104 protein-coding genes and 3 pseudogenes (2 of these 107 only partly in view) are annotated in these 115,343 nt (G+C 49.1%); 45 read left to right on the forward strand and 62 right to left on the reverse strand.

The window, feature by feature from the left end; genetic code table 11:
* Both A31E_RS13770 and narK read right to left on the reverse strand, forming a co-directional pair.
* Positions 1-1,153, reverse strand: the start of a protein-coding gene (locus A31E_RS13770; protein ID WP_016248765.1) for a nitrate reductase subunit alpha. 2,591 nt of this gene lie to the left of the window's left edge; only the first 1,153 of its 3,744 coding nucleotides appear in the window; its start codon is at positions 1,151-1,153; its stop codon lies beyond the left edge, outside the window.
* A 391-nt stretch (positions 1,154-1,544) separates the two neighbouring features.
* A complete protein-coding gene (gene narK / locus A31E_RS13765; RefSeq protein WP_000019812.1) occupies positions 1,545-2,936 on the reverse strand; it encodes a nitrate transporter NarK in 1,392 nt (463 codons plus the stop codon).
* A gap of 338 nt (positions 2,937-3,274) precedes the next feature.
* Here narK and narX point away from each other — a divergent pair, with 338 nt between their 5' ends.
* Both narX and narL read left to right on the forward strand, forming a co-directional pair.
* A complete protein-coding gene (gene narX / locus A31E_RS13760; RefSeq protein WP_000918090.1) occupies positions 3,275-5,071 on the forward strand; it encodes a nitrate/nitrite two-component system sensor histidine kinase NarX in 1,797 nt (598 codons plus the stop codon).
* Positions 5,064-5,714, forward strand: coding sequence for a two-component system response regulator NarL (gene narL / locus A31E_RS13755; protein WP_000070491.1), 651 nt, complete (start codon positions 5,064-5,066; stop codon positions 5,712-5,714). The genes narX and narL overlap by 8 nt, the downstream gene beginning before the upstream one ends.
* On the opposite strand, the gene A31E_RS13750 is transcribed toward narL, so the two are convergent.
* Entirely contained in the window at positions 5,715-7,109 is a 1,395-nt protein-coding gene (locus tag A31E_RS13750) for a YchO/YchP family invasin (protein WP_016248766.1), read from the reverse strand. It lies immediately after the preceding gene.
* 183 nt (positions 7,110-7,292) lie between these two features.
* Here A31E_RS13750 and ychN point away from each other — a divergent pair, with 183 nt between their 5' ends.
* Positions 7,293-7,646 carry a DsrE/F sulfur relay family protein YchN gene (gene ychN, locus A31E_RS13745; RefSeq protein WP_001169672.1) on the forward strand — a complete coding sequence of 118 codons (354 nt, stop codon included), beginning with the start codon at positions 7,293-7,295 and terminating at the stop codon, positions 7,644-7,646.
* A 43-nt stretch (positions 7,647-7,689) separates the two neighbouring features.
* Here the strand turns inward: ychN and chaC are convergent, their stop codons facing one another.
* Together chaC and chaB are read right to left on the reverse strand one after the other, a co-directional pair.
* Positions 7,690-8,385 (reverse strand): glutathione-specific gamma-glutamylcyclotransferase, encoded by a 696-nt coding sequence (gene chaC, locus A31E_RS13740; protein WP_016248767.1) that lies wholly within the window; start codon positions 8,383-8,385, stop codon positions 7,690-7,692.
* 157 nt (positions 8,386-8,542) lie between these two features.
* Positions 8,543-8,773: a putative cation transport regulator ChaB gene (gene chaB, locus A31E_RS13735; protein WP_001146437.1), complete on the reverse strand. Its 231-nt coding sequence runs from the start codon at positions 8,771-8,773 to the stop codon at positions 8,543-8,545.
* A gap of 268 nt (positions 8,774-9,041) precedes the next feature.
* On the opposite strand from chaB, the gene chaA reads away from it, so the two are divergent.
* Together chaA and A31E_RS0122650 are read left to right on the forward strand one after the other, a co-directional pair.
* Positions 9,042-10,142, forward strand: coding sequence for a sodium-potassium/proton antiporter ChaA (gene chaA, locus A31E_RS13730; RefSeq protein WP_001516524.1), 1,101 nt, complete (start codon positions 9,042-9,044; stop codon positions 10,140-10,142).
* A 416-nt stretch (positions 10,143-10,558) separates the two neighbouring features.
* Complete coding sequence (locus A31E_RS0122650; RefSeq protein ID WP_000170963.1) at positions 10,559-10,666, forward strand: type I toxin-antitoxin system toxin Ldr family protein; 108 nt, start codon at positions 10,559-10,561, stop codon at positions 10,664-10,666.
* A 179-nt stretch (positions 10,667-10,845) separates the two neighbouring features.
* Here A31E_RS0122650 and kdsA read toward each other — a convergent pair whose 3' ends face one another.
* The 6 genes from kdsA to hemA are packed head-to-tail and all read right to left on the reverse strand — an operon-like array spanning position 10,846 to position 16,151.
* Positions 10,846-11,700: a 3-deoxy-8-phosphooctulonate synthase gene (gene kdsA / locus A31E_RS13725; RefSeq protein WP_000811071.1), complete on the reverse strand. Its 855-nt coding sequence runs from the start codon at positions 11,698-11,700 to the stop codon at positions 10,846-10,848.
* A gap of 35 nt (positions 11,701-11,735) precedes the next feature.
* Complete coding sequence (sirB1, locus tag A31E_RS13720) at positions 11,736-12,545, reverse strand: invasion regulator SirB1 (RefSeq protein ID WP_016248768.1); 810 nt, start codon at positions 12,543-12,545, stop codon at positions 11,736-11,738.
* 3 nt (positions 12,546-12,548) lie between these two features.
* Positions 12,549-12,941, reverse strand: coding sequence for an invasion regulator SirB2 (sirB2, locus tag A31E_RS13715; RefSeq protein ID WP_000200357.1), 393 nt, complete (start codon positions 12,939-12,941; stop codon positions 12,549-12,551).
* Complete coding sequence (prmC, locus tag A31E_RS13710; RefSeq protein ID WP_000456440.1) at positions 12,938-13,771, reverse strand: peptide chain release factor N(5)-glutamine methyltransferase; 834 nt, start codon at positions 13,769-13,771, stop codon at positions 12,938-12,940. Before prmC ends, sirB2 begins: the two co-directional genes overlap by 4 nt.
* The gene (gene prfA, locus A31E_RS13705) at positions 13,771-14,853 is read right to left on the reverse strand and encodes a peptide chain release factor 1 (protein ID WP_000804714.1); all 1,083 of its coding nucleotides are present in this window, start codon (positions 14,851-14,853) and stop codon (positions 13,771-13,773) included. Before prfA ends, prmC begins: the two co-directional genes overlap by 1 nt.
* 41 nt (positions 14,854-14,894) lie before the next feature.
* Entirely contained in the window at positions 14,895-16,151 is a 1,257-nt protein-coding gene (gene hemA / locus A31E_RS13700) for a glutamyl-tRNA reductase (protein ID WP_001516527.1), read from the reverse strand.
* A 213-nt stretch (positions 16,152-16,364) separates the two neighbouring features.
* Here hemA and lolB point away from each other — a divergent pair, with 213 nt between their 5' ends.
* From lolB to dauA, 4 genes are all read left to right on the forward strand, one after another.
* Positions 16,365-16,988 (forward strand): lipoprotein insertase outer membrane protein LolB, encoded by a 624-nt coding sequence (gene lolB / locus A31E_RS13695; protein ID WP_016248769.1) that lies wholly within the window; start codon positions 16,365-16,367, stop codon positions 16,986-16,988.
* Positions 16,988-17,839, forward strand: coding sequence for a 4-(cytidine 5'-diphospho)-2-C-methyl-D-erythritol kinase (gene ispE, locus A31E_RS13690; RefSeq protein ID WP_001516528.1), 852 nt, complete (start codon positions 16,988-16,990; stop codon positions 17,837-17,839). The genes lolB and ispE overlap by 1 nt, the downstream gene beginning before the upstream one ends.
* Before the next feature lie 150 nt (positions 17,840-17,989).
* Positions 17,990-18,937: a ribose-phosphate diphosphokinase gene (prs, locus tag A31E_RS13685; RefSeq protein WP_001516529.1), complete on the forward strand. Its 948-nt coding sequence runs from the start codon at positions 17,990-17,992 to the stop codon at positions 18,935-18,937.
* Positions 18,938-19,061: 124 nt separating this feature from the next.
* On the forward strand, positions 19,062-20,741 hold the full coding sequence (gene dauA / locus A31E_RS13680; protein WP_001033338.1) for a C4-dicarboxylic acid transporter DauA: 1,680 nt from the start codon (positions 19,062-19,064) through the stop codon (positions 20,739-20,741).
* A 59-nt stretch (positions 20,742-20,800) separates the two neighbouring features.
* Here dauA and ychH read toward each other — a convergent pair whose 3' ends face one another.
* On the reverse strand, positions 20,801-21,079 hold the full coding sequence (ychH, locus tag A31E_RS13675; protein WP_000823885.1) for a stress-induced protein YchH: 279 nt from the start codon (positions 21,077-21,079) through the stop codon (positions 20,801-20,803).
* 277 nt (positions 21,080-21,356) lie between these two features.
* Between ychH and pth the strand changes: the two genes are divergently transcribed.
* The 3 genes and pseudogenes from pth (at position 21,357) to A31E_RS0122655 (ending at position 24,556) form a co-directional block, all read left to right on the forward strand.
* Entirely contained in the window at positions 21,357-21,941 is a 585-nt protein-coding gene (gene pth / locus A31E_RS13670; RefSeq protein ID WP_000152932.1) for an aminoacyl-tRNA hydrolase, read from the forward strand.
* Positions 21,942-22,057: 116 nt separating this feature from the next.
* Positions 22,058-23,149 (forward strand): redox-regulated ATPase YchF, encoded by a 1,092-nt coding sequence (ychF, locus tag A31E_RS13665; protein ID WP_000505858.1) that lies wholly within the window; start codon positions 22,058-22,060, stop codon positions 23,147-23,149.
* Positions 23,150-23,363: 214 nt separating this feature from the next.
* Positions 23,364-24,556 (forward strand): annotated as a pseudogene (locus tag A31E_RS0122655) (tyrosine-type recombinase/integrase).
* Between the two features lie 167 nt (positions 24,557-24,723).
* On the opposite strand, the gene A31E_RS13660 reads toward A31E_RS0122655, so the two are convergent.
* Complete coding sequence (locus tag A31E_RS13660) at positions 24,724-25,401, reverse strand: hypothetical protein (protein ID WP_016248772.1); 678 nt, start codon at positions 25,399-25,401, stop codon at positions 24,724-24,726.
* The gene (locus A31E_RS13655; protein WP_016248773.1) at positions 25,356-25,829 is read right to left on the reverse strand and encodes a hypothetical protein; all 474 of its coding nucleotides are present in this window, start codon (positions 25,827-25,829) and stop codon (positions 25,356-25,358) included. The genes A31E_RS13660 and A31E_RS13655 overlap by 46 nt, the downstream gene beginning before the upstream one ends.
* Positions 25,830-26,733: 904 nt before the next feature.
* Here A31E_RS13655 and A31E_RS13650 point away from each other — a divergent pair.
* Entirely contained in the window at positions 26,734-29,346 is a 2,613-nt protein-coding gene (locus A31E_RS13650; RefSeq protein ID WP_016248774.1) for a TrlF family AAA-like ATPase, read from the forward strand.
* 96 nt (positions 29,347-29,442) lie between these two features.
* On the opposite strand, the gene A31E_RS13645 is transcribed toward A31E_RS13650, so the two are convergent.
* The 6 genes from A31E_RS13645 to A31E_RS13615 form a co-directional block, all read right to left on the reverse strand.
* A protein-coding gene (locus tag A31E_RS13645; RefSeq protein WP_105265747.1) for an IS3 family transposase occupies positions 29,443-30,563 on the reverse strand; the annotation gives its coding sequence in 2 pieces (ribosomal slippage) (positions 29,443-30,305 and positions 30,305-30,563; 1,122 coding nt in all).
* A 301-nt stretch (positions 30,564-30,864) separates the two neighbouring features.
* Positions 30,865-31,722, reverse strand: coding sequence for a DUF4365 domain-containing protein (locus A31E_RS13635; RefSeq protein WP_016248777.1), 858 nt, complete (start codon positions 31,720-31,722; stop codon positions 30,865-30,867).
* Between the two features lie 283 nt (positions 31,723-32,005).
* Positions 32,006-33,403, reverse strand: coding sequence for a hypothetical protein (locus A31E_RS13630; protein ID WP_024193586.1), 1,398 nt, complete (start codon positions 33,401-33,403; stop codon positions 32,006-32,008).
* A 504-nt stretch (positions 33,404-33,907) separates the two neighbouring features.
* Entirely contained in the window at positions 33,908-34,861 is a 954-nt protein-coding gene (locus A31E_RS13625) for a hypothetical protein (protein WP_016248779.1), read from the reverse strand.
* A 101-nt stretch (positions 34,862-34,962) separates the two neighbouring features.
* Positions 34,963-35,409 (reverse strand): hypothetical protein, encoded by a 447-nt coding sequence (locus tag A31E_RS13620; RefSeq protein WP_016248780.1) that lies wholly within the window; start codon positions 35,407-35,409, stop codon positions 34,963-34,965.
* Position 35,410: 1 nt separating this feature from the next.
* Positions 35,411-35,608, reverse strand: a complete 198-nt coding sequence (locus tag A31E_RS13615; RefSeq protein WP_016248781.1) for a helix-turn-helix transcriptional regulator — start codon at positions 35,606-35,608, stop codon at positions 35,411-35,413.
* A 223-nt stretch (positions 35,609-35,831) separates the two neighbouring features.
* Between A31E_RS13615 and A31E_RS13610 the strand changes: the two genes are divergently transcribed.
* Complete coding sequence (locus A31E_RS13610) at positions 35,832-36,446, forward strand: hypothetical protein (protein ID WP_016248782.1); 615 nt, start codon at positions 35,832-35,834, stop codon at positions 36,444-36,446.
* Here the strand turns inward: A31E_RS13610 and A31E_RS13605 are convergent.
* From A31E_RS13605 to A31E_RS13585, 5 genes are all read right to left on the reverse strand, one after another.
* Positions 36,433-37,362, reverse strand: a complete 930-nt coding sequence (locus A31E_RS13605) for a tyrosine-type recombinase/integrase (RefSeq protein ID WP_016248783.1) — start codon at positions 37,360-37,362, stop codon at positions 36,433-36,435. The genes A31E_RS13610 and A31E_RS13605 overlap by 14 nt on opposite strands.
* Before the next feature lie 46 nt (positions 37,363-37,408).
* Complete coding sequence (radC, locus tag A31E_RS13600) at positions 37,409-37,861, reverse strand: RadC family protein (protein ID WP_016248784.1); 453 nt, start codon at positions 37,859-37,861, stop codon at positions 37,409-37,411.
* Position 37,862: 1 nt separating this feature from the next.
* Positions 37,863-38,324 carry a hypothetical protein gene (locus A31E_RS13595; protein WP_032240748.1) on the reverse strand — a complete coding sequence of 154 codons (462 nt, stop codon included), beginning with the start codon at positions 38,322-38,324 and terminating at the stop codon, positions 37,863-37,865.
* Between the two features lie 119 nt (positions 38,325-38,443).
* The gene (locus A31E_RS13590; protein WP_016248786.1) at positions 38,444-38,836 is read right to left on the reverse strand and encodes a DUF2787 family protein; all 393 of its coding nucleotides are present in this window, start codon (positions 38,834-38,836) and stop codon (positions 38,444-38,446) included.
* Positions 38,837-39,440: 604 nt separating this feature from the next.
* Entirely contained in the window at positions 39,441-39,929 is a 489-nt protein-coding gene (locus A31E_RS13585) for a hypothetical protein (protein WP_016248787.1), read from the reverse strand.
* Between the two features lie 121 nt (positions 39,930-40,050).
* Here A31E_RS13585 and A31E_RS24170 point away from each other — a divergent pair, with 121 nt between their 5' ends.
* The 6 genes from A31E_RS24170 to A31E_RS13555 all read left to right on the forward strand — a co-directional run bounded on the left by A31E_RS24170 (position 40,051) and on the right by A31E_RS13555 (position 48,709).
* The gene (locus A31E_RS24170; RefSeq protein ID WP_016248788.1) at positions 40,051-40,320 is read left to right on the forward strand and encodes a helix-turn-helix domain-containing protein; all 270 of its coding nucleotides are present in this window, start codon (positions 40,051-40,053) and stop codon (positions 40,318-40,320) included.
* An 11-nt stretch (positions 40,321-40,331) separates the two neighbouring features.
* A complete protein-coding gene (locus A31E_RS13580; protein ID WP_016248789.1) occupies positions 40,332-40,859 on the forward strand; it encodes a hypothetical protein in 528 nt (175 codons plus the stop codon).
* 14 nt (positions 40,860-40,873) lie between these two features.
* Complete coding sequence (locus A31E_RS13575) at positions 40,874-41,233, forward strand: hypothetical protein (RefSeq protein WP_016248790.1); 360 nt, start codon at positions 40,874-40,876, stop codon at positions 41,231-41,233.
* Positions 41,234-41,263: 30 nt separating this feature from the next.
* Positions 41,264-41,599 (forward strand): hypothetical protein, encoded by a 336-nt coding sequence (locus tag A31E_RS13570; protein WP_016248791.1) that lies wholly within the window; start codon positions 41,264-41,266, stop codon positions 41,597-41,599.
* Between the two features lie 718 nt (positions 41,600-42,317).
* The gene (locus A31E_RS13560) at positions 42,318-47,291 is read left to right on the forward strand and encodes an AAA domain-containing protein (RefSeq protein WP_016248793.1); all 4,974 of its coding nucleotides are present in this window, start codon (positions 42,318-42,320) and stop codon (positions 47,289-47,291) included.
* A complete protein-coding gene (locus A31E_RS13555) occupies positions 47,288-48,709 on the forward strand; it encodes a hypothetical protein (protein ID WP_016248794.1) in 1,422 nt (473 codons plus the stop codon). The genes A31E_RS13560 and A31E_RS13555 overlap by 4 nt, the downstream gene beginning before the upstream one ends.
* Before the next feature lie 205 nt (positions 48,710-48,914).
* Here A31E_RS13555 and A31E_RS13550 read toward each other — a convergent pair whose 3' ends face one another.
* Together A31E_RS13550 and A31E_RS13545 are read right to left on the reverse strand one after the other, a co-directional pair.
* Entirely contained in the window at positions 48,915-49,433 is a 519-nt protein-coding gene (locus A31E_RS13550) for a hypothetical protein (RefSeq protein WP_016248795.1), read from the reverse strand.
* Between the two features lie 87 nt (positions 49,434-49,520).
* A pseudogene (locus A31E_RS13545) lies at positions 49,521-49,903 on the reverse strand (tyrosine-type recombinase/integrase); the annotation flags it as partial.
* Between the two features lie 569 nt (positions 49,904-50,472).
* Here A31E_RS13545 and A31E_RS13540 point away from each other — a divergent pair.
* Complete coding sequence (locus tag A31E_RS13540; RefSeq protein ID WP_016248797.1) at positions 50,473-50,655, forward strand: hypothetical protein; 183 nt, start codon at positions 50,473-50,475, stop codon at positions 50,653-50,655.
* 37 nt (positions 50,656-50,692) lie between these two features.
* On the opposite strand, the gene dhaR is transcribed toward A31E_RS13540, so the two are convergent.
* Complete coding sequence (dhaR, locus tag A31E_RS13535; protein WP_016248798.1) at positions 50,693-52,612, reverse strand: dihydroxyacetone kinase operon transcriptional regulator DhaR; 1,920 nt, start codon at positions 52,610-52,612, stop codon at positions 50,693-50,695.
* A gap of 226 nt (positions 52,613-52,838) precedes the next feature.
* On the opposite strand from dhaR, the gene dhaK reads away from it, so the two are divergent.
* The 10 genes and pseudogenes from dhaK (at position 52,839) to A31E_RS13485 (ending at position 64,581) form a co-directional block, all read left to right on the forward strand.
* A complete protein-coding gene (dhaK, locus tag A31E_RS13530; protein WP_000733746.1) occupies positions 52,839-53,909 on the forward strand; it encodes a dihydroxyacetone kinase subunit DhaK in 1,071 nt (356 codons plus the stop codon).
* A gap of 10 nt (positions 53,910-53,919) precedes the next feature.
* Entirely contained in the window at positions 53,920-54,552 is a 633-nt protein-coding gene (dhaL, locus tag A31E_RS13525) for a dihydroxyacetone kinase subunit DhaL (protein WP_001516534.1), read from the forward strand.
* Positions 54,553-54,562: 10 nt separating this feature from the next.
* Positions 54,563-55,981 (forward strand): dihydroxyacetone kinase phosphoryl donor subunit DhaM, encoded by a 1,419-nt coding sequence (dhaM, locus tag A31E_RS13520; RefSeq protein ID WP_016248799.1) that lies wholly within the window; start codon positions 54,563-54,565, stop codon positions 55,979-55,981.
* A gap of 133 nt (positions 55,982-56,114) precedes the next feature.
* A complete protein-coding gene (locus A31E_RS13515) occupies positions 56,115-57,812 on the forward strand; it encodes an alpha,alpha-trehalase (protein WP_016248800.1) in 1,698 nt (565 codons plus the stop codon).
* Positions 57,813-58,149: 337 nt separating this feature from the next.
* Positions 58,150-59,172 carry an iron ABC transporter substrate-binding protein gene (locus A31E_RS13510; protein ID WP_016248801.1) on the forward strand — a complete coding sequence of 341 codons (1,023 nt, stop codon included), beginning with the start codon at positions 58,150-58,152 and terminating at the stop codon, positions 59,170-59,172.
* Positions 59,172-60,158: a FecCD family ABC transporter permease gene (locus tag A31E_RS13505; RefSeq protein WP_001261268.1), complete on the forward strand. Its 987-nt coding sequence runs from the start codon at positions 59,172-59,174 to the stop codon at positions 60,156-60,158. The genes A31E_RS13510 and A31E_RS13505 overlap by 1 nt, the downstream gene beginning before the upstream one ends.
* The gene (locus A31E_RS13500) at positions 60,155-60,913 is read left to right on the forward strand and encodes an ABC transporter ATP-binding protein (protein ID WP_000173307.1); all 759 of its coding nucleotides are present in this window, start codon (positions 60,155-60,157) and stop codon (positions 60,911-60,913) included. The genes A31E_RS13505 and A31E_RS13500 overlap by 4 nt, the downstream gene beginning before the upstream one ends.
* 9 nt (positions 60,914-60,922) lie before the next feature.
* Positions 60,923-61,734, forward strand: a pseudogene (locus tag A31E_RS13495) (class I SAM-dependent methyltransferase).
* Entirely contained in the window at positions 61,731-62,585 is an 855-nt protein-coding gene (gene modD, locus A31E_RS13490) for a ModD protein (RefSeq protein ID WP_000576285.1), read from the forward strand. The pseudogene A31E_RS13495 and the gene modD overlap by 4 nt, the downstream one beginning before the upstream one ends.
* Before the next feature lie 25 nt (positions 62,586-62,610).
* Positions 62,611-64,581 carry a TonB-dependent receptor plug domain-containing protein gene (locus A31E_RS13485; protein WP_016248804.1) on the forward strand — a complete coding sequence of 657 codons (1,971 nt, stop codon included), beginning with the start codon at positions 62,611-62,613 and terminating at the stop codon, positions 64,579-64,581.
* Between the two features lie 49 nt (positions 64,582-64,630).
* On the opposite strand, the gene A31E_RS13480 is transcribed toward A31E_RS13485, so the two are convergent.
* The gene (locus tag A31E_RS13480) at positions 64,631-64,885 is read right to left on the reverse strand and encodes a GlsB/YeaQ/YmgE family stress response membrane protein (protein ID WP_000511315.1); all 255 of its coding nucleotides are present in this window, start codon (positions 64,883-64,885) and stop codon (positions 64,631-64,633) included.
* 199 nt (positions 64,886-65,084) lie between these two features.
* Here A31E_RS13480 and A31E_RS13475 point away from each other — a divergent pair, with 199 nt between their 5' ends.
* Positions 65,085-65,819: a flagellar brake protein YcgR gene (locus tag A31E_RS13475; RefSeq protein ID WP_016248805.1), complete on the forward strand. Its 735-nt coding sequence runs from the start codon at positions 65,085-65,087 to the stop codon at positions 65,817-65,819.
* Between the two features lies 1 nt (position 65,820).
* Here the strand turns inward: A31E_RS13475 and emtA are convergent, their stop codons facing one another.
* On the reverse strand, positions 65,821-66,432 hold the full coding sequence (gene emtA / locus A31E_RS13470) for a membrane-bound lytic murein transglycosylase EmtA (protein WP_001516541.1): 612 nt from the start codon (positions 66,430-66,432) through the stop codon (positions 65,821-65,823).
* A 99-nt stretch (positions 66,433-66,531) separates the two neighbouring features.
* On the opposite strand from emtA, the gene ldcA reads away from it, so the two are divergent.
* Both ldcA and A31E_RS13460 read left to right on the forward strand, forming a co-directional pair.
* A complete protein-coding gene (ldcA, locus tag A31E_RS13465) occupies positions 66,532-67,446 on the forward strand; it encodes a muramoyltetrapeptide carboxypeptidase (RefSeq protein WP_000077266.1) in 915 nt (304 codons plus the stop codon).
* Between the two features lie 95 nt (positions 67,447-67,541).
* Complete coding sequence (locus tag A31E_RS13460; RefSeq protein ID WP_000338390.1) at positions 67,542-69,284, forward strand: potassium/proton antiporter; 1,743 nt, start codon at positions 67,542-67,544, stop codon at positions 69,282-69,284.
* A gap of 54 nt (positions 69,285-69,338) precedes the next feature.
* Here A31E_RS13460 and dadX read toward each other — a convergent pair whose 3' ends face one another.
* Both dadX and dadA read right to left on the reverse strand, forming a co-directional pair.
* A complete protein-coding gene (gene dadX / locus A31E_RS13455) occupies positions 69,339-70,409 on the reverse strand; it encodes a catabolic alanine racemase DadX (RefSeq protein WP_000197889.1) in 1,071 nt (356 codons plus the stop codon).
* Between the two features lie 9 nt (positions 70,410-70,418).
* Complete coding sequence (gene dadA, locus A31E_RS13450) at positions 70,419-71,717, reverse strand: D-amino acid dehydrogenase (RefSeq protein ID WP_001266919.1); 1,299 nt, start codon at positions 71,715-71,717, stop codon at positions 70,419-70,421.
* A gap of 329 nt (positions 71,718-72,046) precedes the next feature.
* Between dadA and A31E_RS13445 the strand changes: the two genes are divergently transcribed.
* On the forward strand, positions 72,047-73,579 hold the full coding sequence (locus A31E_RS13445) for a SpoVR family protein (protein WP_000190867.1): 1,533 nt from the start codon (positions 72,047-72,049) through the stop codon (positions 73,577-73,579).
* Between the two features lie 143 nt (positions 73,580-73,722).
* Here the strand turns inward: A31E_RS13445 and fadR are convergent, their stop codons facing one another.
* A complete protein-coding gene (gene fadR, locus A31E_RS13440) occupies positions 73,723-74,442 on the reverse strand; it encodes a fatty acid metabolism transcriptional regulator FadR (RefSeq protein ID WP_001516543.1) in 720 nt (239 codons plus the stop codon).
* A 221-nt stretch (positions 74,443-74,663) separates the two neighbouring features.
* Between fadR and nhaB the strand changes: the two genes are divergently transcribed.
* Together nhaB and dsbB are read left to right on the forward strand one after the other, a co-directional pair.
* Positions 74,664-76,205: a Na(+)/H(+) antiporter NhaB gene (nhaB, locus tag A31E_RS13435; RefSeq protein ID WP_001516544.1), complete on the forward strand. Its 1,542-nt coding sequence runs from the start codon at positions 74,664-74,666 to the stop codon at positions 76,203-76,205.
* Positions 76,206-76,350: 145 nt separating this feature from the next.
* Complete coding sequence (dsbB, locus tag A31E_RS13430; protein WP_016248806.1) at positions 76,351-76,881, forward strand: disulfide bond formation protein DsbB; 531 nt, start codon at positions 76,351-76,353, stop codon at positions 76,879-76,881.
* 87 nt (positions 76,882-76,968) lie between these two features.
* Here dsbB and ruvB read toward each other — a convergent pair whose 3' ends face one another.
* Both ruvB and ruvA read right to left on the reverse strand, forming a co-directional pair.
* Positions 76,969-77,979: a Holliday junction branch migration DNA helicase RuvB gene (ruvB, locus tag A31E_RS13425; RefSeq protein ID WP_000568526.1), complete on the reverse strand. Its 1,011-nt coding sequence runs from the start codon at positions 77,977-77,979 to the stop codon at positions 76,969-76,971.
* 8 nt (positions 77,980-77,987) lie between these two features.
* Positions 77,988-78,599: a Holliday junction branch migration protein RuvA gene (gene ruvA / locus A31E_RS13420; protein WP_000580346.1), complete on the reverse strand. Its 612-nt coding sequence runs from the start codon at positions 78,597-78,599 to the stop codon at positions 77,988-77,990.
* 272 nt (positions 78,600-78,871) lie between these two features.
* Here ruvA and A31E_RS13415 point away from each other — a divergent pair, with 272 nt between their 5' ends.
* On the forward strand, positions 78,872-79,474 hold the full coding sequence (locus A31E_RS13415) for a YebB family permuted papain-like enzyme (RefSeq protein WP_016248807.1): 603 nt from the start codon (positions 78,872-78,874) through the stop codon (positions 79,472-79,474).
* 1 nt (position 79,475) lies between these two features.
* Here A31E_RS13415 and ruvC read toward each other — a convergent pair whose 3' ends face one another.
* The 4 genes from ruvC to aspS all read right to left on the reverse strand — a co-directional run bounded on the left by ruvC (position 79,476) and on the right by aspS (position 83,222).
* Complete coding sequence (gene ruvC / locus A31E_RS13410) at positions 79,476-79,997, reverse strand: crossover junction endodeoxyribonuclease RuvC (RefSeq protein ID WP_001516546.1); 522 nt, start codon at positions 79,995-79,997, stop codon at positions 79,476-79,478.
* Between the two features lie 34 nt (positions 79,998-80,031).
* Complete coding sequence (locus A31E_RS13405) at positions 80,032-80,772, reverse strand: YebC/PmpR family DNA-binding transcriptional regulator (RefSeq protein ID WP_000907234.1); 741 nt, start codon at positions 80,770-80,772, stop codon at positions 80,032-80,034.
* A 107-nt stretch (positions 80,773-80,879) separates the two neighbouring features.
* Entirely contained in the window at positions 80,880-81,332 is a 453-nt protein-coding gene (gene nudB / locus A31E_RS13400) for a dihydroneopterin triphosphate diphosphatase (protein ID WP_010375688.1), read from the reverse strand.
* 117 nt (positions 81,333-81,449) lie between these two features.
* Positions 81,450-83,222, reverse strand: a complete 1,773-nt coding sequence (gene aspS, locus A31E_RS13395; RefSeq protein ID WP_016248809.1) for an aspartate--tRNA ligase — start codon at positions 83,220-83,222, stop codon at positions 81,450-81,452.
* Between the two features lie 310 nt (positions 83,223-83,532).
* Between aspS and A31E_RS13390 the strand changes: the two genes are divergently transcribed.
* Genes A31E_RS13390 through cmoB form a run of 5 tightly spaced genes read left to right on the forward strand, consistent with a single transcriptional unit; the run spans position 83,533 to position 87,114 of the window.
* A complete protein-coding gene (locus A31E_RS13390) occupies positions 83,533-84,099 on the forward strand; it encodes a hydrolase (RefSeq protein ID WP_000891641.1) in 567 nt (188 codons plus the stop codon).
* Positions 84,096-84,914 (forward strand): DUF72 domain-containing protein, encoded by an 819-nt coding sequence (locus A31E_RS13385; protein WP_016248810.1) that lies wholly within the window; start codon positions 84,096-84,098, stop codon positions 84,912-84,914. The genes A31E_RS13390 and A31E_RS13385 overlap by 4 nt, the downstream gene beginning before the upstream one ends.
* 52 nt (positions 84,915-84,966) lie before the next feature.
* Positions 84,967-85,362, forward strand: a complete 396-nt coding sequence (locus tag A31E_RS13380) for an MAPEG family protein (RefSeq protein ID WP_000252971.1) — start codon at positions 84,967-84,969, stop codon at positions 85,360-85,362.
* A gap of 40 nt (positions 85,363-85,402) precedes the next feature.
* Positions 85,403-86,146, forward strand: a complete 744-nt coding sequence (gene cmoA / locus A31E_RS13375; protein ID WP_000019599.1) for a carboxy-S-adenosyl-L-methionine synthase CmoA — start codon at positions 85,403-85,405, stop codon at positions 86,144-86,146.
* Complete coding sequence (gene cmoB, locus A31E_RS13370) at positions 86,143-87,114, forward strand: tRNA 5-methoxyuridine(34)/uridine 5-oxyacetic acid(34) synthase CmoB (RefSeq protein ID WP_000564751.1); 972 nt, start codon at positions 86,143-86,145, stop codon at positions 87,112-87,114. The genes cmoA and cmoB overlap by 4 nt, the downstream gene beginning before the upstream one ends.
* 196 nt (positions 87,115-87,310) lie before the next feature.
* On the opposite strand, the gene torZ is transcribed toward cmoB, so the two are convergent.
* The 4 genes from torZ to A31E_RS13350 form a co-directional block, all read right to left on the reverse strand.
* Positions 87,311-89,740 carry a trimethylamine N-oxide reductase TorZ gene (torZ, locus tag A31E_RS13365; protein ID WP_001516548.1) on the reverse strand — a complete coding sequence of 810 codons (2,430 nt, stop codon included), beginning with the start codon at positions 89,738-89,740 and terminating at the stop codon, positions 87,311-87,313.
* A 24-nt stretch (positions 89,741-89,764) separates the two neighbouring features.
* Positions 89,765-90,865: a NapC/NirT family cytochrome c gene (locus tag A31E_RS13360; RefSeq protein WP_001516549.1), complete on the reverse strand. Its 1,101-nt coding sequence runs from the start codon at positions 90,863-90,865 to the stop codon at positions 89,765-89,767.
* A 374-nt stretch (positions 90,866-91,239) separates the two neighbouring features.
* Positions 91,240-91,986 carry a copper homeostasis protein CutC gene (gene cutC / locus A31E_RS13355; RefSeq protein WP_001185711.1) on the reverse strand — a complete coding sequence of 249 codons (747 nt, stop codon included), beginning with the start codon at positions 91,984-91,986 and terminating at the stop codon, positions 91,240-91,242.
* Positions 91,987-91,999: 13 nt separating this feature from the next.
* Complete coding sequence (locus A31E_RS13350) at positions 92,000-92,566, reverse strand: VOC family protein (protein ID WP_001516550.1); 567 nt, start codon at positions 92,564-92,566, stop codon at positions 92,000-92,002.
* Positions 92,567-92,781: 215 nt separating this feature from the next.
* Between A31E_RS13350 and argS the strand changes: the two genes are divergently transcribed.
* Entirely contained in the window at positions 92,782-94,515 is a 1,734-nt protein-coding gene (gene argS / locus A31E_RS13345) for an arginine--tRNA ligase (protein ID WP_001025346.1), read from the forward strand.
* A gap of 52 nt (positions 94,516-94,567) precedes the next feature.
* On the opposite strand, the gene flhe is transcribed toward argS, so the two are convergent.
* The 14 genes from flhe to flhD all read right to left on the reverse strand — a co-directional run bounded on the left by flhe (position 94,568) and on the right by flhD (position 108,689).
* Positions 94,568-94,963, reverse strand: a complete 396-nt coding sequence (gene flhe / locus A31E_RS13340) for a flagellar protein FlhE (protein WP_016248811.1) — start codon at positions 94,961-94,963, stop codon at positions 94,568-94,570.
* Positions 94,963-97,041, reverse strand: coding sequence for a flagellar biosynthesis protein FlhA (gene flhA / locus A31E_RS13335; RefSeq protein ID WP_016248812.1), 2,079 nt, complete (start codon positions 97,039-97,041; stop codon positions 94,963-94,965). Before flhA ends, flhe begins: the two co-directional genes overlap by 1 nt.
* Positions 97,034-98,182: a flagellar biosynthesis protein FlhB gene (gene flhB / locus A31E_RS13330; RefSeq protein ID WP_001516553.1), complete on the reverse strand. Its 1,149-nt coding sequence runs from the start codon at positions 98,180-98,182 to the stop codon at positions 97,034-97,036. The genes flhA and flhB overlap by 8 nt, the downstream gene beginning before the upstream one ends.
* A gap of 201 nt (positions 98,183-98,383) precedes the next feature.
* Complete coding sequence (cheZ, locus tag A31E_RS13325; RefSeq protein WP_000983595.1) at positions 98,384-99,028, reverse strand: protein phosphatase CheZ; 645 nt, start codon at positions 99,026-99,028, stop codon at positions 98,384-98,386.
* A 10-nt stretch (positions 99,029-99,038) separates the two neighbouring features.
* The gene (gene cheY, locus A31E_RS13320; RefSeq protein WP_000763855.1) at positions 99,039-99,428 is read right to left on the reverse strand and encodes a chemotaxis response regulator CheY; all 390 of its coding nucleotides are present in this window, start codon (positions 99,426-99,428) and stop codon (positions 99,039-99,041) included.
* 14 nt (positions 99,429-99,442) lie between these two features.
* A complete protein-coding gene (gene cheB / locus A31E_RS13315) occupies positions 99,443-100,492 on the reverse strand; it encodes a protein-glutamate methylesterase/protein glutamine deamidase (protein ID WP_016248813.1) in 1,050 nt (349 codons plus the stop codon).
* A 2-nt stretch (positions 100,493-100,494) separates the two neighbouring features.
* Positions 100,495-101,355, reverse strand: a complete 861-nt coding sequence (cheR, locus tag A31E_RS13310; protein ID WP_016248814.1) for a protein-glutamate O-methyltransferase CheR — start codon at positions 101,353-101,355, stop codon at positions 100,495-100,497.
* A gap of 161 nt (positions 101,356-101,516) precedes the next feature.
* Entirely contained in the window at positions 101,517-103,178 is a 1,662-nt protein-coding gene (gene tar, locus A31E_RS13305) for a methyl-accepting chemotaxis protein II (protein WP_001516556.1), read from the reverse strand.
* A gap of 150 nt (positions 103,179-103,328) precedes the next feature.
* On the reverse strand, positions 103,329-103,832 hold the full coding sequence (gene cheW / locus A31E_RS13300; RefSeq protein WP_000147305.1) for a chemotaxis protein CheW: 504 nt from the start codon (positions 103,830-103,832) through the stop codon (positions 103,329-103,331).
* 21 nt (positions 103,833-103,853) lie between these two features.
* Positions 103,854-105,818 carry a chemotaxis protein CheA gene (gene cheA / locus A31E_RS13295; protein WP_001516557.1) on the reverse strand — a complete coding sequence of 655 codons (1,965 nt, stop codon included), beginning with the start codon at positions 105,816-105,818 and terminating at the stop codon, positions 103,854-103,856.
* Positions 105,819-105,822: 4 nt separating this feature from the next.
* A complete protein-coding gene (gene motB, locus A31E_RS13290; protein ID WP_000788500.1) occupies positions 105,823-106,749 on the reverse strand; it encodes a flagellar motor protein MotB in 927 nt (308 codons plus the stop codon).
* Entirely contained in the window at positions 106,746-107,633 is an 888-nt protein-coding gene (gene motA, locus A31E_RS13285) for a flagellar motor stator protein MotA (RefSeq protein WP_000906344.1), read from the reverse strand. Before motA ends, motB begins: the two co-directional genes overlap by 4 nt.
* Before the next feature lie 124 nt (positions 107,634-107,757).
* On the reverse strand, positions 107,758-108,336 hold the full coding sequence (gene flhC, locus A31E_RS13280; protein WP_016248815.1) for a flagellar transcriptional regulator FlhC: 579 nt from the start codon (positions 108,334-108,336) through the stop codon (positions 107,758-107,760).
* A 2-nt stretch (positions 108,337-108,338) separates the two neighbouring features.
* Entirely contained in the window at positions 108,339-108,689 is a 351-nt protein-coding gene (flhD, locus tag A31E_RS13275; protein WP_001516558.1) for a flagellar transcriptional regulator FlhD, read from the reverse strand.
* Positions 108,690-109,467: 778 nt separating this feature from the next.
* Between flhD and uspC the strand changes: the two genes are divergently transcribed.
* Positions 109,468-109,896: a universal stress protein UspC gene (gene uspC, locus A31E_RS13270; RefSeq protein ID WP_000122662.1), complete on the forward strand. Its 429-nt coding sequence runs from the start codon at positions 109,468-109,470 to the stop codon at positions 109,894-109,896.
* A gap of 6 nt (positions 109,897-109,902) precedes the next feature.
* Here the strand turns inward: uspC and otsA are convergent, their stop codons facing one another.
* From otsA to araF, 5 genes are all read right to left on the reverse strand, one after another.
* On the reverse strand, positions 109,903-111,327 hold the full coding sequence (gene otsA, locus A31E_RS13265; RefSeq protein ID WP_016248816.1) for an alpha,alpha-trehalose-phosphate synthase: 1,425 nt from the start codon (positions 111,325-111,327) through the stop codon (positions 109,903-109,905).
* Positions 111,302-112,105, reverse strand: coding sequence for a trehalose-phosphatase (gene otsB, locus A31E_RS13260; protein ID WP_000138763.1), 804 nt, complete (start codon positions 112,103-112,105; stop codon positions 111,302-111,304). Before otsB ends, otsA begins: the two co-directional genes overlap by 26 nt.
* A gap of 163 nt (positions 112,106-112,268) precedes the next feature.
* Positions 112,269-113,255 (reverse strand): arabinose ABC transporter permease AraH, encoded by a 987-nt coding sequence (gene araH / locus A31E_RS13255; protein WP_000100211.1) that lies wholly within the window; start codon positions 113,253-113,255, stop codon positions 112,269-112,271.
* A 14-nt stretch (positions 113,256-113,269) separates the two neighbouring features.
* Positions 113,270-114,784: an arabinose ABC transporter ATP-binding protein AraG gene (gene araG / locus A31E_RS13250; RefSeq protein WP_016248817.1), complete on the reverse strand. Its 1,515-nt coding sequence runs from the start codon at positions 114,782-114,784 to the stop codon at positions 113,270-113,272.
* Positions 114,785-114,853: 69 nt separating this feature from the next.
* Positions 114,854-115,343 carry the 3' portion of an arabinose ABC transporter substrate-binding protein AraF gene (gene araF, locus A31E_RS13245; protein ID WP_016248818.1) on the reverse strand. Its footprint extends 500 nt past the window's final position, so 490 of the gene's 990 nt are visible here — the last part of the coding sequence; its start codon lies off the right edge, out of view; its stop codon occupies positions 114,854-114,856.

Here is a 115,343-nt window from a genome sequence, read left to right on the forward strand (position 1 = left end):
CCATTTCGCCTTGCGTATTAAAGGCTACGGTTTTCCATTCAGGATTGTTTTCCTGGCCCAGCGCGTCAACCAGATCGGCGGCACGCAGCATACGACCCGCAGCGTAATAACCATCGCGTTCTTCCAGCATCACCAGCATCGGCATGTCGGTGTAGCAACGCACATAGTCGGTGAAATACTGACTTGGGTTATCAAGATGGAACTCACGCAGCATTACGTGGCCCATCGCCAGCGCCATCGCCGCATCGGTGCCTTGTTTCGGTGCCAGCCACAGGTCGCACAGTTTAGCGATCTCAGCATAGTCAGGTGTTACGGCAACGGTTTTGGTGCCTTTGTAACGCACTTCGGTAAAGAAGTGAGCATCTGGAGTACGGGTCTGCGGAACGTTAGAACCCCAGGCAATGATGTAGCTGGAGTTGTACCAGTCAGCAGATTCCGGCACGTCAGTCTGCTCACCCCAGGTTTGCGGAGAAGCTGGAGGCAGGTCGCAGTACCAGTCATAGAAGCTTAAGCAAGTACCGCCAATCAGGGAGAGATAGCGGGCACCCGATGCGTAAGAAACCATCGACATTGCCGGGATTGGCGAGAAACCAGCAACACGGTCCGGACCGTAGTTTTTGATGGTGTAAACGTTAGACGCGGCGATCAGTTCGTTCACTTCCTGCCAGGAAGAACGAACAAAACCACCGCGTCCACGCGCTTGCTTAAAGCTTTTCGCCTTATCGGCGTCTTCAATAATAGAAGCCCATGCCTCAACCGGATCGCTATGCAGCGCTTTCGCTTCACGCCACATTTTCATCAGGCGTTTGCGCATCATCGGGTATTTCAGGCGGTTGGCGCTATAGAGATACCAGGAATAGCTGGCACCGCGCGGGCAGCCGCGAGGTTCATGGTTTGGCAGATCCGGACGGGTACGCGGATAGTCAGTCTGCTGGGTTTCCCAGGTCACCAGACCGTTTTTAACGTAGATTTTCCAGCTACAGGAGCCGGTGCAGTTTACCCCGTGGGTAGAGCGGACGATTTTGTCATGCTGCCAACGCTGGCGATATCCATCCTCCCAGTCACGGTTGGTATTGAGAAGCTGGCCATGCCCATCGGCAAAGGTTTCACCCTTCTGTTTGAAGTAGCGAAACCGGTCCAGGAATTTACTCATCGGTTTTCTCCTGTGGGAGCCTGTCGGCTCTCTGATAAATCGACATTGCTAATGTTTAAAATGAAGGTAACGCTCTGAAACGTCGTGGGAATTGATAACGATCAAGTGTGGAGGGGATGAAAAATAAAGTAATTTCCTAATATACCCCTTTGGGGTAATTAAAATGTTTCACCTAACATATTGTAAGTTAATAACTTTTACATCTAAGCACATTTAAACGCTTCGGATTTTTATACAGGTGGGTATTAAGGAGTATCCCCCATGGATGACATATTAATGATGCTTAATGACGCCGTTGAAATAATTATCCCTCTGAAAGTATGTTGTAACTAAATGACAAATAAAAAAAGCGCGACATTACGCCGCGCAAAGGATAATCAAATATTACGATTTATTTTTTAGAATGCCGACCATATACCACCCAGGTAATTACCACGCAGGCGATATAGAAAATCAAAAATACTTTCATTGCACCGACTGGCGAACCCGTTAATGCCAGTGAGCTACCGAACGCTTTCGGGATAAAGAAGCCACCGATAGCACCAATGGCAGAGATAAAGCCCAGCGCCGCTGCAGTGTCGGTTGCTGCCTCACGCATAGCGCGTTCGTCAGAACCACCTTCTGCTTTCACGCGATCCATCGTCAGTTTACGGAAAATCACGGAAATCATCTGGAAGGTGGAACCACTCCCCAGCCCCGCCGTCAGGAACAGCGCGAGGAAGACCGCGAAGAACGCCATGAAACTTCCGCCCTGCCCGTCAGTCGGTAAGGTGAGGAACAGCAGGCCGCTGAAAATCGCCATCAGGACAAAGTTCACCAGCGTTACACGGGTGCCGCCGAGACGGTCAGACAGTGCCCCTCCCGCAGAACGTGCCAGTGCGCCAATAAACGGTCCGAAGAAGGCGTAGTGCAGAATCTGCACATCCGGGAACTGCGTTTTTGACAGCATGGCAAAACCCGCAGAGAAGCCGATGAAGGAGCCGAAAGTCGCCAGATACAGCAGGCTCATAATCCACAGATGACCCCGTTTGAGTACCGGCAACTGCTCCTTGATGGAGGCTTTCGAGGTAGCAAGGTCGTTCATGCCAAACCACGCCGCAATGGTGAAGATGGCGAGGAACGGCACCCATATCCAGGAGGCGTTAGCCAGATACAATTCGCTGCCATCCGGTTGTGTTACGCCCTGGCTACCAAATGCAGCAAAAATCGACAGTGATACCACCAGCGGAGCAACCAACTGCATAACGCTGACGCCCATGTTACCCAGACCACCATTCAGGCCCAGCGCGCCACCCTGTTTCTGCTTCGGAAAAAAGAAGCTGATGTTTGCCATACTGGAAGCGAAGTTCGCGCCAGCAAAGCCGCACAGCAAAGAAATGATGATAAATACGCTGTATGGCGTAGTGGTATCCTGCACGGCAAAACCCAGCCAGACACAAGGAATAATCAGAATACCAGTACTAAACGCCGTCCAGCGACGCCCACCGAAGATTGGAACCATAAAGGAGTATGGTACCCGCAATAATGCGCCAGAAACCGAAGGTAGTGCGGTTAAAAGAAATAGCTGATCGGTCGTAAAATTAAAGCCGACTTTCGGTAAGTTCACCGCGACAGCACTGAATAACATCCATACGCAAAACGCCAGCAGCAGACAGGGAACGGAAATCCACAGGTTGCGGCTGGCAATACGTTGACCGCGTTGTTGCCAGAACGCAGGATCTTCCGGTCGCCAATCTGTAATGACAGCTCCAGTAGCCCTTTCGGGGGCGGATGAGTGACTCATAGACACCTCTGATACTCGTTTCGATGTCTGCCACCTTAGTGGCTGTAGCTAAAGGTAATTTGATATAAATCAAACGACAATATAACTTTATCTATCATTGATATTTATCATTACCCATAGTGAGTACAGAGATTTCATAAAAATTATGAGATTTTTCACGGCGCTGTAAAATCCCTACCCTTACTGATGTAAAACGCCTAACCACACGGCAAATAAGGAGTAACTCTTTCCGGGTATGGGTATACTTCAGCCAATAGCTGAGAATAATGCCATTTCAGAATGTATCATCACATTCATTAAGGTTATTGCTCATTCAAAGCCTGAAGGAAGAGGTTTACATGCTTAAACGTTGTCTCTCTCCGCTCACCCTGGTCAATCAGGTTGCGCTTATTGTTTTGCTTTCTACCGCCATTGGACTGGCGGGGATGGCTGTTTCTGGCTGGCTGGTGCAAGGCGTTCAGGGCAGCGCTCATGCCATCAACAAAGCAGGATCGCTGCGTATGCAAAGTTACCGCCTGCTGGCAGCGGTGCCATTAAGCGAGAAAGACACGCCGTTGCTAAAAGAGATGGAGCAAACCGCCTTTAGCCCAGAATTAAGCCGTGCCGCAGAACGCGACGGGCAACAGGAACAACTAAAAAGTTTGCAGGAGTACTGGCGCAATGAACTCGTTCCAGGACTATTACGTGCGCAAACCAGAGAAACCGTATCGGCAGACGTCAGTCAGTTTGTTGCCGGGCTGGATCAGTTAGTCTCAGGTTTTGATCACACCACTGAAATGCGCATTGAGACGGTAGTGATGGTCCACCGGGTGATGGCGGTGTTTATGACATTGCTCTTGGTCTTCACCATTATCTGGCTGCGAGCGCGACTGCTGCAACCGTGGCGGCAATTGCTGGCGATGGCGAGTGCGGTAAGTCACCGTGATTTTAGCCAGCGGGCACATATCAGCGGTCGCAATGAAATGGCGATGTTAGGAACAGCGCTGAACAATATGTCTGCGGAACTGGCGGAGAGTTATGCCGTACTTGAGCAGCGAGTACGGGAAAAAACCGCCGGTCTGGAACATAAAAATCAGATCCTCTCTTTTTTGTGGCAGGCTAACCGTCGTTTGCATTCTCGCGCCCCGCTGTGTGAACGCCTGTCTCCCGTACTCAACGGCTTACAAAATTTAACCCTACTGCGTGATATCGAACTGCGGGTGTATGACACTGAAGATGAAGAGAACCATCAGGAGTTCACCTGCCAGTCGGATATGACCTGCGACGACAAAGGCTGCCAACTCTGCCCGCGCGGCGTATTACCTGTTGGCGATCGCGGCACGACCCTGAAATGGCGACTGACCGATTCTCATATGCAGTACGGAATTTTGCTGGCGACTCTGCCGCAGGGCCGCCATCTAAGCCATGATCAACAGCAACTGGTGGATACGCTGGTTGAGCAATTAACCGCCACTCTGGCACTGGATCGCCATCAGGAACGCCAGCAGCAGTTGATCGTGATGGAAGAGCGTGCCACCATTGCGCGCGAACTGCATGATTCTATTGCCCAATCTCTCTCTTGCATGAAGATGCAGGTGAGTTGTTTACAGATGCAAGGCGACGCGCTGCCAGAAAGCAGCCGCGACCTGTTAAGCCAGATCCGTAACGAACTGAATGCTTCCTGGGCGCAGTTGCGTGAGCTGCTCACCACATTCCGTTTACAGCTCACCGAACCGGGGTTACGCCCGGCACTGGAAGCAAGTTGTGAAGAATACAGCGCCAAATTTGGCTTTCCGGTGAAGCTGGATTACCAATTGCCACCGCGCCTGGTGCCTTCGCATCAGGCAATCCATCTGTTGCAAATTGCCCGTGAGGCATTAAGTAACGCCCTCAAACATTCGCAAGCGAGCGAGGTCGTGGTAACAGTGGCGCAAAACGATAATCAGGTCAAACTGACCGTCCAGGATAACGGCTGCGGAGTGCCTGAAAATGCCATCCGCAGCAATCACTACGGCATGATAATTATGCGTGACCGTGCGCAAAGTCTGCGTGGCGACTGCCGCGTCCGCCGTCGTGAATCAGGTGGCACCGAAGTGGTGGTCACTTTTATTCCCGAAAAAAATTTCACAGACGTCCAAGGAGATACCCATGAGTAATCAGGAACCGGCTACTATCCTGCTGATCGACGATCACCCGATGCTGCGAACTGGCGTAAAACAGCTTATCAGCATGGCCCCCGATATCACCGTGGTTGGCGAAGCAAGTAATGGCGAGCAGGGTATTGAACTGGCGGAATCTCTCGATCCGGATCTGATTCTGCTTGATCTGAATATGCCCGGCATGAACGGTCTGGAAACGCTGGATAAACTGCGTGAAAAATCTTTATCCGGTCGCATTGTGGTATTCAGCGTCTCTAACCATGAAGAGGACGTGGTCACCGCCCTGAAACGCGGCGCAGATGGCTATCTGTTAAAAGATATGGAGCCGGAAGATCTGTTGAAAGCGTTACATCAGGCTGCTGCTGGCGAAATGGTATTAAGCGAGGCGTTAACCCCCGTTCTGGCCGCCAGCCTGCGTGCTAACCGCGCGACTACTGAACGCGACGTCAACCAGTTAACACCGCGCGAGCGCGATATTCTGAAGCTGATTGCTCAGGGCTTACCGAATAAGATGATTGCCCGCCGACTGGACATCACAGAAAGCACGGTAAAAGTACATGTGAAGCACATGCTGAAAAAAATGAAGCTCAAATCTCGTGTGGAAGCCGCGGTATGGGTGCATCAGGAACGTATTTTCTGATTATGGTTCCCAGCGCAGTTCGTCCTTTGCCATCGCATCGAAAGGTTCGGCAAGCGTTAGCGTGATCTCATTGGAGGAGACACGCTGTCCCTGGTTATCTTCCACCACCACCGACAATCGCCAGTGATTGCTCGCCCCTTCCCCGCTCTGCCAGTCCGGCATGATCAGCGTCCAGCCATCCGTACTGTTGGCAGTTGCTCCCGACGTCAGACTTAACATCTGCGTATCTCCCTGCCAGATCAATTGGCGAATACCGTAACGACTGTGGATTTGTAATTTCAGCGGTACAGATTCGCCGGGTTTAAGATCCCAGGGCGGTGTCGCCAGAAACACCGTTAAAGTTTTACGCTGATGATACTCAATAACCGGCAAATTATTTCGCTGCGGATTGTCATAGCGACTACCGCGCAGCGACTGACTTTCCGCAACTTCACCAGCAGACAGTTGTTTATTGAGCGGCACGCCAAAACGGTAGTTAATATTCAGTCCGAGGTTATTTTGGCGTTCTCCACTTTCGCCTTGTTTATGCTGGGCGGTCACTGTGACGAGTGGCACAGGTGTGTAATTTAGCCCCAGACTCAAGGCAACTGGATTGTGATACCCCGTGCCAGAGTTAAACAGATCAACACTCTGGCCAAAATATTGTTCGACGCTGACGCTGGTGTTGATATGTTGGTAAAACGGCATTCGCATTCGGGCGGTCAGATCGTAACCGCGCGCCATACGTTGCTCAAGCGAAGCTGTCTGTTCACGCCATGAGGCAAAAGGCTGATAATAATTTGCCGACAGGCGCAGATATTCTCCCCAGGCTTCAGCACCAAAGCCTGCCCGCTGAAGATTTTCATCCAACAAGTTGTCATAAAACGTGTTGTATCCCATCAACCACGAGCCATGCTTCCAGCGTTGACCCACGCCAAGATTACTTACCAGACCATCGTCCTGCTGGGTCAGTCCAACCTGGCTCCATGTGAGATAGCGCTCGTTATCCAGCAACGGTACAAACCAGCTTCCCCGACTTCCGGTGAAATGTCCTTCGTTATCCACTTTGACGTCAACACTGGCGTTCCCCCACGGCGAAAGCCAGGATTCTACATGCTGATTAACCTGCTGGCTAAGCGCATCACGGACTTTTCCCAGCGCAAAGGCTTTCGCTTGTTCGCCTGTATCCTGACCGTTATCCGTCATACTGGTTTCACCAAAATCTTTCACAATTTCAGCGAAGTGTTTTTCACCGTCATGATTTTCCGGTGCCATTCCTAAATCCGGCAGACCATCATTATCGTTATCAAAAGGATTTGTCGATTGCTGCTCAAAGGATGGCTGTGCATCAGCCATACCGCCTGCCAGCAGCAAGAGTAAAAAAAGCGGGATAACACGAAAGACGATACGGCTCAAAACGTCAGTAGTTTCCGATAAAAATGAACACTCATTACTTTATAGAATAACGATTACTGGTAACTTTTCTCGTACTTTCTCACGCTTTATGGAAAATCCTAAAAATGCGGCAAATTGGTCAGACAGCACAAAAACAGTAAGATATAAATAGAAAGTCTAATTCTCTGAATACAGGAGTGAATAATGCAAAAAATCGTGATCGTTGCCAATGGAGCCCCCTACGGGAGTGAATCCTTATTTAACAGCCTGCGGCTGGCCATTGCGCTACGAGAGCAGAAGAGCGACCTGGATCTGCGTCTGTTTCTGATGTCTGATGCGGTCACTGCCGGATTGCGCGGACAAAAACCAGGGGAAGGCTACAATATTCAGCAAATGCTGGAGATCCTCACGGCGCAAAATGTACCCGTGAAACTGTGCAAGACCTGCACCGATGGTCGCGGCATCAGCCCACTTCCGCTGATTGACGGGGTTGAAATTGGCACTCTGGTCGAACTGGCGCAATGGACGCTGGCAGCCGATAAAGTGCTCACATTTTAATGTCTGGCGGGGCGTCCGACGCCCCACTATGACAGATGTTTCATCAGGCAAATCCTGGCCGTAACACACCATCCGGAAAATTATCCGCCAGCAGTTTTTTCACCGACACTAGCAAATCATTTAACCCGTCATCCTGCATCCCCAGCTTGATAAGCTCTTGTTCCAGTGAAAACAGGTATTGTGCGTTGGTTCCCAGCGGACCGCTCGCTGCCGCAATCAACGGCGCGATGACCTGAGCACGAGTGTCGGATTCATATTCTGGATGCCGTGGATCCATAATAAATACCAGTGCGTTTACTGTGCGCCCGTCATCAAGATCAAGCTGGCACCAGGTTGGCAGATAACAGCCAGTAATCATCTCCCGCTTCCACAGCAAAGTCAGTTCCTGCTCGAGCGACCCTTCCGGTAAGCGATACGCCACCCCTGTGGTGCGACCGCCCTCTTTCAGGGCAAGCATCCGTCCCGGCTGGTGCACTGTCCCGCGCCCCGCGGTCAGACGCAGGCAAAACGCCCGGTGCCACCCAACCAGCGTACCGGTACACGACTCGATAAACTCCAGCGCCGGATTCCACATCAGCGACCCATAGCCGAAGATCCACACCGGTCCGTTATCAGGACGGCAAGCCAGCGTCGCCGCCAGCGAGGCCGCCCGTTGTTCTGCTGACCATAAGAGTGATTCTTCAATGGCACCAAATGCCGTTTTACAATCGGCATTCATTAAGAAATCACGCGTTATCACCTTATACCTCCGCCACTGCATACTTCCTTGCGACAACTTATTGGTGTCTTCCGGACATTTTTACTGCTCATTTTGAAACCACTCTCGGGACAATATGCATTTCTCAGACCACTTGCAAGGCGACGCCGCACGAATAGCTTTAGTTCATCTCTGGGGATTACTCTTTTTTATGCCATTTATCATCATCCCCTTTGGCATATTCATGTTTCACTGCGGACCAGGCCACTTTATGCGCTGTCTCTTCACGACTGGCGTCATCACGCCGATCTTCTTTATCTTTATATTGATCCCAGGCGCTGTTGAATGCCTCTTTATAGATATCCTGGGCATGAGACGGTAGAACGTGTTTTACATTTTCTGGCAGATCGCTTTTTGTTTTATACGGCATTATTGACTCCTTTTTAAAGGTGAACTTTAAGTGTGGTCAACAATACCCACGCTTGCCAGCGTATAAGAATTCCTACGTTAGAATCTTCTTAAGAGACGCTAATACAAACATTGGCTAAACGCGTTGATTATTTTTATCCCCCAAAGAGTAAAAAAGCGGCAGCGGGGTAAAATTTCGTAAAATGTTACCGATATCCAGACACTTTCTGTTATTTTTTCCACCGATTTATTACATTTCCGACAAATTCATCTGCAAAGGGATAACCATAATGACAAATGCTCACGAGGCGGTAAAAACCCGCCACAAGGAGACCTCGCTTATTTTCCCGGTTCTGGCGCTGGTGGTGCTGTTCCTGTGGGGAAGCGCTCAGACACTACCAGTGGTCATTGCCATCAACCTTCTTGCGCTTATTGGTATTTTAAGCAGTGCCTTTAGTGTTGTCCGTCATGCTGACGTATTAGCGCATCGCCTGGGTGAACCTTATGGTTCTCTTATTCTTAGCCTTTCAGTGGTTATTCTTGAAGTCAGTCTGATCTCAGCCTTAATGGCGACCGGCGATGCCGCGCCGACGTTAATGCGAGATACGCTCTATTCAATCATTATGATTGTTACCGGTGGGCTGGTTGGTTTTTCATTACTGTTGGGCGGACGCAAATTTGCCACCCAATATATGAATCTGTTTGGTATTAAACAGTATTTGATCGCCCTGTTTCCGCTGGCAATTATTGTGCTGGTATTCCCGATGGCTCTGCCTGCGGCGAATTTCTCAACCGGTCAGGCGTTACTGGTGGCATTAATTTCCGCGGCAATGTACGGCGTATTTTTGCTGATTCAGACCAAAACGCACCAGAGTCTGTTTGTCTATGAGCACGAGGATGACAGCGATGATGACGATCCGCACCACGGCAAACCGTCTGCCCATAGCAGTCTGTGGCATGCTGTCTGGTTGATTATCCATCTGATAGCAGTGATTGCAGTCACCAAAATGAACGCCAGCCCACTGGAAACGCTCCTCACCAGCATGAATGCCCCGGTGGCCTTTACCGGTTTCCTGGTGGCACTGTTGATTCTTTCGCCGGAAGGTTTAGGGGCGTTAAAAGCCGTATTAAACAACCAGGTCCAGCGTGCGATGAATCTGTTCTTTGGTTCGGTATTAGCGACAATTTCACTGACCGTACCTGTCGTAACGCTGATCGCCTTTCTGACGGGCAACGAATTGCAGTTTGCTCTTGGTGCACCGGAGATGGTGGTGATGGTGGCCTCTTTAGTACTGTGTCATATCTCATTCTCCACCGGGCGTACTAACGTCCTCAACGGCGCAGCGCATCTGGCTCTGTTTGCCGCCTATTTGATGACGATATTTGCCTGACATTGATATCTTGATATCTCCCCTGATGACAGAGATCGGGGGAGATAAGAAAAATCCCTCCGTGTTTCATCTCTTTTGACCTTCCTGAGTAATTCATTAATCAGAATTGCGAGCCTGTGCCACCGCTTGCACGAAATCACTGCAACAGTTGGTGAAAATCCGGAATGCACTCTTCATTACGAACGTTTCAGGGGTGAAGTAAAGAAGATTTGAAGTGTAGTATCCACGCCAAGCCGGAGTTATCCGGTGAGGCGCAATGTTGTGGGGGCTTTATCCCTGGCGGCATTGGTTGCTGGAAAGAGAAAACCCCCGCACGTTGAGAGGTCAAACCTGACAACAGAACGGGGGCTAATCTTGAAACCAGACACTTCAAGAATAGCCGCAAAACGTTGTCATTACAACAAAAAGGCGGCTATATGACGCTCGCGCAGTTTGCCATGACTTTCTGGCACGACCTGGCAGCACCGATCCTTGCGGGAATTATCACCGCAGCGATTGTCGGCTGGTGGCGTAACCGGAAATAAGGTGAAGACGGGTGTCAGGCTGCCGTGATGGCAATATGCGCCCGAAACCGGCCGCAGGAGTAACAACCTGCGGCCTTTTTTGTATCCTTTGGCCATAAAAAACTGCACCTTAATCAGTTGGGTGTCCAACTTTTGGGGTGCAGCCAAAACGCTAAGGCTTTTGTTTTTAAGCAAAAAGATTACTTGCTGGTATCGAGTTCTTCGAAACCTTTAACCAGCTCATCAATTGCTTTCATCTGCTTGAGGAATGGTTCCAGTTTCGCCAGCGGCAGCGCGGATGGACCATCGCATTTCGCATGTTCCGGATCCGGATGCGCTTCAATAAACAAACCAGCCAGACCTACTGCCATACCGGCACGTGCCAGTTCGGCCACCTGGGCACGACGACCACCGGAAGCTGCACCAAACGGATCGCGGCATTGCAGTGCGTGGGTAACGTCGAAAATTACCGGCGAGTTGCCAGACACTTTCTTCATTACGCTGAAGCCCAGCATATCGACAACCAGGTTGTCATAACCGAAGTTAGCGCCACGATCGCAAAGAATAACTTTTTCGTTGCCGCCTTCTTTGAATTTATCAACGATGTTACCCATCTGGCCTGGGCTGACAAACTGTGGTTTCTTGACGTTAATTACCGCACCAGTTTTCGCCATGGCTTCCACCAGATCGGTCTGGCGAGCAAGAAACGCCGGTAGCTGAATCACATCCACAACATCAGCAACAGGCTGTGCCTGGCTTGGCTCGTGAACGTCGGTGATAATTTTTACGCCAAAAGTTTGCTTCAGCTCCTGGAAGATTTTCATCCCTTCTTCCAGGCCCGGCCCACGATAAGAGTGGATGGAGGAGCGGTTGGCTTTGTCAAAAGAGGCTTTGAACACGTAAGGGATACCCAATTTCTGGGTTACGGTTACGTAGTGCTCGCAAATGCGCATCGCCAGATCGCGGGATTCCAGCACGTTCATACCGCCAAACAGCACGAACGGCAGGTCATTTGCTACGTTGATGTCGCCAATGCTAACCACTTTTTGTTTCATAGGATCGCCTTAATCTTAAGTAAAATGTCGATTAATTAATGCAGCACAATATGTTTATGCGCGATGTTATTAATTTGCGCACGGATCATTTCGCTGATCGGGTCTTCCGGACACTGTTCAACGAAATAACTTAAATCATTCAACGCAACGTGTTCGCAATCCAGTTGCGCATAAATCAACCCGCGATCGCGAATTTCATACGGATCTTCCGGGTTGAACTGTAATAAGGCTTCGCTGGTGCGTAATGCAAGTTCCATCTGGTTTTCTTCCATCAGTGATGCTTTCAGCGTATCCAACAGCTTGCGGATAACCTCAATGTTATCTGCTTCATCCAGGTCTTCATAAAACAGTTCCGCAGATGGGCTGATATTTCCCTTTAACCATATATCCAGCATATGTTCGCTTAACGATTCGCCGTTAAAAGGGTTAATCAGCCAAATTTCGCCATCCGAACATTCAATGCGCAAAATAAGCTGCGTCGGGAAAATCACCGGCAGTAGCGGCAAATCGAGACGATTAGCGACCCACAACAAAATGGCACCTAACGATACCGCACTGCCCTGCCTGTTCTTCAACACATGGTCAAGCCATAAAGCATCGGAGAGGCGATAAACACCGCGTGAGGCTTTAAACCCCCATTCGCCGTAAAACAGCGCGATCAATTTTTCCAACTGCTCTTCTAAAGGTAGAAGCTGGTTAATTTCTTCCTTCGCCAGACTAACGAGACGCTCCAGTTCGTCGTATACATCTTGCGAGGGAAAATCGCGGCGGATTACTTCGCAAGCCAGGATCATGCCTTCGCACAGCGGCGCTTTATTAAATTCGAAATCAGCTAACGATCTCATGACTTACCCCAGTAACGGTACTTTTGTGGTGGCGAGTTTAATGATGATGTACAGCACCACCAGCGCCAGCGGGAAGGTAATAATGCGCACCTGCTGACTGTGCACCCGACGGTAATCGAGAGCAATAAAACCCAAAACGATATAAATGATAACTCCAAACAGCTTTTCAGTCAGCCATTGTGCCTGCCCGGAAAATGGCAGGATGTGCGCTTTAGCCATCAGCGCAACGCCGCTGAACAATAACACTGTATCAATAACTGGCGGCAATACTCGCGTCCAGCGAGCAAATGCCAGTGAATGCTCCTGGTAGCGTAACCAAAAACGCAGGGCTAAAAAGCCGACAGAAAGCACGATACTGATGAGATGAACGCAAAGCAGCGTGTTGAAACTTGTCATCGATAATAGCGACCAAGCGTCACGCGCTCGTTATCACCGTAGTCACGACAGGTTTCGACATCACGATAACCCGCCTGCATAAATGCCTGCCGCACCACTTCACCCTGCTGCCAGCCATGTTCCAGAAGCAGAAATCCGCCGGATGCAAGTGCATTACGCGACTGTTCGATGATGTGAACGATATCAGCCATACCGCTGTCTGCCGCAACCAGCGCCGACAACGGCTCAAAGCGGACATCGCCTTGTTGAAGATGTGGATCCTGCTCGTCGATATACGGTGGATTGCTAACAATCATCGCAAACTGCTGCTCGTCAAGTGCACTAAACCAGTCGCTTTGCAGGATATGGATATTTTTAATCGCCAGATGCTGTGCATTGCGCTTTGCAAGGGCAACTGCATCAGGCATTCGGTCAACCGCCGTAACATCACAATCCGGGCGTTCACTGGCCAATGCCAGGGCTATCGCCCCGGTGCCAGTACCAAGATCGAGAATGCGACAAGGCCGTTCAGGCAAGCGTGTCAGCGCCTGTTCTACCAGACATTCGGTGTCCGGACGAGGAATCAAAGTCGCTGGCGAAACAAACAACGGCAACGACCAGAATTCACGCACACCGGTTAAATGAGCAACGGGTTCACCGGCGCGACGACGCGCCAGCAGCGCGTCGAGTTGCTCTCGTTGCTCGTCAGTCAGGTGCGTTTCACCAAAGGCGAGAATGTAAGTGCGTCCCTTGCCGGTAACATGTTCCAACAAAATTTCAGCATCGCGTCGCGGGCTTTCACTCGCCTGAAGTTGGTTTATTGCTTCGCGCAACCAGTGTTGATATTCCATTATTCTTGCTCGGACAACGCCGCAAGTTGGTCAGCCTGATGTTCCTGAATAATCGGTTCAATCAGCATATCCAGCTTACCTTCCATCACTTCATCCAGACGGTAGAGCGTCAGGTTGATACGGTGATCGGTGACGCGCCCCTGTGGGAAGTTATAGGTACGGTTACGGTCGCTGCGATCGCCACTCCCCAGCAGGTTACGGCGTGTCGAGGCTTCCGCCTGCTGGCGTTTTGCCATTTCCGCCGCATGGATGCGAGCACCGAGCACTGAAAGCGCCTTCGCTTTGTTTTTATGCTGTGAACGTTCATCCTGACATTCAACAACGATGCCGGTCGGCAAGTGGGTAATACGGATTGCCGAATCGGTGGTGTTAACGTGCTGACCTCCCGCTCCTGAAGAGCGGAAAGTATCAATGCGCAAATCCGCCGGGTTGATATCTGGCAGTTCCGCTTCTGGCAGTTCCGGCATTACAGCAACGGTACAAGCAGAAGTATGGATCCGCCCCTGCGATTCCGTGGCAGGGACTCGCTGCACGCGATGACCACCGGATTCAAATTTCAACCGACCATACACACCATCGCCGCTGATTTTAGCAATGATCTCTTTATAACCACCATGTTCACCCTCACTGGCGCTCATGATTTCCACACGCCAGCGACGGGTTTCCGCGTAGCGGCTGTACATGCGGAACAGATCGCCAGCAAACAACGCGGCTTCATCGCCGCCGGTTCCGGCGCGCACTTCGAGGAAGGCGTTGCGTTCGTCATCAGGATCTTTTGGCAGCAAAAGAACCTGAAGTTGTTGTTCCAGTTGCTCGCTTTTCTCTTTCGCTTCGCGCAGTTCATCCTGCGCCATCTCACGCATTTCTGGATCGTCGAGCATCATCTGTGCGGTTTCGATATCTTCCTGCACTTGTTGCCAGTCGGTGAAACAGCGCGAAACATCACTTAACTGCGCATATTCACGAGATAATGCGCGAAAACGATCCTGGTCAGCGATGGTTTGCGCATCACCCAGCAATGCCTGAACTTCTTCATGGCGTTCATGCAGGGCTTCCAGTTTGGCAACGATAGAAGGCTTCATAGGCGTAAATGCACCCTGTAAAAAAAGAAAATGATGTACTGCTACTCCAGCCCGAGGCTGTCGCGCAGAATATTCAGGCGTTCGTTATCCCCGTCACGGGCGGCCTGTTGGAGTGATTTCGTTGGCGCATGGATCAGGCGGTTAGTCAGTTTCCATGCCAGATCCTGCATAATGGCTTGCGCGTCGCCGCCTTGTTCAAGAGCCGCTAACGCTTTGGCGGTTAACTCATCGCGAACCTGCTCTGCCTGACTGCGATAATCGCGAATGGTTTCACTGGCGCTTTGTGCACGCAGCCACGCCATAAATTCGCTGGCTTCCTGAGCGACGATGGTTTCCGCCTCCACGGCGGCAGCTTTACGCTGTGCCAGATTGTGCGAAATGATGCTTTGCAGATCATCAACGCTGTAAAGGTAGGCGTTCGCCAGTTTGCCGACTTCCGGCTCGACATCGCGCGGAACGGCAATATCCACCAGCAGCATCGGTTGATTGCGACGGCTTTTTAATGCACGCTCCACCATGCCTTTACCGATGATCGGCAATGGGCTGGCGGTAGAACTAATGATGATATCGGCTTCACGCAGACGTTCATCGATGTCGCTCAATGCAATCACTTCCGCGCCAACTTCATCTGCCAAAATTTGTGCTCGTTCGCGAGTACGGTTGGCGATAATCATCTTCTGCACTTTATGTTCGCGCAGATGACGTGCCACCAGCTCAATAGTTTCGCCCGCCCCCACCAGTAATACCGTCACCGTAGAGAGTGATTCAAAGATCTGTCGCGCCAGTGTACAAGCCGCAAAAGCGACAGACACGGCACTGGCACCAATATCTGTTTCGGTACGAACGCGTTTCGCTACAGAAAAAGATTTCTGGAACATGCGCTCCAGTTCGCTCGCCTTCATATGGCCTTTTTGCGAATCGGCAAACGCTTTTTTCACCTGGCCGAGAATTTGCGGCTCGCCCAGAACCAGTGAATCCAGACCACTGGCGACACGCATTAAGTGGCTAACCGCATCGTTATCCTGATGCCAGTAGAGGCTATTACGCAGATCTTCTTCATTAAGATTATGGTAATCGCACAACCAGCGAATAAGCGCCTCTTGCAGGTTATCCTGTTCTTCAACGCTAAGATAAAGTTCTGTGCGGTTACACGTCGACAGCACCACGCCGCCCTGCACCATCGGCTGCGCGAGCAGGCTGTCCAGCGCCTGATCGAGCTTATCCGGCGAAAACGATACACGTTCTCGCAGCGATACAGGTGCCGTTTTATGGTTGATACCGAGTGCTAAAAGGGTCATGTCTGCGGGAAATAATACCAACGTTGATATGGTTAGTCTGCTCGCATCATACAGGATGCGCGGGATCAATAAAAGAGAGCGCCCCCTTTTGGAGTAATTGCCGAAACCCGTTAGATTCTGGCAATTAAGACAACTTGAACATAGACGATAGCGGACGGTAACGCTAGCATTAAGGGTTATAACTGCAACGTATCTCAAGGACTTGTCATCATTATGCCCCTGCCCGATTTTCGTCTTATCCACCTGCTACCGCTGGCAGCCCTCGTGCTCACTGCCTGTTCCGTTACCACGCCCAAAGGTCCAGGCAAAAGCCCGGATTCGCCACAGTGGCGTCAGCATCAGCAAGACGTTCGTAATCTTAATCAGTATCAGACTCGCGGTGCGTTTGCTTATATTTCCGATCAACAGAAAGTCTACGCCCGCTTTTTCTGGCAGCAAACCGGTCAGGATCGTTACCGTCTGCTGCTGACTAACCCATTGGGCAGCACCGAGCTGGAGCTGAATGCGCAACCAGGTAACGTGCAGTTAGTGGATAACAAAGGCCAGCGCTACACCGCTGATGATGCCGAAGAGATGATAGGCAAATTGACCGGAATGCCAATACCGCTCAATAGTCTGCGTCAGTGGATTTTAGGTTTGCCGGGAGACGCGACCGACTACAAACTGGACGATCAATATCGCCTGAGTGAAATCACCTACAGCCAGAACGGCAAAAACTGGAAAGTGGTATACGGTGGTTATGACACTAAAACGCAACCAGCGATGCCTGCCAATATGGAGCTCACCGACGGTGGTCAGCGCATCAAGTTAAAAATGGATAACTGGATAGTGAAATAATGCGGACTCAGTGGCCTTCTCCGGCAAAACTTAATCTGTTTTTATACATTACCGGTCAGCGTGCGGACGGCTACCACACGTTGCAAACGCTGTTTCAGTTTCTTGATTACGGCGACACCATCAACATTGAACTTCGTGACGATGGGGAAATTCGCCTGTTAACGCCCGTTGAAGGCGTGGAAAACGAAGATAACCTGATTGTTCGCGCGGCACGCTTGCTGATGAAAACAGCAGCCGCCAGCGGGCGTCTTCCGGCGGGAAGCGGTGCAGATATCAGTATTGACAAGCGTTTGCCGATGGGCGGTGGTCTGGGCGGCGGTTCATCCAATGCCGCGACTGTTCTGGTGGCGTTAAATCATCTCTGGCAATGTGGACTCAGCATCGAGGAGCTGGCGAAAATGGGGCTGACGCTGGGCGCTGATGTGCCTGTCTTTGTGCGTGGTCATGCTGCTTTTGCCGAAGGCGTTGGCGAAATATTAACACCGGTGGATCCGCCAGAAAAATGGTATCTGGTAGCGCACCCTGGTGTGAGTATTCCGACACCGGTAATTTTTAAAGATCCCGAACTCCCGCGCAACACGCCGAAAAGGTCAATAGAAACGTTGCTAAAATGTGAATTTAGCAATGATTGCGAGGTTATCGCAAGAAAACGTTTTCGCGAGGTTGATGCGGTGCTTTCCTGGCTGTTAGAATACGCCCCGTCGCGCCTGACTGGGACAGGGGCCTGTGTCTTTGCTGAATTTGATACAGAGTCTGAAGCCCGCCAGGTGCTAGAGCAAGCCCCGGAATGGCTCAATGGCTTTGTGGCGAAAGGCGTCAACCTTTCCCCATTGCACAGAGCCATGCTTTAAGCCGGGCAAGCTGAGTTTCGGTGACAACGTCACCTTGTTCCAGACGTTGCATCGCGCTCTTTAATACACCGCCTGGAAAGAATATTGCCTGGCCCGCACAGTTTTCGGCAGATTCTTTCCACCAATGGACGCATGCCTGAGGTTCTTCTCGTGCCTGATATGAAGCTTTTTGCTGGTAACGCCACCCCGGAACTAGCACAACGTATTGCCAACCGCCTGTACACTTCACTCGGCGACGCCGCTGTAGGTCGCTTTAGCGACGGCGAAGTCAGCGTACAAATCAACGAAAATGTACGCGGTGGTGATATTTTCATCATCCAGTCCACTTGTGCCCCTACTAACGACAACCTGATGGAATTAGTCGTTATGGTTGATGCCCTGCGTCGTGCTTCCGCAGGTCGTATCACCGCTGTTATCCCCTACTTTGGCTATGCGCGCCAGGACCGTCGCGTCCGTTCCGCTCGTGTACCAATCACTGCGAAAGTGGTTGCAGACTTCCTCTCCAGCGTCGGTGTTGACCGTGTGCTGACAGTGGATCTGCACGCTGAACAGATTCAGGGTTTCTTCGACGTTCCGGTTGATAACGTATTTGGTAGCCCGATCCTGCTGGAAGACATGCTGCAGCTGAATCTGGATAACCCGATTGTGGTTTCTCCGGACATCGGCGGCGTTGTGCGTGCCCGCGCTATCGCTAAGCTGTTGAACGATACCGATATGGCAATCATCGATAAACGTCGTCCGCGTGCGAACGTTTCCCAGGTGATGCATATCATCGGTGACGTTGCAGGTCGTGACTGCGTACTGGTCGATGACATGATCGACACTGGCGGTACGCTGTGTAAAGCTGCTGAAGCGCTGAAAGAACGTGGTGCTAAACGTGTATTTGCGTATGCGACTCACCCGATCTTCTCTGGCAACGCGGCGAACAACCTGCGTAACTCTGTAATTGATGAAGTCGTTGTCTGCGATACTATTCCGCTGAGCGATGAAATCAAATTACTGCCGAACGTGCGTACTCTGACCCTGTCAGGTATGCTGGCCGAAGCGATTCGTCGTATCAGCAACGAAGAATCGATCTCTGCTATGTTCGAACATTAATCGAACCCGGCTCAAAGACCCGCTGCGGCGGGTTTTTTTGTCTGTAATATCCATTTGTATGACCTATGCCTCCTTCACCTGCCATTTAGTTGACAGATGATGCGCTCACGGATGAAACATTATTGTGAACAAAATATTCTCCTCACATGTGATGCCTTTCCGCGCTCTGATCGACGCTTGCTGGAAAGAAAAATACACTGCCGCACGGTTTACCCGTGACCTGATTGCCGGGATTACCGTCGGGATTATTGCTATTCCGCTGGCGATGGCGTTAGCAATTGGCAGTGGCGTAGCTCCACAGTACGGTTTATACACCGCTGCTGTTGCAGGGATTGTCATTGCTCTGACGGGTGGGTCGCGCTTTAGCGTCTCCGGTCCGACTGCGGCATTTGTGGTAATTCTCTATCCTGTTTCGCAACAGTTTGGACTGGCAGGCCTGCTGGTTGCGACATTGTTGTCTGGGATCTTTTTGATCCTGATGGGGCTGGCACGCTTTGGCCGCCTGATTGAGTATATTCCGGTTTCCGTTACCTTAGGCTTCACCTCAGGTATCGGGATCACCATCGGTACGATGCAGATTAAAGATTTTCTCGGTCTGCAAATGGCTCATGTCCCGGAACATTATCTGCAAAAAGTTGGCGCATTATTTATGGCGCTGCCGACGATTAACGTGGGTGATGCCGCAATTGGTATTGTTACGCTTGGGATCCTGATTTTCTGGCCGCGCCTGGGCATCCGTTTACCTGGTCACCTTCCAGCATTGCTGGCCGGTTGTGCGGTGATGGGAATTGTTAACCTGCTCGGCGGGCATGTTGCTACCATCGGCTCGCAATTCCACTACGTTCTGGCCGATGGCTCCCAGGGTAACGGTATCCCGCAACTGCTGCCGCAGTTGGTGCTACCGTGGGATCTGCCCAATTCAGAATTCACGCTAAGCTGGGACTCCATTCGCACTCTTCTGCCTGCAGCATTCTCAATGGCAATGCTCGGGGCGATTGAATCTCTGCTCTGCGCTGTGGTACTGGATGGTATGACCGGGACGAAACACAAAGCGAATAGTGAGCTGGTCGGCCAGGGGCTGGGGAATATCATTGCCCCATTCTTTGGCGGTATTACCGCTACAGCCGCGATCGCGCGTTCTGCCGCTAACGTCCGTGCCGGGGCGACTTCCCCCATCTCGGCGGTAATTCACTCTATTCTGGTTATTCTTGCCCTGCTGGTACTGGCACCGCTGCTTTCCTGGCTGCCGCTTTCCGCCATGGCTGCCCTGCTGCTGATGGTGGCGTGGAACATGAGTGAAGCGCATAAAGTAGTCGATTTGCTGCGTCATGCGCCGAAGGATGACATCATCGTCATGCTGCTGTGCATGTCACTGACCGTGCTGTTTGATATGGTTATTGCCATCAGCGTAGGGATCGTGCTTGCATCGCTGCTATTTATGCGCCGTATCGCCCGTATGACTCGCCTGGCTCCGGTAGCAGTAGACGTGCCTGACGATGTACTGGTTTTGCGTGTTATCGGCCCGCTGTTTTTCGCTGCGGCTGAAGGTCTGTTCACTGAACTGGAATCACGTCTGGAAGGAAAACGAATTGTTATTCTGAAGTGGGATGCCGTTCCGGTGCTTGATGCCGGTGGTCTTGATGCGTTCCAGCGTTTTGTGAAGCGACTGCCTGAAGGGTGTGAACTGCGCGTGTGTAACGTGGAATTTCAGCCTCTGCGCACAATGGCTCGATCCGGTATTCAACCGATTCCGGGACGCCTGGCGTTCTTCCCGAATCGCAGCGCAGCGATGGCTGATCTGTAAGAAAGGCATTAAATTGACCAGTCAGCGCAAACTGACTGGTCAGTAAACTGCATTATACATTAGCTATGACGACGATTATCGCTACGGCGGCAACGTTTGTCATAGTGGCGAACCCACCAGTAACGGTCGCACACCTGTTCATGCCCACCAACACGGGCACCCGCCAGCCAGAGAATGGCACCGACGAAAATACTCAGCACTGCACCATGTGCGAAATACTGGGGCATATTAAACTGTGGTAACTGGTTGAGGATTGAATACCCCACGCCAACCACCATCACCACCAGACCCAACCCCATGAGCACGTTACCGAGTAACGAAGCGTTTTTGCGTTTCATATGTCACCTCCGGAACTTTCTGGGTTGTAACAGGGAATACCCCTCATCCTTATGTGTAAAGTATAGACAACACCCTGTGGCTTATGTGCGGGTGTGATCACAATTACCCCCTTTATTTCAACAAAACTTTACAAATAACCATCTGAACACCCTGACTTTCTAATAGTCTGTAGAGGCAATTATTGTGTTGTCAGCATATAAGGCGCTGTTTTTTGTCAAGCGGGGCCGCAACCAGTAAACTACGCGCCAGTTATGTACTCACTCAGGACAAAAAAACGTGACGATTAAATTGATTGTCGGCCTGGCGAACCCCGGCGCTGAATATGCAGCAACGCGACATAATGCTGGTGCCTGGTTCGTTGACTTACTGGCGGAGCGTTTACGCGCCCCTCTACGGGAAGAAGCTAAATTCTTCGGTTATACCTCACGAGTGACTCTCGGAGGAGAAGATGTCCGCCTGTTAGTCCCGACTACATTTATGAATCTCAGCGGCAAAGCAGTCGCAGCGATGGCCAGTTTTTTCCGCATTAACCCGGATGAAATTCTGGTCGCCCACGACGAACTGGATCTGCCTCCTGGCGTCGCCAAATTTAAATTGGGCGGTGGCCACGGTGGTCACAATGGACTGAAAGACATCATCAGTAAATTAGGTAATAACCCTAACTTTCACCGTTTACGCATCGGAATTGGTCATCCGGGCGATAAAAACAAAGTTGTCGGCTTTGTGTTAGGCAAACCACCTGTTAGTGAACAGAAGTTAATTGATGACGCCATCGACGAAGCGGCACGTTGTACTGAAATGTGGTTTACAGATGGCCTGACCAAAGCAACGAACCGATTGCACGCCTTTAAAGCGCAATAAGTCGTTGTCTGCGGCATTTTTGCCGAGTGCCGTGTATAATAGGCAAAGTTATTTCCATTTCTACAATCTGTTTACGATAACAGGTTGATTATTAAGATATTAAGGTGATTTAAATCATGGGATTCAAATGCGGTATCGTCGGTTTGCCCAACGTCGGGAAATCTACCCTGTTCAACGCGCTGACCAAAGCCGGTATTGAAGCGGCCAACTTTCCATTCTGCACCATCGAGCCGAACACCGGCGTCGTACCAATGCCCGATCCACGCCTGGATCAACTGGCTGAAATCGTAAAACCGCAGCGCACGCTTCCCACCACCATGGAATTTGTCGATATCGCCGGTCTGGTAAAAGGCGCGTCGAAAGGTGAAGGTCTGGGTAACCAGTTCCTGACCAACATCCGTGAAACCGAAGCGATCGGCCACGTTGTTCGTTGCTTTGAAAATGACAATATCATCCACGTTTCCGGCAAAGTTAACCCGGCGGACGATATTGACGTTATCAATACCGAACTGGCACTGGCGGATCTCGACACCTGTGAACGTGCAATTCATCGCGTACAGAAGAAGGCCAAAGGTGGCGATAAAGACGCGAAAGCCGAACTGGCGGTTCTGGAAAAATGTCTGCCACAGCTAGAAAACGCAGGTATGCTGCGCGCGCTGGATTTAAGCGCAGAAGAGAAAGCGGCTATTCGTTACCTGAGCTTCCTGACTCTGAAACCGACGATGTACATCGCCAACGTCAACGAAGACGGTTTTGAAAACAACCCGTATCTTGACCAGGTGCGTGAGATTGCGGCGAAAGAAGGCTCTATCGTGGTTCCGGTTTGTGCTGCTGTTGAAGCAGACATTGCCGAACTGGACGACGAAGAACGTGACGAGTTTATGCAGGAACTGGGACTGGAAGAGCCGGGTCTGAACCGTGTGATCCGTGCTGGTTATAAACTGCTGAATCTGCAAACTTACTTCACCGCTGGGGTGAAAGAAGTGCGCGCATGGACCATTCCGGTTGGTGCAACGGCTCCGCAGGCTGCTGGCAAAATCCACACCGATTTTGAAAAAGGCTTTATCCGTGCACAAACCATCTCGTTTGAAGATTTCATCACTTACAAAGGTGAACAAGGCGCGAAAGAAGCGGGCAAAATGCGTGCAGAAGGTAAAGATTACATCGTTAAAGATGGCGATGTGATGAACTTCCTGTTCAACGTCTAAATAAAATTTGTTGTCTCATGAGGTTTCGCTGAATCTCATAACAACGGAAAAACCCTATAAAATCCACGCAATTGCGTGGATTTTTCATTTCACAATGTCTCAATTCATCTCATAACAACGCTGTCAAAAATGAGTACATGGATGAGTACAACATTCTTCCATCTTCATTTTAAGTGAGTACAATAACGGTATAATAAATAAACAAGGTCCCGTTATGCTCACTGATACGCAATGCCGCACTGCCAAGCCGAAAGAAAAACTCTATCGACTTAATGATTTCAACGGTCTCTACCTCGAAGTGAAACCCAATGGCAAAAAGGCATGGCGCTATCGGTTTAAACTCAACGGTAAATCCAGCATGTTTGCGCTGGGTGAGTACCCGACGGTCAAACTTGCTGAAGCCCGCGAGAAATGCGAGCAAGCGCGTAAGCAAGTCGCAGATGGAGTTAGCCCGACACAGGCTCGTCAATTAGATAAGATCCGCAAGGTCAATGACGCTTCTAACACCTTTGAGCTGATCGCCAAAGAGTGGTTGCAGATGAAAGACTGGGCCGAAATCACCAAAACGCGGCGACTGGATATGCTTGAACGTGTGGTTTTTCCCGCAATCGGTAAGCTCCCAGTCAGAGAGATCACTCCACACCACATTCTTAAAATTCTTCAGGAAACGGCTAAGCGCGGCGCTCCGACTGTTGCCGCTGAAGCCCGTCGTACCATTTCATCAGTTTTCGAGTTGGCAGTCGCGACACTTAGAGCTGATAGTGATCCTGTCTGGCCCGTGCGCAAAGCTCTTCCAGCCAATAAGACACAGCACAAACAAGCACTGAATCCTCAGCAAATCGGAAAGTTATTAAGCTGTTTTGACAGTAGTCGCGGCTCGTACCAGGTTAACTATTGCATGTGGCTTATGTGGTGGACATTGGTGCGTCCTGCAGAAGCCACCGAAGCGGAATGGATAGAATTCGATCTTGATAACGCCCTCTGGACCATTCCGGCAGCCGGATGAAAGCCCGCAGAGAACACGTTATTCCCCTACCCTTCCAAGCTGTCAAAATGCTCAGAACACTACAGGGATTAACCGGGCATCGGCAGCACCTTTTCCCAGGCAGAGATAACCCTCTAGGTCCAATGACATCGCACTCGCTGCGCCAGCTACTAAAAAGCCTCGGCTGGAGTGGCATTTATAGCCCCCATGCAACCAGAACTACAGGAAGTACGCGTTTAAACGAAATGGGCTATCGACCTGATGCAATTGAGGCCCAACTTGCGCACGCTGATACCAACAATGTTCGTCGCACTTACAATCATGCAACTTATCTTGATGAGCGTAAAGTGATGATGCAGGAATGGGCGGATAAGATTGAGGGATGGGTAAAAAGCACTGACAATAGTACTGATGCGTCGTAAACGATGATACATTGATGCTTCGAGATTGGTTAATATCATAATTTGTCGATATTTTATTCATCATATGTAGCCATATACTTATAAGCCCTGCGCGCCCCCTTCCTACTTTATTGTTGTGTAGGGCTTATAAGTTCAATGAGCTTCTGCTGAGTACCAAGTCTTTTAGATTAACGTTTCAGCCAATCATCATCACGAACGCCAAATATAAAATTCGACCAGTTCGGTGTAATAGCACAAATTTTCTCATAGTGCTCTTGGTTAGAAGGGATGTTCATTGTAAGGCGCCATTTCAAAAATTCGTTATTACTGACAGCGCCTGTCAGTTTCGAAATGTAGCTAGTCATACCTCCCTCCAGGCCTGAACGTGTGAGTGTAATATCTCCCCTACATACTTTGTGTTCCAGACATGCGGCCTCAATGCTCACCAATCTAAAAGCATGAGATGGATAATGTTCACATTGCGTATCATTCCTCATAGGGCGCTGAAAACTCAATGCCCAGAAAAATGATGCTACAACATAAATACAAATAGCGAAATTCGTGGCGCTCAAAGCTCCAGCATCGGCACCGTCATATTCTGAATCGGGGAAAAAGCACTTCTTTAACTCTGTAAGCATGAATTGAAATGCATAAGTATCTGCAATGATTTCACGAGCGTGCGCATCGAGTTTTTTTGCTGTATCAACTTCATCTTCACTATCCCCAACAGCCTTATGGATGAAAATAAGATGCTCCTTTGTTGAAGGCTGTTTTATAGTATGATCGTCTCTCCTTTCTCCATGTAAGTTATGAATATGACCTATCTCATGCAATACAAGAAACACAAACATTGCTTCAACAAACATATCAAATATATTTCTGTGTATTTCATCATGAAGCCACCAATATTCATCATTTTCCCACTCAAAATCCCACCATTTATCCACAAATTCAAATTATCACGCCAAGGTTCGTAAAACGCTCCATCAGGTTCTTTACCACGACGCTCTGCTCCTACCATCATCGCTGATGTACGGAATATTAGTTCCAACATTCCTTTAAAAACCAATACCGTCTGGTATTTATGGATAGCTCCAGCTTGAACTCTGACACTATCAATTAAGTAAAAACTTGATTGGCCGTTTACATATTCCAGACACAGACACTTCCCAATTAAATCTAATTGTCGGTATAGATAATCCTTCTCACTTGAGAAATCAAAATAAACCTCACAAGTTTTAGAAAGTATATTTTTTTGGATATATTCCTCTACCGAACTCTTATAACCCTGCATTTCCTGTGTTCCTTTACATAATGATTATAAATGACTTTCTATATCTAATTTTAGATATAAGTACAACAATGAGTATCATTACAAACTAAATCTGTGATACTAATCCCGTGACACGTTCGCCTTGTCCATCTTCCGGGAAGAGATTGAGGTTTTCAGTAAAAGGACGGGCCCCTGCAAGTTTTACCACATTGTTGAAAGCTGATGCCTCAAGTTATGGTGACGTTCAGCAACTGCCACGATTGTTTCAGATGGTTATACAACTTTCACCAGCAGCCGTCTATTGTCTTCTTTTTGCTGACATCAGGCCTTCAGCTCAGATAGCTCGTCAGCTACATGCCATGAGGAAAAGTTGCTTACATTATGGGGCTCATCGCCCTATTGCCAAAGGAAATACCCAGTTAGTGGAGCGTACTGTATTTCCGCTTTCAAAATAAATTCCACACACCTGAACCACTTAATCTATATTGCTGCGCGAAATAGTACTCCACTTTTGGCCAGCCCCTGCAGGGTAAGGCATTGGAGCTGTTTTCTCTATCTCACCACGCGGAATCGGGCTACGGTTATTACCCTTACCCAACATGCCACATGTCAGTAAACGGCAGGTGTAGCGGTATTAAGCGCAGCCAATTAGGTTGTGCTCCAAAAAGTGTCATTTTGCCAATGATAATGTGGCTAGCGATATCTTGAAGTCCCGTATTCAGTCATCTGCGTCGAACAGCCCTCAGTAGAGAGGTTTATTCCAAAAATGATTGAAACCCAAAGGTGTATGCGTTCGTTGGGGCACTGTGATAACAGTGGATCAATATACAGTCTATCCTCTATTTACAGATTGCTATAGTATCCAACTGGCTAATTTCCTCGTTCCAGCATTTACTGCAGACAGATTGTTCAAAGGAGATCAATGATGTTCCCTGTGTTTGACAACGGAAGTTGTTGGGTGAAAGTCGATTTTCATCTTCACACCAACGCTGATAAGGAATTCAGATATGACGGCGAACCGGATCGCTATTATTCAGATTACATTACCGCTCTCAGCGACGCAGAGATCGGGTTAGGTATAATAACTAACCATAATAAATTTGCACTTGATGAGTTTAAAATCATAAGAAAAAAGGCCCGTAAAAAGGGGATTGGAATACTTCCAGGAGTTGAGCTTTCAATCAGCGATGGTCAAGCTGGAATACATACACTTATTATTTTTTCTGACGAATGGTATGATAATAAAGAGCAAACAAACCATATACAGTCGTTCCTAACTACGACGTTTGCAGGTATTTCAAATTTCGAAAACGAAAATGCCAGATCGAATCACAATATAAAACAGACAATTGAAGAGCTAGATAAATATAACAAAGACTATTTTATTGTATTTGCGCATGTTGAAGCCCCGAATGGTCTCTGGGGAGGACTGAAGCCTGTCATTATAAAAGAATTGTTTGAAAGAGATGAAGTACGCCGGCGCATACTGGGCTTTCAGAAAGTCTCAACCCGCGATAAACGGGTTATTATGGAAAGTGAACTAGGGCAATGGTATCCAGCGGAGGTAGAAGGCTGTGATGCCAAGAACCTAGCGGATATGGCTTCGCGGCCTGTTGCGAGCTATCTGAAGCTAGGAGACTATACCTTTGAAGCACTTCAGTTTGCACTACGTGATTATTCGAGCCGTGTGCGTAAACAAAAACCAGATACATCTCACAGTCATATAAAGCGTATTGAATTTGAAGGCGCTGGATCACTTGGCGGCACGGTCATGAATCTCTCCTCTGAACTCAATACACTCATAGGTATTCGTGGCAGCGGCAAATCATCTATACTAGAGGGTATCAGGTATGCACTTGATATTGAATTCGGGGATAAAACCTCCGAAAAAGAATACAAAGAGAGCCTAGTTGAAAGCCTGCTCAAAAGCGGTGGAAAGATTACGCTTGATGTAACGTGCCGCAGAGGAATTGACTATCAAATCAGACGCATATATCAACGAGCGCCTGAAGTCTATGTCGATGGTGAACTACAGACCGGCTTGTCAATCAGAGAAACTGTGCTTCATAATCCAATATATTTTGGTCAGAAAGACCTCTCAAATACAGGTGAAGGATTTGAAAAAGATCTAATTGAAAAATTGGCTGGAGAAAAATTAATTCCCGTAAGAAAAGAAATACAGGAAAAGTCTATTGTAGTTCAGGACTTGCTGCGACATATTCTTAGATTGGATAACAGTAAGGCTGACCTTCAGAGCTGGACGGAAAAAAGTGCTGATGCAAACTTTAAACTTAATTTATATAAAGAACATGGTGTAGAGGAAAAGCTCTTAAAGCAAACTACCTTTGATAGAGATGAAAGACATTTTTCTGAAAGAGCTGCACTTGTGACTACCACTCTCGATAAACTTCAGGACCAGTTGGAAGAGGCTCTTTTCTCATTAAATCAGGAGGAACCCTATGTATCATCTGAGAATCAGGATTTTATTGACGACTTCGAAAAAGAAATTAGCCAACTGATAAAAAATATTGAAGGCATGCAGCGAACCGTTACTGATTCTCGCCTGATTGCCCTAAGCCTGGATGCAAAGACGACTAATTTCACTGTTCAGAAGAATTCCCTTAATGAAGAGTTTGCTGAAACTGAGCGGAAAATTTCGCAGAATCTACAAGATGCTGGAGCGCATAAAATAAGCACTACTGAATTTAGAACATTGACGGCTGATTTAGAACTTGCAAACAAGAAAATTGAAGAATTCAGCAAATCAGTAGCAGAAAAAGATTCAAAAAATCAGGAATTAGAAAGAGAACTTTTAGCGCTAAACCAGTTGTGGATAAAAGAACATAATGAAATCCTGCAGATTCTGGCTGTCATCAATGAGACCGAATCGGGCCTGAAAATTGACTCAAATTTTAAAGCCGACAAAAAGTCTATGCTGACTCATCTGAAGAGTACCTTCCAAGGGAGTAAATTCCGAGACACAACTTATCAGTCAATCACTGATATTTTCAACGACTTTGGGGAGATGTGGGTAAATCAGGATAAAGTGCTTTCTATAGTATCTAACCCAGAAACTTTCACCGAGTATATGAACAACAATATTATTGATCTCATAACTTGGCAACCCCCCAATATATATACCATCGAGTTTCGTGGTAAACTATTAAATAAACATTCCCTAGGTCAGAGGGCGTCAGCACTGATGCTATTTGTACTCAACCAGAGAAACAATGACATCATTATCATCGACCAGCCTGAAGATGATCTCGATAATCAGACGATTTATGAGGATGTTATCAAACTTATTCGCGCCATGAAGTTGAATACGCAGTTTATTTTTGCAACGCACAATGCCAATATTCCTGTCCTTGGGGATGCGGAGTATATTCATACCTGCGTCTATGTCGATGGAAAAATTATTACCTCCGGGGGAAGCATAGACCGCGACGCCGTTCAGAAGCAGATTATTGCGGTAATGGAAGGGGGTAAGGAGGCCTTTGAACGCCGCCGGAGTGTATACAGGGCCTGGCTCAACTAAGTTTACTGAATTAGGACTGCAGTCAACATGAAGCAGTCCTAAATCTATTGCTCTTATTATAAAAAACTGACCTGCCCCCAAGATTAGATACAGCCTTCAGTTAGTAATGTCGGTTGGTTTTTCTTCATATTTCCCGTTTCGCCAGTCCGCTGCAAATTCAGCCGGAGTCTGGTAGTTCAGCGATGAATGTGGACGACACTCGTTATAATCCTGCCGCCAGTCATTAATCTTTTTCCGGGCGTGAACGATATCGCTGAACCAGTGCTCATTGAGACACTCATCCCTGAATCGTCCGTTAAAACTTTCAATAAATCCGTTCTGTGTTAGCTTGCCCGGTTGGATAAGCCGCAGCTCCACCCCATGCTCATAAGCCCACTGGTCAAGTGCTCTGCAGGTAAACTCCGGCCCCTGGTCCGTTCTTATCGTCGCCGGATAGCCGCGAAACAGTGCAATGCTGTCCAGAATTCGCGTGACCTGCACGCCTGAAATCCCGAATGAGGTGGTAATTGTCAGACACTCCTTCGTGAAGTCGTCCACGCAGGTCAGGCACTTGATTCTGCGACCGGTGGCCAGCGCGTCCATGACAAAATCCATCGACCAGGTCAGGTTGGGCGCCTCCGGGCGGAGCAGCGGCAGACGTTCTGTTGCCAGCCCTTTACGACGTCGTCTGCGTTTTACGCCCAGCCCGTTAAGGTGGTAAAGGCGGTACACGCGCTTGTGATTAACATGAAGGCCTTCACGGCGCAGTAACTGCCAGATGCGTCGGTAGCCAAAACGCCTGCGCTCCAGTGCCAGCTCAGTGATACGCACTGATAAATGCACATCAGCCGCCGGACGCTGAGCCTCATAGCGGCAGGTCGACAGGGACAAACCTGTAAGCCTGCAGGCACGACGTTGCGACAGACCGGTCACATTACACATAAATTCAATGGCTTCCCGCTTCTGGTCTGTCGTCAGTACTTTCGCCCCAGAGCCACCTGAAGTGCCTCCTTATCCAGCATGGCTTCGGCAAGCAGCTTCTTGAGTCTGGCGTTCTCTTCCTCAAGCGACTTCAGGCGCTTAACCTCAGGCACCTCCATACCGCCATACTTCTTACGCCAGGTGTAAAAGGTGGCGTCGGAAATGGCGTGCTTACGGCAAAGCTCACGGGCAGAACCCCCGGCTTCGGCCTCTCGGAGAATACTGATGATCTGTTCTTCGGAAAAACGCTTCTTCATGGGGATGTCCTCATGTGGCTTATGAAGACATTACTAACATCGCGGTGTATTAATCAACGGGGAGCAGGTCAATGTTATACAAAACATTCAATGGTGACGGATCTTCAGATGTATATATGGGGGATGGTTTATGGATTTCACCCAACGGCGATATAAAAGATAACGGAAGATGAGTGTTAGATTTGTGTCTAGCTGACAATAAAAATTAACAAAGTTTAGCGGTGTAAGTGAATATCGACATCAGATTGCTGAAATAATGATGCAGAACGCGGCCTAATTAATTAGGGCGCAACTGCGCCCTTTAATAACCCGTCATGTGATAAACCCAATCTTTTGTCTGCCGTCTAATTTCACGACTCAATGTTTGGGGCAGTATTTGATTTGGAGTTCGGTCGCCCTTAATCCAATTAAACGCATGATTGAACATATAAAGCAATATCGCCTCGTTATTCTCAAAGTAATCGATAGCTTCTTCTATAAGGGGAGCTCTTAGCACCAGCCTTCTATCATGAGATACAGCATCTTTCAGCTCTTCATAATCGATGAAATGATGGTTGAATATGTCAATTTCGCTATTAAAAGTTACATAGTCCTTGTGTTCATCTTGGAGGTAATAGTCTTCCTCTACAAAATTATCTAAGTCATGTTGTTCTAAATCATCTAATAATGATTTGGCGAGCCTTATCAGATCTTTGTCGGATTCTGAAAGCATTGCCATCCTCCAGGTGTTTTTGGATTCAACACATAATTTATCTGAATCTGTGAAGGTGACTTTTTTGGACTGGTGTCCTTTTGAGGTTATTTCTTGAACTATTTCATCAAGACATTCTTTTGAAAATGGCTTCCAGAACATCTCAGGCTCATTATGGCTATCCGCCATTACGATGGAGACCAAAACAACTTGAGTTTCCAACTGTTGCCAGTACATAAAGTCAGATAGATCGATCTGTATATCAGGGGTGTTTCCAACCGTTGATTTAATTTGAACCGCAAAAAAGTCCCCAGTTGATATTTCATCTTCAAAAATTTCAACTTGAGCATCTATGCCAACATCAATATCAAGCAATCGGCAAGGCCAATTAAAATAGCGAACTATCCAATAAGCAAAATATAGCTCACCTGCTCTTCCTGTTACTCCGGTGCTTTTGTATTTTTTCATAGCTTAGCTCATAGCTCTTCCTTTTCGCTGAGTTAGACAGGTTACACCCTAGCTAATTGTCTGCCAACTGAATGGTTAATATGAATTGCAACTGTTCCTGTAGTCACTTTCGTGAGAGCAGACCACAAAAGTGACTACTTCCGCTCTTCGCTCAAAGCGGACGTGGATCACTTGCTGGATTGCTGGATATGCATATCGTGCTCCAATGCGCATATCCCATTATGATTGACAACGTAATACGCCCTTATCAGAGATCGCAGATAGTTAAATTCAAGAAAGCAAGCTAGTCCTTCACCTTCATCGTGAAACCCCGCCAGTCCGGCAGTGAAAGCGCGCCCGTTGCCACTACCCCATCGTGATCGAGCATGCAGACACGACTAGGGTTCAGACTGACTACCTCACGGATATACGCCTGCTCCACACCACAGATCATAAACGCCAAGAGTGCCTTATCCCTCGCATATTGCTGATGGTGAGTCTTTTCACGCTGATACACCTCACTATTCAGATCCAGTATTAATCCGACTTCATTAGCGTACCTGTGATAGTTCCGTGGTGATGAACAACTCTTGCGGTGTGTGCCATGCACACGTTCCAGCAATGACTCAAGCGCAGATTTCAATGGACTGATATAACGGTTCCACCAACGCAAAATCTTTAGCGCCTTTTTTTGGCTGTTACCGCACCACTGATACACTTTTGCCCCAAGGCCATCATTAACACCAATAGTCACACGCCCAATTCTGTAGGTGGTGGTATGGACCATCTGTTTGCACTGTTTACGGGTCAGCCCGGTATGTTCCATCATGGTTTTATATATCGATGACTTCACACGATAATCGACGTCATACTGTCTGAACAGATGGTTCAGACAGGCCAGATTGCACGCTTCGATGTCATAGTTGAGTAACCCGGTCCGAAATTTAGCTTTGAACTCATTGGGCAGATTCTGGAAAGCTTGATCATAATACCGCCCTCCAAACGTCAGACGATAATGATGGTCGTAAGTGACATATTGTCCCTCAATTCTGCCATTGTAGAGATGGTTAAGGCTGCGTATACCTGCGCGGCAATAGTGATCCGGCTCACGGCTACGCAATTCCTTCACAAACTGTATACTCATGCGCCCCCGCCCAACTTTGGCCAAGAAGTCCTTTTCCGTTTGTTTTAGGGCCGTCTGGCGTTTCTCTACATCTATCGCATGCCCAGGAGCTTTCCCGTTCCCCTGAAGCAGAGCTCTAAAACTAACAGACTCACCTGTATCCGCATCAACCAGATTTAACTTACCCCTGGCAGACTCATCACACACAGGCCGCAGGGGATTGAACAGCCATGCATTGGCTTTACGCTTGTCCGGGTCTTTACTCGCTTTCCCTGCACGAAACTCAATATCCGGCAATGTCGGCAGGAAATCGACTAGCATGGATATGGAGGCCCTGCCCTGGTAATTGATTTCACATTCACTTAGAAGGCTGGCGTAACAACTACGGATATCCCGGACAGTGCATATAGTCCACCCATCATCGTCTGCCTCCAGCCATATGTGGGCTAGGAACCGGCGCAATGTCTGTCGCCGGGTGACCGCCCATTGCGTATCTCCCACCACACAGTCCGTTAATTCAGTAATACGGTCATAAACCCACTTCGGGATCTTCACTGGATAATCCTTTTCAGTACTCACGGCCCCGTCTCAGCATGGTGTTGTTGCATCAGCTATTACGTTGACTCTTACGCAGACCATTTCACCAGTTTTTAAGTCGGGTAATTTGAAAGTCAAAACCCCAGTCGCGAGGATGGGCTCCGCCCATGATTTGCTCCACTCCGGTCGCAAATCTTTCCCCCTGTTCAGGCTGACGCCTTCCCTCACTCGCAGCGCTCGTTCGCCATGTTGTTTCATGACTGGAGAAGCGGATAAAGCCTCCGTTATGCTGCGTGTCCCCAGGCTCTCCGTTGCGCTCAATGGCAATGGTGCTCGCTGACCGCTCCCCCATTGTGTGTAGAATATTCACTGGCAGAAACGCAGAAAGTCCTCGCAGATGCGCTAACCCGTCAGTTGATGGCAAGGATCGGGTGCACAGAGGCATCCGTAAGACTCTGCAGAAAACAGACAGTTACGCTAAAACCGGAACAGTTGGAATTTTAAAGTGCATCAGTGCCAGCAGAATCACAGGCGAGCGCTGCAGTTTTACAACAACGAAAATGCAGTGGTTGCCAGTGTTACCCGTCGTTCCACTGCAATTTGATCAACAGCAAAAGTGCATTGCAGTGGCTGCATTACCGGGAAATCAATGCACTTTCCCTGGGGTTGCCCAAACGAAAAAGAAACGGCACCTGTTCCCAGTGAGTCCAGGGCCAGTAAACTTTTTAACAGTGTCCGACCTTTCAATGGCGCTACTCTGGACTTAACGAGAGCGTCTTTATCAGTCAGTGTATAATCCGTTGTGTGCCAGGCGGGATCCAGGGCGCATGAAAGTAGCCTGGCGGGGTCTTTATACCTGGGCACGATCACCGGCGTGTTAACTGTCGTCGCATCAATAAATTCCCCACTACTTCGCGACATATGCGCTTTTAGCCCCTTAATCAACGTACTGTCATTGGGCAGGAACAAACACAACTGTGGAACCCAGAAAATACGCGCTTCTGGGCCATCAGGCATATGGCGCATCATACTAAAGGTGCCTGTGGCCGGACCGGCGTACCCCAGTCGGTTAAGTACCCGGCTTATCCTCTGCTTATAACGACCAATTTGCGCCCTGAGCGCATCGGTGTTCTTCCATGGCGGCGGAGTTTGCGTATCCTTGTTGAAAAACAGGACCACTCCCACATATTCTGCTGAATTCCCCGGCAGGACATGCAGCATAGCCAGTTGCGCCAGAATGCGTTCCCGCTGGCAATGCGGGCATATAAGACTGTTGCATGGAGATCCGTTTCTGCACTGCCTGAGTTTTTGAGCAATGATGTTGTAGCAGCGATTGCTGCCTTTCAGTTTATTTAGTAAATGAATAAGACGCTGCAATTCATGCTCACTTTCCTGCTGCGTAATAATAGTGGGGAATGCTTTACTTAAAATCTCAAGCCTTGACGGTGCGTGGCGAATGTAATCCGGGTCTGATGTTCTGAAGTAATAAGATTCGTTCATTTAATATTCCTGGTTGTATTCATTACCCTGCCACCTGAGTAAAGCAACAGGGTAATGTGTCCGGTTTTTATTCAGGCAAAATTGCTATATCCTGTTAAGTATTAAAAAATATCCTGATGCCGTTCAACTAAGTCATTTGCAGTCCAGCCAGATGAATATTCATCATCAGTCGGCCTTAAATAATCTAAATTTAACGTCGTATGACCCGGTAAACTATTCCCCACCGAAACGCCCTGGTAATGTAATTGTTTAGCAGCGTTACATTGCGCACAGGCTCCACTTCCACATGGAATGTATTTACACCTGTCAAGAATACACGCTATTTTACCGTATATGTTGCACTCATCCTCCCACCAGTGCTCCCCTCTTTTGATGGCATCAGACAAAATCCGTGCAGATACCCGGTTAAGCTTACGTATCCGCAACTGTTGTTCCCTTAATATGGCAGCGGTAGTACGTTTCGATAACCCAACCTGTTTCCCCATGGTTTCAAACCAGGGGACTGCTATTTCTTTCGCAGAACTTGTTTTAGCTATTATCTCTTTCATTTTATTCTCCCGCCTGCATACGATTGTTAACCCAGTTATTGATATCACTCTCCAGCCAACCCACCGCCCGGCCACTGTCGCCCGTTAGCTTCTTTGACAAAGGAAAGACTCCTTTCGAGATGAGTCGGTACAACGTCGCCGACGAGATCCCCGTCAGATGAAGAACCTCTTTTTTACGCAAAATACGGTTGGTGTTCATGCTTGTGCTCCTTTGAGCTGTTTCAGGAGCGGGGTTATTTACAACCACCAAAAAACGCAAGGATTCACTCAACGATGCCTTCGTTGAGCACTTTAAGGGCATCTTTAATGTGGATGTCATTCGAGATCATCTATTTCTGTCTCCAAAACGGTCATATAAAGAAGCAATTTTCACTGAGGCTCAATGGTGATATTTTGTACAAAATGCTCTCATGGAGGTGACTATGATTGGTAACCAAAGCAACAAGGCTGACGCCAGATGCCACCGGGAACGGAAAAGCAGTAACGAGGTCTTTGAATTTCTGGAGAAGAAGCTCTATCTGGGGCGGGATACCCGGCAAAAGCTGGCACTGATTGCCCGGAAACTGACGGGAGCGGGTTTTAGCCCGGATAAATTCGCTGCAGAGAAAGCGGCGGATGTGCTGAGTGCCTGCGTGAACCACATGTTTAATGACCTGCTCAATGAGGGAGAGCTAAACGGGATTTATAGGTCGGAGGAACACCCCATGATAGTCCCGGCCAGGTCCCCTAAGGCACTGGAAATCTACACTGTTTACCAGCTTGTAAAAGGTCGTTTTGACAAGCTTCATACGGGGGAGTCAGATCGTGAGAAATATGCTTCGGTAGCAGAAAAACTTAATGAGTATGGAATATGGAAACCCCGGTTAAAACGACTCTCTGACGGTAAAGAATGGGCGCGTGAGGATGTTGCGTGGGTACTTCAGCCTGAAAATATCAATGCACTGATTAACGTCCAGAATCAAAAGTACGCGCGGTTGAGTGCTGAAGATAAAACTAAAGCCGCGTCTGGAAACGGCTCAAAAGCTAAAAACACCTGATGCGTTTGCTGGCGCTGACTTTCATGCTCTCACCACGACAGTCATAGCGGGTTGTCGTGGATATGTCGCTGTGGCCTGCCAGTTGGCGGACGGTGTTGATATCCACGCCCTGCTCCAGTAAACGGGTGATGAAGGTGCGCCGCATGTCATGTGGGGTGAAACGTGCAATACCTGACGTCTGCTGTAAATCAGCCAGGATACCCGTTAACCCGGTCGTAGTCAGCTGCTGGCTTGCGACCTTACCGTTGCGCTGAATTCGGCTGAACAGTGCGCTGTGAGCCTCGTCTGCGCCAACTTTCAGCCATGCGCGGATAGCCTTATCCACTGCATCCGCCACGTGAATTTCACGGTATTTACGCCCCTTTCCCTGTCTGACCGTGAGAACACCATTGTCATAGTCCCGGCGCTCAAGTTTAACCAGTTCCCCGGCCCGCAGGCCTGTTCCGCAAAGTGTCAGCACTATAGCGACATCACGGTAGCGCCGTACATGCTGCGGATGCTGTTTAGCGGCCTGAATCAGCGCCCGGATTTCCTGCCTGTCTAATGCCCTTCCCTTACGCTGGATATCGCCGCTCACGCGCTTAACAGACCGGATACGTGCCAGCGTTTCGGCATCCATGCAGTTGAGGTAAAAGGCCGTCTGCGCCACGCCCCGCAGTGCTGACAGCGCCATGTTCACCGACGACACGGCGTAACCGTCATCCAGCAGTGCCGCACGTACTTTAGCGACGGCGGCGTAGTTAAGTTGTTCCCACGGGTAGTCTGCTGCATCCGTACCGCGTTTAAGTATGCTGGCGCTGCGGTTTAACAGGCTGGTGATACCTCTGCGCCCCGAAGGAGCCAGACCGCCAGTATACGCATCGAACACGGTGGTTTGCACCACCGGCACGACCTGACGCAACGCAGCCCTTCTCATGCGTCTAACCCGCAATAACGTACATTAAACCAGGTAACTTTCAGCATCACACCAGCCCCCGTTCAGCCATCGACACCGTTTCAGTTCCTGCCACGATAAAGTGATCAAGTAACCGCACATCCAGCATTTCGAGTAGCTCCTGAAGCTTTTTAGTCAACTTGATATCGCAGCGGCTGGGTTCAGGCTCGCCGCTGGGGTGGTTGTGGACAAGGATGGCTGCGGCGGCGTTATGTTTCAGCACACGCTTGATAACTTCACGGGGGTGAACGCTGACCGAGTTTAGCGTACCCCTGAACAGGATTTCGCGGTGCAGCAGCTGATTCTGATTATCGAGCAGGATGATGCCAAACTCTTCGTGTTCAAGCGGTGCCAGCTCAACCATTACGCACCGTCGTACATCATCAGGGGAACAGAGTTGAACCCCACGCTGATAGTATCGGCTGATGATGTCACGCGCCTGATCGAGGATACGGGTTTCACGCTGGGTAAACATGGTCATATCAGAACTCCCGTTCAATGAAGTAAATGGCATCTGGAAACAGCTGGCGGCGGGTTACGCCAGTACGCAAGGAGAAAGCTTTACGGGGCATGGTGGTTCGCCCGTTGCTGTCGAAGAAACAGAGCGTTTCCTCATCTATTTTGACCAGAAGGGACCAGTGAAACTGGTCGCTGAGCATAATCAAGCGGGAGTAGTCAGTGACGTCCAGAAACCGCTGCATTTCCCTGAAAAGCCGCCCGTCTGAGAATCCCCGTTTCCCGGCAAAGGGTCTGGTGATTTGAACCGGGAACTGGCGGCTGTAATGTCCTTTCTGCAGCACCTGAGCTATCAGCCAGTCTAAACGGTCTTCTTCAATTCCTTCAGTCAGCCATTCATGCAAAGGCCAGCGCTGCTGATAAGTCTGAATAAGCCGGTTCATTAATGGGCGTCGTTTCACCCTGCCGTCATACAGCCAACTCAGCATGTTAACCATGCAATAAGCACCGCAAAGACAGTCCAGTTCGCCCTGTTGAGACGCACGTATCCCTCTGTCAGTCGTCACAGATAATTCCCCATAAAGTAGTGATAATTAGTGCAGAGGGATTAGCTTTCCCACAGAACGGTAACGGTGTAGACGTTCATGGCGTGATACTGAATAAAGTTAGATTGCCAGAGTTCAAATAACTCCCTTCCGGCGTTAACAGGCAGGTCACCAACATGAGCCAGAAAGACATATTGCTGACTCCAGCTAAAATCAATTTCCTTTTCCAGTTCGGGGTAAACCACTCCCATATAACTGAAGTCGGTAATGTAATCGAAATACCATTCATCATTGCGTGAAATAATCCGTATTTCGACAGGATGGTAACCGCCCTTTTCAGCGCTGTAACTCAGATCTTTAAATAACAGACTGACAGCGGTAATTCTGGCTTTATGCGGCGGTGGATTTCCCACTTCATTTAATATGATATGTATCAATTCCTGACTGACGGGCATAGTCAGCCCTTCCTGATGTATTTTATTCATTTTAATTCCATGTATTGGTTGACGGATAGTTCATTAACTTCACTCAATGGAGTGTCAACTGAATCAAGTCTGTGCAGATCATACTTATACCCATTCATTGACTGCCTGATAAGGACGCACACAATCAGTCCAGTATCTTTTCATATAACTTGCCTCACAAAAGGCAGTGTCGTTAATATCTATGCCATAATACTTAATGAAGAGTTTATTAACTAATTCCTGCCATTGTAATAATGAATACACAATATACCCTGTCAGATATAGTCATAATGGTGTTCTTTAAATACAGCCAACCCTCCAGTGAAGGATTAACAAGAATGAACGTTTAAAGAATATGATGATTTAAATGGCTGGCTGCAATTAATAACACTACCCAGCAATGAAATTATACCAAAAATATATTTTCATTGCAAATAATAACAATAAGAAACCAATTCATGATTCAGAACAGAAGTAACTGAAAACCGTTTTTTATTCATTAATAAATAATGGCATACTTTTCATTCCGCCATGTCAGACGGGTCAGGATTCCGGGGTGGTTCCTTCTGTCTGACATGGCGGAAAACTGACGCTATCACACCTTCCCGTTCAGCTTTTCAAAGAGGCGCTTACGCTCATCTTCAGGCAACTTCATGATTTGTACCGCCAGTTCAGAAACATCAGGCCCCTGAGACATCAGATCGTCCTTTACCAGCCTGAGGGCCTGCTCCATCAGTTGCGCCCGCGAAGCTGGCGACATATTGCGATACAGCTGCACCCAGAGGCTTAGCTGGCGATCACTGTCGTTGAGAGTAAACGCTTCGCCCTTAGCCCTGTTTCTCTCATCATCAAGCGACATTGTGGCTGCGCTGATATGGTAAACCACGCCTTTCCCGGCAGTCCTTTTACGACGTATTTCCGGGTGCAGAGATGCCAGCTTTTCCAGGCGCATCCTAGCGCCACGCGCAGTGCCCGGCATCCCCTCAATATGAGTGAATTCCTCTGCTGTCAGCCAGTCTTTAGCCTCTTCAACAGAAGCTTCAGGATGAGTAGGTATAGCCGAAACTGTTCTCTTACTGCTCATATAAATTTCACCAGATATCAATGCGTTAATATGAAAACCAATAAATAGATACCAAAAGAACTTGAAAGGTATCTTTTATTCGCATTTAATATCCATGTACTGATTCCATGGAGTTAATACTGTGCGTAACTCAACAGCATCGCAGAAAAAGCAAATCAAAGGAAGTTCAGGGAACTGGCATCGTGCAGATATTGTGGCAGCACTTCACAAGCGAGGGTTAACGCTGGCGTCACTGTCACGCAGTCACGGCCTTGCGCCACGGACATTAAATAACGCCTTAGAGCGTCATTATCCCAGAGCTGAGCGCATTATTGCCGGGGCTCTGGATACGACACCGGAAACATTATGGCCGGAAAGGTATGCCCTTAAAAATGGACCTAATAGCAGGTAAAGGATGCAACCATGGCAACCACCATCACTGAAATAACGGAATGCTTTGAGTATTTTTTCAGTTCTCTTTATCGCAGGGAGTTCGTCAAAACCCTGCGTCTGAACGAATGTAGCGAGCGGGAATTACTGCCTCTGGTACGTTGCTATTTGCTGGGTTGGTTTGCAGATAACGTCTCACCGGAAGTAAAAAGCAAACTGCCAGGAACTGTATCCGGGCACGGTTACATTGATTTTGTCATTGACGATGTGGCCGTTGAGTTTGCAGTACGTAAACCAACTGCGGCACGTTCCAATGTCTCTGCGACCGTCAACAGTACAGAAGTAAAGAAATTGATGAAACATGACGGCAAAGCCTTGCTTGTGCTGTTTGATTTCTCTGACACACCCTATTCAGAAGAACAGATTGAATCCTTCCGCAACTGGCCCTCTCTTGGTCGAGGGAATCATCGCAAGTCCGCATTCAACGTCGTTTATTTCTTTGTGGAAAAACGCAAACCGCTGGCATTGGGGAAAATCACCAAAAACATCCGTATCACTTAACAGGGAATTAATTAATGAACAGAAAACTGTTGGCCTTATTGATGGCAGCCATAACGCTTCCTGTCGCAGCAGCTCAGTACGTAAAACCTGGAGCGGTTCTAACCCTGAATACGGGAAAGGGTAATGCTGAGTTCAACATTAATGCCTCAACGGGGGATGGTTCGGGCGTATGCAATATAGAGGGAACAGCACAGCAAATAGCTGCCGGAGAAAGCCAGAAGCGTCGCTGGGTCTGGAATGACAATACCAGTCAGTGTGTTGCAGTAATTAGTGAACTGAAAAACGGTAAGGCCAGCGTGATGACTCGTGCTTGCGAAGGATACTGCGGGGCTTCTGCGGCAGGCGCAATGGATGGTCTATTTAATAAGAAGTAAAAGTATCGTTAACTAACGAAGGAACTATAGATGAAAAGAACAATGCTTCTGGTATTAATAGCGACTGGTCTGCTGGCTGGTTGTGGTGAGAAAACACCAAAATGTAATAGTGATGATGCTAAAAATCTGGTCGTGGATATTGCCAGAAAGACAATCGAGAAAGGTATGACACTGGATAAGGATGTGCAAATTTCAGTAGAAAATGTCAGAACAATAAGCTATGAATCAGGGCTTGATGTTTATCAGTGTGCGGCTGATTTAACGTTCACAAAACCTGATCTGCATAACTCTTTACCAATAACTTACCGGATACAGAAAACTGATGATAATAACGGTCATTTCTATATAAACGTATCTGGATTATAATAACCTTTAACTAGCAGATATTAGGGTTCCTTTTGGGTGAAGTAATTCACATTTTACTCCAAAAGGAGACCTCATGAATAAGAACATCACATTTACCATTGTAGCTATGCTCGTATTTAGTTTGTGTGTCACACACAATACAACTAAGCCAGAAAAAGATCCTCCTGCTAATGCGCCGTTCATTATTAAATCTAAGCTACCTGGTACATGCAGAGTCAGTACCATGACAGCTTCTACAGATACCAAACAGAATATACCTGTCGTAGCGTGCAAAATCAGCATTACGACTGCAATCACTTCCAGTACTATAAGTTACTGATCAATGTGTTTACTTTCCCGACAGACTTGGATACAAAAACGTCAAACGCCTTCTCAATCAGTGTTGAACCATAAGCAATGCCGGGTGTGTCGGGCTCTTGTAGGTTGGGAATCACAAAATACGATGTCAATGGAAAGCTCTTTCAGTGTCGCGAAATGCCATTTATAGCCCAGATTTGACCTGTCGGTCTTCGCCGCGCTGACTACAATGGCTTGCCTAACCCCTGCGGTCTCTACCTGAACACCACATCAGATAGCTCAGTCTTCTGAAAAAAATACCACTATTGTCTCTAGAAATTAGTAAGTTAGTGAACATCACATAAACCAACTGGATAGATGACAGCAACAATTTACAGTGGTATTTTCTCTCAGTCGCTAGTAGATATACTGAGGAATAATTTTGGAAATAAAAATTTGGGAAGGCGGATTACAGGCACAAGAACTGAATGCTATTGAAAAAATAAAATCGACCTTTAGCCCACCACCGCCAAAACTGCCTAACAATGGCAAATCAATGCAAGAACAATTACGTAACATATCAGGTTCAAGCATGTTTCCCTGGAAAGGATATGCTGGCTTTCGATTTGTAGATGTGAATAGTGGATACGAGGGTGAATTCGACTTAGTGATTGTTACTCATTGCAATGTGCTAATTATCGAATTGAAAGATTGGAACAATGGGAAGGTTACTTCCAGCAAGGATAACTGGTACAAAAACTCTCGCTTAATGGGGCGTTCCCCAGTAAGCATTACCCGCAACAAAAAATTTTTATTAGATAATAAAATTAAACGTGAAAGACATCGATTCACTAATAAAGATTTTCCTCCTTCAGTTGAGTTTCTTATCGTCATGACTGGTAACGCGGATTTCTCACAATTACCGGATCATGAACGACTTCACACACTAAGCTTAGATGATTTTCTTTTATTATCCGACAAAAAAACATTCCAAAAAAAGTTCAGGCCACATCCAGCTGCACAAGTATTAAACAAAGATTTTCATGTGTTTGACGACTTATTCAATATTAATGCAACAGCACCTAAACCAATTAGCGTTGGTGGGTATAAATCAAGCACATTAATATTTGATGAGCATCCAACAAAGCTTTATCGAGAGTTCTTGGCTATTTCAGAAGTATCTAGACAAGATGAGGCACTGTTGAGAGTATGGGACTTTAGTAAATTTCGCGGAGTTAAAGGAGGCACACCAGAAGGAAGGTATAGTATTGTCTCTCGTGAGCGTGAAGTTCTTGGTTATATTAAACACCAAAACCATGATCTCTACAAACACTGTTTACGTTCTTTAACTAGCATACATAAAGAAGATATAACAACAGAATTCAATGAAATATTTGAACTTCCCCCGAGCCATAATCGTTTTAATGAATTTATTGGGAAATTCGGACTCAACTTTTCAGATTCCGATCGTATTAACTTAGTTAAGTTGTTGATGGCGAAATTTGCTGATTTGCATAGGATAAAAATAGCCCACAGGGATCTTGCAGATCATAGTTTATGGATTTCACCAGGTAAAGAAATTGCCTTATCTAATTTTATCTCGGCATATCACCAACCCATAGGTACAGTTGGTGACTACAGAAGCCAGTTGTCAGTTATTGGTACAAAACCCGATAATGAACTAACTCCATTCCAAGAAGATGTTAAATCCATTGGTATTATTTGCTGGCATATACTATCTAATTTGAGAATGTCTGAGATTAGTTTAGAGGAAATGCAAAAGAAACTCTCTGCCTCCACATTTTGGTATAGTGAAATTTTAATCAACGCCATCAATGGAAAGTATTATTGTGACGCAGGAGAGCTTTTTGATGCTTTAAAATCAATAGAGCCAAAACTTGATAACCACTTTGACTTCGATGATTCTGAATTAGAACCATTTAGAAGAACAATAAATCACTCGAGGCAGTATAGAGATGATGAGTTTATAGTTGAAACAGATGAGAAGGAAGTCTATATCTCAGGCGATCTCATAGTTAAAGCCTGGCTCAATATAAATCCTACTAATGATGAGCCATTACTAGGCTCAAAAATAGTACACTTTCTCAAACGTATTGAACGTATTGCATCTATAAACCCTCCTTATATACCTTGCATTAGAGAATATGGCATAGCGACAAAATCATCTAGCCTCTTTCTTGTTACTGACAAATGCTCTGGAGATTTTTTTGATACTGTGCAAGTGACGCAGGATGAAAAAATAAGTATTATAAATAAGTTGATAGCTGCAATTGAACACCTTCATGGATTGGGCATTTATCATGGTGATTTACACCCTAAAAATATCCTAGTGAATGGCGAAGGCAGTGAAATTCAAATCATAATTATTGATATTCCTGACTTTTGTTTAGATGGTAATGAACCTAAAAGCCCTCGCTATTGTCCAGAACAATTTGACAGTTGTACTGGATTTGAAAGAGATAACTTTGCAGTTATGAGGTTAAGCTGTGAGTTACTCGGTATCGAGTGGGGAGGTAATTCTGAACACTTTACCGAGCTAGCTGATTGTATAAAAAATGAACTACAAGACCGTGACGCTGGGTTCAAAGATTTACTGCGTTTTAAACAAGCTTTATTACCCACTAAGGATATTACAAACTCAATAATTGAAATTACTGCAAAAGAAATTTTTGAAGATTTAACAATTTATCCAGATAATGGAGAACTATACGTTCACGTTGAGAAAAGTAACACAAATAGCACTGATATTTTTATTACTTTCATTGGACTTGGCGGACAAGTTAAAACTATTTACCGAACTACCGAAAAGGCATTCATCGTTTGTTTTCGACCGAATGTTAGAGATAACCTACGTAAATCAGATATTGAAAAATGTCAGTTAGTCTTAGATTTCTCTATTCATATACAATCTGGCTCAGCAATGGAACTATCCGGATTGTCCAAAGAACTTTCTACTAATGAAGCCTTTTTAAGAACGGTAGATACAGTTTACAATCAGGATGAAGAACCAAAGATTGATGGTTTAACTGAACAATTAAAAGAAGCTTTTAGAAAGTTAGATCAGGGCAATAATAAAGAGAATGTTCTCTCTATTTCTACCGCTAAACTCTGGAAAGCAATATTAGAAACCGAGACTGAAGCATATCCATACATCGAGATAGTGGGGGGTGTAGTATCTGTTGAAGATAATGACAACGAAATTATTTTGCCATACTCTTCAGATATAGATGCCCTGGGAGGGTTTGCAAAAACTGATATCGTGGAAGCTTTACAAACTAAAGGTGATGAGGAAGTCAGATTAGGTGAAGTCATACTAAAACAAAGTGCACTCAATGAAATTCGCTTACATAAATTTAGCTTTAAAGCCAAACATTTAGAAGATGGCGAACAAGTTTTCTTTAGAACCAAAGCAGATAAAGCTTCATATATTAAGAGAAAAACAGCCCTTCAAAGGATATTAGATCATGAAAGTGTTATAAGTAATTTATCTCAGTATTTTGATACTGACTGTAATATTGATGCTACTCAATATAAAATTGAAGTTACAGATACGGATTTTTCACGATACGATCGAAAAGATGATCATGGAAATAATATAATCCTTAATGAGCAACAGCGTAATGCTTTTTCAAAATTACTAAACAATGGCCCATTGTCCTTACTACAGGGTCCTCCTGGCACTGGAAAAACAGAGTTCATTGCTGCTTTTGTTCATTATCTTATTGAAAAACAGAAATCCAAAAGTATCTTATTGGTTAGCCAATCACATGAAGCAGTTAATACTGCTGCTGAACGGATCAGAAAGCACTGTATACGCTTAGGGACACCTTTAAATATTGTGAGGTTTAGCAATCGCGAAGGGGCTGTATCAACAGGACTTAAAGATGTTTACTCAAATGCTATAATTGCAGAAAAAAGAGAACTTTTTAGAGCAGAGTTTAAATATCGAGTAGAATTCTTATCCCAAGCATTAGGATTACAGCCTGAGTTCATTTCCGCTATAGTCGAAGCTGAACTTGTTCTATTTAAACAAATTGAAAATTTGAGTAAGTGCTTTGATGCTATACAAAATCAACAACTAGAAAAAGACGAGCAACACCAGTTGAAATTGAATATTGCATCTCTTGATGCGAGCATACGAAAATCCTTATCTCAAGTGTATTTTCTAGATTACCCAGCAGATAAAGATATAAGAATGGCGAAACGTGAAGTCATTAATCATTTATGCTCACGATATTCGGTTCGCCCTGATGAAGCAAAAAAAGCAACTGCTTTGGCTGCTGTATCTCGTGACATGATAGATGTTTTAGAAACAGAGCGTGTAAATTATGAAGAATTTTTTGCACGCTCAAGGCAATTAGTAACCGGGACATGTGTAGGTATCGGACAAAAACATTTGGGCATAGCTGAAAATCAATATGATTGGGTAATAATAGACGAAGCAGCTCGCTCTATTGCAAGTGAGTTAGCGATAGCTATGCAATCAGGAAAACGTGTACTTTTAGTCGGTGACCATAAACAATTACCTCCATTGTATTCTGATGCTCATAAAAGAGCTCTTGCTTTAAAATTAGGTATTGCAGATAAGGATGTTGACTTAGATGCTATTTTACAGAGTGATTTTGCGAGAGGCTTTGAATCTCCGTATGGAATTCAAGCAGGAGCATCTCTGCTCACTCAATATCGTATGGCCCCTCAGATTGGTAATATTGTTTCTGCAACTTTCTATAACGGCGAGCTTGAAAATGGGTCTCGTTCAATTCCCGATATTTATAATGATGTCCCAGCTGCATTACATAGTATTGTTACTTGGATTGATACTTCTAAGTTGGGTAAGAAATGCTATCACAGCGAGGATAAAGGTATCAGTATCTACAATCGTACTGAAGCCGATATCATCATCAACTTGCTAAAAAATATATCCTGTAAACCAGATTTCGTTAACTCCTTAAAGGACATAGTAAAAAAAGATGAGGCTGCTATTGGTGTAATTTGTATGTATGGTGAACAAAAAAGAATTATAAGGCAAAAATTTAATGAGATTGATTGGAATGATGATTTCAAATCATTGGTAAAAATTGATACTGTCGATAGTTATCAAGGTAAAGAGAATAGAATCATAATTCTTTCTGTGACACGTTCTAGTTCTGATAAAAAACCCAGATTTTTAAAAACCCCCAATAGAATAAACGTTGCAATATCTCGAGCTATGGATCGATTAATAATCGTGGGTTCAACACATATGTGGACAGGTGCTAATAAAGATCTTCCACTAGGAAAAGTTCTTAGCTTTATATCAGATCGTTCATCTGAAGATAAGCAAAACTTTTATGAGAAATCACCAAATTATCGAATAGTTGATATCGAGAAAAATCTTGAAGAGGTATCAAAATGAGTGAGCAAATTAGATTGAGCTATCATGAAATGGACTTTCTTGTTCCAGTTCATCGATTTAACATCCAGTTTTCATATGTAACTAAGCAAGGCTTATCTTTCATCAGAGAATTTGTTTTACGCTTAGTACAGCTTGCACCTATGAAACCTTCACAAATAGCCACTTATATTGGATTAAATAAGGATGAAGTTGATGAAGCTATTTCTGATCTCATGGATAAGGGAGATCTGCGTTTTAATACGCATGGGAGTGTTGAACTTACACCACAATCTACAGGATACTTTGATAGTATTGGTTCCCCCCCTAAGACCTCATCAATTCAGGAAACGGGTACTACATTGTCGTTCGAGTTATGTGGCTTTAATTGCATAGGAAATAAGCGTACATTCGATCGCTGGAAGCAAGGGATTGAATTGCATGTTGACAACAAACTATTATCTTGCTCAGAAAATTTAGCTAAAGAAAAATTCCAGAAGGAATTTTATAAATATCTCGACAAAGGCTATCTCAAAGGTGTTAGAACTGAAGGGACCGATCGCCCAAGCATATACACAATGGATGCAGTAAACAAATTAACAAAAGATGCTCTTAGATTAACTTGCAAATTCTATGTTGATGTAGATGGAAGACCTATTGAACGAGAAGATTTCGATCTATTAGATGATTCCGCTGATATTCATGAAATGATAACAAAAACCCTAGGTCATAATAAAAGACCATCCAATATATCGATGATAGCTACAGCTATGGCCAACTTTGAAGATACATGGACTAAGAAAGTTTTTAACGATTTCTCTATCAGCCCCGCATCTTTTGCTATTGCATCCGCTGAATCTCTAGCCAACTTACAAAAGCCTAAAATACTGGCAGGACCATTATATTCCAATTCAAATTGGAGCTTTATATCGAGTAAGATCCACAAATACATTACTAATAGAACTACATCAGAAGACAAAAAAACAAAGCAACTAGTATGGTTAGCTCCATCTGATCCTTATTGGGGGAAATCATCACAAATCATCGACTGTTTAAGTGAGTTAGAGAATCTCCAGCTGACAACAGGTAAAAATCCTGAGAGGGTATTTACGCCTAAATTATACCTTCCTCTATCAAGTCCTGCAGATAGAAGGACATTAAGCAAACTGGTTTATGATTTTAGAGAAAGTGCTAATTTAAACTATGGTGTTGCTGAAGGATTTATGGATGGTAATGTCGAAGTTTTATACTTAGAAAATGAATTTATTGTTGTTTTCTATCATATTAACTTCCCTGAAAGCTTACCTGTCACATTGCCAGTAGGTTTTATAACTGAAGATAAAAAAATCCTCAACAAAATCTCTAAGTTGGTCGAAGAGTATATAGACAGCTCAAGCTCTCATGACAAACCACATAATTTTGGCCTTCTAAAAAACCTCTAACATTAATATATCCCTCGCCAACGCGAGGGATATTTCATCATTTATTATTTTTGCTATTGAATCCAAAGTCATGGGTTAGCTAGAATATATTGTATATTATGAAAATCCTTGCTTGCAGCCCTATGTTTATAGTAACCATATCAATAAAAATCGACATAACGTAATTTTATTTAATATTCAAAAGGTAACTTCATTGCGTTTTCTATTAATCTTCTGGAATCATTCTTAATGCTGCATCAATCTCATCATTTAACATGCTGCCTACAAACGAACTTTGTGAGGCAAAGTATTTTACTCCCGGACCAAGAGCACCAACACGCTTTAAAATACGTTGCTGCGCTGCATAAGCTGGCTTTATTCTACTATCAACATCTTTCCACCATTTGAGACCATATTTTTTAATTATCTTCCCTTTTATTCTTTTAAAATACGCCTTACTATCTTCCCCCTTATAAGAGACTAATACACTAGCCCAAATCATTTTCTTGTGAATAGATAATGGCCTATACTCCCGCTCAATTAAATCATTTCGAGCATTAGGATGTAAGAGCAAACTACCATCAAGTATTTTACGTTTTATCCACAAACGTCTGGCACACTCATAGATGTTTTTCTTCACTTCTTTTTCAAGATGTCTGGTATAAATTGCCCAAGTTTCTAGATCATCAACTAATGATAATTTCTCAATTAGAGTTTGCTGTTCGGTATTGAAATCGCTAAGCATGAATAATCCCTTCTAATGCAGCAATATAAATTAATAATACATCTGTATTTGTTATTTTATCAGGCCATCCAAATAATCCGCCCATACCTACAACCACTTATGGCACTCAGCATCATACTTATACAAATTATAAATCCCTTCAACACCGCCACGTGTATGCCCCAATAGGCCTCTGCTACCTCATTTGGACACTGCAAACGAGATAACCCCGTTCGTACTGTACGACGCAGATCGTGCGGAGTCCAATGAGGTATATCAAGCATTTGGCCGCTTTCACGTAGACGCCATGAGTTTTCAGTTAAATACTTCTGCTGGATTGGCTTCTTTGTAGCTTGCGAAGGGAATAGATATTTATCAGAGGTAAGGCGTAGAAACTTGAGAAAGTCGATCGCTTGATCCGATAACTGAACGTAGCGCTCGATCCCTGTTTTGGTTTCTTGCAGATGGATGGTGACTTTTTCAAGAGCGACGCCCCCATCCAGTCGATCTGGCGTACCACATTTATCTGTTTGGCTTAAACAGCAACTCAACCTCACCCAGCCCTCGAGATGAAAAAGCGTCTATAATGCCAGAATCTGTTTGAGAACGGGCACATGGCACTCAGCTATGTAATGCTTAATAAGTACGCCAGTAAGTACGCGGGAGAGAATATAGTAAGTTTACATGCAGATAAAAAACTGTAACTTATTGATTTAAATGGTGCCGATAATAGGAGTTAAATCTCCGACCTTCGCATTACGAAAGCAAGCCAACTCCAAAATGAGTACAACAATGAGTATTGTAAAGATAAATTTTTAAATAAAACATAAATATCAATAGAGTAAAATTTAAATCACGGTTCAACGTCTAATTCCGCGTAATACCCGAGCGGTTAATAATGAGCCATTATGTGAGTTGCACATAATGGCTTTTTTTTACCTGCTACGCTGCTACTTCCAATTCTGAGTTACCGAAATTCATAATCAGACTCCTGGCAATATTAACAATATGGCTTTTATGTGATAACAATCACAGTGCATTAACCGTTCAAGAGTTTGTCATGAAAAAAACATTTACCTTCAGCCTGTTAGCAATTGTCTTCGCCAGCCTGTTAAGTGCTTGTGTTCCTCACCATCATCACCGCCACAGCGATGGCCCTCGTGGCCCTGCGGCCTCCGGTAAGCCAATGCCCCCCTCAAATGGTGGGCCAAATCATGGCAGTCCTGGTCATAGTCGCTATTAATTAGTAAGTCATAGACGGGAGAGTACATACTCTCCCACTATCCACGGCGTTTGAACTGACTCGCATCAATGCCATGTTGCTTCATTTTTCGCCACAGCGTAGTGCGACCAATCCCCAGTAATGCAGACATTTCCTGAATACGTCCGCCCGTAACCTGAGCTGCATTAATAATTGCCTCTTTTTCGACTTCCGCAAATGACAGACTGGTTGAAAGACGTGTGGCGCTGACATCATCTGTCGCCTGTTCGGTAAACAGATGTTCAGGCAAATCACTGATGCGAATTCGCCCGTTATCGCTGCTCAGGGCAAGGTTCTCGATGACGCTGTACAGTTCAAAATCATTGCCGGGCCATGCACAAGAAACCAGGCGGGCAAGCGCATCGTCATCAATTTTCAGGCGGGTTGAGAAACGTTTTTCGAGATTGCGCAGCTTGTTATTCACCAACGCCGGAATACTGCCGCGCCGCATACGCAGCGGCGGGATAGTAATTTCAAACGCATGCAGCGCGTAATAAAGTTGCCGGCTAAAGCGATTTTGTTCCACCAGCATTGCCAGATCCGCGGTCGTTGTAGCAATGACTTTGACATCAATCGGTATTAAACGCCGCGCATCCAGCCGCGTGATAACCCCCTGCTTGATAACCTGTAATAAAGCAGACTGTAACTCCACTGCCAGATATTCAATTTTTTCAAGAAACAACGTGCCGCCGTGCGCCAGTTCCAGCCGACTCAGGCGACCATTTTCGTTCTCCGGGCGATCGCTGCCAATAAGCTCGTCCGCCAGCGTCGCATCACCGTATAACTCGCAATTGACGGCGATATAAGGCCCTGCTGCCCGCTCGCTTTCATTATGAATTGCCTGACTTAACAGGGCTTTACCAACGCCCTCTTCCCCACAAAGTAGAACAGGAAAACTGCTGCGCGCCGCCTGACGGCCAAAATGAATCAAGCGGCGGGTTTGCGGATCGTCCTGCGGCATATGGGCAAATGTATGACTAACTTTGCCTAATTGACTGGTCATCAATTGCCGCATCTGTTCCACCGGATGCAGCAACAGAATAAAGCTGGTTCCCTGCGTTTCTATTATCGGTTTAAGGGTAATGACCGCATCAATAAACTGATGCTGGCTTTCAAAGGTCGCTTCCACATGTTTGAGCGGATGCGCCTGTTTTATTGCCTGTTGCAAAACGGCGGGTAACGTTAACAGTTCAGTGATCGCCTTGCCCTGACTTGCCGTCGCGTCCAGACGCAAAGCACGCGCCGCCTGAGCATTGATAAATTGCAAATTACCCTGCTCGTCCCAGCTAATCACCCCATCGTCCATACTTTCTAACAGGGCGTTAAGCTGATTTAAATGCCGATTAGTTTCAGCAAGCAAACTGTCCGTCAGCAGTAAATTCCCCACCTCGCGAGCAATTGCCAGCGTCAACGGCAAATCGGCTGCCGTCGATTGTTCAGCCGGACACGCCAGGGCTATCGTCCCCGTCAATCGCCCTTTGCTGTCAAACAGTGGCGTTGCACAAAATGCCCAATCCCAAAGCATCTGCTTAAAATGTTGATCGGCCTTCGTTTTCACAGCCTGACCGGAGATAGCCGCTAACGATAATGCACAAGTGCCAATGCTCCCTTCAGCACAATATGTACCGTCGCTGAATCCCAGCAGACTGAGCTGGCGCAACGTCTGCGGATCACCATAACGGCTAAGAATGCAGGCCGTTTCATCAAGGATAAACAGGGCGCACTCTCGGGGTGCCATATATTCCCAGGCATCTTCCAGCGCCGCTTGCCCGAGCGTCAGCATCGCCTTTTTACGCCGACAAATAGAAGCAAATGTTACGCCCTGTGCCTGGTGCGGTTTGCTCCATAACTCCCGTTTCATCAGCTTACAGCATCGCTCCCAGGAGGCTGCAATTAAGGGAGAAAGCCCCCGGCTATCGTCGTTAAAACCGCCATTCATATTCCGCTCACTTATGACAAAAGGTGTTCCGGCTCGCAATTTTTAGTATTAAGACACATACAAGTTTCAATATGAAACATTCATTAAAGCATATGTTCCATTATGAAACGCAATTTGGGTTAATTTTCTTTTCCCTTGCCTGATGCACAATGGATTCATCGGCAGTCAGTGGTCGCCGTATCGTTGAACATCATCCATGCCCTACCGTAAATGCTGGAGCAAAATAATGAAAAAATTGATCAATGATGTGCAAGACGTACTGAACGAACAACTGGCAGGGCTGGCGAAAGCCCATCCTTCGCTGACGCTGCATCAGGACCCACTGTATGTCACCCGAGCTGATGCACCCGTTGCAGGAAAAGTCGCTCTACTGTCGGGCGGCGGCAGCGGACACGAGCCGATGCACTGCGGTTATATCGGCCAGGGAATGCTCTCGGGGGCATGTCCTGGCGAAATATTCACCTCTCCGACGCCAGACAAAATCTTTGAATGCGCCATGCAAATTGATGGCGGCGAAGGTGTGCTGCTGATTATCAAAAATTACACCGGCGATATTCTTAACTTCGAAACAGCAACAGAATTACTGCACGACAGCGGCGTAAAAGTCACCACAGTGGTTGTCGATGACGACGTTGCGGTGAAAGACAGTCTTTACACCGCCGGGCGGCGCGGCGTTGCCAACACGGTATTAATTGAAAAACTGGTGGGTGCGGCGGCGGAACGTGGCGACTCACTGGACGCCTGTGCAGAACTGGGGCGTAAGTTGAATAATCAGGGTCACTCAATTGGTATCGCCCTCGGTGCCTGTACCGTTCCTGCCGCAGGCAAACCGTCTTTTACGTTGGCGGATAATGAGATGGAGTTTGGCGTTGGCATTCATGGTGAACCAGGTATTGACCGTCGCCCCTTCTCTTCCCTTAATCAAACCGTCGATGAAATGTTCGATACCCTGCTGGAAAATGGCGCATATCATCGCACGCTGCGTTTCTGGGATTATCAACAAGGAAACTGGCTGGAACAGACGCAAACCAAACAGCCGCTACAGTCTGGCGATCGGGTGATTGCACTGGTCAACAATCTTGGTGCCACACCGCTTTCTGAGCTATACGGCGTCTATAACCGCCTGACCACGCGTTGTCAGCAAGCGGGTTTGACTATCGAGCGTAATTTAATTGGCGCGTACTGCACCTCACTGGATATGTCCGGCTTTTCTATCACCTTACTGAAAGTTGATGACGAAATGCTGGCACTATGGGACGCCCCGGTTCATACCCCGGCACTCAACTGGGGTAAATAAGGAGATGATGATGTCACTGAGCAGAACACAGATTGTTAACTGGCTCACTCGCTGTGGAGAAATTTTCAGCAAAGAGAGCGATTATCTCACCAGCCTTGACCGTGAAATTGGTGACGCTGACCACGGGCTGAATATGAATCGTGGCTTTAGCAAAGTGGTGGAGAAACTACCCGCCATCGAGGACAAGGATATTGGTTTCATCCTCAAAAATACCGGTATGACGTTGCTTTCCAGCGTCGGCGGTGCCAGTGGTCCGCTGTTCGGTACGTTTTTTATTCGCGCCGCACAGGTAACTCAGGCACGACAAAGCCTGACGCTGGAAGAGCTTTATCAGATGTTCCGCGATGGTGCGGATGGCGTAATCAGCCGGGGAAAAGCCGAGCCCGGCGATAAGACCATGTGCGATGTCTGGGTGCCGGTGGTTGAGTCGTTACGTCAGTCCTGCGAGCAAAATCTCTCTGTTCCGGCGGCGCTCGACGCTGCCAGCAGCGTCGCTGAATCCGCTGCACAAAGCACGATTACGATGCAAGCCCGCAAAGGCCGTGCCAGTTACCTCGGTGAACGCAGTATCGGTCACCAGGATCCTGGCGCGACCTCCGTGATGTTTATGATGAAAATGCTGGCTTTAGCCGCGAAAGAGTAAGGAATTGGTGATGGTAAACCTGGTCATAGTTTCACATAGCGCCCGACTGGGAGAAGGTGTTGGTGAATTAGCCCGTCAGATGCTGATGAGCGATAGTTGTAAAATCGCCGTTGCCGCGGGGATTGATGATCCACAAAATCCCATCGGCACCGATGCCGTCAAAGTGATGGAAGCCATCGAATCTGTTGCCGATGCCGACCATGTGCTGGTCATGATGGATATGGGGAGCGCGTTATTGAGTGCAGAAACCGCACTGGAATTGCTTGCGCCAGAGATCGCCGCAAAAGTACGGTTGTGCGCCGCACCGTTGGTTGAAGGGACGCTGGCTGCGACGGTCAGCGCGGCGTCAGGTGCAGATATCAACCAGGTTATCCATGACGCAATGCATGCGCTGGAAGCCAAACGCGAACAACTGGGTTTACCGTCATCCAACAGTGAAATCTCTGACATATGCCCTCCGCACGATGAAGAAGCTCGTTCTCTGGCGGTGGTGATTAAAAACCGTAACGGCCTCCACGTGCGCCCTGCCTCCCGACTGGTCTATACCTTATCGGTATTTAATGCGGACATGTTGCTGGAGAAAAACGGTAAATGCGTCACGCCGGAAAGTATTAACCAGATTGCGCTGTTACAAGTCCGCTATAACGATACTCTGCGCCTGATTGTGAAAGGGCCTGAAGCTGAAGAGGCGCTGGCCGCTTTCCGCCAGTTGGCTGAAGATAACTTTGGTGAAACGGAAGAGATAGCGCCACCGACTCTGCGCCCAGTCCCTCCTGTCACGGGTAAAGCCTTCTATTATCAACCGGTTTTATGCACAGTGCAGGCGAAATCAACTCTGACAGCGGAACAAGAACAGGAACGATTACGCCAGGCGATTGACTTCACATTGTTAGATTTGATGGCCTTATCGGCAAAGGCAGAGGCAAACGGGCTCGACGATATCGCCGCGATCTTTTCCGGCCACCATACTCTGTTAGACGATCCTGAGCTACTGGCGGCGGCAAGCGAACTCCTTCAGCATGAACACTGCACAGCAGAATATGCCTGGCAGCAGGTTCTTAAAGAACTTAGCCAGCAATATCAGCAGCTTGATGATGAATATTTGCAAGCTCGCTATATTGATGTAGACGATCTTCTGCATCGTACCCTGCTCCACCTGACACAGACGAAAGAAGAACTGCCGCAATTTAGCGCGCCGACTATTTTACTGGCGGAGAATATTTACCCTTCCACCATGTTGCAACTGGACCCGACTGTCGTTAAAGGCATCTGTCTTAGCGCCGGAAGCCCGGTATCCCACAGCGCCTTAATTGCCCGTGAACTGGGCATTGGCTGGGTTTGTCAGCAGGGCGAGAAACTGTATGCGCTACAACCTGAAGAGACATTAACCCTGGATGTAAAAGCACAACGCTTCAGGCATCAGAGTTAAATTAGATTCTCCGTCAGATTTGTCTGTCAGTTCGCAGAATAAGATTTCAATCATGTCCTTACGGCGATCCTGAACTAAGGTTTTCTGATACTTGAATACCGTTTTGTTCGGTATCGCCAAAGGAGAATGATTGATGAAACCACGTGTCCCTCGTCATCCACAAAGAATGGCGTTAATTCCCACCACACTTTTTTTGTGTTTTGCCGCGCTATCGGCACAAGCGGAAGAAATTGCCGTCACACCACAATCGCCTGATATTTTGTTGGGACCGTTGTTTGACGATGTACAAAACGCCAAACTTTTTCCGGATCAAAAAACCTTTGCCGACGCCGTGCCAAACAGCGATCCGCTGATGATCCTCGCTGATTACCGGATGCAACAGAACCAGAGCGGGTTTGATTTGCGTCACTTCGTGAAAGTCAATTTCTCCCTGCCAAAAGAAGGCGAGAAACACATCCCACCAAAGGGACAGTCGCTACGTGAACATATTGATGGGCTTTGGCCGGTATTAACCCGCACAACCGAAAGCACCGAAAAATGGGACTCTCTGCTGCCGTTGCCGAAACCCTATGTCGTGCCGGGGGGGCGTTTCCGGGAAGTATATTACTGGGACAGCTACTTCACTATGCTGGGGCTTGCTGAAAGCGGTCACTGGGATAAAGTTGCGGATATGGTGGCGAATTTTGGCTATGAAATAGACACTTACGGACATATTCCAAACGGTAATCGCAGCTATTATTTGAGCCGTTCACAACCACCCTTCTTTGCCCTGATGGTGGAGTTACTGGCACAACATGAAGGCGATGCAGCGTTGAAACAGTATCTGCCGCAACTGCAAAAAGAATATGCTTACTGGATGGACGGCGTTGAAAACCTGCAAGCCGGGCAACAGGAAAAACGCGTTGTAAAGCTCAAGGATGGCTCTATCCTTAACCGCTACTGGGACGACCGCGATACACCGCGTCCGGAATCGTGGGTGGAAGATATCGCCACAGCCAAAAGCAATCCCGGTCGCCCCGCTACGGAAATCTATCGCGACCTGCGTTCCGCCGCCGCATCTGGCTGGGATTTCAGCTCGCGCTGGATGGATAATCCACAGCAGTTAAATACCTTGCGCACCACCAGCATTGTGCCGGTCGATCTTAATAGTCTGATGTATAAAATGGAAAAAATTCTCGCCAGCGCCAGTAAAGCCGCCGGGGATAACGCGATGGCCAGTCAATATGAAACATTAGCCAATGCCCGTCAGCAAGGGATCGAAAAATACCTGTGGAACGACCAGCAAGGCTGGTATGCCGATTACGATCTGAAGAGCCATAAAGTACGCAATCAGTTAACTGCCGCCGCCCTGTTCCCGCTGTATGTCAACGCTGCGGCGAAAGATCGTGCCAGCAAAATGGCAACGGCGACCAGAACGCATCTGCTGCAACCTGGCGGACTGAACACCACCTCGGTGAAAAGTGGACAGCAATGGGATGCGCCAAATGGCTGGGCACCGTTGCAATGGGTTGCTACCGAAGGATTGCAAAACTACGGGCAAAATGAGGTGGCGATGGATATTAGCTGGAATTTCCTGACCAATGTTCAACACACTTATGACCGGGAGAAAAAGCTGGTCGAAAAATATGATGTCAGCACCACCGGAACAGGTGGCGGCGGTGGCGAATATCCGTTGCAGGATGGCTTTGGCTGGACCAACGGCGTGACGCTGAAAATGCTGGATTTGATCTGCCCGAAAGCGCAACCGTGTGACAACGTTCCGGCAAGTCGCCCACTCAGTAAATCAACAACACCGCCGGTTAAACAAAAAGAGGCGGAACCTACGCCTTAAATTTACTGTATATCGGGCAATGTCATTCCGCACATTAAATTGGCATTGCCCATTTTTTCCATGAAATATCAAAAGTCGCTCATTATACGTTCTATACCTTAGCCGCCTTATATCAGAGCAAGCGTTAAATCTTGCATTATCAATTTATTAATCATTACGATTCTATTTATATTTTTGTCTGTCTCCCATTCTCCCTGATAATTTTTCTTGTTAAACAAAATGCTGTTTAGCAAATAAGCAGACCAATCTGTTTCTTTAAATAAATCTTGATATCAAACATGATCTTTATCGATATATATGTAAATATATAGCGGTTTTGATTGTCAGGATATTACTCATGCCACTAACCAGACGGATGTTTACGCAGGCTCTTGCATCCACCCTGCTCCTGTATCATTTGCCGTCCTTTGCACAACCCGTTAAATTCTGGGCCTCACCGATGCTCCCCGACGCAAAAAAGATTACGCGCATAGTCAGCGCTGGTGCGCCTGCGGATCTGCTTTTGCTGGCTGTCGCTCCGGAAAAACTGGTCGGTTTTTCTTCCTTTGACTTTGCCCGCGAAGCGGCTATTCCATTACCTTTGGCGATTCGCCATTTACCTAAACTTGGGCGGCTTGCCGGGCGCGCCAGTTCGCTCTCGATGGAAGGGCTGATGGCATTGCAGCCCGATCTGGTCGTTGATTGCGGCAATACAGATGACACCTGGATCTCCCAGGCCCGGCAGGTTAGCGAGCAGACACAAATCCCCTGGTTATTGCTTAACGGGAAACTGGAACAATCCGCAGAACAGTTAACAACGCTGGGCAAAACGTTAGGCGAAGAAAACCGCGCCGCAGAACAAGCCAGTCTCGCCAACCGTTTCGTTCGTGAAGCTCAGGCGTTCGCCGCCTCGCCCGCTGCCAACATTCGCTTTTATGCCGCGCGTGGTGCCCGGGGGCTGGAAACAGGTTTACAAGGTTCGTTGCATACTGAGGCGGCAGAATTATTAGGTCTGCACAATGTTGCACAAATTGCCGATCGTCATGGGCTGGCGCAAGTATCCATGGAAAACCTGCTGCGCTGGCAGCCGGATATTATTCTGGTTCAGGATCCCGTCACTGCTGACTTTATCCGTAACGACCCGCTCTGGCAGGGGGTAAAAGCTGTCGCGGAACGACGCATCTTATTTTTAACTGGTTTGCCCTTTGGCTGGCTGGATGCCCCACCAGGAATCAATCGCCTTTTGGGGTTACGCCGATTGCATGCCTGGCTCGATCCCGTAGTCAACAGCCAGTTTAAAAATGATATGCAGCGTTACGCCCAACTGTTCTGGCATAGCACATTAAGTGACGCCGACTATCAAAAAATGGTGGCGAGCTAATGAGAACAGTGAACGGGTTTATTTTGCTTTTGCTGCTGGCAGCCATCAGCATCACTTTTGCTGCCGTAAGTGGGGCTTATCATCTCGATATGCAGCAGTTGCTGGCGCTCATTCTTCGTCAAGAAGATGTCCCAGTGCAGGAACACATTGTCTTCTGGCAAATCCGCGTACCGCGCATTCTTGCTGCGCTGTTACTGGGCGCTGCGCTGGCGGGGGCGGGAACCACCTATCAGGGTATGTTCCGTAATCCCTTAGTTTCACCAGATATTCTGGGTGTCTCCGCGGGTGCCGGACTCGGAGCCTGCGCGGCAATCCTGTGGGGATTATCGATTGTTTACATCCAACTGTACGCGTTTTGCGGCGGACTGTTGGTCGTTGCGGGTGTCTGGTTGATTACACGCCGGGTTACCCGCCACGATCCGGTCTTAACTCTGGTACTGGTCGGTATTGCGCTGGGTACGCTATGCGGAGCCGGAATTTCGCTAATAAAAACTCTGGCCGATCCCTACACCCAGTTACCTTCAATAACCTTCTGGTTGCTGGGAGGGCTGTCCACCGTAACCTTGCGTGATCTTTACTACGCTGCGCCGATCATTCTAATTGGCTCCCTGCCCCTGTTTTTCCTCCGCTGGCGCATGAATTTACTCACACTTTCCGACGATGAAGCCAGCTCGCTGGGGCTGAATGTTGCGCGCCTGAGGTTAGGGTTGATTATCTGCGCCACGCTAATCACCGCCAGCACAGTGGCAATAGCAGGAATTATTGGTTGGATCGGCCTCGTCGTCCCACATATTGCCCGCTTGTTGACTGGTCACAACCATCAGCAACTATTGCCTGTGGCGATGTCTACAGGTGCCATTCTGCTTCTGCTCACCGACACACTGGCGCGAAGCATTGGGACAACAGAAATCCCGCTCGGCATTCTGACCGCTTTTGTTGGTGCACCATTTTTTCTGCTGTTGTTGTTACGCGGAGGTCGCCAGTGACTTTGCTTGCCGTCCGTCATGCTTCTCTGGGTTACTCCCGCCATCCGGTGCTACACGACGTTTCCTTCAACCTGTCTCAGGGATCAATTTGTTGCCTGCTGGGAGCCAATGGCTGCGGTAAAACTACGCTGATGCGCACCATTCTTGGCGTGATTCCATTGTCAGGTGGCGAGATTTTGCTGGATGGCGTACCTGTTCAGAAACTTAGCCATCACCAGCGCGCGCAAGCTATTGCCTGGGTGCCGCAAGCGCACGACGGTGTTTTTGCTTTCAGTGTACTGGACATGGTGTTAATGGGACTGACTCCAATAATGGGGACGTTTTCCGTCCCCGGTAAGCAAGAACGCCTGAAAGCCACAGAGCAACTGGAAAAGCTGGGTATTTCGCATCTGGCGACAAGGCGCTGGAATACCCTTAGCGGCGGTGAACGCCAGATGGCATTAATCGCCCGCGCCCTGCTTCAGCAACCACGCTTGTTGTTACTGGATGAACCTGCCTCCAGCCTCGATTTTGGTCATCAGATCCAACTGCTGGACACCCTGGCGCAGCTAAAAAATAACGGAATGACGATGCTGATGTCGACCCATCATCCGCTACATGCTAACGCCATTGCCGACAGCGTTATCCGGGTTGAGCCAGATGGACGCGTAACACAAGGCTTACCGGCTGAACAACTGACAATGGACAAACTGGCAGCCCTGTATCGGGTTTCCGCCGCCCAGATTCATCATCACCTCTCTGCCATTAAACGCTAAGGAACAATCATGCTCATTGATGATATTGATTTTGCAGACCTTTATCTTCAGCAATTAAAGCTGGCTCACCGAACAGAAAAAACACCAGATCACTGGGATCAACGGGCGGAAAAATGGCCGAGAATTGCGCCTCGCCAACGGACAGCTATCTGCAACAACTGATCGCTAAAATTGACCTGCAGGGCGCAAATTCCTTATTCGATATGGGCTGTGGACCGGGCACTGTGTCACTGGCACTGGCTGATAAAGTCACTACCGTTTATGGCGTTGATTACAGTCAGGGGATGCTGAACGTTGCCGCCCGTCGCGCCGCCGCGATGAAGGCCGACAATGTCCACTGGATCCAACGCGCCTGGGAAGAGGACTGGAGTGACCTGCCACGCTGCGATATTGCCGTGGCTTCCCGATCCACGCTGGTGGCTGACATGCGCCAGGCGATGACCAAACTGAATAATCAGGCACGGTTACGCGTCTATACCACCCATCTTGTCAGTACCTCGTTCGTCTCCCCTGCCATCCAGCGGGCGGCAGGTCGGGAAGTGATCGAATTACCCAACTATATCTTTGCACTTAACGTGCTGTATCAGATGGGAATTTATGCTCACGTTGATTTTATCCGTGGGCAAAATTGCCAACAGGATAACAGTACCTGGGAACGTTTTGAGCAGAACGTCAGTTGGAGTCTCGGCACGCTTAACGACGATGAACGCGAACGGTTATATCGCTGGTATCAACAACAGGATGCTCGCGCCCTCGCCCCTGCCAGCCGCGACTGGGCACTCATCTGGTGGGACAGCGTGCCACAGGAGGCACTGCGATGATTTTCATTTCTCAGGCACAAATCGATGCGTTACTTCTGGAGGATATCCAGGGCGGTGACCTGACCACACGCGCATTAGGCATCGGTGAACAGCCTGGTGTTATTGATTTTTTTCACCGCCAGGGCGGCTGCGTCAGTGGCGTGGCGGTGGCTTGCAAGATGTTAACCACGCTGGGATTAACCATCGATGATGCTGTCAGCGACGGTTCACTAGCGAACCCGGGTCAGCGTCTAATCCGGGCACATGGCAATGCCGCTGCACTTCATCAGGGGTGGAAAGCAGTCCAGAACGTGCTGGAGTGGAGTTGCGGCGTGTCTGATTATCTCGCTCAAATGTTGATGCTGCTTCGCGAACGTTATTCCGATGGCAATATTGCCTGCACCCGAAAAGCGATCCCCGGCACCCGTTTACTGGCAGCGCAGGCAATTCTGGCCGCAGGGGGATTGATTCACCGTGCCGGATGTGCGGAGACCATATTATTGTTTGCCAACCACCGTCATTTTCTTGCCGACAAGCAGGACTGGTCGGGCGCAATCGCTCAGTTACGTCGCCACGCACCGGAGAAGAAAATCGTTGTTGAAGCCGATACGCCTGAAGAGGCAATTGCCGCGTTACGCGCGCAACCAGACGTACTTCAGCTCGACAAATTTAGTCCGCAGCAGGCAACGGAAATTGCGCAAAAAGCACCGTCACTGGCTCCTCACTGCACGCTGGCTCTGACGGGTGGAATTAATCTGACAACTCTCAAAAATTACCTCGATTGTGGCATCCGACTGTTTATTACCTCCGCGCCTTATTACGCGGCACCGGCTGATATCAAAGTCAGTCTGAAACCCAAAGCCTCTTTTTAATTCTTTATTAAACGGAATTTATTTTATGAGATTCAAAAAACATTATCTCTGCACAGCATTATCAATTGCACTTGCCCAGCAGGCCGTAGCAGCTCAAGAGAGCGATACACTGACTGTATGGTCCAGCCCTGTATCATCGACGACGACCACCATTCTCGATCAACCCACCATAAAGGCGTTGGATAAACAAAATGTTGCTCAGGCATTAAGTGTCGTTCCCGGCGTGGTGCTGCAAAAATCAGGCAGCCGCAACGAAGAACAGGTCAAAGTTCGTGGTTTTGATAGCCGTCAGGTGCCGGTCTATTTCGACGGCGTCCCCATTTATGTTCCCTATGATGGTAACCTCGATCTGGCGCGGATTTTAACCAACAATCTGGGCGCGGTCGAAGTTTCCAAAGGGTATTCCTCACTGCTACAGGGACCTAATCAGATGGGAGGTTCCATAAACATCACCACTCAGAAACCGACCAAACCGCTGGAAGCGAGTCTGGGATATCGTCAGGGATGGAGCCGTAGTCAGGACAACGCCTACGATATGCACGCTTCATTTGCCGCCAGCAGCGATCTGGGATACTTGCAAGTCAGCGGCAGCCAGCTAAAACAGGATTTTCTCGGCCTGCCACACGGTGTTAATAATGATATTGCAGGCAAGCACGGCAAGATGATTAACTCATCTGCCGATGACAAACGCGGCATTGTGAAGCTCGGTTTTACACCGAGTGAAAACGATGAATACACGCTGACTTACATTAAGCAGGATGGCGAAAAAGACAACCCGCCATACAGCGGAAACAGTGGCCAAAAGTCACGCTACTGGCAGTGGCCGGAGTATGACAAAGAAAGTTTTTACTATCAGGGAACCACACAGCTAAACGACCGTTTTACCCTGAAAAGCCGGCTGTATCGCGACACCTTTGAAAATACTCTCATGATGTACAACTCGCTGGCCGATCTGAAAAGTAAAAACGGTAGCTATAGTCACTATTCCGATTACAGCGATGGTGCCGGATTACAACTGGCGGCCGATGTACGTGAAAACGATCTGCTGTCGTTTGCCGTTAACTGGAAGGATGACGTACACCGGGAAAAAGGTGCACCTCACGCCGCTTACGATCGCTATGAAGATCGTACCTGGTCGCTCACCAGTGAATATCAATGGGCTGCTGCTGATAATTTGGATGTTGTGGCCGGGATCAGCTATGACTGGCGTGATAGCGTAGAAGCGAAAAAACACGAAAAAGATGGCAGCATCACCCATTATGACGACAACAATCAGTCAGCTTTTAACTGGCAGGTGATGGGGAAATACCACTTTGCCAATGAAGACACGCTGGCGCTTTCATACTATGACCGCACGCGCCTCCCGACACTGAAAGAACGCTATACCACGTCCAAACCGGCGTATAACCAGATAGCCATTGTTAATCCACAACTTAAGCCAGAACGCGCTCGCGGAGTGGATTTAACCTGGAATGGCGCTTTCACCCGCGCCTGGGGATTTGAAGTCAGCGTTTACTATAACCGGGTAAGTGACGCCATCCTTTCACACAATATCGATGCCGATACCATTCAAAACCAGAACAGCGGCACGGTAGATTACAGTGGCCTGGATGCCGGTATTAAGGGGAAAATCAGCAATGTACTGGATGTAGGATTGAGCTACGCTCTAATTCATGCCGATGCCAAACGCAAAGATATCGGCAAGATAACCGATCTGCCGACACAGACAATGACTGCATGGATGACACTCAAACCGTGGGAGCCGTTAAGCGTAACGCTGTCGGAAGAGGCGCGTTCCTCCAGTTACAGCAACAGCGACGGTTCACAAAAAGCCGCCGGTTTTGCGGTGACCCACATTCGTGCCGATTACGCCTTAGGTCATGGCTTCAGCGTCAATGCGTCCGTCAATAACCTGTTTGATACGAAATATGCCTACAGCGAAGGGTTTATTGAAGAAGGGCGTAATTTCTGGGCAGGTGTGGAGTATACGTTCTGATTTGAAAGCGGATAGCGGCGTCAGCACCGCTATCCGCCTTATGAAAATCTTATTCTCTTCGCAGAAGGCGAAATACCCCCAGAACCAGGATAGCGCCGACCACCGCCACCAGGAAGCTGTGCAAATTAAAACCGCTGATGGAACCGCCAATGCCAAACATGGTCGCCAGCCAGCCGCCGACAACCGCACCGACTATCCCGAGAATACAGGTCAGGAAAAATCCACCACCATCACGCCCTGGCATGATCAGCTTGGCGATAATGCCGGCTATCAGGCCAAAAATAATCCAGGCAATAATTCCCATGTTCAGGCCCTCGTTTCGATGAATCGGACGCAGAAAATGTTTACGTCAACGCTCTAAGTATAGGCAAGGGCTGGATCGATGCTGGCGTCTGTCGGTTGATTTAAGATCAACGTGTAAAAAATATTCACGCATTTGTATTAAGTTTTGTTAATCACTACCGATAAACCAAAGACAGTTTGTCGGTCAGGAGTTTTTCCGCGTGAGTCATTACCATGAGCAGTTCCTGAAACAAAATCCGTTAGCAGTCCTGGGCGTTTTACGCGATTTGCACAAAGCCGCTGTTCCCTTGCGTATCAGTTGGTCAGGCGGTCAGTTGATCAGCAAAATACTGGCAATAAGCCCTGATAAACTGGTGCTGGATCACGGCAGTCAACCAGAAGACAATAATGCAGCGCTTAAAGCGCAGCACATTACTATTACCGCCGAAACTCAGGGGGCGAAAGTCGAGTTTACTGTTGAACAATTACAGCAAAGTGAGTATTTGCAGCTTCCTGCGTTCATCACCACACTCCCTCCCTCCTTATGGTTTGTACAACGACGCCGATATTTTCGCATCTCCGCCCCACTTCATCCGCCTTATTATTGCCAGACCAAACTGGCAGATAACAGTACGTTACGTTTTCGCCTGTATGATTTATCGTTAGGTGGCATGGGCGCATTGCTGGAAACGGAAAAACCAGCCGGATTGCACGAAGGCATGCGCTTCGCACAGATTGAGGTCAACATGGGACAATGGGGAGTTTTTCACTTTGACGCCCAGTTACTGGCTATCAGCGAACGCAAATTGATTGATGGCAAAAATGAAACCATCTCCACTCCCCGTCTGAGCTTTCGTTTTCTTAACGTCGGCCCGACGGTGGAGCGGCAATTACAGCGAATTATTTTCTCACTCGAACGGGAAGCCCGGGAGAAAGCGGACAAAATACGCGACTGAGTTACATCGCATCCAGTGCCTGCTCGAGTTTGTAGATATAGCGCGGTGCCTGCGGTGCGGGGTGATTTTTCGCTACATGCTCGAGGAACTCGTCAGCGTCCAGATCGTTGATTTTACTGATCGCCTTTTTCCGATCTGATGAGAAAGTCCGTAACAGCGCGCCAGCTCCGTTGGCGTATGACACCACCAGTGCATATTGCAGTACCTTCGGATCTTCAATTCCTGCCAGCGGGCCGGTTTCCAGAATATTCAGGTAAGCCGCCCCCATTGAGATATTGCGCTCCGGGTTTTTCAGTTCGCTGGTTGTCGGTTCGCCACTCCACCCCATGCGGCGGTAAACATCACGTCCGGACGTTGAGGCTTTCAACTGCATCAGACCAATCGCATTCGACTTACTGACCGCGTTTGGGTTACCGCCCGATTCAATAGCGATAATCGCCGTGATCAATTGTGGATCGACACCCCAGGCCGCACCGGCCTTCTGGCTTATTGGCATCCACTTCATTGCACGTTGTACCGGAACTTTCGCGTTCCACGGCGGGTTCGTGTAGTCATGCTTAGATGAACAACCCGCTAATAACACAATCAAAAAGGCAAACCATCTCAATTTCACTTCATCTATCCTTATAGCCTGGAATCGCCGTTGAGGTGACAACAGCACACCTAAGCGGCATGATATACAATTCGTTTCTGTTGTCAGCAAGGAATTGCCATGTCTCAGTTTCACTTAATCGCCCCGTCGGGTTACTGCATTAATCAGCACGCCGCGCAGCGCGGTATTCAACGCCTGACGGATGCAGGTCATCAGGTCAATAACGTAGAGGTCATTGCCCGACGCTGTGAGCGTTTTGCTGGTACGGAAACGGAGCGACTGGAGGATATCAATGCCCTTGCCAGGCTGACCTCACCCAACACTATCGTACTGGCAGTACGCGGCGGTTACGGTGCCAGTCGCTTACTGGCAGACATTGACTGGCAGGCACTGGTAACTCGCCAACAACATGATCCGTTGCTCATCTGCGGGCATAGCGATTTTACGGCCATTCAGTGCGCTCTTCTGGCGCAAGGCAATGTCATCACCTTTAGCGGACCGATGCTGGTGGCGAATTTTGGCGCGGATGAGTTGAACGCCTTTACCGAGCACCATTTCTGGCTGGCGTTACGTAATGAAACGTTCGCCATTGAATGGCAAGGGGAAGGCCCGGCGTGTCAGAGCGAAGGCACGTTGTGGGGAGGCAACCTCGCGATGTTGATTTCGCTGATTGGTACGCCCTGGATGCCGCAAATCGAGAACGGCATTCTGGTGCTGGAGGATATCAACGAGCATCCTTTCCGCGTCGAGCGCATGTTGTTACAGCTTTATCACGCAGGTATTTTACATCGTCAGAGCGCGATCATTCTCGGTAGTTTCAGTGGCAGCGCGCCAAATGATTATGACGCGGGTTACAACCTGGAGTCAGTTTACGCGTTCTTGCGCTCTCGTCTGTCGATCCCACTCATCACCGGCCTCGATTTTGGTCATGAACAACGCACGGTTACACTGCCGTTGGGCGCACATGCCATACTCAATAACGATAAAAGAGGCACACGGATGACAATAAGCGGTCATCCTGTTCTGAAAGCGTAAAAAAATCACGCTTCAGGGCCAAGTAAAACGCTGTTTCTGCCGTGAATATGGTAGGGTTTATAGTACGAGACAGCGTAATCAGGAGTAACCGACCGTTGGATGCCGCAACAATCATTAGCCTTTTCATCTTAGGCTCCATCCTTGTCACCAGTAGTATTTTACTTAGTTCATTTTCTTCCCGCCTTGGCATTCCGATTCTGGTTATTTTCCTGGCGATTGGCATGTTGGCGGGCGTCGATGGCGTCGGCGGCATTCCGTTTGATAATTATCCTTTTGCCTACATGGTAAGTAATCTGGCGCTGGCAATTATTTTGCTCGACGGCGGGATGCGAACCCAGGCCAGCTCATTTCGCGTTGCATTAGGTCCGGCGCTTTCACTGGCGACAGTCGGCGTGCTTATCACCTCAGGTTTAACCGGCATGATGGCGGCGTGGTTGTTTAATCTTGATTTGATTGAAGGCTTATTAATCGGTGCCATTGTCGGCTCCACCGACGCCGCAGCGGTCTTTTCTCTGCTTGGCGGCAAGGGACTTAACGAACGTGTTGGCTCAACGCTGGAGATAGAATCCGGCAGCAATGATCCGATGGCCGTCTTTCTGACGATTACCTTGATTGCGATGATCCAGCATCATGAAAGCACTATTAGCTGGATGTTCGTTGTCGATATTCTGCAGCAATTTGGGCTGGGAATTGTGATCGGTCTTGGCGGTGGTTATTTACTGCTGCAAATGATTAACCGCATTGCTCTGCCTGCGGGCTTGTATCCATTGCTGGCATTAAGCGGCGGTATCCTGATTTTCTCTTTAACCACGGCGCTGGAAGGCAGCGGTATTCTGGCAGTTTATCTGTGCGGTTTTCTGCTGGGTAATCGCCCGATTCGCAACCGCTACGGCATTCTGCAAAATTTCGACGGCCTCGCCTGGCTGGCACAAATCGCCATGTTCCTCGTGCTCGGCCTGTTGGTTAATCCGAGCGACCTGCTGCCTATTGCCATTCCGGCGCTCATATTGTCCGCATGGATGATTTTCTTCGCCCGTCCCCTGTCGGTATTTGCCGGATTATTACCGTTCCGCGGCTTCAATCTGCGCGAACGGGTGTTTATCAGTTGGGTGGGATTACGCGGCGCGGTGCCGATCATTCTGGCAGTATTCCCGATGATGGCGGGGCTGGAAAATGCGCGCTTGTTCTTTAATGTCGCCTTCTTCGTGGTGCTGGTTTCACTGCTATTACAGGGAACATCACTCTCGTGGGCAGCGAAAAAAGCCAAAGTCGTGGTTCCGCCCGTCGGACGTCCTGTATCACGCGTTGGCCTGGATATTCACCCGGAAAACCCGTGGGAGCAGTTTGTTTATCAGTTAAGTGCCGATAAATGGTGCGTGGGTGCGGCACTGCGCGATCTGCATATGCCAAAAGAGACGCGTATTGCGGCACTGTTTCGTGATAACCAGTTGCTTCATCCCACCGGCAGCACCCGACTGCGCGAAGGCGATGTGCTGTGTGTAATTGGTCGGGAGCGCGATCTTCCGGCGCTCGGTAAACTGTTCAGCCAGTCGCCGCCAGTCGCGCTGGATCAACGCTTCTTTGGTGACTTCATTCTCGAAGCCAGCGCCAAATATGCTGATGTGGCGCTGATATATGGTCTGGAAGACGGCCGGGAATATCGCGATAAACAGCAAACACTGGGTGAAATTGTTCAGCAGTTGTTAGGCGCGGCACCGGTTGTCGGTGACCAGGTGGAGTTTGCCGGGATGATCTGGACGGTGGCTGAGAAAGAAGATAATGCCGTGTTGAAGATCGGCGTTCGGGTGGCAGAGGACGAAGCCGAATCTAAAATTTGATGTAGTTTGTATCGCCGGATGCGACGCTGTGCGTCTTATCCGGCTAACAGCAAGTTACACCGTCACAACTGGCACGCGTAACGCCAGCGCGCACATCAACTCATAGCCTACCGTTCCGGCAGCGGCGGCGACATCATCAATTTTGATCTCCTTGCCCCACAGCTCAACCGGCGTACCAATTCCCGCCTGCGGGCAAGGCGTCAAATCAACCGCCAGCATATCCATCGAGACTGTCCCTATCGTCATGGTGCGTACTCCGTCCACTAAAACAGGTGTACCGGTTGGCGCATGACGCGGATAACCATCGGCGTATCCGGCGGCGACAATGCCAATTCGCTGCTCATCGCGCGCGGTATAGTGACCGCCATAGCCCACACGATCTCCTGCTTTTAGTGTCTGGATACCAATAATCTCGCTGCTTAATGTCATTACCGGACGTAATCCAGTATTGGCAATATCCCGCCACTGACCGGACGGCGAAGCACCATACAAAATAATGCCTGGTCGAACCCAGTCAAAATGCGCTTCCGGATGCCACAGGGTTGCCGCCGAGTTAGACAACGAACGCCGACACTCCAGTCCTTCTGCTGCTCGCTCAATACGCGCCATCGCCGTAGAAATCCCATCAGGATGCTCCGCATCGGCAAAATGCGACATCAGCGTCATTTCGCCAACATTCGCCATCGCCCGCAATTGCTGCCAGACGGTAAGCATGCGCTCAGGCATGAAGCCCAGCCGATTCATCCCGCTGTTCACTTTAAGATAAATATCCAGCGGTGCCTTTAGTCGCGCGTTTTGCAACGCTTTGAGCTGCCAGTTGCTGTGTACACAGGTGGTCAGCCGGTACTGGTCATAAATTTCCAGATCCTGAGCATGGAAAAATCCCTCCAGCATCAGGATCGGCCCTTTCCAGCCGCGCTCGCGTAACGTTATCGCCTCTTCCAGATTAAGTAATGCAAAGCCATCGGTGGCCCCGAGCGCGCTCCAGATACGCTCGACACCGTGACCATACGCGTTGGCTTTTACCACCGACCAGACACGCGCATGCGGCGCGGCCTGGCGAACAATGGTCAGATTCTGTTTTAATGCCTGCAGATCGAGGCTGGCCTGTATCGGTCTGGTCATCTCGCGTCCTTAGCTGTGCGCGCCATGTAAATGACCCGGGCGCGATGGCGTAAATCCACGGCTGTAGCGCGCCACGCTTAAATCCTCATACGGGATAGCGGGCGTGCGACCAGAGAGCAGATCGCTTAACAACTGACCAGAACCGCAAGCCATCGTCCAGCCGAGCGTGCCGTGACCGGTATTCAGCCACAAATTTTTAAAGCGTGTACGCCCCACAACCGGCGTGCCATCTGGCGTCATCGGGCGTAGCCCCGTCCAGAACGTGGCCTGCTCAACATGACCGCCGCGCGGATAGAGATCGCGAACCACCATCTCCAGCGTTTCACGGCGCGGCTGTAGCAGTTCAGTATTAAAGCCAACAATTTCCGCCATTCCGCCGACACGGATGCGATTATCGAAACGTGTAATGGCAATTTTGTAGGTTTCATCGAGAATAGTGGACACCGGCGCACCATCTTCTTGTGCAATCGGAATGGTCAGCGAGTAACCTTTCAGCGGGTAGACCGGAATATCAACAATGCCTTTGAGCATCGCTGTCGAGTAAGAACCAAATGCCATCACATACGCATCGGCCTTAATCACTTCATCACCACACTTCACGCCATAGATCTGCTCACCGTCGCAAAGCAGTTGATCGACAGGCGTATTAAAGCGGAATTTAACCCCCGCCTGTTCCGCCATTCGCGCTAAATTCTGGGTAAAGAGCTGGCAATCGCCGGTTTCGTCATTGGGCAGTTGCAGGCCACCGGTGAGTTTGTGTGCCACTTCGGCCAGCGCTGGCTCCACTTCCGCCAGACGGCTGGATCCCAGTAGTTTGTACGGCACACCAGCATCTTCCAGAACGGCAATATCGCGAGTCGCGTTTTCATATTGTTGTTCGGTACGGAACAGTTGCAGCGTCCCGCCCTGCCGCCCTTCATACTGGATGTTAGTCTCAGCACGTAATGTTTTCAGGCAATCACGGCTGTATTCCGCCAGGCGCACCATCCGCCCTTTGTTTTCCATGTAGTGGCTGGTGTCGCAGTTACGTAACATTTGCCACATCCATTTCAACTGAAATTGCGTACCGTCGAGACGAACCGCCAGCGGTGCATGGCGCTGAAACATCCATTTAATCGCCTTCAACGGCACACCTGGCGCCGCCCACGGTGCCGCATAACCAGGCGAGATTTGCCCGGCATTTGCTGCGCTGGTTTCCAGGGCTGCTCCCGGTTCCCGATCAATAACGGTGACCTCATGTCCTGCCTGATTTAAATACCAGGCGCTGGCAACGCCTACCACACCACTTCCCAGTATGACAACTCGCATAGCCACTCCGATAACGGTAGATACAGTAAAAGAACAATAATCTAATTACATCTTGATAACCTAGATGAAAATATTATTCAACATATGGCTTTTTTATGGTGAGCTGGCTCACATCTCCCTGACGCTGTGGGAATATGCCGTCTTTGGTATCTCCTGCTGAAGGTACTTTTTATCCAGCAGAAAATTCCGTTCAGAGGCTGATTATTGGCACTACGATAATAAGAAATCGCAAAGAAAAAAATTCTCCGGCGACGCGGTTTTTAACGGGTGTTCTATGCTTGAAATGAGGTCCTCCACACAGAGAGTACCGACAACAATGAGGTGCGCGTATGGCGACGATCGATTCTATGAATAAGGACACCACACGTTTGAGCGATGGACCCGACTGGACGTTCGAGCTGCTGGATATTTATCTGGCAGAGATAGACCGGGTGGCGAAACTCTATCGGCTGGATACCTACCCGCACCAGATTGAAGTGATCACCTCAGAACAGATGATGGATGCCTACTCCAGCGTCGGTATGCCGATTAACTATCCGCACTGGTCATTTGGTAAGAAGTTTATCGAAACTGAGCGCCTGTATAAGCATGGCCAACAAGGGCTGGCCTATGAAATTGTCATAAACTCTAACCCGTGTATCGCTTACCTGATGGAAGAGAACACCATTACCATGCAGGCGCTGGTGATGGCGCATGCCTGTTACGGCCATAACTCTTTCTTCAAAAACAATTATTTATTCCGTAGCTGGACCGATGCCAGTTCGATTGTCGATTACCTGATTTTCGCCCGCAAATACATTACCGAGTGCGAAGAACGTTATGGCGTTGATGAGGTAGAAAAGCTGCTGGACTCGTGCCATGCGCTGATGAACTACGGAGTGGATCGTTACAAACGCCCGCAAAAAATCTCGCTGCAAGAGGAGAAAGCCCGGCAGAAAAGCCGCGAAGAGTATCTGCAAAGTCAGGTCAATATGCTCTGGCGTACCCTGCCGAAACGCGAAGAAGAGAAAACCGTTGCCGAAGCGCGCCGCTATCCTTCCGAACCACAAGAAAACCTGCTCTATTTTATGGAGAAAAATGCCCCACTGCTGGAATCATGGCAGCGTGAAATCCTGCGCATTGTGCGTAAGGTGAGCCAGTATTTTTATCCGCAAAAACAGACTCAGGTGATGAACGAAGGCTGGGCCACCTTCTGGCACTACACCATCCTTAACCATCTGTACGATGAAGGGAAAGTGACCGAACGCTTTATGCTGGAGTTCTTGCATAGTCACACCAATGTGGTCTTCCAGCCGCCGTATAACAGCCCGTGGTACAGCGGCATTAATCCGTATGCTCTCGGATTCGCCATGTTCCAGGATATTAAGCGGATTTGTCAGTCACCAACGGAAGAAGACAAATACTGGTTCCCGGATATCGCCGGTTCTGACTGGCTGGAAACGCTGCATTTCGCGATGCGTGATTTCAAAGATGAGAGCTTTATCAGTCAATTCCTGTCACCGAAGGTAATGCGTGACTTCCGCTTCTTCACCGTGCTGGATGATGATCGGCATAATTATCTGGAAATTTCTGCCATTCATAATGAGGAGGGTTATCGGGAGATCCGTAACCGATTATCGTCGCAATATAACTTAAGCAATCTGGAGCCGAATATTCAGATCTGGAACGTGGATTTGCGCGGCGACCGTTCGCTGATTCTACGCTACATTCCGCATAACCGCGCTCCGCTGGATCGGGGACGTAAAGAGGTGCTGAAACATGTGCATCGTTTGTGGGGATTTGATGTGACGCTGGAGCAGCAAAACGAAGATGGCAGCGTCGAGTTGCTGGAACGTTGCCCGCCAAGAATGGGAAATCTGTAAAAAGTCCTCCTCATTTGAGGAGGACTCATTTTTGCCTGATGTGGCGTACAAAGTATCGAAAATTCAATATATTGCAAGAACAACGTAAGCCTGATAAGCATAGCGCATCAGGCAATTACGCGTTTGTCATCAGTCTGGATGGATTATCGCCCCTGAATGGCTAAATCACCTGGCAAGTTCTTCTGCATCCGGTGCCAAATCTCGCCACTCTCATGCCCATAGCGACGCACCGTTTCGTAAACCTGATCGTGCGCGCCTTCACTGCACAATGCCGACAGCTTGTGGTAGAAACCCAGCGCCAGACTGCGCGCTTCCGGATTAGCAAAATAGTGACGACCAATGCGCGTGTACAACCCTTTCATTCCGTTAATGATCAGGCCGTAAATCGGGTTGCCAGAGGCAAACGCCAGACCGCGGAAAATGTTGTAATCCAGATCAGCAAAAGCATCGGCGTGATCGGCCACTTCATTGGCGGTTGCCAGCACTTCCTGCGCTTTATCAGGGTGCTGACGAAACGCGGTGCGAATAAAAATAGTTGAAATATTGGTACGCACAGACAGCAAATTATCAATAAGTTGCGGCACACTTTCGTGGTCGAGTCGCGCCAGTGTTTCAAGGATATTTAAACCGGAGGTTTCCCAGAAATTATTCACCTTCGTTGGCTTGCCATGTTGAATAGTCAACCAGCCATCTCGTGCCAGTCGCTGCAACACTTCACGTAACGTCGTACGCGTTACGCCAATTAATTCTGAAAGTTCACGTTCTGCGGGCAAAATAGTCCCGGGTGGGAAGCGGTTATTCCAGATACTTTCAATAATGTACTCTTCCGCGAAACCTGCCGGGCTTTGCGCCTTAATGACCATAGTGAGATTTCCATAACACAGCAAAACAAAGTTGGACTCATCATACCAGAGGGCTAACTACGCTGATAGCAGACAAAAAGAAGAAAAAAGGGATCAGGGCTTCATTTTCCGCATCTCTTTCCGCTTGACTATCAAGACTTGCCTCACTCCTGCCTGGCCGTTAAGCTTTGCGTTCTAACATAAAAACATCATTTATTATTTGTAAGGTAAGGGAAACCATCATGGAGATCTCCTGGGGCCGCGCGTTATGGCGCAATTTTTTGGGCCAGTCACCTGACTGGTACAAACTTGCCCTCATTATTTTCTTAATTGTTAACCCGTTAATTTTCCTCATCAGCCCTTTTGTTGCTGGCTGGCTGTTGGTAGCGGAATTTATTTTCACCCTGGCGATGGCGCTCAAATGCTATCCGCTACTGCCTGGCGGCCTGTTGGCTATCGAAGCGGTATTCATAGGCATGACCAGCGCGGAGCACGTCCGTGAAGAGGTGGCGGCGAATCTTGAAGTCTTGCTGCTACTGATGTTTATGGTGGCGGGTATCTATTTTATGAAACAGCTATTGCTGTTCATCTTTACCCGCTTGCTGTTAAGCATTCGCTCCAAGATGCTGTTATCGCTCTCTTTTTGTGTGGCGGCTGCGTTTCTCTCCGCGTTCCTGGATGCCTTAACCGTAGTGGCCGTGGTGATCAGCGTTGCGGTGGGTTTTTATGGTATTTATCACCGAGTGGCTTCTTCCCGTGCCGAAGATACCGATCTGCAAGACGACAGCCATATCGACAAGCATTACAAGGTGGTGCTGGAGCAGTTCCGTGGTTTTCTGCGTAGCCTGATGATGCACGCGGGTGTCGGTACTGCATTAGGCGGTGTGATGACCATGGTCGGTGAACCGCAAAACCTGATTATTGCGAAAGCTGCTGGCTGGCATTTTGGCGATTTCTTCCTGCGCATGTCACCGGTAACCGTCCCGGTTCTGATTTGTGGTTTGTTAACCTGCCTGTTAGTGGAGAAAATGCGTTGGTTTGGCTACGGTGAAACGCTGCCGGAGAAAGTCCGCGAAGTGCTGCAGCAGTTTGACGATCAAAGCCGTAACCAGCGTACACGTCAGGATAAAATTCGCCTGATTGTCCAGGCGATTATCGGCGTCTGGCTGGTCACCGCGCTGGCGTTGCATCTGGCGGAAGTCGGCCTGATTGGTTTGTCTGTCATTATTCTGACTACATCACTGACCGGTGTCACTGATGAACATGCTATCGGCAAAGCCTTCACCGAATCTCTGCCATTCACTGCACTGTTGACGGTCTTTTTCTCGGTAGTTGCGGTGATTATCGACCAACAACTGTTCTCCCCAATTATCCAGTTTGTATTGCAGGCATCAGAACACGCCCAGCTATCGCTGTTCTATATCTTCAACGGTTTGCTGTCTTCCATTTCGGATAACGTCTTTGTGGGAACGATTTATATCAACGAAGCCAAAGCAGCAATGGAGAGCGGCGCTATCAGTATGAAGCAGTATGAACTGCTGGCCGTCGCCATTAACACCGGGACCAACCTGCCATCCGTCGCCACGCCGAACGGACAAGCTGCGTTCTTGTTCCTGTTAACCTCCGCTCTCGCGCCATTGATACGTCTTTCTTATGGCCGCATGGTATGGATGGCTCTGCCCTACACCCTCGTACTGACCCTCGTCGGGCTACTTTGCGTAGAGTTTACTCTTGCCCCTGTAACTGAATGGTTTATGCAAATGGGGTGGATAGCAACGCTTTGATAACAACTTACCGGGCATATTCATGCCCGGTTTGCCTTTCCGCCCGATAATTGTTCAATTACATCCTATTTTTACTCCCTCCTGGTGGCGCAACGAATGAATTGGTTTAAACTGCGCATTCGATGCATATTGCAGGGAAATTATTATGTTGCGATTTTTGAACCAATGTTCACAGGGGCGGGGTGCTTGGTTGTTAATGGCGCTTACCGCTCTGGCACTGGAACTGACGGCGCTGTGGTTCCAGCATGTGATGTTATTGAAACCTTGCGTGCTCTGTATTTATGAACGCTGCGCGTTATTCGGTGTTCTGGGTGCCGCGTTGATTGGCGCTATCGCCCCGAAAACGCCGCTGCGTTATGTGGCGATGATTATCTGGTTGTATAGCGCGTTTCGTGGTGTGCAGTTAACTTACGAACACACCATGCTCCAGCTCTATCCTTCGCCGTTTATGACCTGTGATTTCATGGTTCGCTTCCCGGAGTGGCTGCCGCTGGATAAATGGGTGCCACAAGTGTTTGTCGCCTCTGGTGATTGCGCTGAGCGTCAGTGGGAGTTTTTAGGTCTGGATATGCCGCAGTGGTTGCTCGGTATTTTTGTTGCTTACCTGATTGTCGCAGTGCTGGTGGTGATTTCCCAGCCATTTAAAGCGAAAAAACGTGACCTGTTTGGTCGCTAATCAATCAGGCGCTCCTGCGGGAGCGCCTGTCTCGATTCATCCTGTCAATAATTCAATGCCAGATGCGACGTTAACGCTTTATCCGCTCTACGGCATTTCTGGCGGCGTAATCCCGAAGTGGTTCCACGCCCGCACTGTCGCCATACGCCCGCGCGGTGTACGCTGCAAAAAGCCTTGCTGAATCAAATAAGGTTCCAGCACATCCTCAATGGTTTCACGCTCTTCGCCAATGGCTGCAGCCAGGTTATCCAGGCCAACCGGACCACCGAAGAATTTATCGATTACCGCCAGCAATAACTTGCGATCCATATAATCGAAACCTTCTGCATCGACATTAAGCATATCCAGCGCCTGGGCGGCGATATCTGCCGAGATGGTGCCATCATGCTTCACTTCGGCAAAATCACGCACACGACGCAGCAAACGATTAGCGATACGTGGCGTACCTCGCGCCCGGCGAGCGACTTCCAGTGCGCCATCGTCACTCATCTCAAGCCCCATAAACCGTGCGCTACGACTGACGATATATTGCAGATCAGGCACCTGGTAAAACTCCAGGCGCTGCACTATACCGAAACGGTCACGCAATGGCGATGTCAATGAGCCAGCACGCGTGGTCGCGCCAATCAGGGTGAACGGTGGTAGATCGATTTTTATCGAACGCGCTGCCGGGCCTTCACCAATCATAATATCCAACTGGTAATCTTCCATCGCCGGATACAGCACCTCTTCCACGACTGGCGAGAGACGATGGATCTCATCAATAAACAGCACATCGTGCGGTTCAAGGTTGGTCAGCATTGCCGCCAGGTCACCCGCCTTTTCCAGTACCGGACCAGACGTTGTGCGTAAATTGACGCCCATTTCATTGGCAACGATGTTGGCTAACGTGGTTTTTCCCAGGCCAGGAGGACCAAAAATCAATAGATGATCGAGGGCATCGCCGCGCAGTTTCGCCGCTTTGATGAAAATCTCCATCTGCGAACGGACCTGCGGCTGACCAACATACTCTTCCAGTAATTTGGGGCGAATAGCGCGATCTACCACATCTTCCGGCAAGGTCGTACCGGCAGAAATCAGACGGTCTGCTTCAATCATCCTTTACCTCATAACGCGGCGCGCAGGGCTTCGCGAATTAATGTTTCACTGCTGGCATCAGGACGAGCGATTTTGCTCACCATGCGGCTGGCTTCTTGTGGTTTATAGCCCAGCGCCACCAGCGCAGCAACCGCTTCCTGCTCGGCATCGTCGGTTGCCGGGCTTGCCGGTGAGGTCAACACCAGATCGGCAGCCGGTGTAAACAGATCGCCGTGCAGGCCTTTAAAGCGATCTTTCATTTCAACAATCAGCCGTTCGGCAGTTTTTTTACCTATGCCAGGTAATTTCACCAGTGCTGCAGGATCCTCACGCTCAACGGCATTAACAAACTGCTGCGCTGACATACCAGAGAGGATCGCCAGTGCCAGTTTCGGCCCCACACCATTGGTTTTAATCAGTTCTTTAAACAGCGTGCGTTCTTGCTTATTGTTAAAACCGTACAGTAACTGCGCGTCTTCACGTACTACAAAGTGGGTGAAGACTATCGTTTCCTGGCCCGCTTCAGGGAGTTCATAAAAACAGGTCATCGGCATATGCACTTCATAGCCTACGCCGCCCACTTCAAGTAACACCAGCGGGGGTTGTTTTTCCAGAATGATGCCTCTCAGCCTGCCTATCACATGACGCTCCTGCGTAATGAATCAAAGATAATGCTGTATGATAAAAAAATGCTGGATAGATATCCAGCGAAGGATGCAGAAAAATTGCGAGGCGTCTCGATGAACGGAGAATTGTCACTGCATAATTCATTCTCCAGGTCATATTGAAAGCAAATATTTTATATATTAAATATTCAGGTAAAAGACCAAAAAAAATAAACTTGACTACACCTGCGATAAAAAAGATTTTATGTTATTAAACATATTCAAATTTATTTCAATGGAATGATAAAGTGAATATTAATTATCCTGCTGAATATGAAACTGGTGATATTGTATTTACATGTATAGGTGCCGCATTATTCGGCCAAATTTCTGCCGCATCAAATTGCTGGAGTAATCACGTCGGGATCATTATCGGTCATGACGGCGATGATTTTCTGGTCGCAGAAAGCCGTGTTCCCCTCTCCACCATCACCGCACTGTCCCATTTTATTAAACGTTCTTCTCACCAACGCTATGCCGTAAAGCGATTAGGTGCAGGGCTGACAGAACAGCAAAAACAAAGGCTGATAGAACAGGTTCCCTCTCGACTGCGCAAGCTCTATCACACCGGGTTTAAATATGAGTCATCTCGCCAGTTCTGCTCAAAGTTTGTCTTTGATATTTATAAAGAAGCATTATGTATTCCGGTAGGCGAGATAGAAACTTTTGAAGAGTTATTACACAGCAATCCACATGCAAAACTTACTTTCTGGAAATTCTGGTTTTTAGGCTCAATTCCGTGGGCGCGAAAAACCGTAACGCCAGCGAGTTTGTGGCATCATCCGGGTCTGGTGTTGATTCATGCCGAAGGAGTAGATACGCCTCAGCCTGAACTGACCGAGGCAGTATAATTTAACGCAGTCGCCCGCGAGCCAGATTCAGCCGCGATTCGCTCATCTGCATCGCATTCTGACTGATATGGCAGTGGGTGATGGCAATTGCCAGCGCATCAGCGGCGTCTGCCTGCGGGTTAGCGGGAAGTTTCAGCAAGGTGCGAACCATATGCTGCACCTGGCTTTTCTCGGCACTGCCAATACCCACCACGGTTTGCTTTACCTGGCGAGCGGCATACTCAAATACCGGCAATTCCTGATTCACCGCTGCCACAATCGCCACACCACGCGCCTGCCCCAGTTTCAGGGCAGAATCGGCGTTCTTCGCCATAAAGACTTGTTCGATTGCGAAATAATCTGGCTGGAACTGGGTGATGATTTCCGTCACGCCTGCATAAATGAGCTTCAGACGAGACGGTAAATCATCCACTTTGGTGCGTATGCATCCGCTACCCAGGTAGGACAGTTGTCTGCCCACCTGGCGGATAACGCCGTAACCGGTAACGCGTGAACCCGGGTCAATGCCGAGAATAATCGCCATCACGCGTCTCCGTTTTGTTGTTTAGCCGGCCTCATCAGAGGGTCGCTGCAACCTCATCAGAGATCTCACCGTTATGGTAAACTTCCTGCACGTCGTCGCAGTCTTCCAGCATATCGATCAGACGCATCAGTTTCGGTGCGGTTTCTGCATCCATATCAGCTTTGGTTGACGGGATCATAGATACTTCCGCGCTATCTGCTTTCAGACCTGCCGCTTCCAGAGCGTCGCGTACTTTACCCATCTCTTCCCATGCGGTGTAAACGTCAATCGCGCCGTCATCATAGGTCACAACGTCTTCAGCACCTGCTTCCAGCGCCGCTTCCATAATGGTGTCTTCGTCACCTTTCTCGAAGGAGATCACACCTTTTTTGCTGAACAGATAAGCCACGGAACCGTCAGTACCGAGGTTGCCACCACATTTGCTGAATGCGTGACGCACTTCAGCAACGGTACGGTTGCGGTTGTCAGAGAGACATTCAATCATGATTGCAGTGCCACCAGGACCGTAACCTTCGTAGATGATGGTTTCCATGTTCGCATCATCATCACCGCCCACACCACGTGCAATTGCGCGGTTCAGGGTGTCACGGGTCATGTTGTTAGACAGTGCTTTATCAATGGCAGCACGCAGACGCGGGTTAGCATCCGGATCGCCACCACCCAGTTTAGCTGCGGTCACCAGCTCACGAATGATTTTAGTGAAGATTTTACCGCGCTTAGCATCCTGCGCAGCTTTACGATGTCTGGTGTTGGCCCATTTACTATGACCTGCCATAAAAATATCTCCAAAATAACTATACACTTGATCCTTCAGGCTGCCTGCGTTAGCGGCTCTCGTTTACCACCTTGATACAGCTCGAAGGATTTTGTGTATACGCCTTCTCAGGCTAAGTTAATTACAAATTGTTCAATCGCCTGTCGGTTGCTCCACGACTTAGTAAGCGCCGCCGCAGCGGGCGCATCAAGCCATTGGTATGCCAGATGTTCAGTAAAAACAATCTGGCGCTCGTGTGGTAGCGCAAGACAGAACCATGATTCCGTATTACGCGTCACGCCCGGCGCATAGCGATGACGCAAATGTGAAAAAATTTCAAACTCTACCGTGCGCTGACAGTCAATTAAGGTCAGTTGTTCAGCAACAACATCAATGGTGACCTCTTCCTTTACTTCGCGCATAGCAGCTTGCGGCGCGGTTTCACCCTCCTCCACACTGCCGGTTACCGACTGCCAGAAGTCAGGATCGTCACGCCGCTGTAACATCAGCACCCGTTTCGTATCTTGTGCGTAAATGACCACTAAGATCGAAACGGGGCGCTTATACACTTTATCCTTCACGCTGTCTCTTCGTTGGCTGCTTTCGCTCATCCCATTCACATAGTTATCTATGCTCATGGGAGTTCACTCAGTTGCCGCCTCGATGCACCGCAAATGATTTCGTGTATTTTATTCATATCAGTTATTCTCAGCCTTCTTGACAACCTGAATGCTCAGCTCAGCCAGTGCAGTCGGGTTGGCAAAGCTCGGGGCTTCAGTCATCAGACACGCTGCCGCCGTTGTTTTCGGGAAGGCGATAACGTCACGGATGTTGTCGGTGCCGGTCAGCAGCATGGTCAGACGGTCAAGACCGAATGCCAAACCTGCGTGCGGCGGCGTACCATATTTCAGGGCATCGAGCAGGAAGCCGAATTTCTCGCGCTGTTCTTCTTCGGTGATACCCAGAATGCCAAACACCGTCTGCTGCATATCACCATTATGGATACGCACAGAGCCACCGCCCACTTCGTAACCATTGATGACCATATCGTAAGCGTTCGCCACCGCATTTTCCGGTGCCGCTTTCAGCTCGGCGGCAGTCATGTCTTTCGGTGAGGTGAACGGATGGTGCATTGCCGTCAGGCCGCCTTCGCCATCGTCTTCAAACATCGGGAAGTCGATAACCCACAGCGGTGCCCATTTGCTTTCGTCGGTCAGGCCAAGATCTTTACCGACTTTCAGACGCAGTGCGCCCATCGCGTCGGCAACAATTTTCTTGTTGTCGGCACCGAAGAAAATCATATCGCCATCTTGTGCGGCGGTACGATCCAGGATGGCTTCGATGATTTCAGCGTTGAGGAATTTCGCTACCGGGCTGTTGATACCTTCCAGACCTTTCGCGCGTTCGTTGACTTTGATGTAAGCCAGACCTTTCGCGCCGTAGATTTTGACGAAGTTACCGTATTCGTCGATCTGCTTACGGGTCAGCGATGCCCCGCCCGGAACTCGCAGAGCAGCAACACGACCTTTCGGATCGTTCGCTGGCCCCACGAATACCGCAAACTCAACGGATTTCAGCAGGTCGGCAACGTCGGTCAGTTCCATCGGGTTACGCAGATCCGGTTTATCAGAACCATAACGGCGTTCAGCTTCCGCAAAGGTCATTACCGGGAAATCGCCCAGATCTACGCCCTTCACTTCCAGCCACAGATGACGTACCAGGGCTTCCATGACTTCACGCACTTGCGGCGCGGTCATGAACGAAGTTTCCACATCGATCTGGGTAAATTCAGGCTGACGATCAGCACGCAGGTCTTCGTCACGGAAACACTTAACGATCTGATAGTAGCGGTCGAAACCGGACATCATCAGCAACTGTTTGAACAACTGCGGAGACTGCGGCAGCGCGTAGAATTTACCTTTGTGCACACGAGACGGCACCAGGTAGTCACGTGCGCCTTCCGGCGTCGCTTTGGTCAGCATCGGAGTTTCGATGTCGAGGAAGCCGTGGTCATCCATAAAACGGCGCACCAGGCTAGTAATTTTAGCGCGCGTTTTCAGGCGTTGAGCCATTTCCGGACGACGCAGGTCGAGGTAGCGGTATTTCAGACGCGCTTCTTCGGTGTTGACGTGGTTAGAGTCAAGCGGCAGAACGTCTGCGCGGTTGATGATGGTCAGCGAAGACGCCAGCACTTCGATTTCGCCGGTCGCCATATCGCGGTTGATATTTTTTTCGTCACGCGCACGCACGGTGCCCGTTACCTGAATGCAGAACTCATTACGCAGTTCGGAGGCCAGCTTTAACGCGTCCGCACGATCCGGATCGAAAAATACCTGCACGATACCTTCGCGGTCGCGCATATCGATGAAGATCAGGCTACCAAGATCACGACGACGGTTGACCCAACCACACAGAGTCACCTGCTGCCCCACGTGGGACAAACGGAGCTGTCCACAATATTCTGTACGCATGAGATATCCCTTAACTTAGCTGCCGGCGGATGTCCCCTGCTGCGCAGGTGACCTAAGTCGCAGCGTTAGCTGTATGTCACAACTGAATGAAAAAAGGCGGCTATTATACTGGAAATTCTGCCGCACCGTAAGAGTCTGGCCCGCTCTGGAACGACTCGTTACCACTTTATATCAGGCCTGGAATCAGACTCTACCCTTGTTTGCTATAAAGGTGTTGCCTGAACACATAAAAATTAACAAAATTTGTCATCCTGCCATCGGCTAATCGCATTAAGGTGAGAGGTACGATTTTGTTTTATCAGGAGAGATCATGCTTGAGCTTAATGCTAAAACCACTGCGCTGGTGGTGATTGATTTACAGGAAGGCATCTTGCCTTTTGCCGGTGGCCCACATACTGCCGAGGATGTTGTTAATCGCGCCGGAAAACTGGCGGCGAAATTTCGCGCAAACGGACAGTCCGTATTTCTGGTGCGCGTCGGCTGGTCTGCCGATTATGCCGAAGCATTGAAACAGCCGGTTGATGCGCCTTCGCCTGCCAAAACGTTGCCGGAGAACTGGTGGCGGCATCCTGCGGCGTTAGGTGCAACTGACAGCGATATTGAAATCATTAAACGTCAATGGGGTGCGTTTTACGGTACGGATCTGGAGTTGCAATTACGCCGTCGTGGCATTGACACCATTGTCTTGTGTGGGATTTCAACCAATATCGGCGTTGAGTCCACCGCCCGTAACGCGTGGGAGTTAGGGTTTAATCTGGTGATCGCTGAAGACGCCTGTAGCGCTGCCAGTACCGAACAGCACAACAACAGCATCAACCATATCTACCCGCGCATTGCCCGTGTGCGTCGCGTGGAAGAGATCCTCAACGCGTTATGATTTATATCGGTCTGCCGCAATGGTCGCATCCAAAATGGGTGCGGTTGGGGATCTCCAGCCTGGAAGAGTACGCCCGCCATTTTAACTGCGTGGAGGGCAACACGACCCTTTATGCTCTGCCAAAGCCGGAAGTGGTTCTGCGCTGGCGCGAGCAAACCAGCGATGATTTTCGTTTTTGTTTTAAATTTCCGGCGACCATTTCGCACCAGGCCGCATTGCGACATTGCGATGATTTAGTAGCAGAATTTTTAACCCGCATGTCACCGTTAGCGCCGCGCATTGGGCAATACTGGCTGCAACTGCCCGCCACATTTGGCCCCCGGGATCTGTCTGCACTGTGGCACTTTCTCGATTCCCTTCCTCGCGAATTTACCTATGGTGTGGAAGTTCGTCATCCGCTGTTTTTTGCCAAAGAGGTAGAGGAACAAACGCTTAATCGCGGTTTGCATCAGCGCAGCGTTAATCGGGTGATTTTAGACAGCCGTCCGGTTCATGCAGCGCGTCCGCATAATGAAGCCATTCGCGACGCGCAACGGAAAAAGCCCAAAGTTCCGGTTCATGCCGTATTAACAGCGACAAACCCACTGATCCGTTTTATCGGCAGCGATGATATGACGCAAAATCGGGAATTATTTCAGGTCTGGTTACAAAAATTAGCACAGTGGCACCAGACCACCACGCCTTATCTTTTTTTACATACGCCAGATATTGCCCAGGCACCGGAACTGGTACATACCCTTTGGGAAGACTTACGTAAGACACTTCCAGAGATCGGAGCAGTTCCGGCTATTCCACAGCAATCTTCTCTTTTCTGAAATTGCCACCTATCATAGACAGGAGCCATCGGCCATTTTAAAGGGAGTTTGTATGGTAAGCGCGCTGTATGCCGTTTTAGGTGCGTTGTTATTAATGAAGTTCTCTTTTGATGTTGTTCGCCTGCGAATGCAATATCGCGTTGCCTATGGTGACGGCGGTTTTAGCGAACTGCAAAGCGCCATTCGCATTCACGGTAACGCGGTGGAATATATTCCCATCGCGATTGTATTGATGCTGTTTATGGAAATGAATGGCGCAGAAACCTGGATGGTACATATTTGCGGCATTGTTCTGCTTGCCGGGCGTCTGATGCATTATTACGGTTTTCATCACCGTCTGTTTCGCTGGCGGCGTTCCGGCATGAGCGCCACCTGGTGTGCGCTGTTGCTGATGGTGCTGGCGAATCTTTGGTATATGCCCTGGGAGTTGGTTTTCTCCCTGCGTTAGCGCACAATACGCCACTTTCTTTTTCCCGGATTTTTACGTTATGTCTCACCGCGACACGTTATTTTCTGCCCCTATCGCCAGACTGGGCGACTGGACCTTTGATGAACGGGTAGCCGAAGTCTTCCCGGATATGATCCAGCGTTCCGTTCCCGGCTATTCCAATATTATTTCAATGATTGGCATGTTGGCCGAACGCTTCGTACAACCTGGTACGCAGGTTTACGATCTGGGCTGTTCTTTGGGCGCGGCGACGCTCTCGGTGCGTCGCAATATTCATCATGATAATTGTAAAATTATCGCCATCGACAACTCCCCGGCGATGATTGAACGCTGCCGTCGCCATATCGACGCCTATAAAGCGCCAACACCTGTAGAAGTAATCGAGGGTGATATTCGCGATATTGCCATTGAAAACGCGTCGATGGTGGTACTGAATTTTACCCTGCAATTCCTTGAGCCTTCTGAACGTCAGGCATTACTGGATAAAATTTATCAAGGACTGAATCCTGGCGGTGCGCTGGTGCTTTCGGAAAAATTCAGTTTCGAAGATGCCAAAGTCGGTGAACTGCTGTTCAACATGCACCACGATTTTAAACGCGCCAACGGTTACAGCGAGCTGGAGATCAGCCAAAAACGCAGCATGTTAGAAAACGTGATGCTGACCGATTCTGTGGAAACCCATAAAGCACGCCTGCATAAAGCCGGATTTGAACATAGCGAGTTATGGTTCCAGTGCTTTAACTTTGGCTCACTGGTGGCATTGAAAGCAGAGGACGCTGCATGATCGACTTTGGTAACTTTTATTCTCTGATTGCCAAAAATCATCTTTCGCACTGGCTGGAAACCCTCCCTGCACAGATTGCCAACTGGCAACGTGAACAGCAGCACGGTCTGTTTAAACAGTGGTCCAATGCGGTGGAATTTCTGCCCGAAATTAAACCGTATCGTCTTGATTTACTGCATAGCGTAACGGCGGAAAGCAAAGAGCCGCTGAGTGCCGGGCAGATTAAACGCATTGAAACACTGATGCGCAACCTGATGCCGTGGCGTAAAGGGCCGTTCTCGCTGTATGGCGTTAACATCGACACCGAATGGCGTTCTGACTGGAAATGGGATCGTGTTCTGCCGCATCTCTCTGATTTGACCGGGCGCACGATCCTCGATGTTGGCTGCGGCAGCGGTTATCACATGTGGCGCATGATTGGCGCAGGCGCGCATCTGGCGGTGGGGATTGACCCTACGCAACTTTTTCTCTGCCAGTTCGAAGCGGTGCGTAAGTTGTTAGGTAACGATCAGCGCGCGCATCTGCTGCCGTTAGGTATTGAACAACTTCCGGCGCTGAAAGCCTTTGATACCGTCTTTTCGATGGGCGTGCTGTACCATCGCCGCTCACCGCTGGAACATCTGTGGCAGTTAAAAGATCAACTGGTGAATGAAGGCGAACTGGTGCTGGAAACGCTGATTGTTGATGGCGATGAGCACACAGTACTGGTGCCAGGCGATCGTTACGCGCAAATGCGTAATGTCTATTTCATTCCATCAGCACTGGCGCTGAAAAACTGGCTGAAGAAGTGTGGGTTTGTTGATATCCGCATTGCGGACGTGAGCGTCACGACGACAGAAGAGCAGCGCCGCACCGAGTGGATGGTCACCGAGTCTTTGTCTGATTTCCTCGACCCGCATGATCCGAGTAAAACGGTAGAAGGCTATCCTGCGCCTAAACGCGCGGTGTTGATTGCGCGTAAGCCGTAACCCGTTTCCGAGCGCTGGATTGATGACAAACGCCAAAACCGCCTGATGCGCTACGCTTATCAGGCCTACCCGTCTCCTGCAATATGTTAAATTTGCACAAATTTGCAGGCTGGATAAGGCGTTCACGCCGCATCCGGCATGAATAAAGCACACTTTATCTGCAATTTAGCGCCCGTTTCCGGGCGCTATTTACTTCTTATGCCTGAATGGCTGGCTGATCAAACGCCGTCAACTTCGGCGCATTGCCCGTGTATTTTTCGATATACACCAGCGAGGTGTTACCGGCGCAGGCATTCGCCAACTGAGAGCTTGGAATATCCGCCGTTAACACGTTTGCGCAGCCGTTTTTACACAAGCTATTTTCCAGATCCGGCCATGCGCCTTCATGCACGCACACCACGCCTTTTTTGATCCCATCAGTCACCACAGCGCCAGTCAAAATCTGACCGCGTTTGTTCCAGACACGCACCAGATCGCCATTCGCAATACCAAAGCGAGCAGCATCTTCGGTGTGAATGGTGATCGGCTCACGATCGGCAACCGCATATTTTTTACGCAACTCCGCATAGTTAAGCTGGCTGTGTAAACGGTGTGCCGGATGCGCGGTCAGAAGCTGCAACTGCTTCTCGTCGGCGGTGCCTCTCCACTCATCAGGTGCAAGCCAGGTTGGGTGTGCCGGGCAATCCTTATAAGCAAATTTTTCCAGCGTTTTGGAATAGATCTCAATTTTTCCGCTTGGCGTACCCAGAGCATTCTTCACCGGATCGGCGCGGAAATCGCCATAGCGAACATATTGCTCGTTCTTCTCGCTGCGGCGCATTTCAAGCAGTTTATTTTGCTGCCAGAAGGCATTAAACATCGGCATAGTGACGCGCTGCGCACGGGCACCTTTCTGAGCGGCATCATAAAAGAATTTCAGCCACGCCATTTCATCTTTACCTTCGGTATAGATCTCTTTTCCGCCAGGTTTCAGTAATTCAGCAAGGTCAGCAAATACGTCAAAATCGTTACGTGCTTCAAATTGTGGGTCAACAACCTGCTTCATCGGCACAATATGTTGGTTGCTGTAATCGCCGGTCATCGTCAGGTCATTGCGCTCAAACGATGTGGTGATCGGTAATACGATATCCGCGTGTTTGGCTGCCGCCGTCCAGTAGCATTCAGAAACGACGATCAGCTCTGGTTTCTGCCAGGCTTTTATCAGACGGTTAGTGTCCTGGTGATGGGTGAAATTACCGCCGCCAGCCCACCAGATCATTTTGATATTTGGGTAAGTTTGTTCTTTACCGTTGTGTTGGTATTTGCCACCAGGATTTTCCAGCGCATCGACAATACGGGCGACAGGAATCGCCGTCATTCCACCATCATCAGCGGCCTCGCTGGCCTGTCCGGCAATCGCCGCAGACATTTCCGGCAGCACACCGCCAACGCGTGTTGGGTTGCCGCCGTTGGAGTAATGATAAGAGAAACCAAAGCCGCCGCCCGGCGTACCAATCTGTCCTAACATCGCCGCCAGGGTCACCAGCATCCAGTGTTTCTGCTCACCGTATTGCTGCCGCTGAATTCCCCAGCCGGCCATCAGCATCGTGCGATTCGCCGCCATCAGTTCGGCAAGTTTGACTATTTGCGCTTCTGGCACACCGGTAATTTCCGCCGCCCAGGGGGCGCTCTTCGGCGTATTATCTTTCTTGCCGGTCAGATACTCTTCAAATTGCGGATAGCCGGTTGTGTATTTTTCAAGGAACGCTTTATCGTGTTTGCCTTGTGTCATCAGGGTGTGCGCAACCCCTAACATCAGCGCCACGTCGGTGCCCATATTCGGCGCGATCCAGGTAGCGTTATCGCCAAAGAACTCGATCGTTTCAGAACGGATAGGGTCGATGGCAATCACCGGTTTGCCAGATTTCTTCAGTTGATGGAAGTATTCCAGCCCTTGCTCATCGGTACTACTCCAGGCAATTTTTAAGGTATTCAGCGGGTTCATGCCCCACAACACCACCACCTGACTGTTTTCCAGAATCAGTGGCCAGGAAGTCTGCTGTTCATAGACCTCCACAGAACCGACAACGTGCGGCATGATCACCTGCGCAGCCCCGGTTGAGTAATCGCCGCTATGTCCTGAATAACCGCCCGCCAGATTCATATAACGTTGCAGTAAAGTTTGCGCTTTATGCAACACGCCAGAAGAACGCCAGCCGTAAGATCCGGCAAAAATGGCCGAAGGACCGTTGGCCTTGCGGATGCGATCGTGTTGCTCATGAATCAGTTTTAATGCCTGTTCCCAGCTCACCTGAACGTAACTGTCTTCGCCACGACCTTTTGCCGGTTGCAGTGGATTGTCGAGATAACTTTTTCTCACCATCGGATGCTGAATACGCGCCGTAGTGTGTACCTGATCCGCCGCCGTAGACTGTAAGGAGTTCAGGATGGTCTTCGCCAGCGCGCCTGTAGAAGAAACAATCTTACCGTCCTTCACTTCTACGTTCATCGCCCCCCAGCGGCCTGCGGTAAGAATTTTACCGCCCTTCTCATCTGCCCATGCAGGTAACGGTACAGCCGATGTCACCACCAGCGCCCCTGCCGCAATACCGCTATGTTTAATAAACTCACGTCTTGTTAATGTCATAACTTCCTCCCTGATCAACGAGGATCACTGTTTCTCGGTAATATCTTTGGCGTTGTACTGGAAGTACCGCGTCAAAATATCCAGTTCGTTTTCGCTCATGCTGGTTCGCGTCCCCATCCCTTTCGCAATGGACGGCCAGGCATTGACGGTGTAATGGTCGGCGGCAACCGGCGCGTGGCAACCAGCACAATAGGTATCGTCGAGTTTTTCAGCGTATTGCCATAGCGGTTTACGGTCCGCTAATGCGGGATCGATAAGCGCCCCTTGTAATGACGCCTGACGCCATTGATTACCGTATTCGTCAGCTTTCCATTCCCCGTTTACCGTTAGCGCCTTGATACCTTCTTCACTTAGTGTGGCTAACGCCAGTCGTTGAGCTGCCGCCAGGTAGAGCGTGTTTTCACTACCCTGCATTTGATAGCCCTGTAACAGAACGATCGGCTGTTTACCGCTGGCATCAGCAACCGTGAGATCGGTGCCAGGATTTACAGTAGCCAGCTCGCCTATGCGGGAAGGTTTGAAAGGATAAATATGCGCACCATTAGTCACTGATGTGACGGCCTGACTTTCCAGTTCATGTGCCGCGTTGTCATCCATTTTTATTTCTGGCGGAAAATGGGCTATTCCTTTGTGGCAATCAATACACGTTTCGCCGTCTTTTTGCGCTTTGGTGTGCATTTTCTGTGCAGATTCACTTTGTGAAGCAATATCCATGGCTTCAAAAGTATGGCAACTACGGCACGTTGCAGAGTCTGAGGCTTTTAATTCTTTCCACACTGTTTCGGCCATTTCCTGACGATGGGATTCGAACTTATCGTCGCTGTCTATTTTGCCGCTAACAAATTCATGATAAATATCTTTAGATGCCTTTAATTTAGCAAATAAATAATCCATTCCTGACTTTGGAATATGGCAGTCGGAACATTCAGCACGAATACCTTTTTGATTAGAAAAATGGACAGTTCCCTGATATTCCTCAAACGGTTTGCTCATTGAGTGGCAGGAAAGACAAAATGTCGTTTCCGACGTTTTGTGCAACGTTTTTTGCGCCAGCAATAACCCACCGCCACCCACCGCTACTGCCATGAGCAAAAAAAATAACCAAATGCGTTTTTTCCCTCGCATAAATTCCTCTAATTAAATTCCAGTACACCGAACCAGTTGTATAAATAAATACACAACGAATTAATAACTCACTAAATTCGGCACAACACTGCCTGAAATAATCGACAAAAAATATGATTTATTGCAATTTAACCATTAATTATTAAAGAAGAAACCAGTCGTTATTTTTAATATATATTTGGCAGTTTTAACAATTTAAATCACATAATTAATATGAATATATAAAACATTTTTAGCAGCATGATTTTGCACGCTATTACACGATGACTGTTCATTTTTCATACTGATAAAGGATAAAAAAAGGCCCCTGTTGAAATTGCAGGGGCCTGGTACGAGCAAGCATCATATTGGGCGACATGATGCAACGGTAAAAATCATTTGGCCTGATGGCGTTCAATGATTCCTTTCATTTCAGCAACCGCCGCCCCGTCTACGACATAACGCGAATACTCGTCCGCGAGTGCATCTGATGACATGGACAATCCTTGATTACGATAACGCATCGGTGAGGCTTGCCACGCTCCCGCGGAGCTATGGACTTCCAGCACTCCGGCATCGAGGAAGTGGTGCAGGTTTTCTGCACGAACTCCAGCTCCGGCCATGATGATTGGAGCATCACCATAGGCAATAAGTTCCATAATTTTTAATAAACCTTGCAGCGCGTCTGATTTTTGCCCCGATGTCAGCACCCTGGCAATGCCTAATTTCGCAAGATTATTCAGTGCATTTAAAGGGTTAGCGCACATATCGAAGGCGCGATGAAAAGTGACGGCCAGCGAACCGGCAGCCGCCATTATTTTTTCCATTCGTGGCATATCGACATTACCGTCAACATCCAGAACCCCCGTCACCAGTCCAGGAAATCCCAATTCGCGTACTGTGCGGATGTCCTCAAGAATGGCGGCAAACTCGCCGTCGCTGTAGCAAAAATCGCCACCGCGAGGACGGATAATCGGATGCACAGGGATAGTAACCTGCTGGCGCACAGACTTCAGCACGCCCAGCGACGGCGTTAAGCCACCTTCTTTCGGTGCCGCACACAGCTCTATTCTGTCGGCACCGTTTTGCTGCGCCGTCAGCGCGCACTCCATGCTGTAACAGCAAATTTCCAGTAATGCCATTTTTACTCCTTAATTACGCCGACTGCTCACTGGCGACGATCTCTTCAATGGACCACGGATGAAACTTAATCGTGGTTTTACCGTCGGTGACGGCCAGCGTTGGATTGGGTAATCGCTCATGCTCACCTTTTGGCGAACTGGTTTTAACCGAGATCCCCGGCTGACTAAGCCCTTCATCAGAAAGTAATGCCAGTGCACGGGCGTTCAGTGTCTCTGGATCACCAGGCAGAACGATTTCGATATGTTCCCAGCCTTCGTGCGGGTAACGTTTTTCCCCAGGCCACGGTAACTCAACTATCGAAAACTGCCAGTGAGCAACCTGTACCGGTTCATGCAATTTAAACAGGCAAATCGGTCTGCCATTGATCATATTTTCTGACAGGAGTTCGCCGCACTGTTCAAACCCACGACGCCAGCGTTCAGCGGTGGCGTTTTGATGACAACGCAAGGAAATGTGATCGGCATTCAGCGGAGTAATATCCAGCCCCAGACGACGGGAAAGTTCGTCTAATGCGTGGATAAATCGCGGTAAATCCGTTGCAATATCCTGCAACTCGTCGACAGATTGCCAGTTAGCCATAATCACTCTTCGTCTTTCAGCAAAAGCGTTAATTTACCTTGTTGCCCTGCGCCAACCAACTGCTGATTTCGCGCAGTCCCCGGAGCAATAGTGAAAACGGCAATACGCCACGCGCACGTTGCTGACGAAAACAGCCATTTGCAGTATACTCCCGCCCTAATTTCTTTAACTGGTGCGGGCAATTCTCGCTCGCTTCATCAATGTAAGGTATTCCGGTGAATATTCAGGCTCTTCTCTCAGAAAAAGTCCGTCAGGCCATGATTGCGGCAGGCGCGCCTGCGGATTGCGAACCGCAGGTTCGTCAGTCAGCAAAAGTTCAGTTCGGCGACTATCAGGCTAACGGCATGATGGCAGTTGCTAAAAAACTGGGTATGGCACCGCGACAATTAGCAGAGCAGGTGCTGACTCATCTGGATCTTAACGGTATCGCCAGTAAAGTTGAGATCGCCGGCCCAGGTTTTATCAACATTTTCCTTGATCCGGTATTCCTGGCTGAACATGTTCAGCAGGCGCTGGCGTCCGATCGTCTCGGTGTTGCTACACCAGAAAAACAGACCATTGTGGTGGACTACTCCGCGCCAAACGTGGCGAAAGAGATGCACGTAGGGCATCTGCGTTCCACCATCATTGGTGACGCGGCTGTGCGTACCCTGGAGTTCCTCGGTCACAACGTAATTCGCGCTAACCACGTCGGTGACTGGGGCACCCAGTTCGGTATGCTGATTGCGTGGCTGGAAAAACAGCAGCAGGAAAACGCCGGTGAAATGGAGCTGGCAGATCTCGAAGGTTTCTACCGCGATGCGAAAAAGCATTACGACGAAGATGAAGAGTTTGCCGAACGTGCACGTAACTACGTGGTAAAACTGCAAAGCGGTGACGAATACTTCCGCGAAATGTGGCGCAAACTGGTCGACATCACCATGACGCAGAACCAGATCACTTACGATCGTCTGAACGTAACGTTGACTCGCGATGATGTGATGGGCGAAAGCCTCTACAACCCGATGCTGCCGGGTATCGTGGCAGATCTGAAAGCCAAAGGTCTGGCAGTAGAAAGTGAAGGCGCGACCGTTGTATTCCTTGATGAGTTCAAGAACAAGGAAGGCGAGCCGATGGGCGTTATCATTCAGAAGAAAGATGGCGGCTATCTCTACACCACCACCGATATCGCCTGTGCGAAGTATCGTTATGAAACCCTTCATGCCGATCGCGTGCTGTATTACATCGACTCCCGTCAGCATCAGCACCTGATGCAGGCATGGGCAATCGTACGCAAAGCAGGTTATGTACCAGAATCCGTACCGCTGGAACACCACATGTTCGGCATGATGCTGGGTAAAGACGGTAAACCATTCAAAACCCGCGCTGGCGGTACGGTGAAACTGGCAGATCTGCTGGATGAAGCACTGGAACGCGCGCGTCGTCTGGTGGCTGAGAAGAACCCGGATATGCCAGCCGACGAGCTGGAAAAACTGGCCAATGCGGTCGGTATCGGCGCGGTGAAATACGCGGATCTCTCCAAAAACCGCACTACCGACTACATCTTCGACTGGGACAACATGCTGGCGTTCGAGGGTAACACTGCGCCGTATATGCAGTATGCCTACACCCGTGTGCTGTCCGTGTTCCGTAAAGCGGAAATTAACGAAGATCAACTGGCTGCGGCTCCGGTTGTCATCCGTGAGGATCGTGAAGCGCAACTGGCCGCTCGCCTGCTGCAATTTGAAGAAACCCTCACGGTGGTTGCCCGTGAAGGTACACCGCACGTGATGTGTGCTTACCTGTACGATCTGGCTGGTCTGTTCTCTGGCTTCTACGAGCACTGCCCGATCCTCAGCGCAGAAAACGAAGAAGTGCGTAACAGCCGTCTGAAACTGGCACAACTGACCGCGAAGACGCTGAAACTGGGTCTGGATACGCTGGGTATTGAGACTGTAGAGCGTATGTAATCGCGTTATGTGTCAAAGGCCGATGTCGCAGTTACGGACATCGGCTTTTTTATCACCGCCGATAATTCACAATCACTTCATTACGCTGCACCTTCAGCGGCGGAATTAACCTCCCGCCGCCTGGAACTTCCCAGATAAAGCGCAACGGTTCTGTCGCAGGTACGCCGGTAAATGCCACCGTACTCCCGCTCTGCCCGTCTAATTCGACACAACGAGATAGCGAACACAAGCGCACGCGCAGCCCTACTGGTGTCGGGCCGATAAGCTGATAACGCCAGGCCACCAGCGTCACCAATCCTGAAACCGGTTGTCGCGAAGCCAGAGACGCTGACGACATCGATTCACCACGATGATTCAGCGTCACGCCCGCGCTACTTGCCTGCCACATGCCCTCCCCGGCAGCCTGCACAAGCATCGGAAACAACAAAATAGCTAATAAGCTCCTCATTATTTGCCGCCAATCGTCGCCGTCATACGGATTTGGCGGTTATCAGAGAGTTCGAGATTCGAAAGCACCACCAGTTGCGGCAGGCTACGGCGCAGAAAACGAGATAATAATGGCCGCAGCGCATGGTTCACCAACAGCACTGGCGGCGCGCCCAGCATCTCCTGACGGGATAATGCCTCCTGAGTTTGTGCCAGCAAACGATCCGCCAGTCCCGGCTCCAGCCCGCCCCCGCCCTGCAATGCCTGTAACAGCAAACGCTCCAGCGGCGTGTCCAGGCCAATAACGTGAACTTCATCTTTGCCGGGAAACCATTGCTGGGTAATCGCCCGACCAAGCGCCACGCGGACGACGGCGGTTAATTCATGTGGATCGCTCTGGATGGGCGCATGTTCCGCCAGCGTTTCGAGGATGGTGCGCATATCGCGAATCGGCACTTTTTCATCAAGCAGGTTTTGTAGCACCTTGTGCAGCGTGGTGAGCGTGACGACGCCAGGAACTAAGTCCTCCGTTAGCTTTGGCATCTCCTGGGCGACGCGATCCAGTAACTGCTGCGCCTCCTGACGACCAAACAGTTCGGCGGCATGTTGGCTAATGAGGTGGTTAAGATGCGTTGCGACCACCGTGCTGGCCTCAACCACGGTATATCCCTGAATCTGCGCCTGTTCTTTTAGCGCGCTTTCGATCCAGATAGCATTCAGACCAAACGCCGGGTCGACCGTCGCTTCACCGGGTAATGTTCCGGCGGCTGTCCCCGGGTTGATCGCCAGCCAGCGCCCCGGATAGGCATCGCCGCTACCAATTTCAACGCCTTTCATCAGGATACGATAGCGGGCAGGTTGCAGATCCATATTGTCGCGAATGTGCACCACCGGCGGCAGAAAGCCCATCTCCTGGGCAAATTTCTTACGAATACTGCGAATACGCCCCAGCAACTCGCCATCCTGCTGAAAATCGACCATCGGGATCAGCCGATACCCCACCTCCATTCCCAGCGAGTCTTCCAGTTGCACATCGTTCCACGTCGCTTCAACAACGGCATTATTCTCCGCCATTTTTACCGGCTTCGGTTCGGCAGGCACTTTTTGTTCGCGTCCACGGATCCACCACGCCAGCCCCAGCAGTCCCGCCGTGAACAGTAAAAAGACCAGGTTTGGCATTCCTGGCACCAGACCAAGTAACCCCAGTACTGCGGCACTTAACAACATGACTCTGGGGTTACTGAAAAGCTGATTCACCATCTGCTCGCCAACATCCTGATCGGTGCTGACACGCGTGACGATGACCCCCGCAGCGGTAGAAATAACCAGCGCCGGGATTTGCGCCACCAGGCCATCACCGATGGTCAACAGCGTATAACTTTCTGCCGCATGGCCCATGCTCATGCCATGTTGCAGCACGCCGACCAGCAATCCGCCGACGACGTTAATGACCATGATGAGGATCCCGGCAATAGCATCACCACGAACAAACTTACTCGCCCCGTCCATTGAGCCGTAAAAATCGGCTTCCTGGGTCACTTCGGAACGACGTTTTTTCGCCTCATCTTCACCAATCAATCCGGCGTTGAGGTCGGCATCAATCGCCATCTGTTTACCCGGCATACCGTCGAGAACAAAGCGCGCCCCCACTTCCGCAATACGCCCGGCACCTTTGGTGATAACCATAAAGTTGATGATCACGAGGATGACGAATACCACAATGCCGATTGCAAAGTTACCGCCAACGAGGAAGTGACCGAACGCTTCAACGACCTTCCCCGCCGCCGCCGCACCAGTATGACCTTCCATCAAAATGATACGGGTTGAAGCCACGTTGAGCGCCAGACGCAACAGCGTGGTAAACAGCAGGATGGTCGGGAACGCGGCAAACTCGAGCGTGCGCTGGGTAAACATCGCCACCAGCAACACCATGATCGACAGGGCAATATTGAAGGTAAACAGCAGGTCGAGAATGAATGCGGGCAGTGGCAGCACCATCATCGACAAGATCAACAGGATCAAAATCGGTCCGGCAAGGATCTGCCATTGTGTCGATTTCAGGTTTGCGGGTAGGCGCAGCATTGCGACCAGATTACTCATGGGGCTGTTTCTCGTTGATAAAATCCAGGGCTTCCGGCACCGGAAGATGTGTGGGTTGTACGGGGCGTTGCCCACCGGCCAGACGCCAGCGTTTCAGTTGCCAGACCCAGGCCAGTACTTCTGCCACAGCGGCGTATAGTTGGCCTGGAATTTGTTGGCCTATTTCGCCATGTCGATACAGCGCACGCGCCAGCGGCGGTGCTTCAAGGGTCGGGACGTTATTTTCAGCGGCAATTTCACGAATGCGCAGTGCTACCAGCCCTGCACCTTTGGCGACCACTTTCGGCGCACTCATTTTGTTTTCGTCATATCGCAATGCCACTGAGTAGTGAGTTGGGTTGTTAACAATGACGTCCGCTTTCGGTACATCGGCCATCATCCGACGCCGCGCCGCAGCTCGCTGCATCTGACGAATTCGCCCTTTGACATGGGGATCGCCTTCGCTTTGTTTGAACTCATCACGAATGTCCTGCCGTGACATACGCAGCTTTTTCAGGTGGCTGAATATTTGAAAAAAGACGTCAAATCCCACCATTGGGATGACCCCAAGCACCACTAAAAGCGCGCACAATCCCACAACATCCATCGCGTTAGCCATTGCAGTAATGGGCGACTGCGCCATTAAGCGCATCATCTGCGGCCAGTGATGCCAGAGATAAAAACCAGTCACACTGCCGACCAAAGTGGATTTCAGTATCGCTTTCAGCAGCTCTGCGCCGGTTTGCGCTGAGAACATGCGTTTAATACCTGGTAACGGGTTGATTTTGGAAAACTTCGGCTGTAATGATTTGCCGCTAAATACCAGACCACCCAACATGACTGGCGAAATGAGTGCCACCAGCACCACGCCGCTAATCAGCGGCAACAGAGCCAACATGGCTTCTCTGATTAACTGAATAATCTGCCCCAGGATTAGGTTGGGGTCATTGATGATGTTGTGATCAAAATGCAGCCCGGCGGAGAGCATCCCAGACAACCGGTGAGCCAGAGACGCGCCACCAAACCAGATAACACACACGCCCACCAGCAAAATCAGCAGTGAGGTTAGCTCACGGGAGCGCGGGATCTGTCCCTCTTCCCGTGCTTTTTCAAGTCGGTGAGGTGTGGGGGCTTCTGTTTTGTCGTCGCTCTCGTCAGACACGTCGCCAATCCTGGAAATAGTGATAAGCGTGAATAATGCCAGAGCGGAAAGCGTTCAATGGTTAGAGTAAGGGGCAAAACAGGCGGGATTTAGGGCTTTTACCGCCGCACATCAGGCGTGGTGCCGCGTTTGTCGGATGCGGTGTAAACGTCTCATCCGGCCGCCTGATACGACGGGTCACATCATATCAGGCAATACAAATTAAAAACCGAGACTATCCAACAAATCGTCGACCTGATCCTGGCTGGCTACCACACCCGCTTTGCTGCTATCAACCTGTGGCCCATTAAGCAGACTCTGGCTTTCACGCTTCGGACGCGCATCCTGTTCCGGAATGTTTTCCAGCAGCACCATCAACAACTGGCGTTCAATCTCCTGTATCACATCCATCATCCGTTTAATCACCTGGCCGGTGAGATCCTGAAAATCCTGTGCCATCATGATTTCCAGCAGTTGCGCATTGGTGAAACGGGTATGAACAGGCACATCCGCCAGAAATTGCCGCGTATCGGTCACCAGTTCACGGGCATCGGCAAGGTCAATCGGATCGGCAAACCAGGCATCCCAGCGTTGGGTTAATGCTTTTGCCGACTTCTCCATTTCATCCTGATGTGGCTGTGACGCCTCAACACTGTTCAGCGCACGCTCCGCAGCCTGGGCAGTCATCTGCACGACGTAGTACAAACGATCGCGGGCATCGGGGATGGCTTCAGCGGCCTCAGCTATCGCCTGATCCAGTCCAAGCTCCCGCAGACTGTCACGCAACATACGCGTCAGGCTGCCAATGCGCGCAATGATATCGCCAGCGGCATGTTCATCAGCCGGTTTGATTGATGGTTGCATCATAATCGCATCCTCACATGCCCAGTTTCTCAAAGATTTTGTTGAGTTTTTCCTCCAGCGTCGCGGCGGTAAATGGCTTAACCACATAGCCACTGGCCCCCGCTTGTGCTGCGGCGATAATGTTCTCTTTCTTCGCCTCTGCGGTCACCATCAACACCGGTAACGCCGACATCGCGCCATCAGCACGAATGGTTTTCAGCAGTTCCAGACCATCCATATTCGGCATATTCCAGTCGGAGATCACAAACCCATAACCGCCCGCCTGTAACTTGTTGAGAGCATCGGCACCATCTTCCGCTTCCTCAACATTGTTGAATCCCAGCTCTTTCAGCAGGTTACGCACAATGCGTCGCATGGTGGAAAAGTCATCCACAACCAAAAATTTAAGCTCTTTATCCGCCATCTCACACTCCTGATTTAAATACGTATCGCCTGTCCGGCACTGATTTTTGCCAGCATTTGCTGGCTTACCTGACTAAGATCGACCACTTCGCAGACGCCCCCCAAATTGATGGCCTCACGCGGCATACCGAAAACCACGCTGCTTGCTTCGTTTTGCGCGAGGGTCCATGCCCCCGCCTGACGCATCGCCAACATTCCCGCCGCGCCATCGTTACCCATGCCCGTCAGGATCACCCCAACAGCATTACGCCCCGCCTGTTTGGCAACAGAATGGAACAACACATCTACCGAAGGCCGATGACGGTTAACCGCCGGGCCATCGTGAATTTTGATTTGATAGTTCGCGCCACTGCGCGCCAGTTCCATATGCCGATCGCCCGGCGCGATATAGGCATGTCCCGGTAAGACGCGTTCACCGTCTTCAGCCTCTTTAACGCCGATCTGACACAGCTTGTTAAGTCGGTCAGCAAAAGAGCGGGTGAAACCGGGCGGCATATGCTGGGTGATTAACAGCGCCGGGCTGGAAAGTGGCAACGGTTGCAGTACGTGACGAATCGCCTCTGTTCCGCCCGTTGAGGCACCAATTGCAATCAATTTTTCTGAACTCAACAGCGGGCCAGCCTTCAGCGTTGCCGGTGGCGATAACGGTTTATGCGCGGCCAGGCTCGCTCTTGACGCCGTTCGTACCTTTTCGGCAATCATTTCGCTATACGCCAGCATTCCTTCGCGAATACCCAGTTGTGGTTTGGTGACAAAATCTATCGCCCCTAACTCAAGCGCGCGCAGCGTGACTTCGGAACCTCTGCCGGTCAGAGAAGAAACCATCACCACCGACATTGGTCGCAAACGCATTAATTTTTCGAGGAAATCCAGCCCGTCCATCCGCGGCATTTCAACGTCCAGCGTCAACACATCAGGGTTGAATTTCTTAATCAAATCACGCGCGACCAGCGGATCAGGAGCCGTCGCAACCATTTCCATGTCGCTATGGCTGTTGATGATTTCCGTCATGATCTGGCGCATCAATGCCGAATCATCGACAGACAACACCCTGATTTTGCTCATCGTTATTCCTTACTTAGCGCATACACCGTCTGACCTCGCAACGTGAAGCTGCGCTCAAGATGGCTAAAGTTTTCAGAGTGACCCGCAAACAGCAATCCGTCGGGCTTAAGTAGCGGTACAAAGCGACGCAAAATCTCCTGTTGAGTCGTTTGATCAAAGTAGATCATGACGTTACGGCAGAAGATCGCATCAAACGGCCCCGGTACGGTGTACTGTTTCGCCAACAAATTCAGCGGCGAAAAATCGACATAATTCGCCAGCTTCTGACGCACGCGCACCAGCCCTTCATGCGGTCCCGTGCCGCGCATGAAGTAACGCTGGAGTTGTTGTGGCGTCAGGTTTTTCAGCTCTTCATGGCGATAAATGCCGCTTTTAGCTTTCTCCAGGACTTCGGTATCGATATCACTGGCAAAGACTTTCCAGCGTCCGGGCGCAGTGCCCAATGTGTCCGCCAGCGTCATCGCAATGCTGTACGGTTCTTCGCCTGTCGATGCCGCTGCACTCCATACGCGATATTCCCCAGAACAGCGGCGGGCGTGAGTTGCGATCAGCGGAAAATGATGCCCTTCACGAAAAAATGCCGTCAGGTTGGTCGTCAATGAGTTAATAAATGCCTGCCACTCGCTGCTGCACTGATTAGATTCCAGCATATTCAGATAATGCCCAAAATCTGCCAGTCCCAGCGAACGCAAACGGCGTACCAGCCGGTTGTAGACCATGTCACGTTTGTGATCGGCCAGAACGATCCCCGCACGTTGGTAGATCAATTGACTTATCCGCCGAAAATGAACGTCGGAAAGCGCGAGGCGCTCGGTCATCTGTAACAATAAAGACGTTTGCCCACAGGGCAGAGATGATGTCATAGCGCCTTCTCAGTCACTTCAGGAAACCACTGGCACAGCCTGTAACTGCGCCGATTGTGTCGTATAACCACTTGTAAATAGCGCCATCAGAGACGATACGCGCGACGTTCTGTTGCATCATCTGATCAATCTGGCAACAATGGTGCTTGAGTAAATAGCCATCAAAATGTTTCCCAGTTTGGAGCTTGTTCAGCGATATGCCGGCGTGGTTGTGTTGGTGGTTTTTCACTGGCTGGCCGGGATTGAAGCGGTGGTTTTTGGGATTGAGGGCTGGCAGCCAGACGAAACGCGGATACTGCCTGCGTTAAACGACTGGCCTGCTCTTCCAGCGCGGCGGCTGCAGCGGCTGACTCCTGCACCAACGAGGCGTTCTGTTGAGTCACACGATCCATTTCCGACACGGCCTGCGCCACTTGATCAATGCCACGGCTCTGTTCATCGGAGGCTGAAGCAATTTCCCCCATAATGTCGGTAACGCGCGTAACCGCATTAACGATGTTGGTCATCGTCTCTCCGGCGCTTTCAACCAGCACCGAACCGGTATCGACGCGGGATACTGAGTCTTCAATCAGGGCTTTAATCTCTTTTGCCGCCTGGGCGCTACGGCTGGCAAGATTACGCACTTCACCCGCAACCACGGCAAAACCACGTCCCTGTTCACCGGCACGGGCAGCTTCTACGGCGGCGTTCAGCGCCAGTATATTGGTCTGGAAAGCAATACCGTCGATAACGCTGATGATGTCAGCAATTTTCTTCGAACTGTCAGCAATTTCGTGCATGGTTTTCACCACGCCATCCACCACTTTACCGCCGTGCATGGCAGTGTCGGAGGCACTTTGCGCCAGTTGCGAGGCCTGGCGGGCATTATCGGCGTTCTGTTTCACCGTGGCGGTGAGTTGTTCCATGCTGGCAGCAGTCTCTTCCAGTGCAGAGGCCTGCTGTTCAGTTCGGGAGGAGAGATCGGTATTACCTGCAGTAATTTCACGCGTACCAACGTAGATGGCATCTGAACCTTCGCGCACGTGGGTGACTGTATCAGTCAGAGAACGTTGCATATGCGAAACGCTCTGCGCCAGCTCGCCCATTTCACTGCGTCCAGCAATGGCCAGGTTATTCGCCAGGTTACCACCCGCAATTTCACGGATGTGGGTAATGATTTTTGCCAGCGGGTTAAGCAACATGCGGCGAATGCCATACCATGCCACCAGAAGAATCAGTACCACCACCAGCGCGATAACGGCCAGTTGCCACTGGGCAAAACGGTAATCACTGGCATTGTCGACAACGATATTGCGGTACAATTTTTCGCTGCTACGGGCGTACTGCCCAAAAGCCTCTCCCATCGCATTTTGCATTCCCTGGGTTGGCTGGGCAAAATAGGCTCCGGTGTTACCATAATCAAGATAATCAATCAGTTCAGTTAATGCCGTGTGGTAATTTTTGTATTTTTCATCAATATGACTACTGGCGGCAGCCATTTCGGGTAACGGTGCCATGCTTTTGAATTTTTTATAATGAACAGCCGCCTGCGCCAACGTTTTCCTGGCGCTATCAAGCAATTCAATTTTTGCACTACTTTGTTGATTGGATGGGTCCATCATCATCCGCACCGCTGAACGACTCAGGTTAATGCGCGTTTGTAGCATGAGATCCCAGGTTGAAGTTAACTCGCCCTGTTGTTCCCGTAGTTCATTGGAAACCACAAAGCTTTGCTGGCTATGGTGCAGCGAAGAAAAAAACAGACTGCCGGACATGAGCTGTAACAGTGCAAATACCCCCAGCACCATCATCAGCAGCGTAACTACGCGGATACGGTTAATCATAAGGCACCTTCCTGAAAACAAGTTGATCCCGTTATCGGCAGGAAGGTGGGAAACTTTATTGCTTAGATCAATCGTAGAGAGATGACTTAAAATAAAAAACCCGATGTGCGCATCATCGGGTTCTGCCTTTATTTATTGCTGAACGCGAAATTACGCGACGTCTGCGGTCGCATTATCTAACAGCGCCATCTCTTCACTATTTAGCAGTTTTTCGATATTAACCAGAATCAGCATGCGGTCACTCAGCGCGCCCAGTCCCGTAAGATATTCAGTGGAAAGCGTCACGGCAAATTCCGGTGCCGGGCGAATTTGTTCCGCCGTCAACGAAAGAACGTCCGATACGCCGTCAACCACTATGCCGACCACGCGCTGGCCAAGATTCAGGACGATCACGACTGTGTTGTCGTTATAGTCCACATCGACCTGGCTGAACTTAATGCGTAAGTCGACAATTGGCACAATGACGCCGCGCAGGTTAGTGACGCCTTTGATAAACGCTGGCGTATTCGCAATCCGCGTGACCTGGTCGTAACCACGGATCTCCTGCACTTTCAGAATGTCTATGCCGTACTCTTCATCACCAAGGGTAAATACCAGAAATTCCTGGCCTGACGGTTCGCTGGCCAGTTTTGTTACATTTGTCATACCGGTCATATTTATTACCTTTTTACTCAATCAGGCGGCGGTGTTCGCCATACATTGTTCGCGGTTTATTGCCTGCAAGGCTGAGACATCAACAATCAGTGCTACGCTTCCGTCGCCAAGAATTGTTGCGGCGGATATTCCAGGAATTTTGCGATAGTTACTTTCAAGGTTTTTCACCACCACCTGGTGTTGACCAATTAATTGATCCACCAGCAAGGCATAACGACGACCACCACTTTGCAGGATCACGACAATCCCCTGGGTGGCTTCAGTTTTCGCACCAGCGACATTAAACACTTTCCACAGTTCGACTATTGGCAGATATTCACCACGCACTTCAAGTACCCGCTCGCCACCTGCCAGCGGATGCAGATCGACTTCACGGGGTTGCAGTGATTCCATGACAGCATTCAGCGGCAGAATGAAAACTTCATCAGCAACGCGCACGGACATACCGTCGAGGATCGCCAGTGTCAGCGGTAGTAAAATGCGGATCGTTGTACCTGTGCCCGGCTTCGACTTGATTTCGACATGGCCGCCCATCTCCTGGATATTACGTTTAACGACATCCATGCCGACGCCACGCCCGGAAACATCGGTAACCTGCTCCGCCGTGGAAAAACCCGGAGCAAATATCAACATCGCCACTTCGTCGTCGCTCATGTTGTCGCTGACAGGCAGCCCTTGCGAGGCGGCTTTTGCCAGAATCCGCTCACGATTTAGTCCCGCGCCATCGTCGGTCACTTCGATGCAGATGTTACCGCCCTGATGTTCGGCAGACAGGATCAAATTTCCGACGCTATTTTTACCTGCGGCGAGGCGTTTTTCCGGCAGTTCTATACCGTGGTCAAGGCTGTTGCGTACCAGGTGGGTCAGCGGATCGATAATGCGTTCTATCAGACTCTTGTCGAGTTCGGTGGAGCTGCCTATAAGCGTGAGTTCTACTTGTTTGCCGAGTTTACCCGCCAGGTCGCGCACCAGCCGCGGATAGCGGCTAAAGACATATTCCATCGGCATCATACGAATCGACATCACCGATTCCTGCAAATCACGGGCGTTACGTTGTAACTGCCCCATGCTGGTAATCAAATCCCCATGATTTACCGGGTCCAGTTCACTGGAGCGCTGAGCGAGCATTGACTGGGTGATGACCAGTTCACCGACCAGGTTTATCAGTTGATCAACCTTTTCTACCGCCACACGGATGCTGGTCGATTCGCTACCGCGCGTCGTTTTTTCCCGCTCTACGCGTCCGGCTGGCGCTTCTGTTGCGGCCAGTTCCAGCACTGGCGGGGTCGATACTGTTGGTGCAGGTTCTACCGCTTCAAAGGCAATCTGATCGGCTTCAATCACAAAACAGAGCACGGCGGTAATGTCGTCTTCCGCAATATCTCCCGACATTGTTGCAGATAATGAATCCGCGCCTTTAACCACGTCAGTTAATGTGGTCAACTGCTCCAGTTCGTCTTCCAGCAGATCGACTTCATCCGCCTTCAGGCGTGAAAGGATAATTCGTCGCGGCGACTCACTGTTACTCTGCTCATTTTGCGGTTCACTTTTGGCAACCACACTTAACCGGGTCACTGCGGGCACCGTTTCGCCTTTCGCTTCTAATGCCAGTTGACGCAAGGCCTGGCAGATATAATCGAAGCTGGCGGCATCCGGCTCTTGCGACTGTTTATAAGCGTCGAGCTGTTCCTGCATGATATCCTTCGTTTCCAAAAACAGATTGATAATGTCGGTATTAAGCTGCATCTCACCGCGTCTGGCTTCATCGAGCAGGTTTTCCATCAGATGCGTGGTTTTCTGTAACACGGTAAAACCAAAAGTTCCTGCCCCTCCTTTGATGGAATGGGCCGCACGAAAGATAGCATTCAATTGTTCGGCATCTGGCGCTTCTGGCTGCAAATCCAGCAGATGCTGCTCCATATCGGCCAACAATTCGTCCGCTTCATCAAAAAATGTCTGATAAAAATCGCTTATATCCATGCTCACGCTGTCACCTCGGTTCGGCTGATGGCATTGTGGGAACACTGACCTGCGGAGCGCCCCCAGTTTTTTCCAGTACACTTACCGGCTCATTCTGGCTTTCAGCGTTTTCATGCAAAATGGCCTGCTCGGCCTGTCTGTTCAGGACCAGCAGACTGATTCGACGGTTGACAGCATCATCAGGTCCGCGATCGCTTAAACGCATGGTCGCCGCCATGCCGACGACGCGCAGAATTTTGCCATCAGCCAGCCCCCCCACCATTAGCTCACGGCGCGACGCATTAGCGCGTTCGGCAGAAAGCTCCCAGTTGCTGTAGCTTTGCTCACCATTGGCGTAAGGGAAATCATCGGTATGACCGGAGAGACTGATACGGTTAGGAATACCATTCAGCACTGGCGCAATACTCCGCAGAATGTCGCGCATATAGGGTTCGACGTCAGCACTGCCGGTTTTAAACATCGGGCGATTCTGGCTGTCGATAATCTGAATGCGTAAACCTTCCTGTACCAGATCGATTTTGAGATGTGGACGCAGCGCCCGTAGTTTCGGGTCTGACTCTATAAGCTGGTCGAGATCGCCACGCAATTTCCGCAACCGACTTTGCTCCATGCGTTTTTTCAGTTCTTCAATGTCCGGCTGCTTATTCACTTCTCCCTGACTCTGAGTGTAATCATCACCGCCGCCGGGAATTGGGCTTTCGCTATTAGAAATGCGATCACCACCCGTTACCGCAGTCGCCAACGGCGTGCGGAAATATTCCGCTATCTGAATCAGCTCTTTTGGGCTGGAAATGGAGATCAGCCACATCACCAGAAAAAAAGCCATCATCGCGGTCATAAAGTCAGCATAAGCAATCTTCCACGATCCATGCGCCGAGCCGTGGCTTTTTGCTTTGCGTCGTTTGACGACAATTATTGGATGCGCGTGATTCTTCATACTTCCTCGGTTGTCGTCTGCTGTTGCGGATTTTTTACCGCGCGAACGTGTTCTTCCAGCTCAACAAACGATGGCCGTTCACTGGAGTAGAGCGTTTTACGACCAAATTCAACGGCAATTGGCGGTGCATAACCGTTCAGATTAGAAAGCAGTATGACTTTGACGCATTGCATCATTTTGCTGGTCTCTGCGCTTTTCTGGCGCAAAACACTCGCCAGTGGGGAAATAAATCCGTAAGCCAGTAAGATACCGAGGAAAGTCCCTACCATCGCATGAGCAATCAGCGCCCCCAGTTCGGCGGCAGGCCGGTCAGCCGATCCCAGCGCGTGAACCACCCCCATCACTGCCGCGACAATACCAAATGCCGGGAGCGAGTCACCGACCAGCGCCAGGCTGTTAGCGGGAACTTCCGACTCGCTTTCGTGGGTTTCAATTTCTTCATCCATCAGCGCTTCGATTTCGAAGGTATTCATATGGCCACTGATGATCAGGCGCAGATAATCAACGATAAAATCAAGCATAACGGTATCCGCGAGGATGCGGGGATAACTGGCGAAGATCTCGCTTTCGCGGGGGTTTTCAATATCGCGCTCCAGCGAAAACATGCCCATCTGTCGCGATTTCGCCATGAGTCGGTAAAGCAGTGCCAGCAGATCCATATACATCGCTTTGGTGTATTTGGAGCGGCGAAACAGTAACGGCAGCGCTTTGAGCGTGCCTTTGATTGCTTTACCGTTGTTACCGACAATAAACGACCCAATACCTGCACCGGCAATAATCACCAGTTCAGCGGGTTGATAGAGTGCTCCAAGGCTTCCGCCGGTCATCAAATAACCGCCGAAAACTGTACCGAGAACAACCAGGTAACCTAATAAGATAAGCACGACATCATCCTTTCACTGTTGACCATGACAGGATGTTCAGTCGTCAGACGCTAACTTACCGTTGGGAAAAAAAAGCAGCGGCAATCACTTACCGCTGCTGGAGTGTTTCGCCACATCGTGTGAGTTAAACAGCCTGTACTCTCTGTTCATCCAGCAGTTGAGGGATAATATCGGCAGGGTTTTGAGAAAGTTTACGTCTTTTTACCGCACGTGATGGCGGTTGACATAAGCTGCAGGCAAAGCTGCCAACAGGCTGATGGGCATGGGTGATAAAATTACCGCCGCAACATTTGCAACTGGAAAGTTGTAGTAAACCACTTTCAACAAATCGCACCAGTGTCCAGGCACGGGTCAACGCCAGTAGAGGACCGTCTTCGGCTTGCGGACACTGTTCGAGGTATAAACGATAGGCTTTGATCACTGCATCGACGCCGTTACATAACCCTGTTTTCAGTAAAAACTGCCATGCATTACAAAACATCGACGCATGAACATTTTGTTCCCAGGTCATAAACCAGTCGGTGGAGAATGGCAACATGCCTTTCGGTGGGGGGCTTCCGCGCAGTTCTTTATAGAGTTTGATCAGCCGTCCACGACTTAATTGTGTTTCACTTTCCAGCATCTGCAAACGAGCGCCAAGGGTGATCAACTCCATTGCCAGTTGAATATCCCGGGCTTCCTGAACAATGCTTTTTTCGCTCATTGTCAGGCCCTTTTTTTACGTAGCACTTCTTCGGGCTGATTAACATCATTCAACAAACGCGTAGATAGCATGATGCCGGTATGAACTTGCTGGAGATCGTCAACGCGGGAATCCTGCGTTAGCTGATTAATAGTCTGGTGGCTGTCAAAGCGGAAATGGCAAATCAGTTGATTGGTTTCTGCCAGTTTAACCATTTGAGGAAGAGTCAGCGTCGCTAACGTTGTTGCCATTTCTTCATTAATACCGAGACGAAACATGGCGGACGCTTTGTCCTGAACGATCAGACGTTGTGCAAGAAGTAAATATGACAAATTAATGTCATAAATATGTTTCAGCAACTCGGAGGTATGCATTATTCCCATCCAGAATAACTAACTTTATTTTTATGCGGTATCACCGCACCCCGTGATGTCGCCGGGAAATCCCGGTAAAAAGTAAAGAACAATGGAATAGTTGCGATCAACGAAAAAACACACAGGCAGTGTAAGAGATGAAACAATCCCTTACAGAGAACAGTGTTTTTTACACTTATCTAAGATTTTTCCTAATTCGACGCAACTGTACTCGTCACCACTCACACATACAACGGAGCGGTGTTGCGATTTTCGATAATGTGTGACTCAGATCACACAAAACAATCAATTACTTAACATTAATGTATAAGTCATACTTTTGTTTTGGTCATATTTCATTCTGTTAAAAAGTTTTTCAGCTTGCCTGGCTTCAAAAATGAAGTGGGTAGATAAAATGATGATGTTGCGCACTGTTAATATAAATCACCGTAAATAACCACCTGCTACATATAAAATAAATATATTCACCTCCTATAACTTATTTTCAAACAGAGAGTTACATAACATGAGTTTCTTCAAGTGAAAATAAATCTGGGAACATCTCATATGTTACAACAATATTCTATAAATATTATCCATTTGTTCTATGCGGGGAATTGATAATTTTAGTTTTTATAACCTCATCTGTAATCATGTGATAACTACACGTTATTAATTAGCTTCACTTACTAATAACCAGCCTAATATTTACTGTTTTGACTGAGTTGTTATTGCATCAGTACCTCATTCAGAGTAAAGCTGTAATAACACCTGAAGTTCACAGAATAAGGAGCAGGTTATGAGCTATACCAATATTCTTGTTGCTGTTGCTGTCTCACCAGAAAGTCAGCAACTGTTAGCAAAAGCGGTTTCTATCGCCCGTCCGGTAAATGGGCGCATAAGTTTAATCACTCTCGCTTCCGACCCGGAAATGTTCAATCAATTAGCCGCGCCGATGCTTGAAGATTTACGCAGCGTGATGCAGGAAGAAACACAAAACTTTCTTGATAAATTAATTCAGGATGCGGGATATCCGGTAGAAGAGACATTTATTGCTTACGGAGAGTTAAGCGAACATATTCTGGCAGTATGCCGTAAACATAAGTTCGATTTGGTGATTTGCGGTAACCATAATCACAGTTTCTTTTCGCGAGCGTCCTGCTCAGCGAAAAGTGTGATTGCCTCAAGTGAGGTTGATGTGCTGTTAGTTCCGCTTAAAGGGGATTAATTCCACTTACGCCAGCTTTGGAAAGGTAGCGACTTTATCGCGTTGCTGACTTTCCGCGCTTCGCGGTACTACCTGCTTTAGGTCGCGGATAAAGCACTCCTGCCAGTGTTTAATATCGTTTTTGATAATAACTTCCAGCATTTCTGCATGGCGGGAAATACGTTCCGCCAGCGACATGCTCAACGCCCGATTGAGCGCCGCCGCGACTTCATCACGATCGTATGGGTTAACAATTAGCGCTGACGTCAGTTCGTTTGCCGCACCGGCAAACTGAGAAAGTACCAGTACGCCCGGATTTGCAGGATCCTGAGCGGCGACATACTCTTTTGCGACCAGATTCATCCCATCACGCAGCGGCGTCACTAACCCGACATCGGAATAGCGGAAGATTTTCATCAATAATTTACGATCAAAATGCTGATTCAGATAATAAAGCGGCGTCCAGCCTAATTGCCCATATTTACCGTTAATTCTCCCGGCTTCATTTTCCAACTGATGACGAATATCCTGATACGCTTGCACATCACCACGCGAGGTCGGCGCGATCTGGGTATAACGAATTTTACCATGATGTTGCGGATATTTTTCCAGCAGCGCTTCATAAGCAAGAAAACGTTCTGGCAAACCTTTGGAATAATCCAGCCGCTCGACAGAAAAGATATTCTGCACATTTTTCAGTTCCGCTTTTAATTGCGCCAGTTTTGCCGGTAGCGGCCCGGCAGCCTGTTTAGCAATCTCATCCGGTTCAATACCAATCGGGTAAACTTCTGTACGAAATGCTTTGCCCCAGGCCGTGTGATTGCGCGAGCTACGTGTCGTGACCCGCGTCAAGTTGGAAAGGCAATCCAGGAACGCCAGACGATCGTTTTCTGTCTGAAACCCCAGCAAATCATAATCACAAAGCTGTTCCAGCAATGTGTCATAAGTTGGTAGCGCATTAAAGATTTCCGGTGTCGGAAAAGGAATATGCAGGAAGAAACCGATGCGATTGTTCACGCCGCGTTTACGTAATTCCTGCGCAAATGGCAACAAGTGATAATCGTGGATCCAGATAATGTCATCATCTTCCAGCAGCGGCAGTAATTTGTCTGCCAGTAACGCATTCACGCGTAAATAGCCTTCCCACGCTGAACGCTGAAATTGCACCAGATCGAGTCGGTAATGGAATGCCGGCCAGAGAACGGCATTGGAGAATTGGTTGTAGTATTCGTCGAGATCTTTTTCACTGAGGTTAAAAGAGGCCCAGGTAATATTTCCTTTTTTCACCTTTTTTAGCGGCTGATCCTCATTCCCTGTTTCGCCACTCCAGCCAAACCACAGTCCACCTGCAGTTTTCAGTGCCCCCAGTATGCCGACAGCAAGGCCACCGGCACTGGCGGCGTGCTCGTCTGGTGGTGCAATTCGGTTAGATACTACGACTAAACGACTCATAGTCATCACTCCTGTTATTTTCTCTTTTTTGTTTTTGTAATGCGTTGGTTATCAATTCAAGCCAGCCCCAGACATCCGGCACGCCCGCCAGCCGCCATGATGCCTGAGTTGCGCCTGTACCAATTTTTACTGACATTCCACCCAGTCGGTTAATAACCGCAAAGCCAGATTCATCGGTTAAATCATCGCCCAGAAACACCGGCTTCCGGCCGATGAAGGGAACTTCCTGCATAAATGCAGCAATGGCCTCCCCTTTACTGGTGCCTCGCGGTTTAATCTCGACGACACACTTTCCCTGTTGTAATGCCATTTGCGGCCAAATCTGAGTAATACGTTGCGCTAACGTCAATAAGGCGTCTTCATGCTGCGGTGCCTGACGATAATGCAGTGCAAACGCCATCCCTTTGGATTCCAGCTCCGTGCCGGAAAGTTGGGCAATCGCCGTATGCAGTTGCACACTAATATCACGAGCAATCGCTTCCGGCAGGTGAACGATATGCGTTTTACCATTGATGTCACGGCGCTCCGCCCCATGCACGCCCGCTAACGGGAAGCGATAAGGTTTTGCCAGTGCGTCAAGTTCCACCATTGAGCGCCCTGATATCAATGCCAATGCACCATCACTTGCGGTTGCCAGTAGCTGAAGTCCTTGCAGAATAGTGTCAGGCACGACGACCTGATCAGGATGCGGTTTGATTTCCGCCAGCGTTCCATCGAGATCAAAAAACCAGGCATATTTCGCGGATAGTTCAGGGGGTTCGGTTAACGGTTCTGTCACCCGGTACTCCTCCTTATCTTTTTATAGTTCGCGCAGAACGCGCTTTACAGACATGTAAGTATAGACAGTGTGACGTAGCTCGCCATTTGCAAAAAAGAACAGCCAACCTTTGTGGCGGTTGGCTGTGGAGGAAAGTCGAACTAAATTTATGCTGAAAAAAACATCAGACAGTGCGTTTCGCTTTTTGCTTATAACGGTCGAAGATCACCGCCGCCAGCAGGATTAAGCCACGGACAACGTACTGCGCAAACGGAGAAATATTGAGCAGGTTCATGGCGTTTTCTACAGTGCCTAAAATTAAGATACCCGCCACTACATATGAGATTTTTCCGATGCCACCTTTCAGAGAAACGCCGCCTAAAACGCAGGCGGAGATAACAATCAACTCATAGCCTATCGAAGTCATCGGCTGACCGCTGGTCATACGTGAAGCCAGAACAATCCCGGCAATTGCCGATACCAGACCAGAGAGAACAAAGATAATGATTTTGGTGCGGACAACGGGTACACCAGCCAGACGCGCCGCCTCTTCATTACCACCAATCGCCAGCGTGTTGCGCCCAAAGGTAGTTTTGTTCAGCAGCAAACCGAAGACAATCAGACAAGCCACCGTAAGCCAGATTGGCGCAGGCAGGCCGAACCAGTTGGCATAACCAAGAGCAAAGAAACTTTCATCTTCGATACCGACCGCTTTACCATCAGAAATGATGTACGCCAGACCACGAACAATCTGCATCGTCGCCAGCGTCGTAATCAAGGCGTTAATTTTTAGTTTGGCGATAACAAAACCATTCACCAGACCACAGAGGACGCCCAGCAGCAAACCTGCCGCCACGCCAATCCACAGGCTTTCGGTCAGATTGATAACCACCGCCGTCGTGACACCTGCGCAGGCAATTACCGAAGCGACGGAAAGGTCAAAGTCCCCCGAAGCGAGGCAGAACAACATGCCGCAAGCCACCATTCCCGACATGGAGATTGCCAGCCCGAGACCTTTCATATTAATGAAGGTGGCAAAGTTCGGTACAAAAATGGCACAGGCGATAAACAGCACCGCAAACACCACCAGCATACCGTACTGATCCCAGATACGGCCGAGGCTGAATGACGACTTAGGCGCGCCAGACCCCGATGTAGAAACAGAAGACATCATACTCTCCTTACTCAGGCAACAGCCTGGCTGACTTTAGGCATAGCAAGGCTTAGTGCCTGACGCTCATCTGCCTGTTCGTGTAGCAATTCACCGGCGATTTCGCCCTCACGCATAACGACAATACGATCGGCTACGCCAAGGACTTCGGGCAGATCGCTGGAGGCAAACAGCACCGCCACGCCCTGCGCCGCCAGCGTATAAATCACGTTGTAAATTTCGTGCTTAGCGCCCACATCAATGCCGCGCGTTGGTTCATCCAGCAAAATGACCTTCATATCTTCCGATAACCAGCGCCCAAGAATGGCTTTTTGCTGATTACCACCAGAGAGATTCATGATCAGTTGCTCTGCGCCCGGCGTTTTGATGTTGAGCGAACGAATGTGGTGATCAGCATTGTTTTCTTCCCAGCCGTTGTTGATCACACAACCGCCGAGCACATGCTTGCGACGGGCGCTGATGTTGATATTGTCACGAACGGAATGCACCGGAATAATGCCTTCCGCTTTGCGATCTTCCGGGCAGAGCATCATGCCAGCAGCAATAGCGTGGCCCGGTTTACGGATATCGATCGGCCTTTGGTCGATATAAACCTGACCGGCAGTGATTTGCGTACCGCCAAACATACCTTTCATTAATTCGCTACGCCCTGCCCCTACCAGCCCAAACAGACCGACGATTTCGCCACTGCGAACAGTCAGGCTTATTGGCGTGCGTACACCTGGTGCTTTCAGTGCATCCAGACGCAGCCGCTCCTCACCATAGCTGCGCGGTTGCCAGCCGTAGATATCACCGAGATCGCGACCAACCATCGCCTGTACCAGTGACTCATGATTTACTTGCTGCATATCAGTGAAGGTTTTGACATAACGCCCATCTTTGAAGACGGTAATGGCGTCACTTAGGGCAAATATTTCTTCCATACGGTGAGAAACGTATAAGATCACTCGCCCCTCTTTTCGCAGTTCACGAATGACGCGGAAAAGGTTGTCAATTTCTCGTGCCGACAGAGAACTGGTTGGCTCATCAAAGGCGATAATTTTGGCGTTACGCGCCAGCGCTTTGGCTATTTCAACCATCTGCCACTGGCCGATGGAGAGATATTTCAGTGGCGTACCGGGGTCAATATCCATCCCCAGATGTTTAAGTTGTAAACCCGCTTCATAGTTCAGCAGCGAACGATTCACTATGCCGCCTTTATGAGGAAGCTGGCCGAGATAAATATTTTCCGCGACGGTCATTTCCGGCACGAGATGCAGTTCCTGGTAAATAATCGCAACCCCCGCGTTAAGCGCAGCGGTAGTGTCGGAAAAGGATATTTCCTGTCCGCTAATTGCGACAGAACCCGTGGTTGGCGCATAGTTGCCGCTAAGGATTTTTAAGAGTGTTGATTTACCGGCACCATTTTCACCCATCAACGCATGAACCTGACCGGCATAGCAGTCAAAACTGATGTCCGTAAGCGCCTTAACGCCGGGAAAGGTTTTACCAATGCCGCGAAATGAGAGATACGGGGTAGACTGTTGCATAACGTCTCCGTGAATCACTGGTCATTCACACCCCCTCTGCATCACGCAGAGGGGAATTTTTTCGGCAGATTACTTACCGCCTAACCCTTTTTTCTCCAGTTCTTCTTTAAAGTTGTCGCGCGTAATCAGAACGACATCGGTAACTTCAGTGAATTTCGGTGGTTCTGCGTCTTTCGCTACCCAGTTGTAGAGCATTTCGCTGGACTTATAACCATGTATGTCCGGGCTTGGCAGCAGTGAACCGTAGAAACCGGTAGCCTGGGCTTTGGACAACTCGCTTACTGCATCCACGCCGTTGATACCGATACCGATGATATCTGCCGCTTTAAAGCCCTGACCTTCCGTCGCGCGCACGCCGCCAAGCACAGTGCTATCGTTCATCCCGACGATCAGCCAGTGTTTAACTTCAGGATGCTGAACCAGCATGGAGTTGGCGGCGTCAAATGCCCCCGGGATATCGTTAGATTTGGTAGGAACCTGATAAATTTGTTTTTCCGGGAATCCGGCAGCTTTCAGCGCGTCCATAGAGCCTGTAGTACGGCGACGAGCGGTATCCAGT

Origin of the sequence: Escherichia sp. KTE159 (assembly GCF_000408805.1) — a bacterium.
GTDB lineage: Bacteria > Pseudomonadota > Gammaproteobacteria > Enterobacterales > Enterobacteriaceae > Escherichia > Escherichia marmotae.

Coding starts and splice junctions, on each gene's coding strand:
- flhC (WP_016248815.1), bottom strand. CDS start 108,336: ATGAGCGAAAAAAGCATTGTTCAGGAAGCCCGGGATATTCAACTGGCA.
- A31E_RS13360 (WP_001516549.1), bottom strand. CDS start 90,865: ATGCGAGGGAAAAAACGCATTTGGTTATTTTTTTTGCTCATGGCAGTA.
- A31E_RS13615 (WP_016248781.1), bottom strand. CDS start 35,608: ATGAACACCAACCGTATTTTGCGTAAAAAAGAGGTTCTTCATCTGACG.
- A31E_RS13625 (WP_016248779.1), bottom strand. CDS start 34,861: ATGAACGAATCTTATTACTTCAGAACATCAGACCCGGATTACATTCGC.
- A31E_RS13555 (WP_016248794.1), top strand. CDS start 47,288: ATGAGTGAGCAAATTAGATTGAGCTATCATGAAATGGACTTTCTTGTT.
- nhaB (WP_001516544.1), top strand. CDS start 74,664: ATGGAGATCTCCTGGGGCCGCGCGTTATGGCGCAATTTTTTGGGCCAG.
- A31E_RS13650 (WP_016248774.1), top strand. CDS start 26,734: ATGTTCCCTGTGTTTGACAACGGAAGTTGTTGGGTGAAAGTCGATTTT.
- ruvC (WP_001516546.1), bottom strand. CDS start 79,997: ATGGCGATTATTCTCGGCATTGACCCGGGTTCACGCGTTACCGGTTAC.
- uspC (WP_000122662.1), top strand. CDS start 109,468: ATGAGCTATACCAATATTCTTGTTGCTGTTGCTGTCTCACCAGAAAGT.
- kdsA (WP_000811071.1), bottom strand. CDS start 11,700: ATGAAACAAAAAGTGGTTAGCATTGGCGACATCAACGTAGCAAATGAC.
- dhaR (WP_016248798.1), bottom strand. CDS start 52,612: ATGAATGGCGGTTTTAACGACGATAGCCGGGGGCTTTCTCCCTTAATT.
- ychN (WP_001169672.1), top strand. CDS start 7,293: ATGCAAAAAATCGTGATCGTTGCCAATGGAGCCCCCTACGGGAGTGAA.
- A31E_RS13380 (WP_000252971.1), top strand. CDS start 84,967: ATGGTAAGCGCGCTGTATGCCGTTTTAGGTGCGTTGTTATTAATGAAG.
- torZ (WP_001516548.1), bottom strand. CDS start 89,740: ATGACATTAACAAGACGTGAGTTTATTAAACATAGCGGTATTGCGGCA.
- A31E_RS13605 (WP_016248783.1), bottom strand. CDS start 37,362: ATGAGAAGGGCTGCGTTGCGTCAGGTCGTGCCGGTGGTGCAAACCACC.
- A31E_RS13405 (WP_000907234.1), bottom strand. CDS start 80,772: ATGGCAGGTCATAGTAAATGGGCCAACACCAGACATCGTAAAGCTGCG.
- ychF (WP_000505858.1), top strand. CDS start 22,058: ATGGGATTCAAATGCGGTATCGTCGGTTTGCCCAACGTCGGGAAATCT.
- cheW (WP_000147305.1), bottom strand. CDS start 103,832: ATGACCGGTATGACAAATGTAACAAAACTGGCCAGCGAACCGTCAGGC.
- A31E_RS13485 (WP_016248804.1), top strand. CDS start 62,611: ATGAGATTCAAAAAACATTATCTCTGCACAGCATTATCAATTGCACTT.
- A31E_RS13480 (WP_000511315.1), bottom strand. CDS start 64,885: ATGGGAATTATTGCCTGGATTATTTTTGGCCTGATAGCCGGCATTATC.
- narK (WP_000019812.1), bottom strand. CDS start 2,936: ATGAGTCACTCATCCGCCCCCGAAAGGGCTACTGGAGCTGTCATTACA.
- cheR (WP_016248814.1), bottom strand. CDS start 101,355: ATGACATCATCTCTGCCCTGTGGGCAAACGTCTTTATTGTTACAGATG.
- dsbB (WP_016248806.1), top strand. CDS start 76,351: ATGTTGCGATTTTTGAACCAATGTTCACAGGGGCGGGGTGCTTGGTTG.
- dadA (WP_001266919.1), bottom strand. CDS start 71,717: ATGCGAGTTGTCATACTGGGAAGTGGTGTGGTAGGCGTTGCCAGCGCC.
- A31E_RS13505 (WP_001261268.1), top strand. CDS start 59,172: ATGAGAACAGTGAACGGGTTTATTTTGCTTTTGCTGCTGGCAGCCATC.
- radC (WP_016248784.1), bottom strand. CDS start 37,861: ATGACCATGTTTACCCAGCGTGAAACCCGTATCCTCGATCAGGCGCGT.
- A31E_RS13540 (WP_016248797.1), top strand. CDS start 50,473: ATGAAAAAAACATTTACCTTCAGCCTGTTAGCAATTGTCTTCGCCAGC.
- A31E_RS13635 (WP_016248777.1), bottom strand. CDS start 31,722: ATGAAAAAATACAAAAGCACCGGAGTAACAGGAAGAGCAGGTGAGCTA.
- A31E_RS13570 (WP_016248791.1), top strand. CDS start 41,264: ATGAAAAGAACAATGCTTCTGGTATTAATAGCGACTGGTCTGCTGGCT.
- hemA (WP_001516527.1), bottom strand. CDS start 16,151: ATGACCCTTTTAGCACTCGGTATCAACCATAAAACGGCACCTGTATCG.
- sirB2 (WP_000200357.1), bottom strand. CDS start 12,941: ATGACAAGTTTCAACACGCTGCTTTGCGTTCATCTCATCAGTATCGTG.
- flhe (WP_016248811.1), bottom strand. CDS start 94,963: ATGAGGAGCTTATTAGCTATTTTGTTGTTTCCGATGCTTGTGCAGGCT.
- flhD (WP_001516558.1), bottom strand. CDS start 108,689: ATGCATACCTCCGAGTTGCTGAAACATATTTATGACATTAATTTGTCA.
- A31E_RS13575 (WP_016248790.1), top strand. CDS start 40,874: ATGAACAGAAAACTGTTGGCCTTATTGATGGCAGCCATAACGCTTCCT.
- A31E_RS13515 (WP_016248800.1), top strand. CDS start 56,115: ATGAAACCACGTGTCCCTCGTCATCCACAAAGAATGGCGTTAATTCCC.
- dadX (WP_000197889.1), bottom strand. CDS start 70,409: ATGACCAGACCGATACAGGCCAGCCTCGATCTGCAGGCATTAAAACAG.
- dhaL (WP_001516534.1), top strand. CDS start 53,920: ATGTCACTGAGCAGAACACAGATTGTTAACTGGCTCACTCGCTGTGGA.
- tar (WP_001516556.1), bottom strand. CDS start 103,178: ATGATTAACCGTATCCGCGTAGTTACGCTGCTGATGATGGTGCTGGGG.
- flhA (WP_016248812.1), bottom strand. CDS start 97,041: ATGAGTAATCTGGTCGCAATGCTGCGCCTACCCGCAAACCTGAAATCG.
- A31E_RS13610 (WP_016248782.1), top strand. CDS start 35,832: ATGATTGGTAACCAAAGCAACAAGGCTGACGCCAGATGCCACCGGGAA.
- A31E_RS13385 (WP_016248810.1), top strand. CDS start 84,096: ATGATTTATATCGGTCTGCCGCAATGGTCGCATCCAAAATGGGTGCGG.
- motB (WP_000788500.1), bottom strand. CDS start 106,749: ATGAAGAATCACGCGCATCCAATAATTGTCGTCAAACGACGCAAAGCA.
- narL (WP_000070491.1), top strand. CDS start 5,064: ATGAGTAATCAGGAACCGGCTACTATCCTGCTGATCGACGATCACCCG.
- prfA (WP_000804714.1), bottom strand. CDS start 14,853: ATGAAGCCTTCTATCGTTGCCAAACTGGAAGCCCTGCATGAACGCCAT.
- chaB (WP_001146437.1), bottom strand. CDS start 8,773: ATGCCGTATAAAACAAAAAGCGATCTGCCAGAAAATGTAAAACACGTT.
- A31E_RS0122650 (WP_000170963.1), top strand. CDS start 10,559: ATGACGCTCGCGCAGTTTGCCATGACTTTCTGGCACGACCTGGCAGCA.
- A31E_RS13510 (WP_016248801.1), top strand. CDS start 58,150: ATGCCACTAACCAGACGGATGTTTACGCAGGCTCTTGCATCCACCCTG.
- A31E_RS13595 (WP_032240748.1), bottom strand. CDS start 38,324: ATGCTGAGTTGGCTGTATGACGGCAGGGTGAAACGACGCCCATTAATG.
- A31E_RS13655 (WP_016248773.1), bottom strand. CDS start 25,829: ATGCAGGGTTATAAGAGTTCGGTAGAGGAATATATCCAAAAAAATATA.
- lolB (WP_016248769.1), top strand. CDS start 16,365: ATGCCCCTGCCCGATTTTCGTCTTATCCACCTGCTACCGCTGGCAGCC.
- A31E_RS13620 (WP_016248780.1), bottom strand. CDS start 35,409: ATGAAAGAGATAATAGCTAAAACAAGTTCTGCGAAAGAAATAGCAGTC.
- dhaM (WP_016248799.1), top strand. CDS start 54,563: ATGGTAAACCTGGTCATAGTTTCACATAGCGCCCGACTGGGAGAAGGT.
- dhaK (WP_000733746.1), top strand. CDS start 52,839: ATGAAAAAATTGATCAATGATGTGCAAGACGTACTGAACGAACAACTG.
- A31E_RS13660 (WP_016248772.1), bottom strand. CDS start 25,401: ATGTTTGTTGAAGCAATGTTTGTGTTTCTTGTATTGCATGAGATAGGT.
- A31E_RS13390 (WP_000891641.1), top strand. CDS start 83,533: ATGCTTGAGCTTAATGCTAAAACCACTGCGCTGGTGGTGATTGATTTA.
- cheB (WP_016248813.1), bottom strand. CDS start 100,492: ATGAGCAAAATCAGGGTGTTGTCTGTCGATGATTCGGCATTGATGCGC.
- chaA (WP_001516524.1), top strand. CDS start 9,042: ATGACAAATGCTCACGAGGCGGTAAAAACCCGCCACAAGGAGACCTCG.
- fadR (WP_001516543.1), bottom strand. CDS start 74,442: ATGGTCATTAAGGCGCAAAGCCCGGCAGGTTTCGCGGAAGAGTACATT.
- araH (WP_000100211.1), bottom strand. CDS start 113,255: ATGTCTTCTGTTTCTACATCGGGGTCTGGCGCGCCTAAGTCGTCATTC.
- A31E_RS13550 (WP_016248795.1), bottom strand. CDS start 49,433: ATGCTTAGCGATTTCAATACCGAACAGCAAACTCTAATTGAGAAATTA.
- cheY (WP_000763855.1), bottom strand. CDS start 99,428: ATGGCGGATAAAGAGCTTAAATTTTTGGTTGTGGATGACTTTTCCACC.
- sirB1 (WP_016248768.1), bottom strand. CDS start 12,545: ATGAGATCGTTAGCTGATTTCGAATTTAATAAAGCGCCGCTGTGCGAA.
- cheZ (WP_000983595.1), bottom strand. CDS start 99,028: ATGATGCAACCATCAATCAAACCGGCTGATGAACATGCCGCTGGCGAT.
- cmoA (WP_000019599.1), top strand. CDS start 85,403: ATGTCTCACCGCGACACGTTATTTTCTGCCCCTATCGCCAGACTGGGC.
- ispE (WP_001516528.1), top strand. CDS start 16,988: ATGCGGACTCAGTGGCCTTCTCCGGCAAAACTTAATCTGTTTTTATAC.
- prmC (WP_000456440.1), bottom strand. CDS start 13,771: ATGGAATATCAACACTGGTTGCGCGAAGCAATAAACCAACTTCAGGCG.
- modD (WP_000576285.1), top strand. CDS start 61,731: ATGATTTTCATTTCTCAGGCACAAATCGATGCGTTACTTCTGGAGGAT.
- ldcA (WP_000077266.1), top strand. CDS start 66,532: ATGTCTCAGTTTCACTTAATCGCCCCGTCGGGTTACTGCATTAATCAG.
- cmoB (WP_000564751.1), top strand. CDS start 86,143: ATGATCGACTTTGGTAACTTTTATTCTCTGATTGCCAAAAATCATCTT.
- A31E_RS13445 (WP_000190867.1), top strand. CDS start 72,047: ATGGCGACGATCGATTCTATGAATAAGGACACCACACGTTTGAGCGAT.
- A31E_RS13350 (WP_001516550.1), bottom strand. CDS start 92,566: ATGGCTAACTGGCAATCTGTCGACGAGTTGCAGGATATTGCAACGGAT.
- A31E_RS13585 (WP_016248787.1), bottom strand. CDS start 39,929: ATGAGCAGTAAGAGAACAGTTTCGGCTATACCTACTCATCCTGAAGCT.
- otsA (WP_016248816.1), bottom strand. CDS start 111,327: ATGAGTCGTTTAGTCGTAGTATCTAACCGAATTGCACCACCAGACGAG.
- ruvB (WP_000568526.1), bottom strand. CDS start 77,979: ATGATTGAAGCAGACCGTCTGATTTCTGCCGGTACGACCTTGCCGGAA.
- A31E_RS13590 (WP_016248786.1), bottom strand. CDS start 38,836: ATGCCCGTCAGTCAGGAATTGATACATATCATATTAAATGAAGTGGGA.
- araG (WP_016248817.1), bottom strand. CDS start 114,784: ATGCAACAGTCTACCCCGTATCTCTCATTTCGCGGCATTGGTAAAACC.
- cutC (WP_001185711.1), bottom strand. CDS start 91,986: ATGGCATTACTGGAAATTTGCTGTTACAGCATGGAGTGCGCGCTGACG.
- A31E_RS13580 (WP_016248789.1), top strand. CDS start 40,332: ATGGCAACCACCATCACTGAAATAACGGAATGCTTTGAGTATTTTTTC.
- ychH (WP_000823885.1), bottom strand. CDS start 21,079: ATGAAACGCAAAAACGCTTCGTTACTCGGTAACGTGCTCATGGGGTTG.
- aspS (WP_016248809.1), bottom strand. CDS start 83,222: ATGCGTACAGAATATTGTGGACAGCTCCGTTTGTCCCACGTGGGGCAG.
- narX (WP_000918090.1), top strand. CDS start 3,275: ATGCTTAAACGTTGTCTCTCTCCGCTCACCCTGGTCAATCAGGTTGCG.